The sequence below is a fragment of the Mycobacterium sp. OTB74 genome (genome assembly GCF_029892685.1).
GTDB lineage: Bacteria > Actinomycetota > Actinomycetes > Mycobacteriales > Mycobacteriaceae > Mycobacterium.
In genome coordinates, this window is the sequence record NZ_JARXVD010000017.1 from 1 (window position 1) to 115,343 (window position 115,343).

Sequence of the window (115,343 nt, forward strand, 5' to 3'; positions counted from 1 at the left end):
ATCCAAAACGTCCGCATCCGCGCACGCAAACCCGGTCGAGAACCCACAACACTCCTCAATCAGAAGGGGTGTTGCATCGATCCCTTGAACCCGCCCGGCCTTATCGGGCACGGAGCGGTTCTCGGTCCAGCCGGTGGCGATATCGGTGACCGTCAAGGTAAAGGCATGCGACCCAGCCGGGTTACCGCCGTCATGGCAGACCAGGTCGATTTCGACGAATCCGGGTCGAGCATCGTCCCAGTTGGCCCAGGTGCGCACCGGGATCTGGCGTTTGAGCAGCGATCCCGGCTTGGTGGTACAACGCCCTCTGAGCTGGCATTTAGCACGTTCGGGAGCCAGACGGCGGTCGATGGTGGCCGCCGACATCGACACCAATAACTCGGCAATGTCCTCAGTGATGTCCAGTTCCCCGAAGTGGCGCAACACCGCCACCAGTTCGCCGAGCATTGGCGCTAGCCGCTTGCCGGCGGGCATTCCCAGCACCATCCAGCACACCGTCAGTGCCGCGATGACATCCGGTCCGTACTTCACCGGCCGGGGCGGCCTGGGACGTGCGACCTTGGGCCGCAAAGCTGACTTCAGCGCCTTGCGGGCATGGCTGCGATGCCAACCGGTATTGGCACACAACTCATCGAGAATCCGGCTTTTGCCGCGCTTGCTCGCCAGGTCGTAACGAACGGCGGTCGTCTGTGCCACGGCTTTGCGCTCGGCCAACGTCAACCCCATTTCATGGGCGTACGCGCGCATTTGCACTGAGGCAACGACTCACCCGTTCGCGCGCATTTCTGACGAGTCAACGCGTGCCGATTCTTGTCGGTGACTCGAACTAGTGTTCGAGTATGACCATCGACCGGGCCGCGATCGAGGAGGCCTACGCCGAACTCGAAACCCTGCACGCCCGACTCGCCGCCTTCGACTACACCGGGCTCGCCGTGCCCGACCTGCTGGAATTGCAGTCCCGCCGCGAGAAAGTGTCCTGCGCCGGCGCGGTGGTCGACCACCAGATTCTGGCCGCGCTGCAGGCCCAGACCACTCCGACAGCGATCGGCGCCAAAAACTGGGCCGACGTCCTCACCATCCGGCTACGGATCAGCCGCGAGGAGGCCCGCCGCCGGGTCCGCGATGCGGAGAACCTGGGTCCACGATCCTCGCTCACCGGCGAACCCCTCGAACCACTGTGGCCCCAAACCGCCAAAGCCCAGGCCGACGGCGCCATCACCACCGACCACGTCAAAGCGATCGGTCACTTCCTCACCAACCTGCCCACCTGGGTCGACCCCACCACCGCCGTCCAATGTGAACAGACCCTGATCACCGCAGCGCGCCATCAAACCCCCGAAGAACTCCGCCAAGCCGCCAACCAACTGCGCTACCTGCTCGACCAGGACGGCCCCGAACCCGACGACCGTGAACGCGCCCGCCGCCGCGGCGTCACAATCGGGCGGCAAGGCACCGACGGCATGTCTGCGATCACCGGATGGCTGGACCCACAAGCCCGCGCCACGCTCGATGCCGTCCTGGCCAAATGGGCCGCCCCCGGCATGGCCAACCCCGACGACCCGGCTCCCTGCACCACCGGCACCCCGAGCCAAGCCCAGATCGACGGCGACACCCGAAGCGGGGCCCAACGCAACCACGACGCCCTCACACTGCTCGCCCGTCACGCCCTCGCCTCGGGACAGCTGGGGGAACACAACGGGCTGCCAGTCTCGGTGATCATCACCACCACCCTGCAAGAACTGCAGGCGGGCGCCGGGATCGCGGTCACCGCCACCGGCACCAAACTCCCTATCGGCGACTTGATCCGGATGGCCACCCACGCCCACCACTACCTCGCGATCTTCGACAAACACACTGCGGTGCCGCTGTATCTCGGACGGACCCGCCGCACCGCCTCACCGGGACAGCGGTTGATGCTGTTCGCCCGCGACCGTGGCTGCACCCGCCCCGGCTGCACCGAGCCGGCCGACCGTTGCCAAGCCCACCACGCCACCTGCGACTGGCAACACGGTGGCAGCACCGATATCACCGACCTCGCGCTTGCTTGCGGCCCCGACAACCGGCTCGCCGACGCCGGCGGCTGGCACACCACCATGAAAAACGGCCGCCCCCACTGGACCCCACCACCACTACTCGACGTCGGCCAACCCCGCACCAACCAATACCACCACCCGAGCCTGTACCCACCCGAGAACGAAGACAACGAAACAGACAGTCCAGCAAGCTGATACGACAAGCGCGATGGGTGCCGCGCTCGCACGCCAGCATGGCGAGCCGCGTGGCCGCACCGAGTCGCAATCGTTAGCCAACCGCGATGTATTCCGCGGCGTTGCCGCCATTAGCTTTGCTGCGCAACGTGTTTCACTTCAACCATGATTAGGAGTACTTGGCTCGGCAAAATGTTCCTGAGTGTGGTTGCCGCACTGATGTTGCCCGGTCTGATCGGTCTGGCCGGTGAGACGGCAAAGGCCGGCGCCTTCTCCCGTCCCGGACTTCCCGTTGAATACCTGCAGGTTCCGTCGGCGTCGATGGGACGCGACATCAAGATCCAGTTCCAAGGCGGTGGGCCGCACGCCGTCTACCTGATGGACGGCCTGCGCGCCCAGGATGACTTCAACGGCTGGGACATCGACACCCCGGCGTTCGAGTGGTTCTATCGGTCCGGGCTGTCGGTGGTCATGCCGGTCGGCGGCCAGTCCAGCTTTTACACCGACTGGTACCAGCCGTCCCAGGGCAATGGCCAGACCTACACCTATAAGTGGGAAACCTTCATGACCCGCGAGCTGCCGGCCTATCTGGCTGCCAACAAAGGGGTTTCGCAGACCGGCAACGCCGTCGTGGGCTTGTCCATGGCGGGCAGCGCGGCTCTGACATACGCGATCTACTACCCACAGCAGTACATCTACGCGGCATCGCTGTCGGGCTTCCTGAATCCGTCCGAGGGCTGGTGGCCGACGCTGATCGGGATGGCGATGAACGATGCGGGCGGATTCAACGCGCAGGACATGTGGGGCCCGTCAGGCGGCCCAGCCTGGAAGCGCAACGACCCGATGCTGAACATGAATCAGTTGGTGGCCAACAGGACGCGGTTGTGGATCTACTGCGGCACTGGCACCCCGAGCGACCTGGACTCCGGTAATTCCGGTGGCACGCTGATGGCCGCGCAGTTCCTCGAGGGCCTGACCCTGCGGACCAACGAGCAGTTCCGCGACAACTACCTGGCCGCCGGTGGCAACAACGCGGTATTCAGCTTCCCGGCGGACGGCACCCACTCGTGGCCGTACTGGGGTGCCCAGTTGCAGCAGATGAAGCCCGACCTGCAGCAGGTGCTGGGGGCTCAGAACGCCGCATAGGAGACCCGAGTCTCCACCAAGCCCAGGGAGCCTGCCGTTACCCCCGAGACGGCAGGTTCCCTGCCTGTTAGGACTACCGGGCCGCGCGCGAGCTTCAGGGCCGTAGCACCAGTTTCCCCCTGGTGTGGCGCTGTTCCAGCTGCCGGAACGCGTTCTGCACGTCGTCGAGGGCGTACACCCCGCCGATTGGAACCTCGAGCTCGCCGGCCGCGATCAGGTTCGCCAACTCCGCGAGGACTTCAGCGTCCGAGGCCTCCGCGCTGCCCTCGGCGCGGACACCGAATTGTTCAGCCGCGGCGAAATCGATGATGGTGTCCACCTTCTCCGCCGGGAGACCCAACTCATTAACTGCCAGCGCGACATAGCCGCCGCCGTAGAAGTCCAGCAACGCGTCGATCCGGCCAGAAGGCGACGCCGCACGCAACCGATCGGCCAACCCGTCGCCGTAGTTCACCGGTATCACCCCGTGCTCGGTCAGCCATGCGTCGTTGGACGGTCCGGCGACACCGAGGACCGTTGCGCCGGCCCGTTTGGCCAACTGAACGGCGATCGAGCCCACTCCACCGGCGGCGCCGGCCACCACGACCGTGTCGCCCGGTGACAACGCCACTGCGCGGACCGCCGCGTAGGCCGTCGACCCCGCCACTTGCAGCGACCCCGCTACTTCCCAGGGCACGGCCGGCGGCTTGGCGGTCAATTGGTCGACCGGGACCGTCACGTACTGCGCATGACTGGACCGCCGGTGAGAAAAACCCAGCACCTCGTCGCCCACGGCGAACTCGCTGACGCCAGGCCCCGCTTCTACCACCACGCCGGCTAGGTCGGTGCCCTGCCCCGACGGGAAAGTGGCCGGCCACACGTCGTCCAGAAAACCGTGACGGACCATGGCCTCGCCGGGATTGATGCCTGCGAATTTCACCGCGACCAACACCTCGCCGGTCTCCGGAACAGGTTTGGGCAGGTCACGTACCTCCAGTACGTCGATGCCGCCGTAACCGTCGAATTGCACTGCTCTGTTCATGCGCACTATGACCGCTGCCACAGTTCAGGTATTCCCCGCAGCATTCACCCGCAGCGCCTTTCGCTCTCAGCGATGCCCGGGAACAATCCGTCGCTCCCCAGGGTTGAGCGCATGAGATTCAACTTTCTGCAATTTTGCAACAGCGGGCACCGCCCGCGTGGAGGTAACGATGTCTGACGTCACCACAGCGCCCATCGCTGTTCCCGTCCTGTTCGTCACCGAACCGATCGTCCTGCCCGGCATGGTGGTGCCGATCGAACTCGATGACGCAGCCCGGGCCGCGGTCGACGCTGCCCAGGCCAGCGAGTCCGAGAAGCTGCTGATCGCACCCCGACTGGATGACCGCTACCCCACCCACGGCGTGCTCGCCTCGATCGTGCAGGTCGGGCGGATACCCGGCGGCGGTGCCGCCGCGGTGGTCCGTGGCGAGCGCCGCGCGCACATCGGCTCCGGCACCACCGGGCCGGGCGCGGCCCTGTGGGTCGAGGTTCAGGAGGTCGCCGACTCGGTCGTGACCGATGACACCCGCTCGCTGGCTGCCGAATACAAGCAGCTGCTGCTGGCTGTGCTGCAGCGCCGCGAAGCCTGGCAGATCATCGACGCGGTCAACAAGATCACCGACCCGTCCGCGCTGGCCGACACCGCCGGATATGCGTCATATCTGACCGATCAGCAGAAGCGTGAACTGCTGGAGACCGAGGACGTGTCCGCCCGGCTGCGCAGCCTGGTGGCATGGACCGGCGAGCACATGGCCGAGGTCGAGGTGAACGACAAGATCGCCGAGGACGTCCGGGTTGGAATGGACAAGCGGCAGAAGGAATTCCTGCTGCGCCAGCAATTGGACGCCATCCGCAAGGAACTGGGCGAGCTGGATCCGCAAGGTGCCGAAGGCTCCGGCAACCCGGATGACTATCGGGCCCGCGTCGAGGCCGCCAACCTACCGGAGAAGGTCTGCGAAGCCGCGCTGCGCGAGGTCGGCAAGCTCGAGCGGTCCAACGAGCAGAGCCCTGAGGGTGGCTGGATCCGCACCTGGCTGGACACCGTCCTGGACCTGCCGTGGAACGTCAAGACCGAGGATTCGTCGGATCTCAAGGGGGCACGCGGGATTCTGGACGCCGACCACCACGGGCTGGACGACGTCAAGGACCGCATCGTCGAATACCTGGCCGTACGGGCCCGTCGCGCCCAGCGCGGTATGGCCGTCATCGGCGGACGTGGTTCGGGTGCGGTGATGGTGCTGGCCGGACCGCCTGGGGTCGGTAAGACCTCGCTGGGTGAGTCCGTCGCCCGCGCGTTGGGCCGCAAGTTCGTGCGTGTCGCCCTCGGCGGTGTGCGTGACGAGGCCGAGATTCGGGGTCACCGGCGGACCTACGTCGGCGCCTTGCCTGGCCGCATTGTGCGCGCCATCAGCGAGGCCGGGACCATGAATCCCGTTGTGCTGCTTGATGAGATCGACAAGGTGGGCTCGGACTATCGGGGCGATCCCTCTGCCGCGCTGCTGGAGGTGCTGGATCCTGCGCAGAACCACACGTTCCGCGACCACTACCTGGAACTGGATCTGGACTTGTCGGATGTGGTGTTCCTGGCGACGGCCAACGTCATCGAGAACATCCCGTCGGCACTGCTGGACCGCATGGAACTAATCCAGATCGACGGCTACACCGAGGACGACAAGGTCGCCATCGCACGTGATTACCTGCTCCCCCGGCAGGCTGAGCGGGCGGCGCTGACCGACTCCGAGGTGACGGTGACCGACGCGGCGTTGCGCAAGATCGCCGCGGACTACACCCGCGAGCCGGGCGTGCGGCAGTTCGAGCGGCTGCTCGCCAAGGCGTTGCGCAAGGTCACGACCAAACTGGACTCGACCGAGGCTCCGATCGTGATCGACGAGCCGGATCTCGTTGAGTACCTGGGCCGTCCGCGGTTCACACCGGAATCCGCAGAGCGCACCGCGGTGCCGGGTGTGGCGACCGGTCTAGCCGTCACAGGTCTGGGCGGCGACGTCCTGTACATCGAGGCCAACGGCAACGATGGCGAACCGGGTCTGCAACTGACCGGGCAGCTGGGTGACGTGATGAAGGAGTCGGCGCAGATCGCGCTGTCCTACGTGCGGGCCCACGCCGAGCAGTTGGGCGTCGGCCCCAAGGCGCTCGACCGTCGCATCCACGTGCATGTGCCTGCGGGTGCGGTGCCCAAGGACGGTCCGTCAGCCGGCGTGACGATGGTGACCGCGCTGGTGTCGATGGCCACCGGACGTCAGGTCCGCGGCGATGTCGGCATGACCGGTGAGGTCACGCTGAACGGGCGAGTGCTGCCCATCGGCGGGGTCAAGCAGAAGCTATTGGCGGCCCAACGTGCGGGGCTGACAACGGTTTTCATCCCAGCGCGCAACGAACCCGACCTGGACGACGTCCCTGCCGAGGTGCTCGACGCACTGGATGTGCGGCCGATGACCGACGTGGCCGGCATCATCGCCCAGGCGCTGGAACCGGCCGCCGAGGTGACGACGGCAGCAGCCTGACCAACTGAACAACGCGACCAGACGCAAATGCTCCTGTTCACCTCCGGGTGGTGGGACATTTGCGTCTGCTCGCGTTAGATGGGGACATGCCCAACTTCAACGACGTCAAACGGCGGATCGTCCACACCGTCCAGCGCCACGTGGCCAATCCGGTGGGCCGGCAACTTCCGGTCACCATGCTGGAGACCATCGGCCGCAAGTCCGGTGAACCGCGCCATACCGCCATCGGCGGCCGCGTGATCGACGGCGCCTTCTGGCTGGTCTCCGAGCACGGCGACCACGCAGATTTCGTCCGCAACATCAAGGCGAATCCGGCAGTGCGAGTGCGGATCAACGGTGAGTGGCGCACCGGTACCGCCCACCCGATGCCCGACGACGATCCGGTCGCACGCCTCCGCAAACTGCCGCAGATGAACAGCGCGGTGGTGCGCATGATGGGCACCGACCTGCTTTCGGTTCGCGTCGACCTGGACTGATTCGAGCCAGGCACGGCTCCTCAGGCGATGTCCGCCGGAGTCTCCTCGTCGAAGTCGATCTCTCGATGCTCGATCAGTTCGTGAATGCGGTCAGAGCCGATGCGAGCCCGGAACTCGTTGACCGTATAGCCGACGACCGTCCCCTCCGTAAGGGCACGAACAGTCGCGGTGCGCGGCAATCCGAACAGCGGCCCGATCTCGCCGAAGTAGTCCCCGGGCCCAGCAGTGAACAGCAGCACCGTCTTGCCGTCGGGAAGCTCGCGGGTGATCTCGAACCGTCCCTCCTTTACCACGTAGATCAAGTCCCCGATGGTGGTCTGCTCGAACACCAATTGCCCTGCCGCCAACTCGAAGACCTCGGGTTCCCGGTCGGTGCGCCGAACAGGTTCATGGTCCGCGGAGTTCCGTTGTCCAGCGCCGTGGTACCCGCGTAGACCACCGCGGCGGCGGCCTGCACTCCCGGAAGTTGTTGTGCGCGCGTAACTTCGGTCTGCGCGAAAGGCGATTAGCCCAAAAACGGTCCGGCGGCACCGTTCTGGATCATGAAGTAGTCGATGCCGAGTGCGTTGACGGTGTCGCTGGCCTCCACCCGAAAACCGTTGGCCAACCCGGTGAGCACCAGGGTCATGGCAAACACGAACGCGGTGCCGACGACCGCGATGACAAATCGGCGGCGCCGCCATTGCAGGTCACGTAATGCCGCGATCAGCATCTGTGGAATCTAACGCGTTCGCCCGCCGTCCAGCGGCAAGATAACCAAAGCGGATATTGCCGGCCTTTGGTGCAACACTTTCTGCATGGCCTATGACGAAGACCTGGCCAACCGGATCCGTGAACTGCTCGGCCCGGTCGGCGGCATTCACGAGAAGCGGATGTTCGGCGGGCTCGCCTTCCTGCTGAACGGCAACATGTCGGTCGCGGCCAGTCGCGACGGTGGCTTGCTGGTCCGCGTTGCACCCGACGACACCGAAAAGCTTCTGGGGCGCCAGCACGTTGAGCTCATGACGATGGGCGGCCGCGAGATGCGCGGTTGGCTGCACGTGGCGCCGGACGGCCTGAAGACCAAGCGACAGTTGCAGAGCTGGGTCGACCGCAGTGTCGGCTATGCGGCAACCCTCCCCGCCAAGTAAGGCGCGTTTGCATTCACCGGCGACGGGTATGCGTTGGATATGACACAGCAGGATATGACACCGCCCCAGGCTTGATCCGACATCCACTGCCATCGAAGGGAAGACTGACATGGCCGCCTCACCCACTTTTGTCATCGTCGGCGGCGGTCTGGCCGGCGCGAAGGCTGCAGAATCCCTGCGCAACACCGGCTTCGCGGGGCGGGTGGTTATGTTCGCGGCCGAGGACCGGTTGCCCTACGAGCGTCCGCCACTGTCCAAAGAGTTCCTCGCCGGCAAGAAGACCGTGGAAGAGTTCACCGTCCAGCCGGCGAGTTGGTACCCCGACCATGACATCGATCTGCAGCTGGCCACCGCAGTAACCACACTCGATCGCTCCGCGCACATCGTGGCTTACGGCGCCGGTAACCACGAGCACTACGACAAGTTGTTGTTGGCCACTGGGTCCCGCTCCCGCCGACCACCGATTCCCGGCTCTGACGCCCACGGTGTGTACTTCCTGCGGACCGTCGACGATGCGACCGAATTGTTGGCCCAACTCTCCGATGGTCGCCGCCTGGCGATAGTCGGCGGCGGGTGGATCGGTCTGGAGGTCGCGGCCAGTGCGCGCGGCCTGGGCACCGAGGTCACCGTGGTGGAATCCGCCGCGCTGCCGCTACTGGCGGCCTTGGGCCGCGAGGCCGCGGAAGTCTTCGCAGATCTGCACCGTGCGCATGGCGTGGACCTCAGACTGGGCACCACGGTCGAGGAGGTCATCACCGCGGAGCACGCCGCGACCGGTCTACGCCTGGGCGACGGCTCCACGATCGCGGCTGATGCCGTGCTCATCGCGGTCGGCGCCATGCCCAACATCGAGTTGGCCGAGCGGTCCGGACTAGTGATCGCCGCCGGAGGCATCGCGGTCGACGAGTCACTCAAGAGCAGCGACGACGACATCTACGCCGTGGGCGACATTGCGTCCGCCGAACATCCGTTGTTCGGCACCCCGATCCGCACCGAGCACTGGGCCAACGCCCTCAAGCAGCCGGAGGTCGCCGCGGCCGGAATGCTCGGCACCCCAGGCAGTTACGACGAACTACCGTATTTCTTCACCGATCAGTACGACCTCGGGATGGAGTACGTCGGGCACGCCCCTCACTACCAGGCAGCGGTGTCCCGCGGCGATCTAGGCAAACGCGAGTTCACCATGTTCTGGCTGGACGGCGAGCACCGGGTGCTGGCCGGCATGAACGTCAACATCTGGGAAGGACTCGACGACATCAAAACGTTGGTACGGTCCCGCCGACCGGTCGATGCCTCAGCCCTTGCCGATCGGTCGATCGCGTTATCCACGCTGGCGCAATAGCGCCCTACTCCAATCCGGCGCTGCCGTCTGGCTTGACGGTGATCGTGGCGCCGGCGATGTCTTGGCGGGTGCTGGTCTCGGCCTGCGACGGATCGGTGATGACCGCCAGAGCGCGGCTGCCCGCGGGCGTACGTACCGCGACGAACACCTTCTCCGGTATCCCGTCGCGGTTGAACGGAGTCGTCCAGGTCTCCACGGTTCCGGTGCCGGACCAGTCGTCCTCGGCCACCACCGTCGGCTCGGCATCAACCTCCGATTGCACGTCCTGCCAACGGAATTCACGCGTCGGCGGCTCGGTGCTGTACACCCCGAAACTGTGCTTGCTCAGGTAGCCGCCGTTGGCGGTGATCAGCCCGACCTGACCGGGGTTTGCGGTAAGTCGCTCGGCCATGGTGGCAATCGAATGTGACACGTAGTTGTTCCACGGCCCACCCGCAAACGTCAAACCTCCCGTCACCGTCAACGGGCGGGCCGGGTCATCCAACGGCAACCCGAGTTCGTTGGCGGCCACCTGCACCGCCGACGGGAAGCATGAATACACATCGACGGCATCGATATCGTCGATGCCCAGGCCGGCCAGCTCGAGCACCCGGCGGCCGGCGATCCGGATCGCGGGTGACCCGGCGAAGCTGGCACGCTCACCGATCAGATAGGTGTCATGGGCATCAGTGCCGGCATACGGGAAAACCCAACGCTCCCTGGGGATCTGCAGTTCGGTCGCCTTACCCACCGAGGTCAGGATCAGCGAGGCCCCCTGGTCCACCATGTTGTTCGAGTTCATCAATTTGGTGTACGGCCAGCTGATCATCCGGTTGTCCGGACCCGCCTGCCAAATCTGCTCGGCCGGCACCACCTCCCGGCTCCAGGCATGCGGATTACCTTGTGCCACCTGGCTGAACCGCGACCACAACTCGGCGATCCGGCGGCGGTGGGCATCCGAGCTCTCCCCCGCTGCTATGCGCAACGCCTGCTCGAACATCGGATACACATGCGACGGGGCGACCAAACTGATCTTGAGTTCGGCCGGACCGGCCATCTCAAACTCCGGATCACTCGGAGCCAATGGCACCGAGGCATCCTGCACGGTCCCCGTGAGCCGCTCACCGCGCGCCTTCAACCGCGTTCGGGTGCGCCAGGTTTCACCACCGGCGATCAGCACCACCTCATCGCGACCGGCCTGAATGTCCAGACACGCCTGGTTCACCAGAGACTGCGGCACATTGCCGCCGACCGGCGTGTACCGAGTGGCAGCATCGGCGGCTCCGATGCGCTGGGCCAGCAGCAGACCCGGATCGCGGTAGCGCAACGACAACAGATTCACGATGCGCACCGCATCGACCGCCTCGAGCACCTTGGCCTCAGCGGCGGAGCGAGCCGCCGCCTCCATCAGATCGATCGGCTCGGACTGCGGGTTCTCCTCGTGCTGGTTGACCTGGCCGTAGCCGATCAGCACAGGCGTTCTGGGATCAAGTGCCACGCGCGGATTCCTATTCTGCTTCTGACGCCGGGCCGACCCGGTAAATGGACTTCAATTGCTGGTAGGCGGCCAAGCCCTCGGGGCCCAGTTCGCGGCCCAACCCGCTGGACTTGACGCCACCGAAAGGAGCCGCCATGTCCAGCTGATAGTCGTTGACCCCGACGGTGCCGCTGTGGATGGCGCGCGCCACATCAGTCGCACGCTCGGCATCAGCGGACCAAACCGTGCCGCCCAACCCGTACTCACTGGCGTTGGCCAGTTCGATGGCGTGCTGCTGCGTGTCATACGGGATCACCGCCAGCACGGGGCCGAAAATCTCTTCCTGCGCAATGCGGGTGGTGTTGTCGACATCGGCGAACACCGTCGGCGAGACAAACCAGCCATCGGGCTGACCGGCCGGAATGCCGCCGCCGGCAACAAGTCTGGCGCCATCGGCCTTACCCGACTCGATATAGCCCAGCACCCGCTCACGCTGTCGAGCGCTGACCAGCGGACCCACTTCGGTCGACTTCTCCAGCGGGTCACCGACGTTCAGCCCGTCAGCCAAGGCGGCTAGGGCGTCGACAACCTCGCCGTAGCGCGAGCGCGGCGCCAGAATCCGCGAACTCAGGTGACAGGTCTGTCCGTTGTTCACGAACGACGCGTTCTGCAGGCCCTTGATTGTGGCCGCCAGGTCGGCATCGTCCAGGATCACCGCCGCCGACTTGCCACCCAATTCCAGAGTCACCGGCCGCAACAACCGCCCGCACTCCTGCGCGATCAACCGTCCGACCGCTGTCGATCCGGTGAACGAGACCTTGTCCACGCCCGGATGCGAAACCAGATGAGCACCCGTGTCCGGGCCACCGGCGATCACGTTGAGTACGCCCGCAGGCAGCCCGGCAGCCACCGCAGCCTCGGCGAAAACCAAGGCATCCAAAGCCGTCTCGGGTGACGCCTTGAGCACCACAGTGCAGCCGGCCGCCAGCGCGGGCGCCACCTTGAAGGCAGCCAAAGCCTGCGGATAGTTCCACGGCACAATTGCTCCGACCACACCTACAGGTTCCCGACGAACGATGGTGTGCCCGATGGCCGCCGGCCGAATCTCCTCCACCGCGGTGGTGGCGATCATGTCGGCGTAGTACCGCAGCAGTGCCGCCGGAAAACGGCCATTGGCCCCGCGCGACAACCGGATCGGCATCCCGTTCTCCCGCGTGCACAACTCATTTGTCGACGACGCCCGGGCCTCGAGCTCCTCAGCCAGACGCACCAACAGCGCAGCCCGATCAGCCGCAGGCGTCGCGGCCCACCCGGGCAGCGCACTGCGGGCAGCGGCCACCGCGGCATCAACCTCGGCCCCGGTGGCCGCCGCACCGTCACCAAGCACCGCTCCGGTCGCGGCTTCCACCACCGGTGTCACGGCATCAGCAGCCCGAAACCGTCCATCGATGAAAACCCTTGCACCAGAATCGATCACACTCATACATGCGCTCCCTGTGAAGTGGACTCGAACAACACGCCGGCCTCGATCAGCTCGTCGACCTCAGGCGTAGTGAACCCGAGCAGGCGCGAACAGATGTCCCTGGTGTGCTCGCCGGGTTGTGGGGCTGCCCGCATCGGTGCCTGCGGAATGTTCCGGTAGCGGACCGGACCGGTTTCGGCGGGCATCGGCGTATCGAACAGTGGATGACTCAGGTCGGCATACAGACCCCGCGCCCGCACCTGCGGATCGTTCAGCACGTCGATGGCCCGGTACATCGGGCCGGCCGGGATGCCCGCCCGCTGGGCAGCCGCGACCACCTCGGCGGTGCTGCGTGCCACGGTCCACGCCGAGATGGTGTCGTCGAGTTCGCCAACGTCACTGGGTAATTCACTGATCTGCAGCAACTCAGCCAGGACAGCACGGTCAGCGGCATCACGTAGCGAGATGACACACCATTCGTCATCGCCGGCACACGGATATACCCCATGCACCGCCGGGTCACCCTCGACCGCCAACCCCGCACCGCGCGCGGCCTCGGTGACGTAACGGGTGGCCAACGCGCTCACCGCCACCTCCGCCTGCGAAATGTGCGCGTGCGCGCCGGTGCCGGTCCGCTCACGACCGATCAGCGCGGCCAGCGCCGCGATCGCAGCGATCCGGGCCACGACGTGGTCGGGGAACACCGTGGTGGCGTCGTAGAAAGCGTCGTCACCCGGGCGCCCCGAGGTCCACAGCCGACTGACGCCGGTGTTGGCGCGAACCAGCGGGCCGTAACCCATACGGCCGCTCCACGGCCCGGTGTCCCCGAACGCGCTGCTCTCGGCGAGCACCACCCGCGGGTTCAGCGACTTCAGCTCGTCGTACGAAAAGCCCAGAGCGGCAAGGGTTCCCGGCTTGAAGTTGGCGAACACCGCATCTGATCCGGCCACCAGTGCGGCGAACAACTCGCGACCGGCAGGTGCTTTCAGATCCAGCCCCAGGCTGCTCTCGTTGCGGTGAGTCAGCGCCCAGGACCGGCTCATCGGCTGGCCGGGTGGACGTTGCCGCAATCCGTCGGGATATGAGGCGCTCTCGATCTTGATGGTCTCGGCACCCAGGTCGGCGAACAACCGGCCCAGTTCGCCGCCGGCAACGATCACCCCGAGATCGATGATCCGCAGCCCCTCGAACGGACGCTCCGCACTCCCCTGATTCGACGCCAGAGCTGTTGTTTTCCACCATGGTTCGTCTGCACCGGGTGCTGGCGGCGCAGAACGGAAGCCCGCGCGCTGACCGTCGACAACGAACGGACCGGTCGGGACCGTGACGCTGACGCCAGGCGCGAATGGAACATGTCCCAAGGCGCCGACTGCCTGAAAATGGTCCGACTCCAGCGCCGCCGCCGGGGTCAGGACCGCAGCGATCGGGACACCACGGCGCTGCCCTTCGGCCACCAGATCCGCCATGGGCTGATCGGCGAACAGCGCACGGATGGCGCCGTTGAGCGCCTCTGAGGCGGCGTACCGAGCCGAGATGGTGTCGAACTCGGGGCCCGCGAACTCGGCCGGCTCACCCAGCCATCCCCACATGCCCCGCCACTGGCGCGCGGAAAGCAGGCAGATCCGGACAAAACCGTCCTGGCATTCGAACGTCGGGTAGATCTGCTGATCTCGCGGCCGGCCGCGCCACAACTCGGCGGCCTGTTTGATGCCCGAAGCCGCCTGCCCCTGCGAGCCGAACGGCGGGTCCAGGGCCAGCAGTACCCCGTCAAACCGGGAGAAGTCGAGGTAATCGCCCCGGCCAGTGCGCAACCGCTGGAAAGAGGCAACCAGCACCGCCCACGTTGCCTGCACCGCCGCGGTCGCCGACGCGATGCCGTCCGGTGGCAGCACCGGCTGCCCGAGAGTCGGTCCAGAGCGCGACAAGGCGGTCGACATGGCGTATAGCACCGCATCGGTGGCGCGCCAGTCCGCATAGGGCCCGTCGGTACCGAAGTCTGTGACCGACAGGGCCACCAGCGCATCGAACCGGTCGGCGAGATCAGCGCACGACGTGCCGAAAGCCGACAGATTGCCCGGGACACCGCTGTCGATCACGATGTCGGCTTCGGCCGCCAGGGCGATCAACCGGTCGCGGTCATCAGAGTGGGTGGCGTGCAGAACGGCACTGCGCTTGTTGGCATTGCCGAGTGTGAAAGCGATCGAAACATTGTTGATCCGGGGAGATGCCTGACGTTGTGGAGCCCCGCCTGCAGGCTCGATCTTGAGCACCTCGGCGCCCAGATCCGCGAGTATCCGGCCAACCAAATCGGATTCTGCACCGCCGACATCAAGCACACGCAACCCTGTGAGCAGCTCCACAACCAACAGGTTAGTTGGTCGGCCCTACCCGGAGTGGCCTGGCCCTTTGGCGCCGACCGGTACAGTTGTCAGCAAATGTCCACTTCATCGGCCATTGCCGTTACAGCTCGCCCGCTAGTCGGGGACTCGACCACCCGGCCGCACGTCCGGGTGTACTTCGACGTCATCGTCGTCGTGACGGTCCTGGTGGCGACCAACCTGCTGGCTCACTTCACCACACCGTGGGCCGCCGTGGTCGCGGTCCCGGTGGGAGCGCTCGCATTGGTGGCCCTGATGCGCCGACGTGGCTTGGGCTGGGCCGAACTCGGACTGGGTCGGCAGCACTGGCGCTCAGGCATCCGCTACGCATTCGCAGCAGTCGCAGTGGTCGGTGCCGTCGTCGCGCTCGGCGCCCTGCTGCCGTTGACCCGACCGATGTTCCTCAACAACCACTACGCCACTATTTCCGGGGCCTTGTTGGCGTCGATGATTGTCATCCCGCTGCAGACGGTCATCCCCGAGGAGTTGGCCTTCCGAGGCGTACTGCACGGTGCGTTGGACCGCGCCTGGGGGTTTCGAGGTGTCGCGGCTGGCGGCTCACTGCTGTTCGGGCTGTGGCACATCGCCAGTTCATTGGGATTGACCAGTGGCAACATCGGCTTCACGCGGGTGCTCGGCGGCGGTGTGGCGGGCATGCTTGCCGGCATCGCCATGGCCGTGATCGCCACCGCCGCAGCAGGATTCGTCTTCACCTGGCTACGCCGGCGCAGCGGCAGCCTGCTGGCGCCCATCGCGCTGCACTGGTCGCTGAACGGTATGGGTGCCTTGGCAGCGGCGTTGGTCTGGCACCTGAGCACCTGACCGCGATTCGCCCAAACGGTCCCAAATAACTTCTGACACAAAGGCGGCCGACGAGCCCGGTTCATCTCCGGGACGCCGACCGCCCTTGTTGAGTATTGGGTCCTACGAATGCGTCATCTTCCGCACCAGGCGGACAATCCACAGCAGGATTACCGCGCCGAGCAATGCGGTGAAGAAGGTGAACCACTTTCGGCCGTGCTCGACGTCAACCCCGAACAGGTTCAACAGGAATCCGCCGATCACACCACCGATGACACCGACAACGATGTCCATGATGATGCCTTGGCCTTCGCCCTTGACAATCTTGCCGGCCACCCAGCCAGCAATGCCGCCGATGATGATGTACGCCACCCAACCGACGGCTGTTGGTGTTGCCAGAGCCAGCAATTGGTGACTCAACGCCATGTCCATCACGAACTCCCGCCTATACCGGTGATCCCCAGCGGGATCACTGGGTTATATCTGGTATACGCGCGAAAGGTAACGGCTGTACACCTTTTCGGTGCACAATCTCGAAAAGCTGTGCGGTGCCTGGCCGCAAAGTCCGAAGGTATCGCATCGGCCTGATAGGCATGGTAGCCCGGATATAGCGTGAGGGCCGTACCCGTTGGGTACGGCCCTCACGCTATTACGACTGCCCCCATTAGGAGGGCGGCATCATCTCCGGCGGAGCATTGGTCACCGGGACTGGCACGCCGACTGCAGGATGATTCGGGTCAGCCAGCGGCGCCGGAGGCGGCGGCGCGTTCGGGTCCGGTGGCGGCGGCGCCGGCGGGGTCCACGGCCGGATCGATTGCGCCAGCGCCACAGCGGCGGCCTTATCGACGGGATGGCCCGCCGAGCCCAACCACACCACGAACCAGCGCTGTGGATTGCGCTGGCTGCGGATGCTGCCGTCAGGTGGCGGATTGCCGATCACACCGGCCCAGATCTGGCCGTTGGGCTTGCTGGCGTCGGTGAACTTGACCTCGTAGTACGACGCCGATCCGGTCATACCTGCCGCGGTGAGCGGGGTGGTCTCCTGGTTGATACGGGTGCCGGCAAACGGCATGAAGAACTCGCCCATGTCTGAGGCCAGCCGGTTGGCCGCCTTGCCGTTGTCAGCCTCGGCACCGGCAAACAACTTCAGATCCAGCCGACCCAGCAGCACGCTGGTGTCGTTCGGGGCCTGGTCAGTGCCGGGGGCCGGAACGCGGGTCAACAATGCCTGACCATACGACAGCTGGGTGGCGTCGGCGATCTTCCACCCTTGCGGCACAACGTAACTGAACCCGCCGGCGTCGTTGTTGACCCGGCCCGGCTCGGGCGGCGCCGGCGGTGCGCCCGGGGGCGCGGGAGCCACAGGCGGTGCATTGGGATCTGGCGGCGGGGCGTTTGGGTCCGGCGGCGGGACGGGAGCGCCGGCATTCGGGGCGCCTGGTGTGGGTGCCGAGGCAGGAGCGCCCGGTACAGGGGCCGGGGCCGGAGCACCGGGCGCAGGAGCGGCGGCCGGGGCACCCGGCGCGGGAGCGGGAGCCGGTGCGCCCGGCGCGGGTGCGGGAGCCGGTGCGGCCGGCGCAGCGGCAGGGGCGCCGGCATCGGCCGGCGCCGGCGCGGGGGCAGGAGCGGGCGCCGGCGGCACCGGATCGGCGTATGCGACCGAAGCCGGCAGCGCTATGGCTGCCGCTGCCGCGCCTGCGACAGCAATAGTCAGGGATTTGGGAATTCGCTTGCGGGCCGGTGTCCACGCGTCCGGTTGCTGCATGAGGATGAAACTACCGTGTTACCGCCGTGACGCAAGTGTGAGCTGCTGTGTATGCGCATGGCGCGACGTTAGCTCACGGACCCCATCCGCCGAGACCACAGCGGTCCAACTCTGTTGCTGCCCTGGGCAAGACGAGACCCCAGGTCCGCCTGGATTCGGGCGTGCCGTCACGCCGGCTGAATCGCCACATCCTGCTCAGCCACACAGAAGTAGACGGCTTCGCCCGGCACAATCCGCAACGCGGCCGCAGCCTGTGTGCTGATATCTGCGGCCAGACCCGGCGTGCCGTCCTCAAGGGGCTCGGTACGCACCCGGATGACTGGTCCACGGTGATCCAATTCGGCGACCGTGACAGCGATGACATTGGACCGATCTGGCGACCGATCCGCCGGTTCGTCGCGACTGACGGTGACCGCAGCTGGTGCGAACACCGCGATGGCCGGGCCGCCGGACACCTCGTTCGTCGGCCTGCCATGCCATGTCAGCTGCGCGGCGCTGACGGCGGTCCCGTCCGATCCCGCGATCCCGGCCATCAGGTTCATGCCGGCGAACCGTGCGCCGAAGGCGGTCCGTGGCACGGTCAAAATGTCTGTGACAGAACATGATTCGACGATTCGGCCGTGTTCGATGATGACCACGCGGTCGGCCAGGGTGACCACGTCGAGCAGGTCGTGGCTGATCAGCACCGCGCACCGCCCCCCGGTGGTGAGCGCGCCGCGCAGCAAAGTGCGCATCGCCGACGCGGCCGAGACATCCAGCCCGCTCAACGGCTCGTCGAGCAGCACCACCTCCGGTTCGGCCGCCAGCGCACGGGCCAGCGCGACCCGCTGCGCTTGGCCGCCGGACAATTCGTTGGGCATCCGGTCGCTGAGCTCGCTGGCGCCGACCTCGGTCAGCCAGCGGCGCGCGGCCTGCAGCGACCTGTGATGAGTGCTGCGCTGTCGGCTACGCGGGCCGAACCCCACGTTCGCCGCCACGTTGAGGTGCGGGAACAGTGCCGCGTCTTGCAGCAGCAACCCCACTCGCCGGTCATATACCGGAACATCGATACCCGCATCGACGTCGGTCAAGCGCCGCTGACCGACCGTGACAGTGCCCGAGTCCGGCTTCAACAGCCCCGCGATCACATGCAGAACGCTGGACTTACCAGCGCCGTTGGGACCGATCACCGCCACGACCTGCCCCGGTTCGACGGCGAATTCGAGGTCGATGCCGCGGTCGGCGACAGTCGCCCGCACCGTGAGCCCGGTACCCGTCATCACCGACCACCTGCATCAACGGCAGCGCCACGTAACCGTCCGGCGCCCATTCCGAGCACCACAGCAGCCGCAACCACCACCAGCACCAGTGACAGCGCCACTGCGGAGTCGGCGTCGGTCTCCCGCTGGAGGTATATCTCCAGAGGCAACGTCCTGGTGACGCCCTGCTGCGACCCTGCGAAGGTCAGCGTCGCCCCGAACTCGCCCAACGACCGGGCGAAGGCCAACACCGCACCCGACACCAGGCCGGGCATGAGCATCGGCAACGTCACGCGACGCCAGACGGTGGTCGGCCGCGCGCCCAGCGTCGCCGCAACTAGCTCGTACTGCGATCCGGCGGTGCGGGCAGCTCCCTCGAGTGCGATCACCAGAAACGGCAGCGAGACGAATGTCTGCGCCAGAACCACTGCAGCGGTGCTGAACGCGATGTGCACGCCTGCGGCATCGAGGTAACGGCCGACCAAGCCCAGCCGACCGAACGTGTAGAGCAGAGCTATACCACCGACCACGGGAGGCAGCACCAGCGGCAACAGGATCAACGGCCGGGCCAGTCGCACGACGCGGGACCGGCTGCGGGCCAGCACCAGAGCCATCGGCACGCCGAGCAGCACACACAGCGCGGTGCTGGCGGCAGCCGTCTTGAGGCTCAGGACCAGTGCGGTGACCGATGATTCGCTGGTGACCAGGGTCAAGAACCGGGACCAGTCCACGTTGATGGCGACCGCCAGCAATGGCAGCGCCACGAACAGCCCACCCACGATCGCCGGACCATAGATCCAACGCGGCAGTCCCGGATTCAAGGCTTCGCGAAACCCGCCTGCGCCAGAGCCTGTTGGCCGACCTGGCCAGTCACCAACGCTACGAAGCGGCCTGCCATGTCGGCGTTCGACGACGACTTCAACACCGCGATCGGATACACATTGACCGCCGAAGACGCTTGCGGGAACTCGACTTTGGCCACTTTGTCACCCGCCGAATTGGCATCGGTCCGATACACCACACCGGCGTCAGCCTGGCCGCTGGTGACTTTGCCCAACACATCGGTCACCGAGGTTTCCTCACTGACCGGTTTGAGTGGGGTGTTCACCAGCTTCTCCACCTTCTGGGTCGCCGACCCACACGGCACCTGACGGGCACACACCACAACGCTCAGGCCCGGGCGGGCCAGGTCGGCAAATGAGTTGATTCCCTTGGGATTTCCCGGCGCAGTGACGATGACCAACGTGTTCGACGCAAAGTTCACCGGGGCGCCCGCAACCACGCCCGCTTTGACCGCATTGTTCATGTTGTTGGTATCCGCCGAGGCGAAGACGTCGGCTTTGGCGCCTTGGGTCAACTGGGTCACCAGCGCCGATGAACCTGCGAAATTGAACTGCACCGACGTGCCAGGGTTGTCCTTGGAGAAGCGCTCACCGAGTGCGGTGAACGAGTCCTTCAACGAGGCTGCGGCATAGACGTTGATGACCGTCCCGGAATGCCCTGAACTGCACCCCGACAGGACTCCGCTCACCCCCAGCAGAACCGCGATGACAGTGACAACCAACGACCCCATCCGGGTTGCGCGCGACATGGGAAAACCATAGGCGAAGTGGGCTCTCACGGACTGCTCGTCGGCCAACCCGCGTGGCGAATTTCCCCAGCTAGCTACTGTCCAGTAACATCTCTGCAACTGCGTTCGGCGCTGAACACAAGGAGGTCGTGCTGATGGACGTTCTGGTCACCGGAGGCGATACCGAGCTCGGCCGTGTGATTGCGGAAGGATTCCGCGATGCGGGCCACGCCGTCACCATCGCCGGAGCCCGCCGCGACGACCTCGAAGTCGCCGCCAAGGAACTCGAGATCGAGCACATCGTCTTCGACAACACCGACGCCGCGGCGCTGGAGCAGCTTCGTTCGCAGCTGCCGCATCACCTCGACGCCGTCATCAACGTCCCGGCCCCGACCCGGGTCGCCGGCGATCCCCGGATGTTCACTCTGGCCGACCATGCCGGCGCCTGGCGCGATGCGCTGGACTCCACCCTGCTCTCGGCGGTGTTGACGGTCCAGATCCTCGGTGACCACCTGCGCTCGGGTGGCACCATCGTGAACGTTGTTCCGGAAAGCGCCAAGGAAGGCAGCGCCGAAGCCGCGATCAAGGCCGCGGTGTCCAACTGGACCGCCGGTCAGGCAACCCACTTCGGAATCCGCGGCATCACCGTAAACGCTATCGCGGCCGGCCGTGGTGCTGAGCCGGGCTACGACGGCGTCGCCACCACTCCGGCGCCCATCGCCGCGGAGATCACCCGCTTGGCGCTGTTTCTCACGACCCCGGCGGCCCGCCACATCACCGGCGAGACGCTGCATGTGAGCAACGGCTTGCTGGCCAACTTCGGCTGACCCCACGCCGTTTTATTCCCTCGCTGCCGGAAATTCGCGTGCGGCGAAACGCTCCTCGGGACGTGCCTGCACTGAATAAGGTCGAGTTGTGACGATTCGACTCGCTCTTCAAATCCCTAATTTCTCTTACGGAACCGGCGTCAACGAGCTGTTCCCGACCGTCATCGCTCAGGCCCAGGAAGCCGAAGCCGCCGGGTTCGACACGGTCTTTGTGATGGATCACTTCTATCAACTGCCCACGATCGGTGCACCCGAAGAGCCGATGCTCGAGGCCTACACCACGCTCGGCGCACTGGCGACAGCCACTCAGCGGGTCCAGCTAGGGACCATGGTCACCGGCAACACCTATCGCAACCCCACGCTGCTGGCCAAAACCGTCACCACCCTGGATGTGATCAGTCGGGGTCGCGCCCTGCTCGGCATCGGCACCGGCTGGTTCGAACTGGAACACGAACAATTGGGCTTCGAGTTCGGCACCTTCACCGACCGGTTCAACCGGCTGGACGAATCGCTGCAGATCGTTCTGCCGATGCTCGCCGGTGAACGTCCCACCTTCAGCGGCAAGTACTACCGCGCCGATCAGGCTCTGGCCAATCCCCGCTTCCGCGACCACATTCCGCTGCTGATCGGCGGCAGCGGCGAAAAGAAGACCATCCCGCTGGCGGCCCGGCACTTCGACCATTTCAACATGACCTCCGGGTTCGACGAGCTGCCGCACAAGCTCTCCGTCGTCAGGGAGAACTGCGAGAAGATCGGCCGCGATCCGGCCACCCTGGAAACCAGCATTCTGGCCACCGCCTTCGTCGACGACAACGCCACACCCGACCTGGTGCCCGCCGAGATGAGCCAGCACATGGTCGCCGGCAGCGCTGAGCACATCGCAGAACAGCTCAAAGCCAAGGTCTTCGACGTCGGCGCCAACGGGGTCATCCTCAACATTCCGACCCACGTCACCGGCTATGTACCGGGTGTTATCACCGCGCTCGGGACCGCGCTGAAATCCGTGGTCGACAGCTGAAGATGTGACGCACTATTTGGGATCTCGTCGCACTGCGCGTAACTGCGACAGATAACCTGTGAGTGACATATTCGGGTCGTCTGTCGAGGAGCTGCAATGAGCCACCCCGGAGCTACGGCAACGGATCGGCACAAGGTCGTCATCATCGGATCGGGTTTCGGCGGTCTGACCGCTGCCCAATCGCTCAAGAACGCCGATGTCGACATCAAGCTGATCGCACGCACCACTCACCACCTGTTCCAGCCTCTGCTGTATCAAGTGGCCACCGGAATCATCTCCGAAGGAGAGATCGCGCCGCCGACTCGAATCATCCTGCGCAAGCAGCAGAACACGCAGGTGCTGCTCGGCGATGTCACGCACATCGACCTGGCGAGCCAGACCGTCGACTCGACGCTGCTGGGACACACTTACAGCACGCCATACGACACCCTGATCGTCGCGGCCGGTGCCGGCCAATCCTATTTCGGCAACGACCATTTCGCCGAGTGGGCGCCCGGCATGAAGACCATCGATGACGCGCTCGAACTACGCGGTCGCATCCTCGGTGCCTTCGAGCAGGCTGAGCGGTCCAGTGATCCGGAGCGGCGCAAGAAGCTGTTGACCTTCGTCGTGGTCGGCGCCGGACCCACCGGCGTAGAGATGGCTGGCCAGATCCAAGAACTGGCCGACCAGACGCTCAAAGGCAGTTTCCGGCACATCGATCCGACGGAGGCCAAGGTCATCCTGATGGATGCCGCGCCCGCGGTTCTTCCCCCGATGGGCGAGAAACTCGGCCTCAAAGCCAAGGCCCGGCTGGAAAAGATGGGCGTCGACGTCCAGCTCAGCGCCATGGTCACCGATGTCGACCGAAACGGCTTGACGATCAAGGACGCCGACGGCTCAGTCCGACGGATCGAATCCGCGTGCAAGGTGTGGTCGGCCGGTGTGGCGGCCAGCCCATTGGGCCGCGATCTGGCCGCCCAGTCGGCGACGGAGATCGACCGCGCGGGTCGGGTCGTCGTGAACCCTGACCTGTCCATCCCCGGGCATCCGAACGTCTTCGTCATCGGCGACATGGCCTTCGTCGACGGCGTGCCGGGTATGGCCCAGGGCGCGATCCAGGGGGCTAAGTACGTCTCGGCGATCCTCAAGAACGAGGCCAAGGCGCGCGCTCACGGCACCACTCCCAAACCGCGCGAACCGTTCTCGTACTTCGACAAGGGTTCTATGGCAACCGTGTCGAAGTGGAATGCGGTGGCCAAGATCCGCAAGCTCGAGTTCGGCGGCTTCATCGCCTGGTTGGCCTGGCTCGGTCTGCACTTGATCTACCTGGTGGGCTTCAAGACCAAGATCGCCACGCTGCTGTCGTGGACGGTGACGTTCCTGAGCCGCCAGCGCGGGCAGCTGACCATGACTGAACAGCAGGCCTACGCGCGCACCAGAATCGGTGAACTCCAAGAGATTGCCGCGAAGTCCGCGCCAATGCCGGAGTCGGAGTCAGTAGCTTAGGGCGGCCGGCTCTGGTGCGGGCCTAACGGAGTTCTAGAGCCGCCCACCCTGCCAGGTCGCCAGGCAACCGCCGACGGCCAGCGACATCACCACATGATTTCGGCGCGATCGGTAACATTCATCGTTGCCGATCGCGCCGAAATCGCTATCGGGGTAACGAAATTCACTGACGCACGCCCGCGGTGCGGCCAGTTCGTCGTCGACAACGTCACCAAGCTCGACGCGATGACGCAGCAGCGGCACCGCATCACGATCAGCATGCATCACGCCGGACCAGAAGCCATGGCTCTCCCCGGTGCGGCCGATCTGTACCCGCTCCCGCAATCGGACTCGGGCCTGCTCCTCGATCCGCAGCCGGGTCACGGCCAGATGGCTACTGCCACCGGCGATCACGGTCGGCTCAGGATCCAGATCCTCTGGGACGGCGGCATTCAGGTGGTGGCACACCATCAGCATGTCGAGGTGTTCGTCAAGGGTATTGACAGTGTGCGGCCGGGTCGGGTTGGTGGAACTGGGCATGACGTTCGGATGGCTGGCGACGGTGATGATGTCCGGTGCATGCCCGCCGCCGGCCCCCTCTGTGTGGTACGCGTGGATCGCGCGGCCGGCGATAGCAGCCAGCGTGTCCTCGACGAAGCCCATCTCATTGAGGGTGTCCGAGTGCAATGCCACCTGCACATCGGCTTCCTCTGCCACCCGCAGGCACGCGTCGATGGTCGCCGGGGTGGTGCCCCAGTCCTCGTGCAACTTGAATCCCGCTGCGCCGCCACGCAATTGCTCCCACATGGAGTCGGGGTTGATGGTGTTTCCCTTGCCCAGCAAGAGGATGTTCATCGGCCAGCCATCTAGCGCCTGCAGCATGCGCCCCAAGTGCCAGGCCCCGGGTGTCACGGTGGTGGCCTTGCTACCCTCGGCCGGCCCGGTGCCACCACCGATCATGGTGGTGATGCCGCTGCCGATCGCCTCCTCGAGCAATTGCGGACAGATAAAGTGCACGTGGCAGTCGATGCCGCCTGCGGTCAGGATGCGGCCGTTGCCGGCGATGATCTCCGTGGACGGCCCGACCACCAGATCGGGGTGAACACCGGACATGATGTCGGGATTACCGGCCTTGCCGATCGCGGCGATACGCCCGTCCCGAATACCAACGTCGGCCTTGATGATTCCCCAGTAGTCGATGATGATCGCGCCGGTGATCACGGTGTCCGGTGCACCGTCGGCCCGCGTTGCGCGCGCCTGTCCCATCGATTCACGCAGCACCTTTCCACCGCCGAAAACCGCTTCGTCACCGGCCAATCCGGGGCCGCCACTGCGGTCCTCGGTGATCTCGATGATCAGATCGGTGTCCGCCAGGCGGATTCGATCCCCCGTCGTGGGGCCGAACAGTGCGGCGTAACGCGCCCGCGACAACGAACTCACTGGGCATCCAACTTTCCGGGCGCCTGCAACGACAGCCCGTACACCTCGCGGGTTCCGCCCAGCGGGACCAACGAAACCCGCTGGGCCACACCTGGTTCGAAACGAATAGCAGTGCCCGCCGGGACATCCAGCCGGTGACCGTGCGCGGCGACGCGGTCAAACTGCAGCGCCGAATTGGCCTGCGGCAGATGCACGTGACTGCCCACCTGCACCGGTCGGTCGCCGGTGTTGACGACGTCCAGGGTCAGCCGGGCTGCGCCGGCGTTGAGCTCGATATCGCCCTCGCCGTACAGGATTTCGCCCGGCACCAACGGTGCACCGTCAGTGGTCATCACCGGACCTCACGAAATCGGGTAATGGACGGTGACCAGTTTGGTGCCGTCCGGGAACGTGGCCTCGACCTGAACGTCTTCGATCATCTCGGGAACCCCGTCCATGACGTCGGTACGCGTCAGCACCTCGCGGCCACTGGCCATCAGCTCGACGACGGTGCGTCCGTCACGGGCGCCTTCCATCACAGGTGGTCGGTGATCACCGCGACCGCTTCGGGGTGGTTCAGCCGCAGGCCACGAGCCTGTCGTCGCCGGGCCAGTTCAGCGGCATACGAAATCATCAGGCGTTCTTGCTCATGCGGGGTCAGGCGCATAGGTGGCGATATTGCCAAGCGCACCTGCACGTGGCGATCTGGGCGCGTCTTGTATCGGTGACCGATACAAGACGCGCCGAAATCACCCCTCGATGTTCTGCAGGCGCACCTGCCCGCGCGCCACCACCCGGTCCTGCTCATCGGTGATGGTAACCAGCCACAACTGCTGACGCCGTCCACGGTGGATGGGCGTCGACACTGCGGTAACGGTGCCGGACTTGATGGCCCGCAGGAAGTCGGTGTTGTTGTTGACCCCGACCACGGTGCCGCCGCCATGCTCGCTGAGCCACATGTGCCCGGACACGCTCGCCAATCCCTCGACAATTGAGCAGTACACGCCGCCGTGCACGATGCCCCACGGCTGCAGGACCTTATCGGTGATGGTCAGTTCCGCTCGACCGCCGTCCGGACTGACCTCCAGGTACGTCAGTCCGATTTCGCTGTCGAAGCCCAGTCCCAGGCCCTCAGGTACCGATGTCGTCACATTGAGGTGTCTACACCAGAGGGGGCCCACGCCCCGACTCCCCCCAAAAAGTGAGCAGGCCCCGCACCACATGGATGCGGGGCCTGCCCTTCGAATGGACCGGGGGTCTCTGCAGCCCTCAGGACTCCGGCTCGGTCCGGTTGCTTTGGATGATTAAACAATAGGCAAGGCTTACCTTATTAGCAAGCCCTTGCCAGGAACTGCCTGCCCCGCACCGGTGCACCGAAGCCCATCAGGGCATCGAGCACCGCCTGCGCCCGACGCATGCCACCGGCCTCACCGACTCCTGCCAGCAGCGGCACCTGCGTCGCAGCCCCGACGGCCGCGCCTCCGACGATGTGCCACATCGAAGACACCGCGAGCGCACCGCCACTGACCTCGAACAATTTGCCGAACAACGGTTCGAGCGCACGGTGGCTGCGATGTGCGATCCAGGTCGCCAACGCCGCCTCTCCAGGAAATGCCACCACACCGTCGCCGTATCGACGGGTGGCGCGAACACCGCGCCCACCGAAGTGCGGATCGTCGGGCAACACCCGCAGCGTCGGGTCCACTACGCCGACCCAGTCGATGACGCCCTCGGAGTCGACGTGCACCCAAAGGTTCTCCAGTCCGGTATCCCAGGCACGCCCCTCCAAGGCCAGCAGCGGAACCACCCGCCCAACGACCACATGTGCCAGCGTCGCCGCCAACTGTTGCGCGGCAGCGGCCTTGCTACCCGAATCACCAACGGCCGCATCGAACATCGTGCGCAACCGGTCACCGGCCACCGCATCGGCCAGCGGCCACCACCGCCGACGAGAGATGTCACCCATCACCGCAACCCCATAGACCCGAGGGCTGTCCGGACACAGCGCGCGCAGCCGCGCGCTGGATTCATGCAGCGGCAGCATCCGCCGGATGTTCATCCCGGCGACCAGCGGGTCATCTAAAGCAAGGGCCACGAGCATCTCCCGTCAATTAGGTTAGCCTTACTATAGTAAGCAGGAAGCAGACGGAAACCCCGTGTGACCGGTCTCACAACCGTCAAAAAAACATGCCCTGACCGGGAACCGGCATCCCGGGGGCAGACGTTCACCCGGGTGGCGCGAATGGATACGACGCACGGTAGTAAATGCGTAGTACCCTGGACATATTGCCAGGAGAGTGAAACAGGACATGGCCAAATTGACGCGACTCGGCGAACTTGAACGCGAGGTGATGGATCACCTCTGGTCCTCGCATGAGCCCCAGACGGTTCGTCAGGTGCATGAGGCTCTTGCTGCACGTCGCGACCTTGCCTACACCACGATCATGACCGTGCTGCAACGTTTGGCGAAGAAGAATCTGGTGGTGCAGCACCGCGATGACCGCGCCCACCGCTACGCACCGACGCACGGCCGAGACGAGCTGGTCGCCGGCCTCATGGTCGACGCACTCGACCAGGCCGCCGACTCCGGCAGCCGCGTCGCAGCCCTCGTTCACTTCGTCGAACGGGTCGGCGTCGACGAGGCCGATGCGCTGCGGCGGGCGCTGGCCGAACTGGAAGCCAAGCACCGGATGCCACCGGCGACTGGCAATTCGGGCACTGCCTGAGAGACACTAAGCGCGTGTCCGCGCTGGCCTTCACCCTCGTTGCGCTAATGCTCGTCGGACCCGTACCTGCTCTGCTGGCGCGCTCATCGTGGCCGCAGCGCGCTCCCCGGGCCGCCGTCGTGCTTTGGCAATCGATCGCGCTGGCCGCCGTTCTGTCCGCATTCAGTGCCGGCATCGCCATCGCGAGCAGGCTTTTCGCACCCGGACCCGACGGGCGGCCCACCGCCACCGTCTCCGGTGAGATCGATGCACTCGGCTGGCCACTGTGGACCCTGCATGTGGTGGTTTTCGGCCTCACGCTGGTCATCGGCGCTCGCCTGGCCGTCGCCGTGGTGCAAGTCGCCATCGCTACCCGCCGCCGACGCGCCCACCACCGGATGCTCATCGACCTGCTCGACCGTTCCAGTCAGGCCGCTACCCCTGCGGTCACCAAAACCTGGCGACACCGCTACCCGACCAGCTACGGCCTGCGCATTCTGGATCTCGAACAGCCACTGGCCTACTGCCTGCCGGGTGTCCGCGGCCGAGTCGTGCTCAGCGAAGGCGCCCTGAAGACCCTGCGCGACAACGAGATCACCGCCATCCTCAGCCACGAGCACGCGCATCTGCGGGCCCGCCACGACCTGGTGCTCGAGATGTTCATCGCCGTCCACGCCGCATTCCCCCGCTTCGTCCGCAGCGCCAGCGCCCTCGGCGCCGTCCAGTTACTCATCGAACTGCTGGCCGACGACGCCGCGGTGCGCACCGCAGGTCCCACCCCACTGGCCCGCGCTCTGGTGGCCTGTGCGGCCGGGCGGGTTCCCAAGGGCGCACTGGCCGCCGGCGGCCCGACGACGGTGTTGCGGGTGCGGCGTCTGGCCGGCAAACCCAACAGCCCGCTGCTGGCGGCCGCTGCATACCTGGCCGCCGCCGCAGTCCTGGTTGTTCCGACTGTCGCGATGGCCGTGCCCTGGCTCACCGAATTGCACCGGTTGTTCTTCTCGTAGACTTTGCAGTCGGGCGCCGCCCCAACGGTGACGGTGCGACCGCAGCGACCTGCCGCTAGTCCGAAAGCCGTTGCGCCACAACCAAACAACGAAAGGGCATCCTGTGAGCTCGTCGGATACACCGGATAGTTCTGCAACCACCGCCACCGCCCAGATCGGGGTCACCGGCCTGGCCGTGATGGGCTCCAACATCGCCCGTAACTTCGCGCACCACGGCTACACCGTCGCGCTGCACAACCGCTCGGTGGCCAAGACCGACGCGCTGATCGCCGAACACGGCTCCGAAGGGTCCTTCGTCCGCACCCAGACCATGGCCGAGTTCGCGGCCGCCCTGGAGCGCCCCCGCCGCGCGTTGATCATGGTCAAAGCCGGCGATCCCACCGACGCCGTGATCGACGAACTCTGCGAGGTCTTCGAGCCGGGCGACATCATCATCGACGGCGGCAACGCGCTCTACACCGACACCATCCGCCGGGAGAAGGCCGTACGAGAGCGCGGCCTGCACTTCGTCGGCGCCGGCATCTCCGGCGGTGAGGAAGGCGCGCTCAACGGCCCGTCGATCATGCCGGGTGGCCCCGCCGAGTCCTACAAGTCGCTGGGCCCGCTGCTCGAAGAGATCTCCGCGCACGTCGACGGCGTGCCGTGCTGCACCCACATCGGCCCCGACGGCGCGGGCCACTTCGTCAAGATGGTGCACAACGGCATCGAGTACTCCGACATGCAGCTGATCGGCGAGGCCTACCAGCTGCTGCGCGACGGACTGGGCATGGGCGCCGCCGAGATCGCCGACGTGTTCGCCGAGTGGAACAAGGGCGACCTGGACAGCTACTTGATCGAGATCACCGCCGAGGTGCTCAAGCAGGTCGACGGCAAAACCGGCAAGCCGCTGGTCGATGTCATCGTCGACGAGGCCGAGCAGAAGGGCACCGGCCGGTGGACGGTGAAGTCCGCGCTTGATCTGGGCGTCCCGGTCACCGGCATCGCCGAAGCCGTGTTCGCCCGCGCGCTGTCCGGTTCGGTCCCGCAGCGTCGCGCCGCCGCCGGCCTGGCCTCCGGTGAGCTCGGCGCAAAGCCCAGTGACGCAAAGCAATTCATCGAGGACGTCCGGCAAGCGCTATACGCGTCGAAGATCATCGCCTACGCCCAGGGCTTCAACCAGATCCAGGCCGGCAGCGACGAATACGGCTGGGGCATCACCCCGGGTGACCTGGCCACCATCTGGCGTGGCGGCTGCATCATCCGGGCCAAGTTCCTCAACCGGATCAAGGAGGCCTTCGACGCTGAGCCCGGCCTCGCCTCGCTGATCGCCGCGCCGTACTTCCGCGACGCCGTCGAATCGGGCGTCGACGGCTGGCGCCGCGTCGTGGTCACCGCCACCCAGCTGGGTATCCCCGTCCCCGGCTTTTCGTCGTCGCTGTCCTACTACGACGGGCTGCGCATCGAGCGGCTGCCCGCGGCCCTGACGCAGGGGCTGCGCGACTTCTTCGGCGCCCACACCTACGGGCGCACCGACGCCGACCCCGCCGCCAGATTCCACACCCTCTGGAGTGGCGATCGCTCCGAGGTTCAGGCGTAGCAATCGCCCGCGAGCTGGGAGTACCTCCCGCTTGAAGGCAATCCCCGACCTGCCCCTTTCCTGAGGAAAGGGGCAGGTTTGCGACTGCTCGGCAGCACAGGCGAGCCACTAGGCTGATTGTGTGCAGTTTCTCACCGGGCACTGTCCCCCATACGATCTGACCTACAACGACGTCTTCGTCGTCCCGAACCGCTCGGATATCACCTCGCGGTTCGACGTTGACTTGTCGACCCGGGACGGCACTGGCACCACCATCCCGGTCGTGGTGGCCAACATGACCGCGGTCGCCGGCCGCCGGATGGCCGAGACCATTGCCCGCCGCGGCGGCATCGTGGTGCTACCGCAGGATCTGCCGATCGAGGTCGTCCACCAGACCGTCGACTTCGTCAAGAGCCGTGACCTGGTCGCCGACACCCCGGTGGTGCTGACGCCGGAGCACTCGGTATCCGACGCGCTGGCGCTGCTGCACAAGCGGGCGCATGGCGCGGCCGTGGTTCTGCAGGACAGTAAGCCTGTCGGGCTGGTCACCGAGGCCGGTTGCGCCGGTGTGGACCGCTTCGCCCGGGTACTCGACGTCGCCATCACCGATTTCGTCACCGTCGCGGCCGGCACCGACCCACGCGCGGTGTTCGACCTGCTCGAGCACTCCCCGATCGATGTCGCCGTGCTGACCAACGCCGACGGCACGCTGGCCGGCGTCCTGACCCGCACCGGCGCCATCCGAGCCGGCATCTACACCCCCGCCGTCGACGCCAAGGGCCGGTTGCGAATCGCCGCCGCGGTGGGGATCAACGGCGACGTCGGGAGCAAAGCCCGCGCTCTTGCCGAGGCCGGGGTGGACGTCCTGGTGGTCGACACCGCGCACGGCCACCAGGGCAAGATGTTCGACGCGCTCGGCGAGGTGGCTGCCTTGGACCTGGGCCTTCCGCTGGCTGCGGGCAACGTGGTTTCCGCCGAGGGCACGCGGGATCTGATCAATGCCGGCGCTTCGATCGTCAAGGTCGGCGTCGGCCCCGGCGCCATGTGCACCACCCGAATGATGACCGGGGTGGGTCGGCCGCAGTTCTCCGCGGTACTCGAATGCGCTTCGGCGGCAAGGGAACTCGGTGCTCATGTGTGGGCCGACGGCGGGGTCCGGCACCCGCGCGACGTGGCTCTTGCGCTGGCCGCCGGCGCTGCGAACGTGATGATCGGGTCGTGGTTCGCCGGCACCTACGAATCACCCGGCGACATGCTGGCTGACCGCGACGGCCTACCGTACAAGGAAAGCTTCGGCATGGCGTCCAAGCGCGCTGTCGCCGCCCGGACCACCGCAGACAGCGCCTTCGAACGCGCCCGCAAGGCGCTCTTCGAGGAAGGCATCTCGTCGTCGCGGATGGCGCTGGACCCCGTGCGCAGCGGCGTCGAGGACCTGCTGGACCACATCACCTCCGGCGTGCGCAGCACGTGTACGTACGTCGGGGCGGCGAACCTCGCCGAACTGCACGAGAAGGCGGTACTCGGCGTCCAGTCCGCCGCCGGGTTCGCTGAAGGACACCCGCTGCCGACTGGCTGGTGATCGACTCGGCGACGCCGCCAAATCCCGACCGGCACCTGCCGACCAGCTACTATTACGGGTGAATTGTCGATTCACCGAAAGGGACCACGTGCCGCAGGCACCCGTTGGGGCACCAGCAGCCCCGAGCCCGGCGGGGGCATGCCAGGACGAATGTACGGTTCCCGCCGACCCCGAGCCTCCCAGTAGCGGGCCGGGCAGAGCGCCCGGCGCCCCGATCGGCGGTACACCGTGACCAGCGCCGTGACAGTCCTCAGCCTGTTGGCCTTCGTGCTGCTCACCCTTGGCACCGCGATGTTCGTCGCGGCCGAATTCTCGCTGACCGCGCTGGAACGCAGCACAGTCGAAGCCAACGCGCGTGACGGCGGTCGACGCGACCGCATCGTGCGAGCGGCCCACCACAACCTGTCGTTCCAGCTGTCCGGTGCTCAACTGGGAATCTCGATCACCACCCTGGCCACCGGTTACCTCGCCGAGCCCGTCGTCGCACGGCTGCTGCATGGCCCACTGCTGGCCGCCGGCCTGCCGCAGCGGTTCACCGAACCGGTGGCACTGGGTCTGGCGCTGCTGATCGCCACCTCGGCATCGATGGTGTTCGGCGAGTTGGTGCCCAAGAACATCGCAGTGGCCCGCCCGGTGCCCACCGCGCGCGCGACCGCACCATGGCAGTGGTTCTTCTCCACGCTGCTGTCCCCCGCGATCAAGGTCACCAACGGCACGGCCAACTGGGTGTTGCGCCGACTCGGTGTCGAACCGGCCGAAGAACTGCGCTCAGCGCGCTCTCCCCAGGAGCTGGTGTCGCTGGTGCGCACCTCGGCCGAGAGCGGTTCATTGGACCAGCAGACGGCCGAATTGATCGACCGCTCACTGCAATTCGGGAGCCGCACGGCCGAGGAACTGATGACGCCACGATCCAAGATCGAGTCGTTGGAGGTAGGTGACACCGTCGCCGATCTGATCGAAACGGCCATCCGCACCGGCTTCTCGCGCTTCCCGATCGTCGCCGGCGACCTCGACGAAACCATCGGCATGGTGCACGTCAAACAGGTCTTCGAGGTGCCCGCCGAACGCCGCACCATCACCCGGCTGGCACAACTGGCCCGGCCTGTCCCGACGGTTCCCTCGACCCTCGACGGCGATGCGGTGATGACGCAGATCCGGGCCAACGGCGTCCAGATCGCGCTGGTGGTCGACGAGTACGGCGGCACTGCCGGAATCGTCACCGTCGAGGATCTGATCGAGGAGATCGTCGGTGACGTCCGCGACGAGCATGACGACGCCACCCCGGACGTGGTCGAGGTGCGAAACGGTTGGTTGGTCTCCGGTCTGCTGCGCATCGACGAGGTCGATACCGAGACGCCGTTCCGGGCGCCCGAGGGTGACTACGAGACCATCGGTGGCCTGGTGCTCAAAGAGCTCGGCCGTATCCCCGAGGCCGGTGACACCGTGGTGCTCACCGAGTTCGATCCGGACAATTCGCACGGCGAGCCGGTGCACTGGCAGGCCACGGTGATCAGGATGGACGGCCGGCGCATCGACCAGCTGGAGCTCACTGAACTCGGCACGGCGAAAGACGGCGCCGATGAGTGACTTCTACGGTGTGCTCCTTACCGTGCTGCTGCTGGGCGCCAACGCATTCTTCGTCTGCGCCGAGTTCGCCCTGATCTCGGCCCGCCGCGACCGCCTGCAGGCGCTCGCCGAGCAGGGCAAGCGCAGCGCGGTGACGGTGCTGCGGGCCGGTGAGCGACTGTCGCTGATGATGGCCGGAGCCCAACTGGGCATCACCATCTGCTCCATCCTGCTGGGCCGCGTCGGCGAACCTGCCGTGGCGCACCTGCTGTACGCGCCGTTCAACGCCATGGGGCTGCCCGATTCGGTGTTGCATACGGCGTCGTTCGTCATCGCGCTGTCGGTGGTCGTGACACTGCACGTGCTGCTCGGCGAGATGGTGCCCAAGAACATCGCCATCGCCGGTCCGGAGAAGGCGGCCATGCTGCTGATCCCGCCGTACCTGGTGTACATGAGCTTCGCCCGGCCGCTGGTCCACTTCTACAACTGGTGCGCCAACACCACCCTGCGGATGATCGGTGTGGAGCCCAAAGACGAACTGGACGTGACGGTTTCGACCGTCGAGCTGTCCGAGATGCTCACCGAGTCTCTGACCGAGGGGCTCTTGGACCCCGAAGAGCACGTCCGGCTGACCCGCGCCCTGCAGATTCGGACCCGGGCGGTCAGCGACGTCGCGATCCCACTGCAAGAAATCCGCGCGGTGCCCATCGCGGCCCCCGGTTCCGGGCCCACGGTTGCGGCGATCACCGCGGCGCTGCGCGAGACCGGCTACTCGCGCTTCCCGGTTACCGATGGCTCCAGCGCGTACCTGGGTTATCTGCACATCAAGGACGTGCTGACCCTGATCGACGACGACGATGCCGTGCTGGACCGCTCGATGGTGCGCCCGTTGCCGATGGTCGCGTCCACCCTGCCGGTGCCCGACGCGCTGTCCTGGTTGCGCCGCAACAACAGTCACCTGGCGCTGGTCACCACCGACGGATTCGTCACCGCGATGGTAGCGCTGGAGGACTTGGTGGAGGACCTGGTCGGCATCGTCCGTGATGGAACACACCGTGTCTGAGCACGTGACGGAACTCACCGTCCTGGATCAGGACGTCTGGCAAGCCCGTGAGCAGCGCTTTCAGGACCGCGTCGAAGGGTTCCTGGCACCACACGAAGACCGGATGCGAGCCGGCGTACCGCACCCGGTGTGGGACTTCCTGTTCACCTACTACAGCCTCAAACCCCGTCAATTGCGGCGCTGGCATCCGGGTTTCGGGGTGGCCTTGCGCGGGCCGTCGGCGCGGCGTTTTCTGGACCGCGCCGGCTACCGCAGCTGCGGCGATGTGCTGACAGTCGATGGCGAGTTCCTGGCGGCCCGCCGGGACACCGTGGCGTTTGTGGCCGAGTTGCTGGCAGCGACGGCAGCCAGGCCGGCCCGGCTCAGCTGCTTCGGTCTGCACGAGTGGGCCATGGTCTACCAGGCCCCGCAGGTACGGCACCAGCGCGTGCCGCTGCGGTTGGGCTCCTCCGGAACGGACGCCGTCGTCGAGTCGATGCCGTTGCGCTGCAGCCACTTTGACGCTTACCGGTTCTTCACCGAGTCGGCGGTGCCGCTCAACGCCGAATCGCTGAGCCGAAACACCCAGTCGGCCAGCGAACAGCCGGGCTGCGTGCACGCCAACATGGATCTATACAAGTGGAGCTATAAGCTGGGCCCGCTGATCGAGTCGAACCTGGTGATGGACTGCCTGGACCTTGCTGCGGACGCCAGGTTGCTGGACATGCGGGCCAGCCCCTATGACTTGAGTGGCTATGGCATCGAACCGATCACCATCGAGGCCGCCGCCGGGCGGTCCGAATACGTGCGCTGCCAGCAGGTCATCGCCGATCGCGCGGGCCCGCTTCGGGACGTGCTGGTCGAACGATGCCGGAGTCTGCTTGCACGGGACCGCGATTACCCACGGGTAAGCTTGATCGACGCTTCTTAGGAGGAAATACAAATGACTGATCGTGTGACGGTGGGAAATCTGCGGGTTGCCCGCGTACTGCACGACTTCATCACGAATGAGGCCCTGCCCGGTACCGGGGTGGACCCGGACACCTTCTGGGCAGGCGTGGACAAGGTCATCACGGACCTGGCGCCGCAGAATCAAGAGTTGCTGGCCCGCCGTGACGACCTGCAGGCGCAGATCGACAAGTGGCACCGTGCCCGGGTCATCGACCCGGTCGACACTGACGAGTTCAAGAACTCCTATCAGCAGTTCCTCACCGAGATCGGCTACCTGCAGCCCGAACCGGCGGACTTCACCATCACCACGTCCGGCGTCGACACCGAGATCACCAGCACCGCCGGTCCGCAGCTTGTGGTGCCGATCCTCAACGCGCGGTTCGCGCTCAACGCCGCCAACGCCCGCTGGGGTTCGCTGTACGACGCGCTCTACGGCACTGACGTCATCTCCAACGAGGGCGGCGCCGAAGCCGGCGGCGGCTACAACCGGGTGCGCGGCGACAAGGTGATCGCCTACGCCCGCAAATTCCTGGACGAGGCCGTCCCACTGGCGTCCGGCTCGTGGTCGGAGATCACCCGCCTGAAGATCGACGACGAACATCAGCTGGTCGCCGAACTCGGCGACGGCCTGTCGGTCGGATTGGCCACCCCCGAAGGGTTCGTCGGCTACACCGGCGAACTCAGCCACCCCCAGTGGTCGGTGCTGCTCGAGCACCACGGCCTGCACATCGAGATCCTCATCGACCCCGAGTCCCCGGTCGGCGCCACCGACAAGGCCGGCATCAAAGACGTGGTGCTGGAGTCCGCCATCACCACGATCATGGACTTCGAGGACTCGGTGGCCGCGGTCGACGCCGACGACAAGGTGCTGGGCTACCGCAACTGGCTCGGCCTGAACAAGGGTGACCTGGCCGAAGAGGTCAGCAAGGGCGGCAAGACCTTCACCCGCACTCTGAACGCGGACCGTACCTTCACCACCCCGAACGGCGAGGGCGAGCTGACGCTGCCCGGTCGCAGCCTGCTGTTCGTCCGCAACGTCGGTCACCTGATGACAAACGACGCCATCGTGGATGCCGACGGGAAGGAAATTCCCGAGGGCATTCAGGACGCGCTTTTCACCGGTCTGATCGCCATGCACGGCCTCAAGTCCTCCAAGGAGAACGGTGAGCTGACCAACAGCCGCACCGGCTCGGTGTACATCGTCAAGCCGAAGATGCACGGCCCCGACGAGGTCGGCTTCACCTGCGAGCTGTTCAGCCGCGTCGAAGACGTGCTGGGCCTGCCCGAGGCCACCCTCAAGGTCGGCATCATGGACGAAGAGCGGCGCACCACCATCAACCTCAAGGCGTGCATCAAGGCCGCCGCCGATCGCGTGGTGTTCATCAACACCGGCTTCCTGGACCGCACCGGCGACGAGATCCATACCTCGATGGAGGCCGGCCCCATGGTGCGCAAGGGCGCCATGAAGGCCCAGCCGTGGATCAAGGCCTACGAGGACGCCAACGTCGACACCGGCCTGGCCGCCGGCTTGGCCGGGCGGGCGCAAATCGGTAAGGGCATGTGGGCCATGACCGATCTGATGGCCGACATGGTGGAGCAGAAGATCGGCCAGCCGAAGGCCGGTGCGACGACTGCCTGGGTGCCGTCACCGACCGCAGCGACCTTGCACGCCATGCACTACCACCAGGTCGACGTGGCCGCGGTGGACAAGGAACTGGCCGGCAAGAAGCGCACCACGCTGACCGAACTGCTGACCATCCCGCTGGCCAAGGAGCTGGCCTGGGCGCCGGAGGAAATCCACGAGGAGGTCGACAACAACTGCCAGTCGATCCTGGGTTACGTGGTCCGCTGGATCGACCAGGGCGTCGGCTGCTCCAAGGTGCCCGACATCCACGACATCGCACTCATGGAAGACCGCGCCACCCTGCGTATCTCCAGCCAGCTGCTGGCCAACTGGCTGCGCCACGGTGTCATCACAGAGGACGACGTGAAGGCCAGCCTGCGCCGGATGGCCGCGGTGGTCGACGGACAGAATGCCGGCGACTCGTCCTACCTGCCGATGGCACCGGACCCCGAGGGAAGCATCGCCTTCCAGGCAGCCGAGGAACTGATTCTGCGAGGAGCAGCGCAGCCCAACGGTTACACCGAGCCGATCCTGCATCGCCGCCGACGCGAGTTCAAGGCCGCCCACGCAGACCGTTCGTGACCGGCTGAGCGCCATCATCGATGATTGACATTCGGCGGGTCCGTATCTTCGGACACGGGCCCGCCGAACGCACGCCGAAACCAGGAATGGACACCTATGGGTAGACACAGCGCTCCCGACGACGAACCGGACGAGCTGGACGACGAAGCACCGGGATCCGGTGCTGACCCCGGCCGAAATACCGGCGGCGCAACAGGTTTCCGTGGGTCCGATGACTGGGCTTCAGCTCCCCGCGGTGGCTACGGTCCGAGTGGTCCTCCGCGACCGACCGGTCCGGTTGGTCCTATGCGACCCACCGGTCCAACTGTTCCTGCGGGACCGACCGGCCCAACTCCTCCTAAAGCGCCCACTGGCGCAACAGGTCCCACCATGCCCACGGGCCCAACCGCTCCGCAAGGACCCGCTGGCCCGACTCCCCCTAACGGGCCCACCGGCCCGACGGCTCGCCCGGGCCCCACCCCGCCGCCCAGCGTGGCCGACGACTACACCTACGACACCGGTCACAGCTATGACGCCGGGCATGAGTATGACACCGGCCACGACTACGACGACTATGGCTACGACAGCGACGAGCATTACGACGCCGACCAGCACTATGACAATGGTCGCGGCGCCGATTACGGAGGTCGTTACGCCGGCAGCCAGCATCGCGATGCTGACCAGAACTACGAGACTGACCATCTTTTCGACGATGGTTACCAGCCCCACCCCGACGATCACGATGACATCGATGGTCCCAATTGGGATGCCGACGATGACCCGATGGACGGATCCGATACCGCGACACAGACTTTCGCGGCCGTACCGAGGCGAGCCGAGGGGCCTGCGCACGGCGGTGAGTGGGACGGCGGCGAGTGGACCGGCAGCCACCGGGCAGTCCAGTCAGGCCGGCGCGGCGTCAGCGTCGGTGTCATCGCCGCCCTGGTCACCGTCGTGGTCGTGGTGGCCGCCGTCATCCTGTGGCGCTTTTTCGGTGACGCGCTGTCCAACCGCAGCCGCGAGGCGTCGGCCCGGTGTGTGTCCGGCGCAGTCGACGTAGCCGTGCTGGCTGACCCGACCATCTCAGACCAGATCAGCTCGCTGGCCGGTAAATACAACGAGACCGCCGAGCCCATCGGCGACAAGTGCGTCAAGATCGCCGTCAAATCTGCTGACTCGGACGCCGTCATCAGCGGATTCGCCGGTAAATGGCCGGCCGAACTGGGGTCGCGTCCGGCGCTGTGGGTTCCGGCCAGTTCGATCTCGGCTGCCCGGCTGGTAGCGGGCGCCGGTGAGCAGGCGGTCAGCGGCGACAGCAAGTCGCTGGCCAGCTCCCCCGTGCTGCTGGCGGTTCGACCACAGCTCAAAGATGCTCTGTCGCAACAGAATTGGGGAACGCTGCCGACGCTGCAGACCACCCCGTCTGCGCTCGACGGGCTGAACCTGGCCGGCTGGGGGTCGCTGCGTCTGGCAATGCCCACCATCGGCAATGCCGATGCCAGCTACCTGGCGGGCGAGGCCATCGCGGCTGCAGCCGCAGCCGGCGCGCCACCCAACGCCGGTGCGGGCGCGGTGCACAAGGTGATGCACGCTCAACCCAAGCTCGCCGATTCGAAGTCCTCGACCGCCTTCGACGCGCTGGTCTCGGCCGACGACCCCGCGACCGCACCCGTGCATGCCGTGGTAACCACCGAGCAGCAGCTGTATCAGCGGTCGTTGCACACCGACAATGCCAAGGCCAAACTGGCCGCGTGGCTTCCGGGAGGTGCTCCCGCGGTCGCCGATTACCCCGCGGTCCTGCTCGGCGGCGACAAGCTGTCTCATGAGGAGAGCAGTGCGGCAAGCGAATTCGAACGGTTCCTGCTCAAGCCGGAACAACGTGCCGAGCTGGCCAAGGCCGGGTTCCGGACCGACGGCGGCGAGGCGCCGAAGAACGACGTGGTGAACCTGGGCTCCATTCCCGACGCGCTGTCGATCGGCGATGCCGCGACCCGCGCCACACTGGCCAACGCCGTGGGCGGCACCGGGCAGTCCTCAGCGGTGACCATCATGCTGGACCAGTCCATGCCGACCCAAGAAGGTGGCAAATCCCGGCTGGCCAACGTCACCGCCGCGATCACCGATCGCCTGAATGCCATGCCGCCCAACAGCTCGGTGGGGCTGTGGACGTTCGACGGCGTCGCCGGGCGTTCCGAGGTATCGGTGGCGCCGCTGACCGACGGCAACGGTGGGCAGTCGCATCTGAATCAGCTCAATTCCGACCTGCAGAGTCAGAGCGCCTCGGGCGGCGGTGCCGTCTCGTTCACCACGCTTCGCATGCTCTATACCGATGCTGTGTCGAATTACCGTGACGGCCTGACCAATTCGATTCTGGTGATCACCGCCGGTCCGCACACCGACCAGTCCCTGGACGGCCCCGGACTACAGCAGTACCTCAAGTCGGCCTTCGACCAGGCACATCCGGTGTCGATCAACGTGATTGACCTCGGCTCGGACCCGGACCGGTCAACCTGGGAGGCCGTGACGCAGATAACCGGCGGCACCTACTCGAAGGTGACCAGTTCGGCCAGCCCTGAACTGGCCGCGGCATTGGCCGGCGTCCTGACCTAACGAGCCCTGAAGGCTCACGACCGACGAACGCATACCCTCCCGGGCGGTCCCTCGAAAGTTCGAAGGACCGCCCGTCGGAAGGTCAGGCGAAGGCCTCGATCGGCGGGCACGAGCACACCAGATTGCGGTCACCGAACGCACCGTCGATCCGGCGAACCGGCGGCCACACCTTGGGCCGGAAACCCTTGCCCAGCGGGTAGGCGGCCTGCTCGCGGGTGTACGGATGCTTCCAGTCGTCGACCAGCAGGCACTCGGCAGTGTGCGGTGCGTTGTGCAGCGGGTTGTCGTCCGCCGGCCAATCTCCGGATCCGACCTGGTCGATCTCGCGCTTGATCGCGATCATGGCCGCGATGAATGCATCGACCTCGGCCAGGCTTTCGCTCTCGGTGGGCTCGACCATCAGCGTGCCGGCCACCGGGAAACTCATGGTCGGTGCGTGGAAACCGTAGTCCGCCAGGCGCTTTGCCACGTCGTCCACGGTCACACCGGTGTTTTTGGTGATGGCCCGCAGGTCAAGGATGCACTCGTGGGCCACCATGCCGTTCTCGCCGGTGTACAGCACTGGGTAGTGCTCATCGAGCCGCCGGGCCAGGTAATTGGCCGACGCGATCGCGGTCAGGGTGGCTGCGCGCAGGCCCGGGGCGCCCATCATCCGGATGTAGGCCCAGGTGATCGGCAGGATCGAGGCCGAACCGTACGGCGCCGCCGACACGGTGTGGTCGTCCGACAGTTCCGCGGCCAGCGGGTGACCGGGCAGGTACGGCGCCAGGTGCGAACGCACAGCTACCGGCCCCACACCCGGACCACCGCCACCGTGCGGGATGCAGAAAGTCTTGTGCAGATTCAGGTGGCTGACGTCGCCGCCGAACTTGCCCGGCCTGGCTAGGCCCACCAGTGCGTTTAGGTTGGCGCCGTCGACGTACACCTGGCCGCCGGCGTCGTGCACCGCGGCGCAGATGTCGGCGACGTCATGCTCGTAGACACCGTGGGTGGACGGGTAGGTGATCATCAGCGCAGCCAGGTCACTGGCGTGCTCAGATATCTTGGCCCGCAGGTCATCCAGGTCGACGTCGCCGTTCTCCCGGCAGGCGACCACAACCACCCGCATGCCGACCATCGCCGCCGACGCGGCGTTGGTGCCGTGCGCGCTGGACGGGATCAGGCAGATGTTGCGACCGGATTCACCACGGGCCTCGTGGTAGGCCCGAATGGCCAGCAGACCGGCGTACTCCCCCTGCGAACCGGCGTTGGGCTGCAAGGAAACCGAGTCGTATCCGGTGATGCTGGTCAACCAGGACTCGACCTGCTCGATCAGCGTGCGCAGCCCGGGGGTGTCCGAGGCCGGCGCGAACGGATGCTGGCGGGAGAACTCGGTCCAGGTGATCGGCTCCATCTCGGCTGCTGCATTCAGCTTCATGGTGCACGAACCCAACGGGATCATGCTGCGGTCCAGCGCGACGTCCTTGTCGGCGAGCGCGCGCAGGTAGCGCATCATCTCGGTCTCGGTGCGGTACCTGGAGAACGCCGGGTGGGTCAGGAAATCTGAAGTGCGGGTGTGGATTTCAGGTCCGGTCCAATGATGCCCGCCGCGAGTGGCGCCGAAAGCGGCCAGTAGCGCGTCGACGTGCTCGGCGGTGGTCGCCTCGTCGCACGACACCGAGACATGGTCGGCGTCGACCAGCCACACGTTGATGCCACGCTCCTTGGCCGCCGCCCGGACCTGTTCAGCAGCACCAGGCACGCGCGCCAGAACGGTGTCGAAGAATCCGTCATGCACCACCTCGATGCCGGCCGAGGCCAGCCCGGTGGCCACCGCCACCGCATGGCCGTGCACCCGGTTTGCGATCGCGGTTAGGCCGCGGGCACCGTGGTAGCTGGCGTACATCGCGGCAATCACCGCGAGCAGCACCTGGGCGGTACAGATGTTGCTGGTCGCCCGGTCCCGGCGGATGTGCTGTTCACGGGTCTGCAGCGACAGCCGGTACGCCGGCGATCCGTCCGCGTCGACCGAGACACCGACCAGTCGGCCCGGCAGCTGGCGCGCATGCTTGGTGTGCACGGCCAGGTAACCCGCGTGCGGGCCGCCGAATCCCATTGGCACACCGAATCGCTGGGTGGTGCCGAAGGCAACGTCGGCGCCGATCTCTCCCGGCGGGGTAACCAGCGTCATGGCCAGCAGGTCTGCACCCACGGCCACCAGAGCGCCGCGCTCGTGAGCCTGCGCCACCAGCGCCGACCACTCAGTGATCACACCGCTGGCGCCAGGCAGCTGCACGATGACGCCGAAGAAGTCACCATTTGGTAGACCGTTGCGCAGATCGGCTGTGACGATCTCGATGCCCAGCGGCTGAGCGCGGGTAGCCAGTATCGCAGCGGTCTGCGGATAGATGTCGGCGTCGACGGCAAGCCTGTGCCGATCCCCCTTCACCGACCGGTGCATCAGGGTCATGGCCTCGGCTGCCGCGGTGCCCTCGTCGAGCATCGAGGCGTTGGCGATCTCCAGGCCGGTCAGATCGGTGACCATGGTCTGGAAGTTCAGCAGCGCCTCGAGGCGGCCCTGGCTGATCTCCGGCTGGTACGGCGTGTAGGCGGTGTACCAGGCAGGGTTCTCAAGAATGTTGCGGCGCAATACCGGAGGGGTGAGCGTGTCGTAGTAACCCTGTCCGATCATCGAGACCGCGACGGTGTTGGAGTCGGCCAGTGCCCGCAGTTCGGCCAGTGCCTGCTCTTCACTGGCTGGGGCGGGCAATTCGTCGAGCCCGGGCGCCATACCAGCGGCTGACAGGACATCGAGAATGCCTGCCGGCAGCGCCTTGGCTGCGAGCTGCTCCAGTGAGTCGACGCCGATGACGTTGAGCATGGTTTCGATGGCGGCCGCATCAGGCCCGATGTGACGGTCAGCGAACCGCGGCTGATGGTGCTCGGCGGACGGACGGGATGGGATACCGGACACGACAAACCCCTTTGGGAGCACGGGGTTCCGAAGGGCATGCCACGGAACCGCCTGCGGTTCCTCCCCCTCTGTCGTCGGTGCCTGAGAGATTCGGCCGACGCGCCAGCCTTTCCCCATGGGCGGGCGAGCACGTGCTCACCACTTTCCAGAGGCATCGGGGCCCGGCGCGGTCCGGGGGCCTGAGAGGTTGACGGAGAGGTGTTGCTCCTTCGGCGCCCGTGGCTGGCTGCCACGGATCTCTCCCGCGCAAGGACGATGCGCGCGCCAGTCTACCGGCCCGCCGCAGTGCCCCGCGCACAGACGAAGAGGGTCAGCCGATCTTGCGGTCGCGCTGCTTGCGACGCGAAGCCAGCTCGTCCTCGGGTGCGGCAATGGACTCGCCGCCGTCGGCCCGCTCGCCGGGGAAGTCGGCGATGGCACCGGTCAGTTCACGCATGGCGCCGGAAACCGCAATGCCGAATACGCCCTGACCGCCCTGCAGCAGGTCGACGACCTCTTCGGCGGACGTGCACTCGTACACCGTGGTGCCATCGGAGAACAGGGTGATGTTGGCCAGGTCCTCGACACCGCGCTGGCGCAGGTGGTCCACGGCGACGCGGATGTTGTGCAGCGAGATGCCGGTGTCCAGCAATCGCTTGACGATCTTGAGGACCAGGATGTCCTTGAACGAGTACAACCGCTGGCTGCCCGAGCCGGCCGCACCGCGGATCGACGGCACCACCAGCGAAGTGCGGGCCCAGTAGTCCAACTGGCGGTAGGTGATACCGGCGATCTGGCAGGCACTCGGCCCGCGGTAACCGATCAGTTCGTCGGGTACCGAATTGTCGGGGAACAACCCCGGCTGCACCGGTTCTGGCACCACCACCGGGGTGGCCTGCTCAGGCGTGCCGCTGGTCGTCAGATCCGACTGCTCTTGACGTGGCGTGTCGCCCACTGCATGTCCTCTCGCCGATCGAACTTGCCCTGTGCCCGGCGGCGCTTGGTGCTGCCCGGCAGGTTTGCGGTGAGGCCCGAATAGGTTGAGCATACGCTTCCTGCCGGGTCCCCTCAGCCCGTAGTCACATGAGGAAAGTATGAGCCTGTGAAGGCCCGAAGCCCACGCGGCGCACCGTGTGTCGACACGCGCTGACCCAGTTGAGACGCATCCGTGACAATGTGCGGGACGCCACCGGAGCGACTGCGCGATCGTGCCTCAGGTGGCTTTGAAATCGTCGGGCGAGATGCTGTCGAGGAACTCCTTGAACTTCTCGACCTCGTCCTCGCGCACCGCGCCGGAAGCCTCTTCGTCCGACTCATCCGGGATCAGCAGACCGGCCTCGGCCAGCACCGCTTCCTCGACGTAGATAGGCACTCCCATACGCAGCGCGATGGCCACCGAGTCCGACGGCCGCGCCGATACGGTGATATCGCGATCGAACACCAAGTCCGCGTAGAAGGTGCCTTCCTGCAGATCAACGATACGAACCTCGCGCAACGAATGACCAAGGGCCGCAATGAGATCGCGGATCAGATCATGGGTCAGCGGGCGGGCCGGGGTCACGCCCTGCTGCTCCAGCGCGATGGCCTCGGCCTCGGACTTGCCTATCCAGATCGGCAGGTAGCGGTCGCCATTGGACTCACGCAACAGCAGCACAGGCTGGCTCTGCGGTTGCTCCACGCGAATGCCGACCACACGAACCTCACCCATCTGTGCCTGCCCTCCGCAACCATGTGCCCTAGACCAAAGCGAGTCTAGTCCTCAGCGGTCGAGAACGTCGCGCACCGCGGACTTGATCAACGAGGTGTGCAATGTGATCGCCAATGCCGCCACTTCGCGGGCCAGGTCATCGGCGCGGTCCTTGGCCCCGGTCTTGCCCACCTTGCCGATGGGTCCGGCGATCTGCGCGATCAGATCCGACTGACGGTCGGCCGCCGACCGGAAGGCCCGCAGATGCCGGGGCTCGACACCGAAATCGGCCAGTGCATGGGCACATTGGGCGATCACCACGGCATGTTCGTCGAAGAAGCCAGCCGGTCCAGGAGTGATCACCCCGTTCTTGACAAGGGCGGTCAGCAGCTCTGAGCCGACACCCGACCTCGACAGCAGATCTTCCCGGCTGAGCCGGACCTGTGCCGGCGCCACATCCGCCGACCTGCCAGGCTGCCCACTGCCGAGTTCGGGCACCAATTTCGGTACGCCATAAGCAGATCCGGCCGCCGGTAACTCGCCGTCGGGTTGTGCATCCAACTGCGCTTTGATGACCTTAAGCGGCAGGTATTGGTCGCGCTGAGCGGTCAGGATGAACCGCAGCCTGGCGCAGTTGTAGGCGGTAAACCGCCGGTAGCCCGACCCCGTGCGCTCGGGGGTGACCAGACCTTCGTCCTCCAGATACCGAATCTTGGAGATCGACAAATCCGGGAAGTCGGGTCGTAGCAGCTCCAGTACCGCTCCGATCGACATCCCGGCCGGTGCATGGCGGTCGGGCTGCGTCATGTCGGGCGGACGCTAGCTGGCGGCGCCGTCGTCGGTCTTGGGCCCGGTCAGGAAAACCAGCCGGAATTTGCCGATCTGGACCTCGTCGCCGTTGGCCAGCACGGCGGAGTCGACCGGTTCGCGGTTGACGTAGGTGCCGTTGAGGCTGCCCACGTCGACCACCTGAAAATCGCCGGATTCCAACCGGAACTCGGCGTGCCGTCGACTTACGGTGACGTCGTCGAGGAAGATGTCGCTGTCCGGATGGCGACCAGCGGAGGTGCTCGGCTGATCCAGCAGGAATCGCGAGCCCGCATTGGGACCGCGCTTGACCACCAGCAGGGCGGACCCGACGGGCAGCCCCTCAACCCCGGAGACAGCGCTGCCGCCGCCGGTCGTGGCCGGGGCATCGAGCTCGTTGAGGAAATCCGCGCGGAAGACCGAAGTCGTTTCCACCGTTACTTCCTCGGAGCCGTGGTCAATCCCCGAACCGCTGTCCTTCTCCGTCACGCGCTGCTCCTCACTGGCCGCTGTGGCGTCCTCTGGGCGACCGACCGGCGGTATTGCCAGCAGTCATTCAATTCCGCGTACGTCTCACCAATGACCGTACCGCGCAGTGTGGATAGTTGTATCCACCACCGCCGGATCTGCCGCGGCGACTTTAGTGCCGCTGCGGCCCATCCGGACCGCAGCACCTTAACAAAGTTCTTACTCGTCCAAGGTTGCCCGGTAGGCCTCGGCGTCCAGTAGTCCGTGCAGGGCGTCATCCAATTCAGCAGCGTCGGCCTGCAGCTCGATCAGCCAGCCTGCGCCGTACGGATCGGAGTTGACCAAATCCGGTGAAGCCTCCAAATCACCGTTGACCGCAACGACTTTCGCGGCGATCGGCGCGTAGAGCTCCGAGGTCGTCTTGGGTGACTCGACCTCGCCGAACGTGTCACCCGCCGCGAGCACGGTGCCGACCTCGGGCAGGTCGACGTACACGACGTCACCGAGCGCGCCCTGCGCGAAATCGGTGATGCCGACCCGAACGGTCTCGCCCCGACGGCTCACCCATTCGTGCTCAGCGGTGTAGTAGAGATCGGCTGGGGTTTCGCTCACGGTGCTCCTTGGTCCTTGCAAGATGGGTGATTGGACGACGGGTCAAAAAATAGCCCGACTGGCGGTTACTTGACTGGCTGAGCGTATTGGCGCGGTTTCGGTTGCCGCAAGGCACTGACGGTAATGGTGTCAGCCTGTTGCACGGTCATTTTGCCGCCCACGCGTTTGACGCTATCCATGGCGCCGCCGGGGATGTTCATGGCCGCCGCCAAAGTCGGCGGGTCGCCGATCGCCAGGATGGTGTAGGGCGGATTCATGGTCACGTTGTCGACCGACAAGGCGCCGGCAACCCCGGCTATCCACGTCGACACCCCCACCCGGACCGCGGTCTGCTGATCGCCCTGCCCGACCCGGATCTCGATGGCCTCGGCGCCGGCGGCTCGCAGTTCGTTGATGACGTCCAGCATGGTCTCCGGTGACACGCCGGGAGCGATGTCCTCGATGGTTATCGAGACGCCCGGGCCGGTTGCGGCGACGGTGCCTATCAAGATGGACAACGCGCTCAGCCGCGCCTGCGCATTCTGGATCGCAGCCTGATCATTGCTGCCCGAGGTCTGCAGAGCCGACAGCGTTTTCTGCAGATCGGCCACCTCGGTATTCAGCGCCGCCTCGCGCTGCTGCAGCGAATCCAGCAGCACCAACAGGTCGGCCGGGCGAGCCCTGTCGAGATTGTCGCCCGATTCGGTCTGGCGCACCTGTGTCACGATCGCCACACCGAGCAACGCGCACAACAGCACCCCGAGCGCGCCGAACATCCATTGTGACCGGGTGCGCCGCAGGCGGGTCGCGACGCCGGCCGGCATCTCATGCCGACCGTGAGCCTCCTCGCCGCCGTCCTTGTGCGCAGCAGGCTCGTGCTCGTCGTCAGCCATGTCGATGCACCGTCACGCCCCGAACAACCGACGCCGAAGTGCCGCCGCATTGCCGAAAATCCGGATACCCAGCACCACGATGATGGCGGTGGTCAGCTGCGTGCCCACCCCCAGTTGGTCACCGACATAGACGATCACCGCAGCCACCAGGACGTTGAACACGAACGAGATCACAAACACCTTGGCGTCGAAAATCCGCTCCAGATAAGCCCGCAACCCACCGAAGACGGCGTCCATGGCCGCCACCACCGCAATGGGGAGGTACGGCTGAACCACCTCGGGCACGCTGGGGTGAAATATCAGCCCCAGCACGATGCCGACCACCAGTGCCGCAATCCCGATCATGTTCCCGACCTCACTTTGCCCCTATCTGTCTGGCGAAGTTGACATCTCGAACCGAGGCGGCCGGTACCCGGAGGGCGTCGCCGACCTGGGTACTGACCCCTACCCCATATGCATCGGCCAGTAGCGTCAGCCGCTGCATGGCCGGGCTGCTCTCGAACACATCGTGCAAGGAATGCGGTGGCCCGATGGCCACAATCGCATACGGCCCGGAAATCGGCTGGTTGTCGACCAGGATTCCGCCGCCGGCCTGTCGGATCGTCACGTTGGGGCCGATCCGGACCCCGCCGACCGAGACCGCCTCGGCGCCGGCCACCCACAGTGAGTTGACCACCAGTTGCAGATCGCGGTCCAAGATGACCTGGCGGCTGCCGGCCACCCGCTGTTTGGACACGTCGCTCAGGTTTCGCGCCGGACCCGGCTCGGTGAGGGTGATGGTCAGCCCCGGACCCGATGCTGCTGTGGCCGACGCGGCGGACTCGGCGCGATCCAAGGCATCCAGCAGTTGGCGGCCCTGGGCGTCACCCGTCAACCGACTGCGCCGCTCTGCTTCCACCTGATCGGCCAACGTGTCGCGATGCGCGGTGCTGTCCCGGGTCCGGTCTTCGGCAGCGCGAGCGCTGGCCGACAACACGTGCTGGGTCCGAGTGGTCGCCGGGGCACCGGACTTCGCCTGGGCCGCGGCGATGCCGAACACCGCCGTCACGGCCGCAACTCCGAGCACCAGCCAGACGCGGTCGACGATCATGCGACGCGGGGCCCCGGCCTCCCGCCGCGCGGCGGCGGCCGCGTAACCGGGGTCAAGGTGGTCGGTCAGCAGCGAGCGCAGCAGCGACGGCACCGGGATCCGCTCCGGAGCATCAGCGACGTGGCTGTTGCTCCCTGCCTCCGGTCGGTAACCGCCGAGCGCGCGATCTCCCCGGCTCTGTTCAGCCACCGGCATGCACCCTGGGTAGTTTCCGCAGCACCAACCGGACCTGCAGTAGGTACAACACCCCTGTCCACAGGTACATGGCCATGCCCCACCACAGGAAGGCCCAGCCGCACGCCAGCACCACCCGACTCCACAGCTCAGGCCACTGCCCCAGTAGCACCAGCGGGAAACCGGACATCAGTGCGAAGGTCGCGGCCTTGCCCAGGTAGGTCACCGGCAGTGCGGTCAGACCCCGGCTACGCACCAGGGGCAGTGCCGCGGCCAGCGCCACATCCCGTCCGACGAGCAGCAGGACGAACCACCACGGCACGATGTGGGCGGCGGCCATCGCCACCGGCACCATGACCATGTAGATGCGGTCCACCAGCGGATCGAGCAATTCGCCCAGCCGCGACGACTGATTGGGCACCAACCGGGCGATCTTGCCGTCGGCCCAGTCGGAGAACCCGCTGAACATCAGCACCGCCACCGCCCAGCCCCACGAATGCGCCACCAGGAGCAGGTACAGGAAGACCGGAACCAGCAGCAGCCGCAGAGCACTCAGTGCGTTGGGTACCGTCAGCACCCGGTCGCGCGCATCGTCTCCCGGCTGCGGGCCCATGGATGTCAACCTAGCGGAATACCCCGGGCAAGCTCAGCGCTGCCATCGTGTCGTCGGCAAGTGGGTTGTCGTGGATCATGTAGGTCCACGTCGATGTCGGCCGGGCCAGCTTCGAAAGATCAAGTCCCGGTTCATCTTCGAGCACGTTGGCGGTCTCGAAGGTCTGCTGGGCAGCCTCGATGGCATCAGCGGCCAGCGAGCCGAACGCGTCCACGGCCATCCGATGGAACTCGTCGAGCGGGTTCTGACTGCCCAACGCACGCAGATGGATGCTCTCCCGGATGTCGGCCAGGTAGGCCAGGTGGTCGGCCCAGCCGCGGTCCAGGTGGTAGAGCATGATCAGCCGGCAGATCCGCTCCAACTCGTCCTCGTCCACCTCGGCGGCCAGTTCGTCGTAGCGCTCGGGCGAGCGTTCCTTGAGCTCATCGCGCGCAGTTGTGGTGCGCAGCAACGTCTCTCGGCGTTCGACGATGATTGCGCGCTGCTGCGCAGTCAGCTGGTTGTAGCGCCAGGTGTTGGCATGAACGTCCAGCAGCCGCCCCTCGGCGACGCGCTGCGCGTGCGCCAGTAGTTGGCCGGCCTTGGGGTTGGTGATCCGGCCGTTCTCGTCGGTCTGCATCGGCAGCTTCTGCGGCTCCAGATGAGCGACGACCACGTCGTCCTCCCAGCTGGAGAAGAACACTGACGAGCCTGGGTCACCCTGACGCCCGGAGCGACCACGCAGCTGGTTGTCCAGCCGTTCGGTGTGGTGCCGCCCGGTGCCGATGACGTGCAACCCGCCCAGCTCGGCGACCTGCGCCTTGTCCTCGGAATCGTCGCCGGCCTCCGAACCACCCAGCCGGATATCGGTGCCGCGGCCGGCCATCTGGGTGGACACCGTCACCACAGCGAGCTTGCCGGCCTCGGCGATGACCTCGGCCTCCTCGGCGTCGTTCTTGGCGTTGAGCACGACAGCCGGTATCCCTGCCTTGACCAGGCGTGCGTGCAGTTCCTCTGATTCGGCGACGTCACGCGTACCGACCAGCACCGGCTGCTCGGTGGCGTGAATCTCCTGGATGTGTTCGACGATCGCGTCGTTCTTGGCTGCGGCGGTGATGTAGACCCGGTCGGTCTCGTCTTCACGGACGTTGGGGGTGTTCGGCGGGATCGGCGACACACCCAACTGGTAGAACTGGCGCAGCTGCTCACCGGCGGCCAGCGCGGTGCCGGTCATGCCGCACACCGTGGGATACCGGCCGATGAGCGCTTGCACGGTGATGGTGTCCAGCACCTCACCGGTCTCGGTGGTCTCGATACCTTCCTTGGCCTCGACTGCGGCCTGCAGTCCGTCCGGCCAGCGCTGCAGCGAGGCGATCCGGCCGCGGGAGGCGTTGATCAGGTGAACGGCGTTGTCCCGCACGATGTAATGGACGTCGCGCTGCAAAAGCACATGGGCGTGCAGCGCAATGTTGATCTCGGTCAGCGTGGTGCCGACGTGGTCCTCGGAGTACAGGTCGATGCCGCCGAGTTCCTTCTCCAGACGCCGTGCACCCTGATCGGTGAGGTGCACGTTGCGGCGGTCGGCGTCGGTGTCGTAGTACTGCACGGAGTCGTCGAACCGGTTCTCCGAGGTAAGCTCGCCGACCAGTCGGATGATCTCCAGCCGGGGTGTCTCCCGGTGCGTGGTGCCGGCCAGCACCAGCGGCACCAGCGCCTCGTCGACCAGCACCGAGTCGGCCTCGTCGATCAGCGCCACGTCGGGTCGAGGCGACACCAGGTCGGCGACGTCGGTGACCAGCTGGTCACGCAGCACGTCGAAGCCGATCTCGTTGACCGACGCATAGGTGACGTCACATTCGTAGGCGGCCCGGCGCTCGGCGGCGGTGGAGTCTGCGGTGATCCAGCCGACGGTCAGACCCATTGCTTCGAGCAGTGGGCCCATCCACTCGGCGTCGCGGCGGGCCAGGTAGTCGTTGACCGAGATGACGTGCACATGGCGTCCAGCAAGGGCATAGCCCGCGGCTGCGATGGCGCCGGCCAGGGTCTTGCCTTCGCCGGTGGCCATCTCGACGACGTCGCCGGCCATCATGCGCAGCGCACCCAGGAGCTGGACGTCAAAGGGCCGCAGGGAAGTGGTGCGCTCGGCCGCTTCCCTGGCGATGGCCAGGAACTGGGGAATGTCGGACGACTCGGAGAGTTCGTCGAGGTCGAGCAGCTTGGCTGCCTTGGTCAGCTGCTCATCGCCCAGGTCGGCGGCTTTCTCATCGAACTCCGCCGAGGCTCGAACCTGATCCATCGAACGGTTCTGGTTCCTGTCGGTGGAGGCACCCAGAAGCTTCCAGAACCTACTGCTCAGCCGACCGGGTTTCGCGGTGCTCGTCTTCGCCACACGTCAACGGTACCGGCCGCGGACTACTGCCCTCCGACGTGGCCAGATGCGCTCTCCACCTGCTTCACTCAGCTGAGCGCGGTACGTTGCCCGGATGGACATGTTCACCCCGACACTTGACTGGGGCGGCGAGCTGGTGACCTCGCTGATATGGATCGCCAAGGCCTGGGCTATCGCCGCGGTCTGCACGTTGTTGGTTCTGGCGGCGCTCCGCCGGTTCACCGTGTGGGGCCAGCAGTTCTGGCGGATCACCGGTGCGTACTTCGTGGGATCCCAAAGTGTGAAGGTGTGGCTCTGGCTGTCCGCACTGCTGCTCTCGATCATGTTGAGCGTCCGACTCAACGTGCTGCTCAGTTATCAGAGCAGCGACTTGATGACCAGCTTCCAGGTGATCGCCACCGGCGTCGGCAGCCACAACCAGGCGATGAAAGAGTCCGGTCGGGACGGCTTCTGGTTGTCCATCACGGTGTTCTCCATCCTGGCCGCCATTTTCATCGCACGACTGATGCTCGACCTGTTCATGGCGCAGCGGTTCATGCTGGCCTGGCGCGTCTGGCTGACCGATCGACTGACCGGCGACTGGCTGGCCGGCAAGGCCTACTACCGGTCCCGCTTCATCGACGACACCATCGACAACCCGGATCAGCGCATCCAGAGCGACATCGACATCTTCACCGCCGGTAACGGCCCAACACCAAACACGCCCAGCATCACCAGCCAATCGGTTCTGTTGTTCGGCGCGATCCATGCCGTTGCCTCGATGGTGTCATTCGCCGCCATCCTGTGGAATCTGTCGGCAAGCTGGACCTTCGGTGGGTTCACCCTCCCGCGCGCCATCTTCTGGATCGGCATTGGTTATGTGCTCTTCGCCACGATCATCGCCTTCTGGATCGGCCGGCCGATTATCCGGTTGGCGTTCGACAATGAGAAGTTCAACGCCGCGTTCCGCTATGCGCTGGTGCGGATGCGCGACGCCGCCGAAGCCGTCGCCTTCTATCACGGTGAAACTGCGGAACGGACCGGGTTGCGACGGCTATTCGTGCCGGTCGTGACCAACTACAAGCGGTACGTGAACCGGTCGGTCAAATTCAACGGATGGAACTGGTCTATGAGCCAGATCATCGTGTTGTTGCCCTACATCCTGCAGTTCCCCCGCTTCTACGCGGGTGAGATCACCCTGGGCATGATGAACCAGACCGCCTCCTCGTTCGGGAACATCCAGGACGGGCTCTCGTTCTTCCGCAACGCCTACGACCAGTTCGCCGGTTACCGAGCCGCAATCATCCGTCTGTACGGGCTGGTGGTCGCCAACGAAGAAGCCCGCGAGCTCCCGACCATCGCCACCGAGGACTGCCCCGACCACACCGTCACCATGGACAAGATCTCGGTCAGCACCCCGGACGGCCGCGAACTCATTGAGCCGCTTGACTTCTCCCTGTACCCCGGCGAGGCGCTGGTGATCACCGGTCCGTCCGGCAGCGGTAAAACCACCCTGCTGCGCAGCCTGGCCAAGATGTGGCCGTACTGCACCGGCACCATGAAGTGCCCGCTCGAAGAGAACGAGACGCTGTTCCTTTCCCAGCTCCCCTACGTGCCGCTGGGTGATCTCCGGACGGTGGTGAGCTACCCGTGGACGGTGGGCACCCACACCGACGACGAACTGAAGCAGGCGCTGACCAAGGTCGCGCTCCCGAACCTGGGCGACCGGCTCGATGAACTGCAGGACTGGGCCAAGGTGCTCTCACCGGGCGAGCAGCAGCGCGTGGCCTTCGCCCGCGTCCTGCTGACCCGCCCGCGGGCGGTGTTCATGGATGAGTCCACCTCAGCGCTGGACGAAGGCCTGGAAATGATGCTGTACCAACTGGTTCGGACCGAGCTTCCCAACACCATCTTCGTCAGTGTCAGCCACCGCAGCACTGTCGAGCAGCATCACGAGCAGGAACTGCATCTGCTGGGCGATGGCCGGTGGGAGCTGACCCGGATCACCGACGACGACAACAAACCGGTGCCGGTGTAATCGACGCCCCGGTTTCGCCTGTGATCGGGGCCTACCCGGTCGGGTGACCGGCCGCCCTGACCGCGGATCAACCGCCGCGCGCTACCGGCTAGCGGCGTGTGTTCCGGCCCGGCGGCCGAAGAACGAACCCTCCCCCAGCTGGGTTCCGCTGGCGTATCCCTTGCCGTCCTGGGCGATGTTCGACGCACAGGCACCCGCGGCATACAGGCCCGGCACCACACTGCCGTCCTCGCGCAGTACCTCGCCGTCGAGTGACACGGACAACCCGCCCATGGTGAAACCGGAGTACATCGCCCGGCCCAACGAGAGGTCGAACGCGGCCCACGGCCCGTTGTCTTGTGCCGCAACGTAATCGGGCTGCTTGTGGAAGTCCGGGTCCTCACCGCGCGCCGCGGCGGCGTTGTAGCGGTCCAGCGTCGCAGCCAGCCTCCCGGCCGGAATGTCCAGTGCCGCTTCCATTTCCGCAATCGTTTCCCAGCCGTCGATGAACCGGATCAGAGGCATCGCGGGCATTTCGGTGTGGGCCTCGTCGACGATCAGGTAGGCGATCTGATCGGGCTGCTCGAGCACGAATGCCGAGGTGCGGGAGTGGTAGGAGTCCTCGTTGACGAAGCGCTCGCCGTTTTTGTTGACGATGACGCCGGTCAGCAGGATCTCGGGCGGGTAGGCCGCCGCGGTGATGAACAGCTGGTCCAGGTTCTTGGCCACACCGCCGGCCGACACACCCAACTTGATGCCCAGGCCGTCGTCGTTCGGGTTGCCCAGGATGTAGGGCTCCACCTCACCGTGGTGCTTGGTCTTGCGCTTCTGCCCCAGCGCCGGGGTGTGCTCGGCGACCATCTCCGGGTTCATCGCGAAGCCACCGGCGGCGATGATCACCGACTTCGCCTTGACCGCGCCGGTCTCGCCGAAGTTCTTCCAGCGCACGCCCACCACAGCACCGTCACTGTCGAGAACCAGGTTGGTGGCGCCGGTTTCGTATCGGATCTGCACGCCAAGTTGGGCAGCGCGCTTGAGCAGCAACTCGATCACCATGTTGGCACCGCCCAACTCGCCGGGCACCGGGACCGAGTGCCCGCGCGGTGACGGTGTGGCCTGCTCGCAGAAGGGCCATACCTTCTCATTACCGGTGTAGGACAGCCCTTCGGTGCCCGGAGGAACCACCACCTTTCCCGGGTAGAAGCTGCGCTCGAACTGAAACCCCAGGTCCTCCAACCAGTTGAAGTGCTCGACGCTGCCGTCGCAGTACGCGCGGATCTTGTCGTGCTCGGGATCGTGTGCGACCGCGACCAGGTACTTGTACATCTCATCGGCGCTGTCGTCATGTCCGGTGGCCTGCTGCACCGCGGTGCCACCACCGAGGTAGAAGTGCCCGCCGGCCATTGAGGTGGTGCCGCCGGCGCCGGCGGCCTTTTCCAGCACCAGGACTTTGGCTCCGGCGGCGGCCGCACTCACAGCCGCGCAGCCGCCGGCGATGCCGAAGCCGATCACCACCACGTCAGCTTGATCGGACCATTCGGCGACATCTGCGGCGTCGACGATCGAGGGCACTGCGTCCATCATTTCTCCTGGTGCTGCTGTTGCTTGATGTAGTCAAAGAACTTCTTGATTTCGGTTGGTATGCAGGCGATCTCGATGAACGGGACGCCGGCATCGGGGGCAGCCACGTAGGCGAACCGCATGCCGCCGGGCATGACGCCGTCCTGCACGACCGGGGCGCCGTCGCGATCGGCGTCGGCCAGCGCCTGCTCGAACGCCTGGTCGTCGGGCGCCTCGATGCACACATGGTGCAGCCCCGCCCCGACGGTATCGAGGAATTCGCTGTAGATGCTGGTACCGGACACCGGTGCAATCACCTCGAGTTGCATGTCCCCGGCGTAAGACAGCGAGATGTCGGCGAGGAAGTCCGCAGCTTCGCCACCGAAGGTGCAGGTTTTCGGAGCGAAGTGCACACCGGGCATCCGGGTCCACTTCCGGGCGCCGAGCAATGCGGTGAGCATGGCTTCGGTGGCAGCCACGTCACGCGTCACCCAGGCGATCTGGACAGGTGTCTGATTAAGCATCGGGTAGAGAATATCGCCGCCGTGCCACGATGGCTAGAACGTGTTCTAGTTTTCTTCTTCGCCCAGGTAGGCCGCTATGCAGCGGCGTGCCGCGGCTCGCGCCTCATCAGAGTCGGACTCCCGGGTGAACAGGTGCCGCCGGCGTTCCCGGCCAACCGATAGCTGCCGCCGACCCCGAGCTGACCGGTGACCGGCAGGAACCCGTGTGGATGCGGTCCCGGTTGGTACAGGCGTCCCACAAATCGGCGGCGTCGGTCGGAAACGACTGGCTGACCGTCACAACGCGGGCGTCAGCGGCTTTCCAGGCGCGGGTGCGGACGGTGCGGAAAACGGCATTGATCTGCGTGGTGACGTCGATCATCAGACTCCCCTGTCGCGTTTTGAGCATGCGGCTTTCGGCGGCCGCCACGTACCCGCCCCGGCCAGGCATCGGCAAATCCGTTGTCGTGCAGCACTTTCAGATGCCGCGATGGCGCCGACTGCGTCAGTTCCCGCCCGCGGTCTGTTGTACCACAGCGTCATTCACCTGCTGGTCGGCGGAATTCCATGACACTGCGGCCGGAAACTGTCCCCACGTGCTGTTGAACACGCCCACCATGACCGCGCGGTTGTCGGGCGTCACCGTATACACCGGCCCACCCGAATCGCCCTTCTGGCTGACGATGCCGTTGTCCATGGTGAACCAGCCGTTGTTGACAGCCTGGACGGTCCCGCACGTTTCACCGGTTACCACCCCGAAGTGGCAGACCGGCTCACCCGGCTGTGGGTTGACGCCCGGATCGGCAACCAGCATGCGCCCGTCCGGCAGGATGTTGTTGACCATGACATCGCCGACGAGCGTGATGGATTCCCAGTCCGAAATCTGGTGATCGGTGGCGACAGTGGCACCGTCCGGGGTGTTGTCGACGAACCGGATCATGTTGCCGATCATGTGACCATCCCGGTCGGTCACCGCGCCATCGCCGCGGCAATGCCCCGCGGTGTAGCCGGTGCGGGCTTGAATATCGACATACCCAAGGGTGCAACGGGTGCTGCCCTGATGAATCTCCATGCCCGGATACACCAAGACGCCTGGATCAGCCTCTGCACTCGGCGCCGAAACGGACATCGAGCCGCCGCAAATTGATGTCGCAACGGCAAGCACCGACAGCGTCAATGCTGGCAAACCCCCCACAGACATGGCCTTCTCCGTTCGGTGCAGCCTGCTGATGGCACTCAGCCTACCTGTCGGGTGTCTTCCAGGGCCGAAATCGCCGATCAGTGCCTGGGTAGCAATCGCAACCTCGGCCAACGGTATTCCCGAAAACCAAAGATGGCCCGGAACTTTCGGTCCGGGCCATCTTCGTTTGCTGCACTACGGAATGGTCAGCACCTGCCCAGGCTGGATCAGGTCAGGGTTGGCAACACCACTCGCGTTGGCAATCTCCTGGTACCGGTTCCCGTCGCCGTAGAACTGCTCGGCGATGGCCCACAACGTGTCGCCGGACTGCACCGTGTAGGTGCGCGGGGCTGGCGGCGGCGGGGGCGGGGGTGGCGGCGGCGGAGCCTGCTCCTCGACGGCGGCGGGCGCCACGTCGATCAGTTCCGGCTGGGCCTCCGGAGCGGGCGGCGGGGTCGGCGGAGCCTCATCCGTGTGAGTTCCCGACGACCACTTGGCGCCGTCAGTCGCGTAGAGCACCAGGTTCCGGTCGTCCTGCAACACCAGGCGAACGCCGTTGGCGCCCTTGGTGTCACTGGCCCACACCGCCTTGTCGCCGTCATACAGCACGAAGTTGCCGTCGTTCTGCACCTCGGCCCGCTGAACGGACTTACCGTTGGTGCCGGTGGACCACTCCGCCTTGTCACCTGCGTACAGCACCAGGTTGCCGTCATCTTGCAAAATAACCTTGTAGGCGCCGTTGCTTGACGTCAGCGACTGGCCGACCTCGAGCTTCTCGCCCGCATTAAGAGTGTCTCCCACGTGGATGTTGCTCCTTTCCGGTTAGAAGCACGACCCTACCCACGAGATTCAGTTTCAGGGGGCGTTTGGCTCGCGGCAATCAAAACAATTGGCAAATTGTGAGGACAGAAGCCATGAACGCCACCTTGGGCCAAAGCGGCCGGCACCCACGAAACATCAACCGGTAGGCCAGGTTTGGCCAGTGACCCGAAAGAATGGGGCCGCCGTCAGGCGACCCGGACAGCCTCGGGGTCGCAAGCATGCTGTGGCGCCCACCCCGGCGGGCCGAACACGTAACCGAGCCGGTCGCGCACCCCGCCGGACCGCCGCAAATCCCGCACGATGGCCGCGTACTCATGCGTCTGCAACTTCCAGATATGGTAGGTGCCAACAGGTTTGGTCAACCCATAGTGCGGCCTGACGGTCTCCTCGGTGAAGCTGCCGAACAATCGGTCCCAGATGATAAGGATGCCACCGTAGTTCTTGTCCAGATACTGTTCGTCCATACCGTGGTGCACCCGATGGTGCGACGGCGTGTTGAACACGAATTCAATTGGCCGCCACAATTTTCCGATTCGCTCGGTGTGAATCCAGTATTGGTACACCAGATTCACCGAGAAGCTGGCGAACACGATCCACGGCGGGACTCCGAGCGCCGGCAGCAGCGCCCGCATCGCCAGATCGCCACTGGGGTTCCACTTCTGCCGCAGCGCGGTGGACAAATTGAAGTATTCGCTGGAGTGATGCGCCTGGTGCGTGGCCCAGAAAATCCGCACTCGGTGCGCCATCCGGTGGTACGCGTAGTAGATCAGGTCTACTCCGAGGATCGCGACCACCCAGGTGTACCAGGCATTTCCGGGCAGGTGCCACGGTGCGACGTAGACGTACAGCGCCGCGTAGCCGACCAGTGCCAGGAAATTGAGGACACCGCTGGTGAACAGCGATGTGGCGCCCATTGAGATGCTCGCCCAGGCATCCGGCCGCAGATAGGAGCCGGCCGGCGGACGCTCCGCCTCGTCGTGGGCCAGTTTGCGCGCCGCACCCCATTCCAGCAGCAACGCCACTACGAAGAACGGAATGGCATACGAGACCGGATCGTGCAGCATCGTCGGCAGCACATCAGACAGCACATCTCGGTTCACAGCATTTACCTCCGTAAACAGCGTAACCGGGCATGTGCGGCCGGCGAAGACGGTCTAGGGGCATCGCGGCGTGCCACAGGCCGGGACCGCGCGCCGGGCGCATCGCCGCTCAGTCCCCGCAGCGGCCCGATTACCGGCAAGATTGCGCACATGACCGATCGCCCTCAGGCGCTGCTGGATCTGGCACACCACCTTGGGGTGGCCACCGAATACGTCGACTGGACCGGCACTCATCATCTGGTCGGTGCCGACACCCTGATCGCGGTGCTGGCCGCATTCGGTAAGCCTGCCGATACCGCGGAAGCCTGCGAAACGGCGCTGGCTGAGCACGAACGCGAGTACTGGCAACGCACCCTGACCCCGACCATCGTGACCCGATCCGGGCGGCGGTCGAGCTTTTGGGTCCACGTCGCCCACGGCGCTCCGGTCGGAGTGTGGATCCGGCTGGAGGACGGCACCGTCCGCGCCGGGCTGCATCAGCTGGAGAACAACCGACCACCGTTCGACGTGGACGGTTCACTGATCGGCGAAGCCACCTTCGAACTGCCCGCCGACCTCCCACTCGGCTACCACCGATTGCATGTGCAGGCGGGTACGTCCACGGATGCAGAGGCCACCCTGATCGTCACTCCCGACACGCTGCCGATGCCCAGTCGCCTCGGCACCGGCCGGACCTGGGGGCTGGCCACTCAGCTCTACAGCGTGCGGTCCGAAAACTCCTGGGGCACAGGCGATCTGACCGACCTGACAGATCTAGCCGTGTGGTCGTCCACCAAGCATCACGCGGGATTCATCCTGGTCAACCCATTGCATGCGGCTGCTCCGGTGGCACCGGTCGAGCCGTCCCCCTACCTACCGACGTCGCGGCGGTTCGGCAATCCGCAATACCTGAGGGTCCAAGCCATCGCCGAATACGCCGACGTCCGCTCCCCCGCAACCCTGCACAAGGCTCAGGCAAAGGCCCAGTCCCGGGCAGCACGTTCGGAATTCATCGACCGCGACGCGGCCTGGAAATCCAAGCGCGCAGCGCTCAAAGAGGTCTACGAGGTGAAACGGTCGGCAGGCCGGGAATTGGCGTATGAAGGCTTCCGGGCCCAGATGGGCCAGGCTCTGGACGAGTTCGCAACCTGGTGCGCGCTGGCCGAAAAACATGGAGCCGACTGGCGCGGCTGGCCAGAGGAATACCAGCGCCCCGACCACCCCGCGGTTCGTGCATTCGCCGAAAAACACAGCGGCCGTGTCGATTTCCACCGTTGGCTGCAGTGGCAACTGGACGACCAACTGACCGCCGCTCAGGCGACCGCAGTACAGCACGGCATGGCCCTTGGCATCATGCACGACCTTGCAGTGGGCGTACACCCGGGCGGAGCCGACACCTGGGCGCTGCAGGACGCGTTGGCTGCCGGGGTTACCGCCGGAGCACCGCCGGATGAGTTCAACCAGCTCGGGCAGGACTGGTCCCAACCGCCATGGCGGCCGGACCGATTGGTCGAGCGCGGCTACGAACCCTTCCGTGCAGTTGTCGACGCTGTGCTCCGCCGGGCCGGCGGAGTCCGCATCGACCACATCATCGGGCTGTTCCGGCTGTGGTGGGTGCCCGATGGCGCGCGGCCGACCGAGGGCACCTACGTCCGCTACGACCACGAGGCCATGGTCGGCATCGTGGCGTTGGAGGCGCACCGTGCGGGAGCCGTCGTCGTCGGCGAGGACCTTGGCACGGTCGAGCCGTGGGTGCGCGACTATCTGCACGAGCGCGGCCTGCTGGGCACATCGATCCTCTGGTTCGAGAGCGACCACGACGGGCAGCCGCTACCGGCCCAGTACTGGCGTGAGTACTGCCTGTCGTCGGTGACCACCCACGACCTGCCGCCGACCGCCGGTTATCTGGCCGGTGAGCACCTACGACTGCGCCGCGACCTCGGTTTGCTCACTCGCCCGTTCGACGAGGAAGCCGAACTGGATCGAATCGAGCAGAACAGGTGGCTGGAGCGACTGCAGGAGCTCGGACTGTTGCCGGCCGATGCCACGGCCGATGCCGACCAGATCGTCCGCGCGCTGTACGGCTACCTGGGCAGAACCCCGTCCCGGCTGCTCACGCTGGCGCTGCCCGATGCGGTCGGCGACATCCGCACCCAGAATCAGCCGGGCACCAGCGACGAGTACCCGAACTGGCGAGTGCCGCTGAGCGGCCCTGACGGCCATCAGATGCTGCTCGAAGCGGTATTCACCGACCCGCGCGCGAGCGTTTTGGCTCAAGTGCTGTCCAACGCCGTAACACCCGACCCAGGTCGATGAAGTTTATCGGCCCGCGCATCTGCGCTATGTTCGCAATGCCGGTAGGAGGTCAGGTGAACAAGCTGGTAACACTGGCGGCTGCGGTCGCTGCTTCGGGTGCCGTCGGGCTGGGTTCGGCCGCACTGTTCGGTTCGTCGGTCGCTTCGTCAGATCCGGGCGTGGGTGGCGGGGCCAATTCGATGAACGTGGTCGGCGAGTCCTACGCCAGGGCTGTGACGATCCTCAAGAGCCAGGGTGTGCGGGCGTCGTTCGGCGGCTCGGTCGGCAGCGACGTCCCCCAGGCGCAATGCATTGTCAATGAAGAGAAGGCGACCGGTCACGGCCGGATGATCCTGATGCTGGACTGCACCACCAAGGCGGTGGAGAACGCGCAGGCCGGTGCTCCCGCTGTCGGCGGTGCCCCGGCTGCAGGCGGAGCTCCTGCAGCCGGCGGTGCTCCAGGGCCCAACAAGCTTGGCGGCAACGTGGGCAGCAACGGCATCACCACAGTGCAGGCAACCCCCGTCGGTCCGCAGCCAGGCATGACCATCCCGGGTATGTGACCCCGGTCCGGAAATCCGGTCAACACAAAAACCCGGTACCGCCGTTCCCAGGTAACCATATAAGCTGATTACACCCAGCGACGGTGCTGGCATATCTGGAGGTGCGGTTCGGTGCTGCAACCACGTCGGTTCGACAATGAAATTGACCCAGGACCCGTCCAGATCCAGGCCCGCAACGTGCATTTCGCGACGGCCGACAAGCCGATGGCGTGGATTCCCGGGCACCCGGTCGCCTCGCATGTGGTGAACCTGCTGAACATCCTGCTTCCCGCGGGTGAGCGGTGGTTCATCGAGACCTTCAACGAGGCCCTGCCGCTGATCAAAGATCCAAAGTTGGCCGACGATGTGCGCGGTTTCATCGGCCAGGAGGCCATGCACGCCGAGGCCCACGACACGGTGATGCACGACTACCTCGTGGACAACGGAATGAATGTCACGCCGCTGCTGGACCAGGTCGAGTTCGTCTTCGAGGAAATCCTGGCACCGACGACCACCACCAACCCGCGCCGCAAGATGAACAATCTGATCGAGCGCCTGTGGTTCATCGCAGCGGTCGAGCACTACACCGCGGTGCTCGGCGACTTCGTGTTGAACTGCACCTGGGACGACTACCACGCCGACCCCGTCATGGTGGATCTGTTCCGGTGGCACGGCGCCGAAGAGGTCGAACACCGCTCGGTGGCCCATGACGCCGCGGTGTACTTCCGGGACAGCTACATCGACCGGATCCGCGCCATGAGCGTGGTGGCACCCCTAATGTACGTGTTCTTCCAGCGCGGGATGCGGTTCCTGGTCAAGTCCGATCCGCAGTTGAACCTCAGTTGGTGGCAGTCGCAGCGGCTACGGATGCGCGACTCCAGGCTGGGTCTGCTGCCGAAATACCGCAATCTGCTGCTCTTGCAGACCCTGGAGTACTTCAAGCCGAGCTACCGCCCAGAGACCATGGGCTCGACCGCGCAGGCAGTGGCGTATTTGGCCAATTCCCCCGCTGCCCGCGCCGCGCACCTGTGAGGACGCGCCGCTTCCGGCCCCGCCTGGCTCCGCCCAGTGTGCTGGGTCTGCTTCCGCACGACCTTCTGGTCACCGTCGCCGACGTGATGGTCAGCAGCAGCTTCTGGGTGTTCACCGCCGTCCGCAAACCCCCGGCACGCGCGACAGTCGAACGCACCATCCGGCTGCGGATCGTCGACCGGCAGGTGGTCGCCCACGACCAGGACGTGGTTGCCCTCACCTTCGTCGAAGCCGACGGGCGCGAACTGCCGCGCTGGCACCCGGGCTCACATCTGGACATCCATCTGCCCAGTGGCCTGGTCCGGCAGTATTCGCTGTGCGGCAATCCGGCGGTGCAGGACCGCTATCGAATTGCGGTGCGCCGCATACCTGATGGCGGCGGTGGTTCGATCGAGGCTCACAAGCTCACGGTCGGCGACGTGATCACCACCAATGGGCCGCGCAATGCCTTCCCGCTGTCCATTCCCGGTTACGGCTCGCCGACCGGCAGGCTGCGCTTCATCGCCGGCGGCATCGGCATCACCCCGATCCTGCCCATGCTGGCGAAAGCCGAACGACTGGGCGTCGACTGGTCCATGATCTACACCGGCCGCAGCCGCGAGAGCCTGCCTTTCCTGGACGAGTTGGCCCGCTTCGGCGATCGGGTGCAGCTCCGCACCGACGACGTCGACGGCCTGCCCACCGCCGACGACCTGCTCGGTGACTGCCCACCCGGAACCGCGGTGTACACCTGCGGCCCGGCACCGATGCTGACCGCGGTCCGCACCCGGTTGGTTGGCGAAGACGACATCGAATTGCATTTCGAGCGCTTCGCCGCGCCGCCCGTGCTCGACGGCCGAGAGTTCTCGGTGCAGGTGGCCTCGACCGGACAGGTCGTCGAGGTGGCCGCCGACCAGACCATGCTGAGTGCGTTGACCAAAGCCGGTGTGCACGCTCCGTATTCGTGCCAGCAGGGGTTCTGCGGCACCTGCCGGGTAAAGGTGCTGGGCGGTGCCGTCGAACACCGCGATGCGCTGCTGACCGAGACCGAGCATGAAGCCGGTCTGATGCTGACATGCGTGTCGCGCGCCCAGGGCAATGAGCAGTTGACGCTGGACCTATAAGCGGCCGCGAGCCGGCGGCTACGATGCCCAAATGTCACTGGCCGGGTCATCGCTGAAGTTCGCCGTCGTTGCACCGGTCGCAGCCGGTGTCACCGCCGACCCGGCGTGGATCACCGAATTCGCCAAGCACCTGGAGAGCTGCGGCTTCGAATCCATTGTGGCCGTGGAACATACGGTGATGATGACACGGTACTCCAGCGTCTATCCGTACGATTCCTCCGGCCGGGTCGAGATCGCTGCGGACTGCCCGGTGCCAGATCCGCTCGACCTGCTGGCCTTCCTGGCCGGCCAGACCAGCACGTTGGGGCTGGCGTCGGGGGTGTTGGTCCTGCCCAACCATCATCCCGTCGTGCTGGCCAAGCGGGTCGCTACCGTGAATGCGTTGTCCGATGGACGGATTCGACTCGCCGTAGGCATGGGGTGGTTGCGTGAGGAGATCGAAGCCTGCGGGGCTCCGTTCGACGCCCGCGGCCGGCGCGCCGATGAGCAGATCGATGTGCTGCGGCTGCTGTGGTCGGACCAGCCAGATGGCGCGAGCCATTCCGGCGAGTTCTTCGAATTCACCCATGCCGCTTGCTATCCCAAGCCGGTGTCGTCCATCCCGATTCACATCGGCGGGCACAGCCGCGCAGCTGCGCGTCGCGCCGGGCAGCGTGGCGACGGCCTGCAACCGCTCGGGGTAGCCGGCCCAGAATTGACCGAACTGGTGACGGTAATGCGGAATGCCGCCGAGCAGTTCGGACGGGACCCCGACGCCCTCGAACTGTCGCTGGGCCACCTGGTCACCAAGGTCGACGCCGACCGGGCCGGTCGGCTGGCCGACCTCGGTGCGCACCGCGTGGTGCTCGCCATGCCTCCGGTGACCGACATTGAGGAGGCCAAGGACATGCTGTCGGCGTGTGCCGAGCGATTGGGGCTGGTGCCGTGCCGTTAACCGTGTCCGACCGCCTGGACCTGGCCGACCTAGTGCACCGGTACGCGGCCGCGGTCGATGACCGACGGTTCGATGATGTCGTCGAACTGTTCACCGACACAGGCGAATTGGTGATGCCGCAGCCACCAGCCGATCTCGAACCGGTAGTGGTCAAGCGCGGGCATGCCGGGGTCCGCGAGGCGATGGGCGCGTTGACCGGGGTGAACCGGACCCAGCACGAGATCGTCGGTGAGGTGTATTCCGGCGGCCCGGCGGAAGCGCAGGGCCGGATCACCTGCGTCGCGCATCACTGGACGAAGACCGCAGACGGCGTCACCGACCTGGTCTGGCACCTGCGCTACGACGACGAGTACCAGCGTACCGAGATTGGCTGGCGCATCCAGCGTCGAGCGTTGACCCTCAATGCGATTGAAACCCGGTCTATTCGCAGGCTCCGGGACTAAACCGGTCGAGCGGTCATCAGCAGCGTGTCGCCGCCGATATGCACGCCGTCGTCGCCGATCAATTCGGCCAGCCTGGAACGTAATTCGCGAGCCTGGTCCGGCTCGAGCACAAGATGATTCGAGTAGGTGAAGGCCATGTCGAGCCATTGCTCGGCATCGAGATGCTCATCGCGCGGATACAGATGGATCTCGACGGCGAATCCGGCTTTTTCGAGATCGGCTGCCAGTGCGGCGCTGTCCATGCCCGACCCGGTACCCCCGGTCGGCCTACCTGTGACCAGTGGCGAAGCCGGATCGAGAAAGTCGCGGTACACGGCAGCGAAATCCAGCATCGAGGGCGTGATCGGAATCTGCCGGTTCCAGGCTAGTGCCATCCGACCACCGTCGGTAAGCAACCGGCGGACCTTCGGCAGCGCCACCGCAGGGTCGACCCAGTGGAACGACTGACCGAACAGGATCAGATCGAACCGGCGGCCGGTGTCGTCCCAATCCTCGAACGTCGCCAACTCGACCGTCACCCCTTTCTCTTTGGCGAGCTCGGCCATCCGCGAATCCGGTTCCACCGCAAGCACATCTACTCCACGCTCGGCCAGCGGCACCGCCGTGATCCCGGTGCCGGCACCCACGTCGAGCGCCCTCAGCACAACCAGTTCATCGAACATTGCCGCGGGATACCGCGGGCGATGCCGGTCGTAGGCCCGCGCGGCCCCACCGAACGAGTCCGCGCGATCACGTTGCCGGTGCAGTTCATCGGATTCGGCCACGGTCCCGACGGTACCGCGCGGGTGAAGGTCTCCGGATCCTCGCCCAGCGCAACGGCGAAGGCCCACAGCAGTTGGTGTCCAACCGCCAGCACACCGTTGTAGTAGTCGATCGCGGCGTCAGCGAACCCGGGCAGGTCCGGCCAGCTGTTGAGGCCCAGCATCGGGTTGCCCGCCAGATGGTCCGGGTCGTCCGCAGGCAGATCCAATGCACTGTCGAAGGCCTCTTTCAGATCCGGGTTTCCCTCGGCGACGCCCTCTTCACCGATCGACACATATCCGCGATGACAATCGGACAACCCGATGTATGACCGCATCTTCTGCTCCAGCGGCAGGGCGAAAAAGTCCCGGGTCGCGGTGAGCAGCCGATCGAACAAGGCATCCTCGACGCCCGTTCCGCTGAGACCCACCGTGACGAAATCCTCGACGCGGCAGGCGAACTGTTCACCACCACCGGTTACCGCGGGACCTCGACCAGCAGCATTGCTGCGGCGGTCGGCATCCGGCAGGCCTCGCTGTACCACCATTTCCGGACCAAGGACGACATCCTTTGCGCGTTGTTGAGCCAAACCGTCACCCCCACACTGGAGTTCATCCCGGTGCTGGCCGAGGAGCAGCCGAGCCTCAGCCCGGAGGCGGAGCTCCACGCGCTGGCGACATTTGGCGGCATGCAATTGCTGGGTGACCGATGGAACCTCGGCGTGCTGTATCTGCAGCCGCAATTACGCGGGACCGGACTCAAACCGCTCTGGTCTGCCCGCGAGCGGCTCCGGGAACACTATCTTGGTCTGGCCCGCACCATCGCCGCCGACACGGCCATCAGTGTTGCGGCGGTCGACCTGCCGTTCCGATTGACCGAATCGTTGGTGAACGTGTGGTCCGAACACCGCACGGACAATGCAATGGAGCTGGCGATGCACATCGCCGATGCGGGGCTGCGGGTACTCGGCGTGCCCGAGGACCATATTCGTAAGGTGAGGACCAGCACCCGGAAGCTCGTCGGTCGTCCGCCGCACCCGACGACAACCTGACTACCCCCGGCATGTCGGGTCCCTCCGCGCTGACGAAACGCTGATCTTTAACTACAGTCACAGTCGTGGCCAGCGGCTACTACCGATACGTCGCCCTCGGCGACAGCCAGACAGAAGGGCTCTGGGACGGCGATGACGACGCCGGTCTCCTTGGTTTCGCCGACCGACTCGCCCTGCGGCTCGATGAACTCCGACCCGGGGTTAGGTATGCGAATTTGGCGGTACGAGGCCGGCGCATCCGTGATGTCCTAGACCATCAGCTGCCGCGGGCGCGGGCCATGGACCCTGACCTGATCACGAGTTGCATCGGGATGAACGACGTGACGCGGCCCGGTCGCAGCTTCGACCGAGCGCTGCACGACCTACGCGTGCTGCATACCGAACTGGCCACCACCGGAGCCACGGTGGTCACTGCCACGTTTCCGGACATCGCCCGCATCCTGCCGGTCGGCCGGTTGCTCAGCGCCCGGGTGCAGCAGATCAACGCGGTGATCCGGTTTGACGCGGCACGCCATGGGTTCCGCCTGCTCGATCTGTATTCAGCCCCGTCGATGATCGATCCGGACATCTGGAGCATTGACCGGGTGCACGGCTCGCCACGCGGTCATCAGTTGTTCGCTGATGCCGCGGCCGCGGCCCTCGGCCTACCCGGCAGCGATCACACCTGGGCGACCGCGTCTGATGTCGTGACGCTCCCGCGGCTACGGTCGCGCATGTATTCGCAGGTCATGTGGGGCCAGAATATGTTGATGCCGTGGATTTGGCGGCACGTTCGGGGCCGTTCGGCAAGTAATGGGCTAGGGCCCAGGCGCCCTGTCATGACGCCTGTCTCCGACGCTCCGGTGCTATCCGAGGCCGAGTAGGCCCAGCGGCAACGGGGACTGGCCGTTACCGATCGCCGTGACGACGCCCGGGCAGAACGCGCTGATGGCAAAGCCGGTGAACATCGTGGCGGGGCCGAGAGACATCCCCGAGGCGTCGGCCACCTTGGCTGCGGCGTCGGCGACGGTCTGGCCGGGCTGGGCCAGCATCGGGCACACCGACTGCCCTAGTGCCACTGTGTCGGCGTTGTTGGCAACCGGCACGCCGGCGTTGCTGAGCGAATTGATGAAGCCAACTCCGGCGTCTGTCGGATCGGCGTGCGCCGGCCCCACTGCCACGAGGCCGCCTGCGAGAACAGCGCCTGTCAGCACGCCTGCCGCTGCGATGCGAGAACCGAATGTGCGCTTCATGATGAGCCGATGTTACCCGAAGTCAGTTCGCTGAAACCGACTCAGATGCCCTGCCACGCCGAGGCGATCTGCGTCCCGACGTCGATGACCTTCGCCTTCGTCGCCTCTGGGCTCTCGATCTCACCCGCGACGTGCTTGGCGACGAACCGCTTGATCTCCCCGTCGACGTTCCCGACGATCCGGACCAGCTCCGCACGGAGCGATGACGACGTCACGTGTATGGCGATATCTGAGGACCGCGGCGCCTTCACGTCCAGGATCAGCAGCAACGGTTCTGCGGCCACCGCGACAGCCTTCAGTTTGATCTCACCGAATACCATGAACCGCGGCCGATCGATCCGTAGGTCCAGCGTCATGTCGATTTCCAGCGGTATCCGAATCGCAAACGCGATCTGTTCGCCGAGTTCCCGCGCGACGATCGGGTGCTTGACCCGCACATGCGCAGTCACCTTGGCGATCCCGGCGGGCCCCTGCGAAATCGGGCCGATCTCGAACGCGTCGCCGGCGATCCCACCGATCGCGTCGGCGACGCGCTCCTCGCTGACCGCGACCTCGAAGAATCGTCGACCGAATTCCTCATAGGTCATGTACTCGTGTTCGGACTGCTCTGGCATGGTTTGACTACGTTCTCATGTTGGGAGTTCTCATGGTGAGAGCGGATGCCCTCGACAGGTGTCCTGGGCTCAGTCCGCGAACAGTCGCAGCCCACTTACCTGGGGCCGACCCGGGGCCAGGTCGGCGATGACGACGCGTCGGTCACCATCGCGATCGACCCCGGCGACGACGTGGCGACCGGAGACAATCGGCTTGTGCACTCGGATGTGGTCGAGTTCAGCCACCAAGTCCGACAGGCTCAGTCTGCTGCCGTCGCCGCGGGTCAACCGCGCCCCCTCGGCGAGCCGACGTTTGACGGCGAGCGTGTCGCCGTTGGCGGCTTCGGCCAGCAGTGCACCCACCAGTCGCTTGGCGCTTCGGCCGCCGGTGCGGACGCCGGCCATGAACCCTGCGGCACCCCTGGGTCCCTGGTTCCGCAACAGCGCACCGCTCAGCGCGAAGCTCGCGGGCAACGCACCGATACCGCTGCGCGCAAACTGCATCAGCATCGCGGGGAGCTCCCAAAAAGCTTGCAGCCGAGCAATTTTCAGATAGTCGCCGACCTCCTCCAGGTCATAACGCAGATACGCCGGGTTGTGCAGCCGCACCGATCCGCCCATCACCACCTCGAGCTCGAGGTCCCGGATCACCGTGTTGCCGACGACGATGTCGGTGTCCCGGTGGAACACGATGGTCCGTGGGCCGATGAAGGTGTCGTAGAACCGCTCGATTGCACGGCTACCGACATGAGCGCTGGAGCCCACCGGATCCTCGATCCGAGCGTCGGCGCTGAACAAGCTCACCCAGCCCGCCCGGTCATGGGCAGACGTGGCCGACGGTGAGCGCTCGACAGCGGCCAGCAGATCGTCGCGGGTCGGTGGTTGTGCTGCGGGCATTTCTCCATCGTCCTCCACCGCAGTTCGGCATCGACGTCGGTATGGCGGTCGGGCGATGGTCGTAGCGGACATCGCCGATCGCGCGCACACTGGTCAGCAGACGGCGCGTCGCGCCGGAATCTCGTCATGCGGCGGCGCCGGCGGCGCGACCACGCGTTACACCAGGAGGGCCTTATGAGCCAGAACGGACCGTTCGGCATCGACCCCGAAGAGTTCGACCGGATTTTCCGGGAAGCGGGCGGGAGCATCCGCGACGCAATGGACCGCCTCGGTCGGCAAGGCGGCGGCTGGATGTCACTGATCGACGAGTTCACCCGGTCGGCGAGGCCGGCGACCCGACCCGAGACCACCGGCGACACCGGCGATGGAGTGTGGGCGGTGTACACCGTGGCGTCCGACGGTGGGGCACATATAGAGGAGGTGTACCCCACCGAACTCGAGGCGCTGCGGGCCAACAAAAACAACACCGACCCGGCCCGCAAGGTCCGATTCCTGCCATACGGCATCGGCGTCAGCGTCCTCGACGCGCCGGAGTAGCCTGCCAAACGCCGCAAGTAGTGGACCGCTGGCGGCTAGGCTTTGCCACATTATGGGGCGGGTCGCCGTTCGAGGGGAGATGAGCAGGATGTTTCGTGCACTGACGGTGGCTGCCATGATCGCCGGTACCGGGCTCGGGCTGTCCGCGATCGCCGGCGCCGAACCGGCCCCGCCCTACAACGACGATCCCGGCCGCTACGCCACCGATGTCCCCGGCATGAACTATGAGGCCGTCAGCGGCGCCCCGTGCACCAACACCGATGTGTTCGTCTTCGGTCGCGGCCCCGGTGGCCAGTCCATGGCCTGCCGCTGGATTCCGAACCAGTGGCCGCCGGTCGACACCGGGTTCTGGACTTACTCGTACCCGATCCAGGGTGTTCAGCAGATCGGATCGCCGTGTCCGGGTCCGCAGACCGCAGCACAGTCCCCAGATGGCCGACCGATGTTGTGCCTCGGCGCCCAGGGCTGGCAGCCCGGCGTCCGTACCGGCAATGGGTTCTTCCCGGGCTGACACAGCCTGACACGACGGTACGAGTCAGGCCGTCGCGCCCTCGAAGTGTGAGCGGATGCCGGCCAGCATCTCGGTGTGGGCCTGCACTGCCTGGGTCACCGTGAATCCCGCCAACGGCCGCGGCGCGGCGATCGTAATGTGCTCGGTGACTCTGGTCCCGCCCTCAATGGGGTCGAAGGTCACCGTGGCGGAAAGTCTGACCTGCGGCTGCTGACGTGCTTCGGTATACACCCGACCGTCGGGCGCCTCCAGAACCGAGGCCCGGTAGCTGATCGACATCGTCAGCGGGCCCAGTGGGATGCGATCGCGGACCCGATAGTCGCGGTAGTCGCCGCGAGAGTCCTGCCGACCGTCGACACAGTCCACCGATACCACCAGCGGATGCACCCGCATCAGCTGATTCAGGTCGGTATAGAAGGCCCTGACGTCGGATGGCGCCGCCGGCACGTCGCTGCTGACTTCACGCTCGGTTCGGACGATCCACACGGGCTCACCGTACGTTCTGCGATGCGGTCGGCCGGCTCGAATCCGGACTTTTCGCCTTCCTTATATACCGGGGTATACACGGGATACACCGGGGTGATACACGGGCGGTTCCCGTGCTCCGACGGGGTCGCTCAAGTGCCTACTTGACCGTTTCAGACACCCCGATTTCACTACTCATACGCGTCCCACTGGCCCCAGCCTGGGTGAAAATTCGACGTCAGCACGGCCGACGCACAGATCCGAAGTTAGCTGATCACCGACCCACAACAGTGGTCGCGACCTTGCATTTGCGCAAAAGCTATGCATGGGGGTATGTTTTGCGCATTCACCTGCGAATTCATGAAACTGGTTCCGCCCCAACAACGCCGGTTCCAACGGTGACGTAACGCAGACCACAAAAGTCGTGAAACGTGACGGCTGACACAGTATTTTGACGCTCGCGAATTTTCCTTGCTAGCGTTCCGCCGCATGTTTGCTATTGCGACCGCGTCACTGATCGCTCTGGTCAATCAGGTCTCGGGCACCCCGTACATCACTGGCGGTGACACTGCCCACGGCACCGATTGCTCCGGACTGGCCTCCTGGGTTGCCAACGCCGCCACTGGCCTGCCCGTCTACGGCAACCGGTTCAACACCGGCAACGAAGAGGCCGCACTGCGTGCCCGTGGCTTTGTCTACGGCACCCAACCCGGCGCGCTGAACATCGGCTGGAACGGCGGCCACACCGCGGTGACCCTGCCCGACGGCACCCCGGTGTCCAGCGGCGAAGGCGGCCGGGGCGTCGCCGTCGGTGGCGGCGGCGCATACCAGCGCCAGTTCACCCACCACATGTACCTGCCCGTCGCAGTCGACGAGGCCGCTGGCCCGGCCGACCTGCCGGCACCCGACATCGCCCCGCCGGGCCCGATGATCGTGGAGGCCGCCAATATCCAGCCCGCGCCCGAGGCTCCGGTCCTCCCCGAACCCGAGGCCCCGGCTCTGCCTGCACCCGAGGCCCCGGCTCTGCCCGAGCCTGAGGCTCCGGCTCCGGACGCCCCGGCCCCCGACGCCCCCGGCCAGCCTGTCTGACCTACGGCGGCGGACTTGTCCGACATTTAACGCACGATTTTGCCTTCAGGGCTGTGACCGACCCCGGTCACAGCCCTGATTGTGTCTTCCGGCGGCGTCAGGTGGCCGTCCGCCGCACCGGAAGCTGATCCCCACCTCATACCCAGCTGATACTTACATTGGGTAACGAAAATCTTTATCACGCCATTCAACCGGGTTTCACTCCGCTATAACGGGCGTCGTCTGCCTGGTCCAGTGGTTGTCGGATCACGACGGGCGACCGGACGTCCGTTCCACATCGAACGGAGTTGATCACGATGAAACCCGCAAGGGTGATGGCTGGCTTCGCGATAGCCGGTGGTCTCTGCGCCGGCACACTGGGCGTTGGCGCCGGAGCCGCCAGCGCCTCACCCAGCTCCACGACCGGGCCGATCCCGGCCGACTGGGGCTGGGGCGGCGGTCATGGCGGCGGTGGACACGGAGGCGGCTGGGGTGGCGATTGGGGCCACAGGGGCGGTTGGGACCATGGCGGCGGTTGGGACCACGATCGCGGTTGGGACCGCGGTGGTTGGGGTGGACCTCCCCCGCCGCCGATCTGGGCACCCTGGATCCCACCGCCTTGGTAGGTCAGCTGCCGACATAGTCGGCCAGGTACTCGCCGGTAAGAGTCGCACGACCGGCAACCAGGTCCGACGGCGTGCCTTCGAACACCACTTGGCCGCCGTCGTGGCCCGCCCCTGGGCCAAGGTCGATGATCCAGTCCGCATGTGCCATCACAGCCTGGTGGTGCTCGATGACGATGACCGACTTTCCACCGTCCACAATCCGGTCCAACAGGGCCAGTAGCTGCTGCACGTCGGCAAGGTGAAGGCCGGTGGTCGGTTCGTCGAGCACGTAGATATCGCCCTTCTCCCCCATCTGGGCGGCCAGCTTGAGCCGTTGTCGCTCGCCACCGGACAGGGTGGTCAGCGGCTGCCCTAGGGCCAGGTACCCGAGTCCGACATCCGCCATCTGCGCCGCAATCTTCTGTGCGGCAGGTATTTTCGCTTCACCGTCGGCAAAGAACGGCTCCGCTTCGGTCACCGGCATGGCCAGCACATCGGCGATGTTCGCCCCACCGAGCGTGTATTCGAGCACCGAGGCGCCGAATCGGCGGCCCTCGCACTCGGTACAACGTGATTCCACCGTGGCCAGCATGCCCAGGTCCGTGTAGGTGACTCCGGCACCGTTGCACGCCGGGCAGGCGCCTTCAGAATTCGAGCTGAACAGTGCGGGTTTGACATTGTTCGCCTTCGCGAAGGCCTTTCGGATGTGGTCCAGCAGTCCGGTGTAGGTTGCCGGATTGCTGCGCCGGGAACCCCGGATCGGCGCTTGATCAATGGTGACGACGCCGTCGAGCCCGGCGACCGACCCTGAGATCAGCGAACTCTTGCCAGAGCCGGCCACACCCGTGATGACCGCCAGCACGCCCAGCGGGATGTCTACGTCGACGGTCTGTAGATTGTTGGTATCGGCACCCCGAATATCCAAGGTGCCCTTGGCATTTCGCACTGAATCCTTCAGGGCAGCGCGGTCGTCCAGATGGTTGCCGGTGACGGTACCGCTGCCGCGCAATTTGTCGACGCTGCCTTCGAACACCACCTGACCGCCTGCCGCCCCGGCAGCCGGACCCAGGTCGACGACATGGTCGGCAATCGTGATCACCTCGGGCTTGTGCTCGACCACCAGCACCGTGTTGCCCTTGTCCCGCAACTGAATCAGCAGGTCGTTCATCCGGGCGATATCGTGCGGGTGCAGCCCGATGGTCGGCTCGTCGAAGACGTACGTAACGTCGGTGAGAGCCGATCCCAGATGGCGAATCATCTTGACCCGCTGGGCTTCTCCTCCGGACAGCGTCCCGGCGGGCCGGGTCAGCGAAAGGTAGCCCAGGCCGATCCGGACGAACGAATCCAGGGTGTGCCGCAGCGCCCGCAGCAGCGGTGCGGTTCCGTGGTCTTCGATTCCGGACACCCATTCGGCCAGGTCGGTGATCTGCATGGCGCAGACTTCGGCAATGTTGAGGCCCTTGATCTTTGACGAGAGAGCCAGCTCGGACAGCCGCGTTCCGCCGCACTCCGGGCAGGTGGTGAACGTCACCGCTCGCTCCACGAACGCGCGGATATGCGGCTGCATCGCCTCGACGTCCTTGCTCAGGAACGACTTCTTGATCTGCGGGATCAACCCCAAGAAGGTGAGGTTGACCCCGTCGACCTTGATCTTGGTGGCTTCTTTGTAGAGCAGCGCGTCGAGTTCCCTCTTGGTGAACCGGTGGATCGGCTTGTCCGGGTCAAAGAAGCCGCAGCCGTTGAAGATTCGGCCGTACCAGCCATCCATGCTGAAGCCAGGAATGGTCAGCGCGCCCTCGTTGATCGACTTGCTGTCGTCGTACAGGGCCGTCAGGTCGATGTCGTTGACCGCACCACGGCCCTCGCAGCGCAAGCACATGCCGCCGACGACGTTGAATTCGCGGCGCTCCTTGACGGTCCGCCCGGCACGTTCCATGGTGACCGCTCCGGCCCCGCTGATGGATGCGACGTTGAATGAGAATGCCTGCGCCGAGCCGATATTGGGCTCACCCAGCTGGCTGAACAGGATTCGCAGCATGGCGCCGGCGTCGGTGGCGGTACCAACGGTGGAGCGTGGGTCTGCGCCCATTCGCTCCTGGTCGACGATGATCGCGGTCGTCAGCCCTTCCAGCACGTCCACGTCAGGCCGAGCCTGCGACGGCATGAAGCCCTGGACGAACGCGCTGTAGGTCTCGTTGATCAGCCGCTGCGATTCGGCCGCGATGGTGTCGAACACCAACGAGCTCTTGCCCGACCCGGATACCCCGGTGAACACCGTGAGGCGTCGTTTCGGGATGTCGACGCTGACGTCCTTGAGGTTGTTCTCTCGCGCGCCGTGCACGCGGATCAGGTCGTGACTGTCAGCGGGGTGCTGCCTGTTCGCCATAGTGGTGAGCTCCGTCCGATCGGGCTGGGGTTCACCTCACACGCTAGTCACGCAGTGACGCGCCGTGCTTCTCGATTCCTGATCGAACTGCGCTCAGCCCCCCTTGCCGAGCTGTATCGCCTTAACTACCAGCAGAATCGCACCAATCACCAGGTAAGAGCGCAACCCGATCATGCCCAGGCGGGTCGTCGGATTCCAGGTGACCGGCTCCAGCAGTGCCAGCGGCGGCATCCGCCAGGTGCTGCGATCCAGGTCGTCGATGTTCTTCAGCACGGGCGCCGGTTGGCCTTTGGTCATGACGCGCAGCGCTGCGAACGCGAGAACCCCTGCTACGGCGATACCGATGGCGAGGTACTCCGTCACCTTCACCACGTCGATGTCCGGGAACAGCGTGGTGGCCATCAAAATGCCAGACAGCATCAGCAGCACCGCCACGATGAACCCTGCAACCCAGTTCAGCCAGGGGCGATTCACCCACGGCCCCAACACTTCCCGGTCGTTGCACAGCAGTAACAGAAAGACGCTGGCGCTGGGCAGCAGCAGGCCGGCCAAGGCCTGCACCGCGGTGGTGATCAGGCCCAGCGGCGCGCCCGGGATCAGCACGATGGCCGCGGCCAGCACGATCATGGAGCAGTACGACACGTAGAACTGCTTGGCGTCCTTGAACCCGCGGTGCAGCGAGTGCTTCATGCCGAACACGTCACCAAAGGCGTAACTGGTGGCCAGCGTGACGGCCGCGGCGCCGACGATCGCGGCGTCCAGCAACACGATCGCGAAGATGTTGCCCAGCGCGCGACTGTTCTGCCCCAGCAAGTCCGCAACGGTCCCAGCGTCTTTGAAAGCGCCGACGGTCCCGGTCGAGGTGGCGGCCCAGTCGCCGACCATCACCAGCGCCGCGGCGCCGATGACCACGACGAAGGCCCCGAGGACGGTATCGACGCGCTCGTAGCCGATGAACCGCGGCGTGATGCGCTTGTCGACGATGTTGGACTGCTGGAAGAACAGCTGCCAGGGCGCCACTGTGGTACCCACGATCGCGATGATCAGCAGCACTGCGTCCGAACTGATGCCACCGGAAATACTCGGTACCACAAACGATTTCGCCGCCTCACCCCAGCGCGGGTGGGACATGAACAACATCGGGATCTGCAGCAGGGTGATCGCGATGAACACGAACATCGCCCGCTCCCAACGCTGGAAGCTGCCGGTGGCCATGATCGCCACCAGCGCCACCGCCGCGGTGGGCACCACGATGTACCGGGAGATCCCGAAATGGTCTGCGGCCAAGGCTATTCCGATGAACTCGGTGACGATGGTCAAGAAGTTCAGCAGGAACAGGTCACCGACCGAGAACCAGCCCCAACCGCGACCGAACCGCTCGTTGATCAGCCGGGCGTGCCCGACGCCGGTGACCGCGCCCAGCCGAACGACCATCTCCTGGTTGACGATCAGCACTGGGATCAGCAGTAGCAAGGTCCACAGCAGGCTGTAGCCGTAGTTCTGTCCGGCCTGCACATAGGTGGCCACGCCGCCGGCGTCGTTGTCGCCGACCATGACGATGATGCCGGGGCCGAGGATTGCGGCCAGGGTCAGCAGCCGGGTCTTCAGCGTCGAGCCGGTGTCCGGATCGCTGACACTGATCTTGCCGAAGGCACCCTCGATGTCGCCGAGGTGCGCCGAATCGAGCACTGCGCTCTCCCGCTTGCGCGGCGGCGACGGCTCCGAAGCCGTTGGCTGAGAAGGTGATTCGGGTGCAGTCACGGCCGAGTACCACTCGAGTGAGCCGCGTCGGTGGCGCCGATGTCACGGATGGGCCGCGGTGCGGGCTCGCGGCGCCGCCAGTCCTCGGGGATGAGCGCCTCAAGGATGTCGTCATAGGTCACCACGCCCAGCAGCCGGTCCTCGTCGTCGACGACGGGCACGGTAGCCAGGTTGAAATCGGACATCAGCAGTGCGACGTCGGTCAGGTCCGCTTCCGGGGCGACCCGCACCGGATCGGTATCCATGAGATCGGTGATCACCGTCGATACCGGCTCGGCCTGCAGTAGGCGGATCACCGAAACGACGCCCAGCAGTTGATTGTCAGAGTTGACCACTTGCATCTTCAGCAGCACCTCAGGCTGCAGTGTGCGCGCCCCGGCGACCACCCCGAGCGCGTCACTCGCGGTGGCATCAGGCCCACACGTGGCCACGTCGATGTTCATCAAGCCACCGGCCGAATCCCGGTTGAAACCCATCAGGGTGATCACCTTGGTGCGCTGACCGGCCGGCAGCAGGTCGAGCACCTTGCGGCGGCGCGCCTGACGGAGGTCGAACACCGCGTCGGCAGCGTCGTCCGCGCGCATCCGGCCCAGCACGGCGGCGACATCGCCGTCCTCCATGTCATCGAACAGTTGGCTTGCCTTCTCCGGATCCAGCTCCTCGAAAACGTCGGCCTCCAACTCGGGATTCTCCCGGACGCGCTCGAGAATCTCGTCTTCCTCGGCCTCGTTGGCATCTTCCAACAGGTCGGCGATCTGGGCCGGCTTCAAGGTGTGCACCCGGCCAGACACCCGCCGTACCAGCATGGATTTGTCATGGCCGATCAGCGGCTCGAATGCCCGCCAGTCGCGGCTGGCGTGGCCGCCCGCCGACTTGATCAAGCCGAACAAGCGCGACGGCTTGCGCGTGTCCAGGCTGGCCAGAATCCAGCCGTCGGCGGTGGCCTCCAGTTCCAGATCGTAAGCATGCACCAGTTCGGCATTCGGCACGTCGATGAACCGGTGATCGAGTATGTCCGCCTTGAGCAGGTACTCGCCGTCGCGACGGCCGAATGCCCGCAGATCGACTTTGTTCTTGGTCAATTCGACCCGCTCGGTGCCCAATTTCCGGACGTTCTCCGCGGGCACGAACACCTGGCGCCCGCCGACCCCCACGACCAGTCCGGTCACCAGCGGGTAGCTGTCGGAGCCACGCAACCGGACGATGACGTCGTCGACCTTGCCCACGGCTTCGCCCGAACGCGAGACCACCGGGGCCTTCAGCAACTCCGAGAAATGCAGCCGCGGGCCGCTCGTCCCGGCATCATCGTCGGGCCTATTCGTGTCAGGCATCGCGACTCCTTCGGATCGTTTGTTTGCGCCGTGCGGCGCAGCCGGGACTGACCGGGGACAGAACTACGGGCCAAACGTGAACATGGAGTAAAGAACTAGGGGCTTAATGGATTTCGGGAACCGTGTAGTTACCTGTGAGAACGTGTTGGTCTCAGGTACTGCCCCGGGATTCCGGTGCGGATCGATCATCGGTACGACCCCCGAATCAACATGAAACGCGGCGAGCGCACCGCGCTGCCGCCGGCATCAGTACACCCGAAATCGGCAAAACAATCAAACGTTTGCACACGTATCAGAGCTTGATGCCCGTCGCGCCCAACCGACAACGACAAAGGCCGCAGCACCGACCCACCACGGTCGGCCCTACGGCCCCTGCCCGAAACCGAATTACCGGCCGAAACCGGCGTCCCGGAGCGCTTGTGCCATCGACCCGGACGGCGCAGACGACTCCCGCCGCCCGCTGTTGCCACCCCGCTGCTGCTGACCACCGTCGCGTCCACGACCCTGATTCCCGTCGCGGCGCCCCTGATTGCCCGTGTCGCTACGGGCACCGCCGTCGCCGCGTCCGCCCGCCGAACGGTCCGGGCGCGCACCCCGCTCGCGCTGCGGGTCGTCGGTGAGGCGCAGGCTCAGGCCGATGCGCTGACGTTCGACGTCAACCTCGAGCACCTTGACCCGGACCACCTGCCCGGACTTGACCACCTCGTGCGGGTCGGAGACGAACCGGTCGGCCATGGCCGAGACGTGCACCAGCCCGTCCTGATGCACGCCGACGTCGACGAACGCACCGAACGCAGCCACGTTGGTCACCACGCCTTCCAGCACCATGCCGACCTTGAGGTCGGATACCTTCTCGACGCCCGCGGCGAAGGTCGCGGTGGAAAACGCCGGGCGCGGATCGCGGCCGGGCTTCTCCAGCTCGCCCAGGATGTCGGTGACGGTCGGGATGCCGAAGCGATCGTCGGCGAAATCGGCCGGTTTCAGCGAGCGGAGCTTGCGCTCGTCGCCGATCAACTCGGCCAGGGTGACGCTCGAGCGGTCCAGGATTCGGCGCACTACCGGGTAAGCCTCCGGGTGCACGCCCGAGGCATCCAGCGGGTCCTCCCCATCGCGGATTCGCAGGAACCCGGCGCACTGTTCAAAAGCCTTGGGGCCCAAGCGTGGAACATCCAGGAGGCCGGTGCGGCTGCGGAACGGACCGGTCTTGTCGCGGTAGGAGACGATCGATTCGGCCAGCGACTCGGTCACCCCGGACACCTTGGCAAGCAACGGCACCGATGCCGTATTCAGGTCCACCCCAACAGCATTCACCGCATCTTCGACCACCGCGTCGAGGCTGCGGGCCAGGGTGCCGGGTGTGATGTCGTGCTGATACTGCCCCACCCCGATGGACTTCGGCTCGATCTTGACCAGCTCAGCCAGCGGGTCCTGCAACCGGCGGGCGATCGAGACCGCGCCGCGCAGAGTGACGTCGAGTTCGGGTAGTTCGTGCGCGGCATAGGCCGACGCCGAGTACACCGACGCCCCGGCCTCACTGACCATCGCCTTGGTCGGCACTTTGGCGCCGGCGCCCCGCATGTCCGCGATCAATTCGGTCGCCAGCGCATCGGTTTCGCGCGACGCGGTGCCGTTACCGATGGCGACCAGCTCGACGTTGTGGCGCGCGATGAGCGCCGCCAGCGTCGCCTTGGCGTCATTCCACTTGTTCTGCGGCTGATGCGGGTAGATGGCGCAGGTGTCCACCACCTTGCCGGTGCCGTCGACCACCGCGACCTTGACGCCGGTGCGAAAACCGGGATCCAGGCCCAGGGTGGCCCGCGTGCCGGCCGGCGCCGCGAGCAACAAGTCCTTGAGGTTCTTTGCGAACACCGCGACGGCGTCCTCTTCAGCACGCTGGCGCAGCCGCATTCGGGCATCGACGGACGCCGAGAACATCAGCTTCGTACGCCAGGCCCAGGCGACGGTGGCGGCCAGCCACGGGGTCGCCGCGCCACCGGCGGCCAGGTTGATGCCGAGGGAGCGGGCGATCATGGCCTGGTACATCTCCTCCTCGCCGCCGTCGAAATTCAGCGAGAGCGCTTCCTCCTTCTCGCCGCGCAGCACGGCCAGCACCCGGTGCGAAGGCATGTCCTCAAGCGGCTCGGAGTATTCGAAATAGTCGCGGAACTTCTGCGCCGCGGGGCTTTTGGCTGCGTCCTCGGACCACGGCTTGGTTTGTAACGAACCGTCATTCCAGAACTTCTCGCGCACCGCACCAACCAGTTCGGCGTCTTCGGAGGCCCGCTCGACCACGATGTGCCGCGCCCCCTCCAACGCCGCGGCGGCATCGGCGACTGCTTCACCGAGGAACTCTGCCGCCACCTCTTCGGGGTTCAGCGACGGGTCCGCGAGCAGCCGGTCGGCCAGCGGCTCCAATCCGGCCTCGCGGGCGATCTGCGCCTTGGTACGACGCTTGGGCTTGTAGGGCAGATAGATGTCTTCGACCCGGGCCTTGGTATCCGCGGCCAGCAGTGCGGATTTCAGATCCTCGGTCAGCTTGCCCTGTTCCTCGATCGAGGCGAGCACCGCGTCGCGCCGCTGGTCCAGCTCGCGCAGATACCGCAACCGCTCTTCGAGAGTACGCAGTTGACCGTCATCGAGGCTGCCGGTGACCTCCTTGCGGTACCTCGCGATGAACGGCACCGTGGCGCCCTCGTCCAGCAGCCGTACGGCGGCGTCGATCTGCCCCTCCGCGACGGCAAGTTCTGCTGCCAGGCGGGCATTCACGGATTTGATGACAGACGTGGCGCTCGAATTCACGGGCTGGACCCTACCCAATCCTGCCGACAGGCCTTGTTCAACACTCGGGTGCAATAACACCGCATTGCCCGTACCTGCGACACAATCGAGGTCGGCGAGTAGGTTTGCGTCATGCTCGGTCACCACATGCCTCCGCGACGGCCACGACGCGTCGCCTAACCACATCATGATCCCTGACGTCGTCACCCTGTGGATGGTCATCTCGCTGACCCATCTGTTGTTCGGGATGCTGCATCTCCTTGTCTCGGTGGGCAAGCGCCGCAATTCTGCGGTGCTCCTGTGGAGTGCCGGAAACATCAGCGGCTTCGTCGGCGCCGGGTTGATCAGCGCGCGCGGCTTTTTGCCGGACACCATGTCGATCACGGTGGCCAGCGGCATGGTGGCAGCGGCATGGGGATTGATGTGGTCCGGGCAGCGCGCGTTCGACCGGCTACCCATCCATTGGCCGGCCCTGGTCGCGGGCCCAACCTTCCTGTGGGCGGTGTTCGCCCTTCCCCTGCCGTTTTCGCCGGCGAATCCGGCAACCCGGGTCTCCCTGGTCGGACTGGTGCTCGCCGGGTACTTCATTTTGAGTGTGATCGACGCCATCAAAGCCGGGCGCACGGAACGACTGGTCTCGCGGCGACTTCTGATGGGCGTCTACATCATCGCGACGTCGGCGACCATCACCCACATCATCGGTGTGCATCTACATGGCGTTGCAGGACAGGATGTCGAGTCGATGCCGTTCGCCGCGATTTCGGTTCTGATCTTCACCTTCTCGGTCATCGCGATCAACCTCTGCCTGTCGCTGATGGGCTGGGAACGGCTGGAGGACCAACTCGCCGACGCCGCCATGCTCGATTCGCTCACCGGAACGCTCAATCGCGTCGGCTTCATGATTCAGGCTCAGCGACTGGCTGAAGATTGCGTTGCGCGCCAGCTCCGATGTTCGATCATCGTGATGGACCTCGACGAGTTCAAAGCCACCAATGATCTGTTCGGTCACGATGCCGGCGATCGGCTGCTGGCTGAATTCGCCTTGGTTGCACGGTCGAATCTGCGCGGCGGCGATCTGCTGGCCAGAGTCGGCGGTGAGGAGTTCTGCGCCGCGCTGCCCGGCGCAGACGAGTTACAGGCCGCGGTGATCGCCGACCGGTTGCGGGTCGCGTACTCCACCTCGAAATTCACCCATCACGATGCCGTACTCACCGGCACCGTGAGCATCGGTGTCGCTCAGATCGGGCACAAGGCCGGGCTGCGCTCGGCCATCCACCGGGCGGACGTAGCTATGTACGAAGCCAAAAGTCGCGGCCGGGACCGAGTCATCCGGGCGTCGGTCGCCGGTGGATTACCGCTGCCCGACGAATCACTAATCGAGTCACCGGCCGAGAAGGAACCGCCCGCCGAGTCACCGGGCGATGAGGACTCACCCATCGAGTCGCCTATCGATGAGGACTCACCCATCGAGTCGCCCATCGCCGGCGAAACATCCTGAGCAGCACCCCGGTTCTTGTTGCAGCATCACCGCACTGACCGAGATCGCTTGCTGCTGAGCCACATCCACAATTGCGCGGCCGAATGGAACCCGCCGCCCACCGAGTAGTACGTCTGCTCACACAGCACGGTGCCGTCGGCTGCAGTTGCGGTCAACATCATGGCGTTGAGGTGCTGTTCCAGAACCTGCTGCGGATGAAGCACCATGTCACCTTCGGTCAGGACCACAGTAACGTTGCCGCACAACCGGATTCGCCCGTTAGCCCAAATCTGGTCCAGCCGGCTTCCATCTCGGCGGTCTCGATGGTCTCGGGCGCGCAGCCCTCGAGTCCGAGCAGCATCGCCGACATGGTGCCATGCCCGGCCCCGGTGACGGCCAGCGACCCGTACAGGTCCACCTGGACGTCGACGACCTGGTCAGCGCCGCCGGTCGCCAACTCCGTGCTGAACCGGTGCGCAGCCCGCATCGGGCCGACGGTGTGCGAGCTGGACGGCCCGATACCGGCGGAGAACAGATCGAAGACGCTTATCGCCACGACATCTCCGGGTAGAGCGGATGATTGTCTGCCATGCTAAGCCTCCCGAAAGCGCCGCCGGGATGGCTGAATCGCGGCGGCGTGCGCCGCTAAGCGTCCAGTGCCTGCACCGTGCCGGGTCCGATCAGAACTGGCCGCAGTTCGGTGTCGTGGGTTCGCCGTTGAACCGGGCGGCAATCCACTGCATCGCCGGTTCACCGTCGACCAGCATCGGCAACGCGTGGTTGATCACCAACTTGTTCAAGAACGGCGGCTCTTCGTTGGTGCGGAATTCCACGTCGGCGCCCTTGTCGCACCAGTCCCGGCCGAGCTGGTTGGCCGCAGTCCACGGCACCAGCGGGTCGTAGCGGTTGCTGTTGATCAGCACCGGCCCATTGGGCTTGTACTTCCCCAGCTTCTGCATCTCGAACAGCGTTTTGAACGGTTCTTCGTTGACCAGTTGGCCGATGTCCTCGGTGAAATACGGCTGCAAATGACGGAACATGAAGTCGACGATGGTCTGTCCGACGCATTGGCGCGACACACTTTCCAACATGTCCTTGCCCCGCTGGGTGAGCTTGGAACGGATCAAATCGGCGAATTCCGGATAGGCGTAAATCTCGCCGTTGAGCGCGTACCCCACCACGCCGACCAGGGCACTGCCATCGGTGTACGGGAACAGCTCTTTCAGGTCGGCCACCGGAGCGCCGGCGTAGGTGCCGACGACGTGTAGGTCGGGTGCGTAGGACTGCGCCAACTCAGCCGCCGACGCGGCCGCGCCGCCGCCCTGGGAGTAGCCCCAAAAGGCAACCGGCCCATTGGGATCCAAGGACGTGCCGGGAAGCTTCTTGGCCGCGCGGGCGGCATCGAGCACTGCGGCGGCCTCGGCGACCCGGTTGACGTACGTGTGCATACCGGGGGTACCCAGCCCCTCGTAGTCGGTCATCACCACTGCGAAGCCGCGGGCCACCATGGTGGCAATGAAGGCCTCTTCGTAATTCACCATGATGTCCCAGCCACCCGAATAGTGGATGCCCTGGTTGAACTGGCGCGAGGGCGCGCACTGGTTGCCTTGGCCTTGAGTACCGACGGCGTAACTGATCAGCGGTCGCGGGCCCTTGCCCGGCCAGTCGTTATATGGCTCGAAGTAGGTTCCAGTGACTGCAACCGTATTTCCGCGAGCATCGGTGCTGCGGTACATGATTCGCGTCCCGGTGGCCATGATCGCCCCGAGTTGACCGGACGGCTCGAGCACCAACCGGGTCGGTTCGGTCCGGATCAGATCGCCGGGCTTGCCCGGAGGCAGCGGATCGGGTGGCAAATAGAAAGCGGCGTACTGCGCTTCATCGCCGTCGGCGCTCGCCGTGCCCACCCCGGAAAACAACGCGCCGACCAGCAACAAGACGGCCATAACACCCCCATAACAATCCACGAACCGGACAGTAACAAGCTGATTCTCATTTATGAAATTTGGATACTTGGTGTTGAGAGCCATGTTCTCGTCGTTGACCCGGGTGATTTCGCTGTCTCGACGCTCTGAATTTGCCGGGCTGCCACGCACGTCTTTGTGGCCACACTGTCAACACGCAGAAGGTGACAGACTGGCCGCATGCCGCAGGGCTCACCGAATCCGCGTGCTGTGGTGATCGTCGTGTTCGACGGGGTCAAGCTGCTCGATGTCGCGGGTCCGGCCGAAGTTTTCGCCGAAGCCAACCGTTTCGGCGCCAACTACGAACTGCACTTCGCCTCGATCAACGGCCGTGCGGTCAGCACGTCGATCGGCACCGGTTTCGACGCCACGCAGCGCATCGACGCCATCGATGCGGCGGACACTGTCGTGGTGGCCGGCGGGGACTGTTTGGTGGGTCAACCGATCGACCCTGAACTGGTGGCCGCGCTGACGGCTATCCCCGGCCGCACCCGGCGTCTGGCGTCGGTCTGCACCGGCGCATTCGTTCTGGCCCAGGCCGGTCTGTTGAACGGCCGTCGGGCCACCACGCATTGGCGACACGCCCGCCTGCTGGGCCGAGCGTTTCCGCAGATCACGGTCGAGCCCGATGCGATCTTCGTCCGGGACGCAGACGTACTGACCTCGGCCGGGGTGACCGCCGGGATCGATCTGGCGCTGTCTCTGGTCGAGGAGGATTACGGCGCGGAACTGGTCCGCAACGTGGCGCGCTCGCTGGTGGTGTACCTCAAGCGGGCCGGTGGCCAGTCGCAGTTCTCCACCTCGGTGGAGGCGGGTCTGCCGCCCCAGTCGGCGCTACGGGCCGTGACCGATGCCATCTCGGCCGACCCCGCGGCCAGCCACAGTGTGAAAGAGCTTGCTGCACAAGCAGCTTTGAGTACCCGCCAATTGACGCGGTTGTTCCAGTCCGAGCTCGGCACCACGCCGGCCCGTTACGTCGAGATGGTCCGGATCGATACGGCCCGAGCCGAATTGGATGCCGGGCGCTCGGTATCCGCGAGCGCACGTCTGGCCGGTTTCGGCAGCACCGAAACCCTGCGGCGGGCGTTTGTCGCGAACCTCGGGGTGTCGCCCAGCGCATATCGGGACAGATTCCGCACGACATCACACACCCCTGTTGACGATTAGCGGCGAATTTTGCGCTGTCGCACTGATTTACTGGCAAACGTTCCTTTTGACCAGGAGATGAGTAGAGATGGACGACGAGACGCTGCCAACCAGTGGCGAGACGCAGCAGCCCGACGAGACCGCGGATAGTGCGCCACTTATCGTCGCTCGCGGGCTGAGCGTCGCCGGCGAACACGGACCACTCTTCTCTGACGTCGACCTAGACATCACGCCGGGTTTTCACGCCATCCAGATGCCCGGCGGTCCGGCTCAACATACGTTTCTGCTGACCCTGGCCGGTCGACTCAAGCCCACCAGTGGCACCGTCACCGTCAACGGCGACTCCGGCCCACGTGCAATCCGGCGGCACTGCGCCATCGCTGCCTTTTCCGAAATCGACGATCTGGAGGAGATGGTCACGGTGCGGACCGTGCTCTCCGAACAGCGGCGTTGGCTGGCACCGTGGTTCTCTCTGGTACCCGAGGAGGCCGGCACCACCGAAATGGAGGCGGTGTTCGGCGACGACCCCGCACCATCGCCCGGGACCTTCATCATCGAGTTGTCCGATTTGGAGCTGTTCCTGCTGCGGATCACCCTGGCGCTCATGTCCGACCGGCCGATCCTGGTGGTCGGCGATCTGGAGCAGGTACGTGACAACGAGCGACGCGCGGCCGCTGTCCAGCGCCTGGGCGCGCTGGCCGAACAGCGGACCATCGTTGTCGGGGTGACCAATCCGCTCGGAGATGACGCACCCCACCACATACTCCATGACCGCCGCGTCCTGACCGGAAAGGACTGACGATGCTCGCTGGACTCGCATTCGGTTCAGAGATCAAACGCTTCGGCCGCAGCCGGATGACCCGCGCGGCGATCGTGGTGCTGATGCTGCTGCCGCTGGTCTACGGCGCCCTGTACCTGTGGGCGTTCTGGGACCCGTTCGGCCAAGTCAACAAAATGCCGGTGGCACTGGTGAATTCGGACCGCGGTGCGATGGTGTCGGGCCAGCACGTGAATGCCGGAGATGAGATCGCCAAGAGCCTGACCGCCGACCACAGCCTGGACTGGCATGTGGTCAGCGATAGTGAAGCCCGCGAAGGCGTCAAGCATGGGAAGTACTACTTCATGCTGGAACTGCCACCGGATTTCAGCGAGGCCATCGCATCGCCGATCAGCGGGACGCCCAAGAAAGCCCAGCTGATCGCGCTGTACAACGATGCGAACAACTACATCTCGTCCACCATCGGCCGCACCGCCACCAGCCAGGTGCTCAATGCGGTGTCCAGTCGAATCTCCGGCCAGGCGGTCAATCAGATTCTGTCCGTGGTGGTTTCGTCCGGTGCCGGAATCAAGCAGGCCGCCGACGGAGCGCACCAGCTGGCCGATGGCGCCACCCAGCTCAACACCGGCCTGATCCAGGCCGACAACGGGGCGGGCCGTCTGGCGTCCGGGCTGAGCGATGCGCGTTCAGGTTCGGCCAAGCTGTCCACCGGTGCCCGACAGCTTTCCAACGGCATCAACCAGGCCACCGACCCGCTGCTGAAACTGACCAAGGCGCTGTCCCAGGTCGGCGGTAACACCGATCAATTGCAGCAGGGCGCAACCGCTTTGGAGCAGGCCGCCGACCAGGTCGGGGCCATCGGCACTGCCCAGGACGCCGCCGCAGCTGCAATCGGTTCGGTGATCCAACAACTTTCGGTGAATCAGGACCCTGTGTCGGTCGGTGCGGTCAATGCTCTGCACGGTGTGCAGGACCAATTGGCCGGTCATCAGTTCACCCCGCAAATCCGTCAGCAACTGACCGACGCACACAACGCCGCGATCTCTTTGACCGAAACGTTGCGCAACCCTGGCAGCCCACTTCAGTCGGCCCTGGATCAGGTGGGCAGCACCGGCCAGCAGCTGACCGACAAGCTGAACCAGCTGCGCAACGGCGCTGAGCAACTGGCCAACGGTAACGCCCAGTTGGCAAGTGGCCTAGTGCAACTCGACGACGGGGCACGCCAGCTCAAGTCCGGCACCGCCCAGCTCGTTGATGGCTCGACCCGGCTCAAGGACGGCGCCAACGAGTTGGCCACCAAGCTCGGTGACGGCGCCAAGCAGGTGCCGGAATGGACCACCCAGCAGAAGGCCGCGATCGCCGACACCATCGGCGGGCCGGTGCAGCTGGACTCGTCGCACGAGAACAGTGCGCCGAACTTCGCCACCGGTATGGCGCCGTTCTTCCTGACCCTTGCCCTGTTCTTCGGTGCTCTGGTGTTGTGGATGGTGTTGCGGCCCTTGCAGAATCGTCCGATCGCGGCAGAGGTGCTGGCAATCCGGGTGGTGCTGGCCAGTTACCTGCCTGCCGCGGCCATCGCGCTGTTCCAGGCGGTCATTCTGTATTGCGTGGTGCGTTTCGCTCTCGGCATGCAGGTCGCTCATCCGGTAGGGATGTTGGCCTTCATGATCCTGGTGTCGTTCGCGTTCGTCGCCGCGACTCAAGCGATCAATGCTCTGGTCGGCCCGGCAGTGGGCCGGGTACTCATCATGGCGCTGCTGATGTTGCAGATGGTCAGCGCCGGCGGCATGTATCCGGTCGAGACCACCACCAAGCCGTTCCAGACACTGCACCGATTCGATCCGATGACGTTCGGCGTCGACGGACTTCGTCAGTTGGTGCTGGGCGGGATCGATGAACGCCTATGGCGCGCGATCATCGTGCTGGTTTGTATTTGGCTTGGTGCGCTGGGAATTTCGAGCCTGTGCGCGAGGCGGAACCGAACCTGGAACCTGATCCGGTTGCTGCCGGCGATCAAGATGTAGGTCGGGTCTGCGCCTCGTTCAGCTCGACAGCAGTAGTACCCCGGCTGCGGTCAATGCAATGACTTTGACGAGCTCCAACCCCACATAGGCGTAATGGGCGTTGGAGCGGGGTCCTTCCCTACCTGCCAGCACCTCATCCGAGCGGCGATTCAACCCGGGTCGCACCGCGATCAGTTGCAGCGCCAGTGCTGCAACCGCAACGGCGAACGCGACCATGACCGAGGTATTTGGACGGCTGACCGAGACCGCCGCGACGATGCCCGCCGCGAATACCAACTCGACGGTGTTGAGGGCGCGGAACACCATGCGCCCGATGCCGAGCCCGATCTGCAATGTCACGTTGGGAGCGCGGAACTTCAGTGGCGCCTCCAGGAACGAGATGGCGAGCACCATGCCCAGCCAGACAAAGGTGATAGCAATCTGAATCGCCGCTGCGGCAGTCATTCGATATGTCCTTCCAGGTCGGTATGCACGACGGCCACCGTGCCTACTGCGTGCTCGTCCAACAGCTAGTAGAGCATCCCAAGTACCGGAGCAATCCCGATGTCCACCAAATTCAACTCAACCGAGGTTTGACCGCACTCAAACATGGCTATTCCCAAGACATGATCAGAATCAAGTTCACACAGATAGCCGCCGCTGGAACACTTGCCGCTGCGCTTGCTACTGGGTCGTTCGTGGCAGTCGACATGGCGCCGAACGCATTTGGACGGGATGTGGTCCTGACTAATTACCAGATGGGACCCACAGACCACTTCAAAGACGACCCGGGCGGTGGCGGCTGTATCAACGGCCAGTGTGGCTCCGGTGGGACCAACAGTGGTCCAGGCGGAGGTCAGGGCGGCTCCGGATGTATTCCGACGGCCAACGGAATGGCCTGCGGCTCCGGCGGAGTCAACGCTGGACCCGGTGGTGTTCCCGGCGGCAGCGGTTGTCTTCCCGGGGTCGGCTGCGGCGGCGGCCACGGGTAGTACGGCTTATCGCTAAATGTCCGTCAGTCCTCGACCGTCTGCTGGTCACCGACCAGCAGACGGTCGATGGCGCTGGTACTTTCCGGTGAAAGCCCTTGGCGCATCAGTGCATCGAGAAACTGGGCGGCTACGGTCTTCAGTTTTACCTGAGTCGTCTGCGAGCGCCATTTGAGGATGTCGAATGCCCGGTCGGCGTCGACGCTGTACGCCACCATCAGCACGCCTTTGGCCTGCTCGATCAGGGCGCGGGACTCCACGACGCCGGACATCGCCCTGGTGACGTCGGATTGCAGACTGTCGGTGACGTCGACGTAGAAACCTTCGGTGCCGATCACGTCGCCCGATTCATCGGTCATCCGGTCGCCGACCGCGACCAACCACCGGGTGCTGCCCGAGGCATCGACGATGCGGTGCCGACTGCTGAACTGCCCGCCGGTTTTGACTCGGTCCAGAATCTCGGCCACCTTGGCGCGATCGTCGGGATGTTGGTGGTTCAACAACAGCTCGGTCGTGGGTTGCACCGCACCCGGTTCGTATCCATGCATCCGGGCAACCTGGTCCGACCACACCCAACGCTGGTCTGCCACAAAATACTGAAACTTGCCGACGCGCTGGGTTTCGCCTCCGCTGAATACCGCGGCGACCTCCCACGACTCCTGGCTGTCGACAGACTCCTGACCGTCAACGGGCGTATCGGTCATCTCGGGCACTCGACAATCGGACCTCGACAATCGGACATGGGGGCTCCGGCCCGGTCGACCCGAGCCCCCAATATCCTAACCCGCTGCGGCCTTACACAACCTGCTCACGGATATCGCGAAGTGTCCGATCCAGAATTCGTGAAACATGCATCTGCGAAACACCGATCGTGTCGGCGATCTGCCTCTGCGTCTTCGAAGCGAAGAACCGAAGATACAGAATCCGCTGTTCCCGCGCCGGCAGCGCTTCCAAGGCCGGCTTGACCGATTCGCGATCGGTTATCCGTTCGTAGCCGTCGTCCAACTCACCGATCAGGTCGGCGAGGGGCTGCTGTTCCTTCTCCTCGCCGTCAACGACCGGTGTGTCCAGCGATTGCGGCTGGTACGCATTGGCCGCGATCAGCCCTTCGGCGATCTGTTCGGGTTCGACGCTGAGTGCTTCGGCGAGTTCCCCGGTGTTCGGGGACCGCCCCAACCGCTGCGTCAATTCGATTGTGGCGCCTTTGATTTGCTGTCGAATATCGCGGATGCTCCGCGGTACATGAACCTTCCAGCCATAGTCCCGAAAGTGGCGGCGCAGTTCTCCGGTAATGGTTGGGATGGCGAAGGCCAAAAAGCCGGACCCCATCTCGGGATCGAATCGGTTGACGGCCTGGATCAGACCCACTCTGGCGACTTGCACCAGGTCTTCCAGGCTCTCTCCCCTGCCGTCGAACCGACGGGCCAGACGATCCGCCAACGGGCAACACCGCAGCACGATGCGTTCATGCTGGCGGGCAAATTCCGCTGATTCGGCGGGAATGGCGCGCAGCCGCGCCACCATGTCAGGTACATCTGCGTATTCATCGGCATCGCGTAAACGTTTATCCAGCAACAAGGTTGACATGAACTAGCCTCCAGAGGCCAACAACACGCACCGACACAGTCGGTTGGCGCGAACACCAAGCTCAGCGCCATATCGTGCGTGTTGTACTCCACCCCTCGGGTGGACCGGCGATCTGCCGTCGCTGCGTCGCAACCTGCGGTGTTTCACCCAGCCAGGCCCTGATCTGGACCGCAACCGTACACCGGACAAGCAACTCACAGCTGCCGTCGCTTCGGTCTAAGCAACTGCGCCGCATCGGCGCTGTTATCGACCATACCGCCGATCGAGCGGGCACACCACCGTTAGCGAGACGAGTCGTCGCCGGCCGCGGTTATGACCTGCGAGAAATGCCACGTGCGGGAACATGTTTGGTCGAGGTCGGCACGGGTATGCAGCAATATCCGAGGAAAACGGAACAGGAAGCGGTTTTGCCCATGGCGGTATGCGTGACCTGCGGGACCGACTCCGATCAGTCGTTCACAGTCAACTGGAACGGACGCAGCGCCACATTCGACTGCATCGAATGCATGGCGACCATGGTCTCGCCGATGTGCCGACACTGCGGGTGCCGAATCCTGGGCCATCCGGTACGAATCGATGGCTACCCATACTGTTGCCCTCATTGTGCGCAGGCCGGCAAGGGTCCGGTGAAAGCCGAGCGCTGGCAATTCGGGCTAGGGTCGGCCGCCGGCGACTGACCAGGTTTCAGTCCCTGATCCTCGATGTTTGAGTGCTCAATGTTGCGGGTATCCGACCGTTCAGTCGAGAGCGCAATGGAGCGAACCGAACGACAAATCGAGGATCGGCGGTTTGGGATGAAGGTCGTCAGAGGTTCAATCACCGCTGTACTGCCCTTGATATCGACGCTGGCTGGTTTCCCTTTTGTGACCGCACCTGCGGCAGCGGAACCGGCTTCTGCCGACCGATGTCCGAACGTTCAGGTGGTGTTTGCGCGCGGAACCATGGAGCCTCCCGGCGTAGGCAAGGCCGGGCAGGCCTTCGTCGATTCCCTGGCCGCGCGAACCGGAACCAGAACTGTTGACGTATACGCGGTCGACTACCCGGCCTCACTTGACTTCGCCACAGCCGCCGATGGTGTTGTGGACGCTGCGAATAAGGTCCAGCGCACCGTCGCCACCTGCCCCGACACGAAGATTGTGCTCGGTGGATATTCGCAAGGCGCTGCGGTGGCGGCTTACATCACCGAGGACACCGTTCCATCAGGTGTGACGATGCCGGTCGGCTTCTCCGGGCCCATGCCCGCTTCAGTCGCCAATCACGTTGCCGCAGTGGTCCTGTTCGGTAAGCCATCGAGTGGCTTCCTGCAGATGGTCTACACGGGCGCCCCGCCGATCAACGTGGGTCCGCGGTACACGTCCAAGACGCTGGACCTGTGCATTTCGCAGGATCCGGTGTGCGCCCCCGCCGGCACCGACAACGGCGCCCACGAGGAGTACTCCGACGCCCGAATATCCGATCGGGCAGCAGAATTCGTCGTCGGAAAGCTAGGCTCGCCAGCGCCGGGCACAGTGACGCCGTCAGGACCTGGCTCAACAACACCACGCGCACCAGGGCAGTTCGTCGAACAGGCTGCCGCGAGGTGACCGTCGTTGCTGCAACCGCACGGTGGCTGCCCGCCCTCCTCGAATTCGTCTGATATCAACGGAAACTCTTCGATCTCGACGCGCTGGGTATGGTCCTGCATTGCCTGCTGAAGGTCGACGAGCGCCGCTTCGAACTCGGCGGACGCCGGGTCAAGGCATGTCATGTATTTCAGTTGCTCATTGGTGTCATCCACCTCGGCACGTAGCGACTCGACAACCTGCCCGGTGCGGGCGACCGCGCCTCGAACCCGCGGGTGGACCAGCAGTTCTTCCGATACTTCATGGGCCGTCAGCGCTGCACGAAGCTGAGTGAAATGTTGCCGCCGTTCGGTGATGTCTCCTGCGTCGAGGGTCTTGGAGAACAGCACCCTGATTGTCGTGTGCTGGGTTTTGAGGTAATTGATGACACCGTCGGCATCGCTCGTCGGCATGTCGGTCATGTGGTCTCCCTTTCTCTGCCCCGTCCCCTGGCCTCAAGGTGTATCCACTACTGCTACCCGAGAGCCGGATCGCTAAACACCGACGACCGCAACGATTGATGACCTGCTGCGTGCGCCGCCCGCAGCAGGGTTCGCTGAGTCAAGAAGGTTCGGTGACGCCCTCCGAGGGCGGCCAGTGCTGACCACTGGATACCGCACCGGGATCGTGAAAGTCACCGCGGGACAAGGGAACCCACTGTTCGCTGGCGGCTGGCTGCTCGGAAGGAAAGTCTTCGAGGTCGCCGGATGGCTGCGCGTCCCAGCTCTCGAATGTGAGCGGGGTCTGCAGCCAGCTGCACAACAACAGAAACGTCGCTTCCAGGGAGTCCAGGTGCGTCCGCTCCCAGCCGTGGCTGCCGTCGAGCCCGAAACCCACCAATGCTGCTCGGGTTCCGGCCCCGGCTTCGATCGCGGCCGCGGCGTCGGACCGGTAGTAGCGGAAAATGTCGCGTACGTACGGAATGCCCTTTTCCTGGGCCAGACGGCACAGCTTGCGCGTCAGGTGATAGTCGAACGGCCCGTGCAGGTCGGCCATCGGAATGGTGACCCCATTCTCGATGGATTGCTGACCGGGTGCACACACCGCGTTGTCCACCGACACCAGTTCTGCAACGTCCGGCGGCAGCCCGTGGCTGGCACCGTGGCCGACTTCTTCGGTGATGGTCACCATCAGCGTTGTGCGATGCGGCAAAACGATCTTGCGTTCGGCCACCACCTTGGCCAAGGCCAGCATGACGGCCACTCCGGCCTTGCCGTCCAGGTGACGCGAGACGACATAACCGTCCTCAGTCAGCTCGGGGCTGGCAACCAGCGCCACGAAGTCGCCGACATGCAGTCCGAGTTCCTCCAGATCGGCCTTCGACGAGACCTGCCGGTCCACTCGAACCTCGACGTCGTCCCAGGTGGTGGGCTGGGTATCGATTTCGTCGCCGAAGGCATGGCCGCTTGCCTTCAGCGGCATCACTGTTCCCGTGAAGAACCGGTCGGTGTCATCGGGCAGAATCCGCACCCGCGCACCCGTGGCGAACCGGGCCGAGAACGTTCCCACGGGCACGAGTGCGAGCCGCCCATTGTCTTTGAGCTCGCGCACCATGCAGCCGATGGTGTCGGCGTGCACGACGATCGCGCGGTCGGTGGTCGCCGATTTGCCTGGCAGGTCAGCGATCAGGGCACCGCGGCGGGTCAGGGTGAACGGGACGTCGAGGTCGGTGAAAATGTGACCGATCAAGTGCATCACCGCATCGGTGCGCCCAGCCGGGCTGGGGGTCTGCAACAACGCCAGCAATGTGTCGACCAGCCAGCTTCGGTCATCAGCCGGCATCCGCTCGACCACGGTGTCAATCATCTGGATGTCTCCTGTAGGAACTGATGGCGTCAGTCCTGCTCGACCGGATCCGGCTGCCATGCCCACGGCGTGCCGGCTGTCCGCGGGAACAGCAGATCGATGAAAGCCTGTGCGGTGGGACGCGGCTCGTGATTGGCCAACCCCGGACGCTCGTTGGCCTCGATGAAGACGTACTCCTCCCCCTGGACCGATGGCACGATCAGATCGATTCCGGTCACCGGAATGCAGATCGAATCCGCGACTTCTACAGCCACCCTCGCCAGCGCGGGATTGAGTTCGTCGGTCACGTCATGGATGGTTCCACCGGTGTGCAGGTTTGCGGTGCGACGCACGATCAGATGTTCGTTGGCGGGGAGCACATCATCCAAGGCCCAACCTTCGTCGTTCACCGCGCTGTTGGTGACGGCGTCCAGCGGAATCACCGATTCGCCGTGCGTGGCCGCCGACCGACGACGACTCTGCGCCTCGATCAGTTGGCTGATGGTGTGTGCTCCGGTTCCGATGACCTCAGGGGGCCGGCGGACGGCCGCCGCGATCACCTTGCCGTTGATGACCACGACACGCAGGTCTTCGCCCATGCAGCGCTCTTCGAGCAGCACGTCCGGGCAATGTTGTCTGGCCAGCCCGATGGCGCGGTCCAATTCCTCGGCACGGGTCACGCCGACCGTGATGCCTGCGCCCTGTTCGCCGCGGGCCGGCTTGACCACCGCCGAGCCCACCTTCTCCAGGAACCGATAATCGGTGTCAGTGAAACTCGCCGTGCAACCTTCGGGTATCCGGATTCCGGCTTCGGCCACCACAGCTCGGGCCACGCGTTTGTCGTCACACCGACTCATGGCAACGGCATTGGTCAACTCGGACAACGATTCTCGCGTCACCACGCTGGTGCCACCGTGCGTGAGCCGCATGTAGCCGCCCTTGGCGTCCAGCACCTCGACCGCGATGCCGCGCAGAATGGCCTCGTCGGCAATTATCCGGGCGTACGGATTTAATTGTGCCAGTTCATCTTCGGGCTTGACCGGTGCGAAAAGCTGTTCGTTGATGGCGTTCTTGCGTTTGATTCCGAGGACCGCCGGAACCCGCTGGAACCCGATGCGCTCGTACAGCGCGATGGCGCCCTCATTGTCGTGCAACACCGACAGGTCCATCTGCGACCGTCCGCGCCTGCTGAACTCCTCGATCAGCGAACGCACCAGGAGGCCGCCGGTGCCCGGACGCGCCACCGTGGGCTCGACCGCCAGACACCACAAACTCGATCCGTTCTCCACATCACCAAACAGTTGGGCATGATCGATCCCGGTAACGGTGCCCACAATATGACCGGTCTCGTCGTCAACGGCCACCAGGTACACCACGTGCGGCGCAGACTGGCTGTTGCTCCACATCAGGTCGCCATCGGCCGGAACCATATGACAGCGCACGTAAATCTGATTGATTGCGGCGCAATCCTCGACCCAGGTCACCGGGCGTACCGACAGCCCGCAGACATCCGGTGGCCGGTACTGCGGGGATTCGGTCAAGTCGACGCGGTAGGTGAAACTGGGGTCGATGAAGAACTCCTGCGGATGCAGGGCGACGAAGACGTGTGGCGCGTCAAGATACATCCCGATATCCCGCCGTCCGGTGGCTTCTTCGCGAAGCGCGGTGCCGAATTCGTCGGGGTCCTTGAATGTCTGGCCGAAAACCAGCCGCCCCCAGCCGAGATCCTGAACGACGCCTTCTGCTGCTGATCCGTCGTCGCGCGGTCCGGTTGTCATGGCAAGGTCGCTCCGTCCACATGTTGTGCGAGCCACAGTTCCAATAGCCCGATCTGCCACAACGGGTTTCCGCGTAGCGGCGTGAGGTTGCCGTTCGGGTCGTTGAGCATCGTGGTGACCTCACCGGGGGTGAACAATCCGCGATCCAGCGCGGCACGGCTGTTCAGCGCGTCGCGGACCAGGTCGAGGTACGGCCCGCCCAGGTGCTTGAGTGCGGGCACCGGAAAGTAACCTTTGGGCCGATCGATGACCTCGTGCGGGATAACCTTGCGTGCAGCATCTTTCAGCACGCCCTTACCGTCCTGCGCGGTTTTCAGCTCGGGCGGGCAGGTCGCCGCAAGTTCCACCAGTTCATGGTCGAGGAACGGAACCCGGCCTTCAAGACCCCAGGCCATGGTCATGTTGTCCACCCGTTTCACCGGGTCGTCGATGAGCATCACCGTGGTGTCCAGCCGCAGCGCCCGGTCGGTTGCGGTCGCTGCCCCGGGCAACGAAAACTCTTGCAGCACAAAATCACCCGAGACGTCGGCATCAATCCGCCAGCGCGCCTGCAACATCCGGTTGATGGCCGCATGGTCGCGGTCGAAAAATGCTGTCCGGTATCGGCCTAACGCATCGACGGGATCGCCGTCAGCAGCGTGCGCCATCGGCGGGTACCAGTGGTAGCCGGCGAAGATCTCATCAGCGCCCTGCCCGGACTGCACCACCTTGACGTGCTTGCTGACCTCCTCGGACAGCAGGTAGAACGCCACGCAGTCATGGCTCATCATCGGCTCACTCATGGCGCCGATGGCTCCCGACAATGCAGGCAGCATGCGTGCGGTGTCGATCCGAATCTGGTGGTGGTCGGTGCCGAAATGACGAGCGATGACATCGGAATACTTGAACTCGTCGCCTTCTTCGCCGCCGGCCGCCTCGAAACCGATGGAGAAGGTGGCCAATCCGTGTTGGCCGGCCTCAGCCAACAACCCGACGATCAGGCTGGAATCCAGCCCGCCCGAAAGCAGGCAACCCACCGGCACGTCTGCGACGAGGCGGCGCTCGACCGCGGTGCGCAGCGATTCCAGGACAGCATCCTGCCAATCCCGTTGCGTCCAGCCGGAACGTTCCGGTGATCGTTCGAAAACTGGTTCCCAGTAGGTGGTTTCGGTGTGCGCACCGTCAGGCTCGATGAACATGAAGGTGCCCGGCGCCAACTTACGAACACCGCGCAACACGGTGCGAGGTGCCGGCACAACCGAATGGAAACTCAGATAGTGTTGTAGCGCAACAGGATCGAGCTCGGTGTCGACGCCGCCCGCAGCCACCAGCGCCGGTAACGAGGATGCGAACCGCAACGCCCCGCCTTGGGCATCGCACCAATACAATGGCTTGATTCCGAGGCGGTCACGGGCCAGCAGCACCCGACCGGAGTCGGTCTCGGCGATGGCGAACGCGAACATCCCATACAGATGATCGACAACCCCGGCGCCCCACGCGTGGTAGCCCTTGAGGACCACCTCGGTGTCGCTGTGTGAGAAGAACCGATATCCCTTGGCCGAAAGCTCTTGGCGCAGTTGGGGATAATTATAGATACAACCGTTGAACGCGACGGTGAGGCCGAGTTCCGGGTCATGCATGGGTTGATGCCCATGACTGGACAGGTCAATGATTGCCAGACGCCGGTGCCCGAATGCCACGTTATCGCGCGACCACGAGCCACTGCTGTCCGGCCCACGCGGCGCCAGGCGATCTGTCATAGCGGACACCGCCGCCAGATCAGCCGGACGCCCCCAGGCGATTTCGCCTGCGATGCCGCACATGGTGGAAGTCAACTCCCTTGATGGACGTGCAACCCACCTTACATAGATTTGCGGCAGGTGTCAGCGCCCGTGGCCGTATTAACCGGAGCAACACCCCCGGTGACCTCCGGTTATTCAATATTCTCAAGCACTTTGACGGATGGAGGGTTACTGCTGCCGTCCACCGCAAGCCGCGGTGGACGACAGCAGTACGAAATCCTTTGCCCTATAACACTGTTAGTGGGGAGAGCCGCTCGAAGATCCGCCCGAGCCCGAGGAGTAGCCACCCGAACCAGGCGCCATACCTGGGACGGTGGTCGCTGGTGACTGCGGGGCCTGCGCGGCCGGTGCCTGCGCCGCGGATGTGCTCGTCGACGGCGCGACGGGCGCCGGGGTCGTCGGGTCAGCGACGTTGCCGGTATTCCCGCCCTGGGCGCCGACAGCAACTCCGACAACTCCCAGAGCCAGCGCACCTGCCGCACCAGCAACTGCAGCCAACCGGGTGGTTCGTTTCGCGTGCGTTGTGTCCTTCAAGGACTTCTCCCCTCGATATCGATATGACGAAGACACAGGGGTGTGCCGTCGTCTACCGGTTATCCCGCCAGGAGGGTTCTAAACATCGCAGATTACGGCCGCTCCCCCGGCTCGTTGAGGAACTTGCTGATCGCGGGCGCCAGCGAGGCGGCGTTGGTGATCAGGTCGACGTGCCCGCCGTCGTGCAGATACGTTCGCGAGTGTGGCAGCAGGAAGTTCATGACGCGCGCGTTGATCACCGGAATGATCGGATCGTCGGTACCGGCCACGATCAGCGTGTCCTGGCGGATCGCCGGCAGTGCGTGCAGGCTGGTCCACACCGCGCCTGCCAGCAACTGGTGCAGGTAGCCGACCTTGGAACCGGCGTGCAATTGTGCGAGGAACAGCTTGGCGACGTCCTCGCCGTGCTGTCGCACCGAACCGCCATACAACTCACCGGCAATCGACGCGGCATACTCGGTATCTGAAAAGCGTTTGGGTGTAAGCATTTTCATCAGAACCCGGGGACGCCCGGGCACCATCACCGCACCGGTACCTGTGGCCACCAGCACCAAGCGGCGGCAGCGGCGAGGGTTCTGGAAGGCGAATTGCTGTGCAAGCGCGCCGCCCCAAGACAATCCGAGGACGTCGACTACGCTGAACCCGAGCTTATTGAGCATTCGTCCGAGAACCCAGGCCAGATACGGAAAACCATAGGGCGCGAACGATACTGGTGAACCACCCGTGCCCGGCACATCGAATCTGATCACCGTGGTCTGCGGCAGCAGTTGCTCGACGAACGGGTCGAACACCTCGAGGCTGGCGCCGATGCCGTTGCACAGCACCAGCGGCACGGTCGTACTGTCGGTGCCCTGGTCGACCCTGACCCGCAGCCGCTGACCACCGACAGATACGTAACGCTCTTGTGTCACTGTGTTATTCGTCATTTCGAGTTGTTCGCTCACTTCTGCAGCACGTAGGTTCCGGGAGCCGGTCCCGTTGCAGCGAAGCCCTCGGCGCCCAGCGTAATCGGGGCGTCGATCTCATCGCCGCTGCGCTCGGACAACCACTGCACGTAGTCCGGCCACCACGAATCGCTGGACTTCTCGGCGGCCGCCAGCCAGTCTTCGGCGGTCTCCGCCTCGACCTGCCCGGTCCGGTACGAAGCCTTCGGGTTGCCTGGGGGGTTGACCAGCGCAGCGATGTGACCACTGCTGGACAACACGTACCTGTTGTCCTTGCTACCGAGCAGCTTGGCACTGCGATAGGTGGCCTGCCATGGCGAGATGTGGTCGGCGATGCCCCCGATGACGTAGGCATCGCAGGTAATCTTGGACAGGTCGACCGGGGTGCCGAGCATGCTCGCCTCGCCGGGAACCACCAGCGAGTTGTGCAGGCCCATCAGCACCATGTCGCGGTGTAGCGCAGCGGTCATCCGGGTGGTGTCGGCATTCCAGAACAGCACGTCGAATGGCGCCGGTGACCGGCCCTGCACGTAGTTGTTCACCCAGTACCGCCATACCAGGTCGGTGGGCCGGAGCCAGGCGAACATCTCAGCCATTGCACGACCGTCGAGGTAACCCTTGCGCGCAGAGGTGGCAATCGCGGCCTGGGCGGCACGGTCGCTCATCGCGGCCGACGCGAACCCGGCCCGATCCTGGTCCAGCACCGTCACCGCCAGCGTGAGCCCGGCGATCTTGTCACCCTGACCGATCTCGGACAGGTGTGCGACCGTCATCGCGGTGAGAATGCCCCCGGAGCAGCTGGCCATCAGGTGAGTGCTGTCCGAACCGGTGATTGCGCGCACCGCGTCGATCGCCTCGACCACCGCCTCGCCGTAGGCGTCCAGACCCCAATCCTTGTGCCGTGCTTGCGGATTGCGCCACGAGATGGTGAATACCTGCTGGCCCTGCTGGACGAAGTACTCGATCATGCTGCGGCCGGGAGCGATATCCATGACGTAGTACTTGTTGATCACCGGCGGCACCATCAGCAGTGGCACCGCGCGCACCTTCGGGGTCTGCGGTGCGTATTGGATGAGTTCGAACATCCGGGTCTGCAGCACCACTGCGCCCTTTGTGACGGCGAGGGTCTCGCCGACCTCGTACGCGTCGGGCTCGACCATGGCGGGCACCCGCGGCTGCGACGTCATGTCCCGGGCGAAGGCCCGTAAGCCGCGCACCGCGCTCAGGCCGCCGGTGTCGATCAGGGCCTTCCAGCCCAACGGGCTGATCAGCAGGTTGTTGGTCGGAGCCAGGCCCTCCACGACATTGTCCAGGACAAACCGCATCCGAGCCTCATCGCGCCAGTCCAGGCCGGCATCGGCGAACAGCTTCTCGGCGGTGTCCGAAGCGGCCAGGTAGGCCTGCATGATCCGGTGCAGCGCGGGGTTATGTTGCCAAGCCGGATCGCTGAAGCGCTTGTCGCCGCGCTGGGGCGCCAGATCGCAGTCGCCAACGGCGATCTCGCCCAGTTCGCGAGCCAATTCGGTACCACGTTCGAGCACAGTGCCAGGCTGCTTGGCCAAGCTGGCCCCCATCCGCAGCCAGCTGCGGTTCGGTGTCATCCGGCGGATGAACGGCTTGGTGGAGCTGGTCAACAGGAGGTCGAGCGGGGCGGCAAATTCGTCAGGGGTGGTGCGTGTGGACATTTCAGTCGGCACTTTCGCTTGGTGGAGGTGTGATGTATCGAGCGTGCTCCGGAACCAGCGAAGAAGCGATGGTGGCCGGAACAACACCGGTCCTTTTCAGATGTGATCGGCCACAATCGGGCCCCACGCTCCCCTATCGTTGGGAAATGAGCACGGCGCGCCTACCTGCAGGTGACCAGAACATCGTGGTTGACCAGAACATCGTCGAGCTCAGCCAGATCATGCTGAAGCGCGTTCCCGACCTCTGCGCGACGCTGGCGGACCAGATTTGCGCACAGATCGACGGATACCGGTCGGCGCCGGCGGCAGTACAGAGCAACGTGCGCGAAAGTTGCATAGCCAACATGACTTTCGTCTACCGATCGTTGTCCGGAGACAGCGACGCCGATCTGTCACCAGCGTTCGAAACCGGCCGGGCCCGCGCCATCGAGGGCGTTCCATTGGCAGCGGTGATGACCGCCTACCGAATCGGATTCCGGTTCATGTGGGAGCAGACCGCCGCAACGGCCCGCGAGCATGGAATCCCGACTGATTCCATGCTGGCCGCCAGCGCACAGATCTACCTGAGCCAGGACGAATTCACCCACGCGATGACCACCGCCTACCGCGAGCAGGTCACCAGCCAGCTGGTCGACCGGGAAGAGGAACGCTCGGCACTGGTGGAGGCTGTCCTGTTCGGCAGGATCAGCGACCATCAAAGCCTCTGGGAGGCGGCTGATCTGCTCGGCCTGCCAACCGGCGGGCCCTATGTTATTGCGGCAGCAGAGATTCCGTCGATCGGCAAGCTGGGGCTGCCGGAGATCGCGAACAAACTTGCGGCGCGTGGTGTCCGGTCCGCGTGGCGCCTGCTACCGGATCTGCAGGTTGGCGTCGTCCATCTGCGTCAGGGCAAGACCACCTACGACGCTTTGGTCGAAGTACTGGGCAAGGCCGCCACGGCGCGCGTCGGGCTCAGTCCCACGTTCGCCAGCTTGGCCGAGACCCGTGACGGGCTGCGGTTGGCGCGGCTCGCGGTAGCCGGCAGGACCAGCGGCAAAGGGCTGGTGTCTGCCTTCGACGATGCGCCGCTGGCCTTCGCCGCAGTCAGCGCACCGAACGTGATGAGCCAGATTGAGATGTCGGTGCTGGGCGGCCTACACGGTCTGCCTCCCGAGGAGAAGTCCGTGCTGGTCGACACCTTCACCGCCTGGCTGGATGCCGGTGGCTCGGCCAACGATGCGGCGGCCACCCTGTTCTGTCACCCCAATACCGTCCGACACCGGCTACACCGCATCGAGGAACGCACCGGACGGCTCCTGTCCCGACCCCGGGACGTGGCTGAATTGTGCTTGGCCTTCGAGATCAGCCAGCGGTTACCGCAAGACCGGTGAATTACGGCGTACACCACGCGCCGGCAGCTACAACCAATCCGAGGGTGCCCGGCAAGCATCCGCCGCGTAACGCTGCGCGGTCATTCGGGCCAGGCATTGTTCTGGATGAGGTCAACGAAATTCGCCCGTTTGAACGACGGATCGAAGTGCGCCAGCACGTCGGCGTTCATAGTCCCGAACGTCGTCTCCGGCCGATCTGCCATGCCGTCGTAGAACGCCTGCAAGATGCGCTTCTTGAAGTCCGGCCGCGGATGTGCCGCCACGACCTCCGCACGCTGCTGCTCGGTGATCTCGGCCAGATCGAAACCCAGGACGTCGGATTCGACTCCCAGGCTCACCACCGCGACCTCCGGCGCAAGATGGTGCGGGACCTCTGGCGTGGTGTGCAGCGCGATCGACAGCCAGACGTTGGTGGCCTCCTGTTCCGAACGACCATAGTCCAACAACAGGTTTCGTGCCGCATCGGCACCATCGATTTCGAATCGCTGGCCGGTGGTGCGGTACACCGAGGTCAGACCGAGATCGTGGAACATCCCGCCGACATAGGCCAATTCCGGGTCCACGTCGAGCCCGCGCGCGGCGGCCTTCAACGAACCCCACAGATAGACTCGGCGGGAATGGTTGTAGATCGTGTCGTCGGCGGCCTTACGGACGATCGCAGTCGCTTCTCGAACCAGTTCGGTATCCGGAATTGTCACTCCGGCAATAACTTCAGCCATCGGGGTGCCTCCTGTGTAGGGCTTAAGTGGACAAGTTCCACTCTGGCCGCCAAGGCCCACAAGCAGGCAGTGGAGAAAGCGACAATCAGTCCATAAATCCAGACATGATCGGTAATGCGGCGCTTCGGGGCAGGTAGCGCCGCGCTTGGCGCGGCTAGAGGTTGTTCCGGGCCATGAACTGTTTGGCGTCGCCGTCGTCAGGGTTGACGAACACGATGTCGTCGGGACGTCGGCGCGGAACGTCGACCGACAGCACCACGAACGGATGTGTGGTGATCTGTGGAAATCCGTGAACCTGCCGGCGGGCGAACCACAGAAACGTTCCCGGCCGTGCGGTGGATTCGTCACCGCTGAGGTGGAATATGCCTTCGCCGCTGATGACATACAGAAACTCATCGCAGTCGTTGTGGTAGTGCAACGGTAATGTCCGGTAGATACGGAAGATCCGACTGCTGGCCTCAGGGAAGTCGCTGAAGTAGACATCGGTCAGCATGGATTCGGAGGTTTCGGGGAGCTCGCGCATCTCCTCGAATACGTCGAATATCTGTCGCCGATTGTCGCTCTGCGGCGCATAGTCGATGGCCATGCAACCAGGCTATGACGATGTCGTCAGACGTAGTTCTTGTGCACGTAGCACCAGCGCCACGATTCACCCCGTTCGTAGGACTGCACGATGGGATGTTTGCACGACTTGGCATGGGCACTGGCGTGTTTCATCGGTGATGAGTCGCAGCAGCCGACGTGTCCGCAAGTCAGACACAGCCGCAGGTGCAGCCAGACGGTGCCGAGTTCGATGCACTCCTGGCAGCCGAGTTTGGACTGCGGTGTGACCGGACGGATGTCCGCCAGATGCGGGTCTGGAGCATCAGGTTTCGCCACGGCGACCTCCTACGACTGGGTAAGCCGATGTTGACACGGCCATGGCATCCCGCGCCACCATCGACGCTGTGGCGCCGCGCTTGAGCGGGTAGTTAAGTTGCTCCGCCGGCATACGGAAAGTAGTCGACCGGCGGTGGCGCGTCGTTGATTTGGGCGTTGCCGGGACTCTCGCACTGGCTCTGGCCGGCTCCCATGGTCACGCAGGACTGCTGATCCTGCGATTGGCCGCTCGCCGCGGCGGCAGTGGCAGCCATTGGCGCGGCGATAGTCGACATGGTCGCCAGCAACATTGCGACGCATTTGGTCTTGGCTCGCATGGTGAGGTTTCCCTTCACGTCGTATGTGGCTGTGCCAATTCAACAATCGGTCACCCACACACAAGTGTCTGCACCGCAGGCACCCCTGCGGGACCCCTGCTACCGGGAAGATACACCTGCCGGGCAGCAGGGAAGACATACGGGTGTCAACGGTGTCGACAGCAGCGAAGGACGCACAGCACCCTGGAAAGTACCTGCCCAACACCACCCGAGGAGCACCGCGATGTGGAGCAAATCCATATATGCCACAACACTTTTAGGCGTTGGAGCGGCCGCTTTCATGGTTGCGACAGCACCGATTTCGGCGGCCTCGACGAATTCGTGTGCCGCCAGCGGCACGGGCACGGTGTGCCAGTCCCCCGGCAATGTCCAGATCAATGACTCCCCGCCCGCGGTTCAGTTCTACCCCTATGGCGGCGCGGCGTTTCTGACCGGCGGTGGCGGCACGGTCAGCGCTGCCGGAGGTGGCGTTGGTTCCGTTGACGGCTTGGGCGCCTCCGGAGGCGCCCACGGCGGTCACCGCTGACGGCCCCTTTGATCGGCGCTTGCTCGGCATGTGCATTGCCGAAGGCTCCGAATTGATAGCAGAATTGCAGTTCGCAGCACCGTAGGAGCGAGGTCAGCACAAAATGACGCCGGATAACGAGTTAACTGAACCGACCGACGAGTCCCCACATCCACGATTGGGACGGTGGCTTGCACGTCCCAGCCCGCCGGTCTGGCTGGGTGTCACGGTGGCTGCGATCATCATCGCCCTCGAAGCGGTAGTCGTGACACTGCTCGAAGGTGTCTCGCACGACATGGTTTTTGGCGCCGTGTTCCTGCTCGGCGTGCTGATCATCTCAGCAGGTTGGAGGTCGGGGCTGGCGGTGGCGACCACGCTGGCCAGCACGGCGGTCTACCTGTACATGCACGTAACTTCTGACCGCACAGGCATGCCGCTGGCGCCACACGACGCCATTGCCTTGGCTGTCTTCTTGCCGATCGCACTGCTGGCGACCGTGCTCGCCGGCCAAGCCAGGGAACGCGCCGCCGAGGCACGCCGCGCCGCGGTAAGGATCAGTGAGTTGGCCGATCGACAGGCCGCGCTGCGCAGGGTCGCCACGCTGGTGGCCCGCGGTGTCTCGCCGTCAGAGGTGCTCACCGCTGTCGTCGATGAAGTGGCCAACACCCTCGGCACCGGCAACGCCGCTCTGTTCCGGTATCTCGATAACAATTCAGCGGAACTCGTTGCCGCCCACAGTGATCCGGGCATCAGTAAGATGCCAGTCGGCGCCCGGTTGTCACTGGAAGGTGACAACGTCGCGGCCATGGTGCTACGAACGGGCGGTACGGCGCGGATGGACAGCCATGAGCACGCCGCTGGTTCGGCCGCGTCATTGATCCACGACCTCGGACTGCACTGCGGGGTCGGCGCTCCGATTGTCGTCGACGGCCGGCTGTGGGGTGCCGTAATTGTCGGGTCGACGCTGTCCGCGCCCCTACCGTCCAATACCGAGGGCCGCCTCGCTGACTTCGCCGAGTTGGTCGGGATGGCGATCGCCAATGCCGAAGCCCGCCGCGAGCTGATGGCCTCCCGCGCCCGAATCGTAGAGGCAGGCGACGAGGCCCGGCGCCGCATCGAACGCGACCTACACGACGGTGCCCAGCAGCGACTGGTCGCGCTGGGCCTGCAGCTCCGTACGTTGCAGGCCACGCTGCTGCCCACCGACGCCGTGACCCTTCAAATCTCCAAGATCGGCGACGGTCTGACCGCAGCCAGTGAAGAACTGCGCCAGATTTCACATGGCATCCACCCGTCGGTGTTGTCCTCGGGTGGGCTGCGGCCCGCATTGCGGGCGCTCGGCCGCCGCGCGGCCATGCCGGTCGGCTTGACCATCAACGTCCAGCGGCGACTGCCAGAGTCGGTTGAGGTGGCCGCCTACTACGTCGTGGCCGAAGCACTGACGAACGCCGCCAAACATGCCAATGCGTCCCTGGTGACGGTCAGCGCTGATGCCGACGATTCGGCGGTACGGCTGTCGGTATCCGACGACGGCATCGGCGGCGCCAACCTCAACGGCGGGTCCGGATTGGTGGGCTTGAAGGACCGGGTCGAGGCGCTGGGCGGACATCTGCGCGTCAGCAGCGCGGCGAAACTGGGCACCACCCTCAGCGCGGAGATTCCTTTTCCAGTGGCCAGCTGAACCCGTTGTTTCCGAGTCGGTGTCTGTCGACCGCACCACTGCAACGGCAGTCCAAACATCTTGGTAACCGCAGGAACTAACTGCTATATCCAGCTGCCCACACGCTCTTATTCCTGCTAGCAGGTAGAGCAGAACGGGGGCCTGCCATAGCGACAAAGCTCCTGGTCAAAGCCGACGATGGAATCACCCAGCAACTGGACCACCAAGCCAACAAGGAGAACCGATCGTGAAGCACCCCATGAAGTACGCCGCCCCATTGATGGCCGCCGCCGCGATCGGCGGAGCCGTCCTACTGGCCCCGATCGCCAGCGCCGACACCGACCCAACAGTGTCATTCGGAACTAATCCCTACAGCCAGTACGAAACCGGCTACCACATCGACAACTCGCCTGCCGGCCAGATCGACGAGGCGTTCTGATCCTGAGCCACGGGCCACCGGGTGGCGGGGCCACGAATCGCTGGTGTGGCGGTGAGGTTGACGACAACCTCACCGCCACAATCTATTTGGGATGCACCAGGTCAGCAGGCGGGAATTCTGCCGCCTGCGCAAAAGAGGCGATCCCGCAACGGGCGACAACGCCGCGACACACCCGTAGCCCCAGCTAATGCCCGTTTTGGCGGTAAGGTGAACCCGGTGAGATTAGGCTCACAGCACATGGCTGCCTCAGTGGGCTACGGGACGAAGCACGGATGGTTCTGAACACGGGAGACGCGGCGACCGGTCATGGGGTTGTACGCGTCGTGATGGCCGAAGACGACGTACTACTACGCAGCGGTCTGGTCAGTCTGCTGGAACAATCCGGTTTCGATGTGGTCGGCCAAGCTGCCGACGCAGCTGAGCTTCTCAAGCTGGTCCGGGACAAGACACCGGAACTGGTTCTGACCGATATCCGCATGCCACCCACTCACACCAACGAAGGGTTAGACGCGGCGCGGACCATTCGTGATGAACTGCCGGACACCGCAATAATGCTGCTGTCGGCGGAGATCGACGTGGATGCTGCCATGGAACTGCTCGCCAGTGGTGAGCGAACCGGATTTCTGCTCAAAAGCCGAATCACCGATGTCGCCGACTTCATCGACACTCTCCGACGCGTCGCGGGCGGTGCCTCTGTGGTCGATCCGGCGTTGGTTCAAGAGCTGGTAGCGGCGCGACGACGCAACGATCCCCTGGCCACACTGACAGCGCGCGAGCACGATGTCCTGGCTTTGATGGCGCAAGGCCTGTCGAATCTTGGCATCGCCCACAAGATCTGGGTGACCGAGGGAACCGTCGAAAAGCACGTGCGCAGCATCCTGTCCAAACTTGACCTGCCCGAGACCAATGACGCGCACCGACGCGTGCTGGCGGTCATCAGGTTCCTGGACGCCACCACCAACTGATCAGGCATCCGCGCCGCGGGCTCAGCATGACGATCGGCCCAACCTCTCGCCCGCTGCTCGCCACGCCCGGCTTCTCAGATGGAAACCGTTGGTAGGAAGCAACACTGACGAGCCGTAGGCCTGGCCGATCGTGGACGGGGACTCAGAAGGGCGTGTCGAAACCGCCGGCCGTCTGGTTAAGTTCATCTTGGTTGGACACGAAGTACCCGAGCACGTAAGGCACATGCGGATTGGTGCCGTTGGGTACCAGTGGGCTCGTGTCGGCGCTGGCGATCGGGGCCAGTAGGACGGCTCCGCCGATCGCGGCGGCGGCCATCAATGGGGCGGCGTACTTCATGGGGTGCTTCACGATCGGTTCTCCTTGTTGGCTTGGTGGTCCAGTTGCTGGGTGATTCCATCGTCGGCTTTGACCAGGAGCTTTGTCGCTATGGCAGGCCCCCGTTCTGCCCTACCGGCTAGCAGGGGGGTAGGTCCGGACCTTCCAGTTAGCCGGAAGCGCCATGTGGTGGGCAACCATGACGACAGCATCTCTGGCCTGGGCGATCCTGGAGGTAGCCGAAAACCGGCATCAGAACCTTCGTCAGAGCACCGAAAGTTGAGGCAGTGCAATGCATACCACCCCACGTCGGATCGTCCCGTTAATCGCCGCGGCAGCCGCTTTGGCAGCCTTCGTGGCCGCGCCGGTGGCCGGCGCGGCGACATTCGCCACCGATTCACAGGTCACACAGACCACCGACAACGCACAGATCGTGGCGACCCCTGGTGCTGCCGCTCGGGAGGCAGCACAGATGCAGGAGCCGTTCGGCGGGAATGCCGGCGCTCTGATATTTCAACACTGATTTCGAACCTGCAGGCCGATCAACCCCGTTGGCGAGCATCACCTTTCACGATCTCGCGGACCAACGCGCTATCGGTGCATCTAGTTGGTGCGACAGAGCCCCACCGATTCGACGGAACATCTGGCGCCAATCACAGACGGCCAGACGTGCATTCATCTCGAGCGATCCAGCGTTCAACGTAAGTGACTGTCCTATTTGATAATTCGATCACATAGCCATTGGAAATCTGAGACTGGTCACGCTACCGCTGACAGCCGTTTGTTGTTACTGCTAGCTGGAAAATCGGGCTTTTGCCCATGCACTCGGCAGATCCACGGTCATATCGTGATCGCATGATTATCAACCGACGAACGATGCTCAGCGGAGCAGGGGTGGCGGGAGTGGCGGCCATCGCCGGTACCGGCGCCGACCGCGCATTCTCATCCCCCCCACCTCGCGACGACATCCAGGAAAAGAACATGACCGAAGACGCAGCCCGGTTCGGCAATCCCCGCATCCCCGCCGAACTCAATACCGCACAGCCGCACATGTTCCACTTGGGTGCGCTGGCACCCACCGAGTTCCAGGGCGGCTCACTTCGCCAAGCGTACGAAGGCAATTGGCCGATTCTGATGGGCCAGGAGGCCAGCGTCGTGATGGTGACGCTGCAACCCGGCGGCATCCGCGAACCACACTGGCACCCCAGTGCCTGGGAGATCAACGTCATCACCGCCGGCGTGGCAACGTGGACCCTACTCGACCCGCTCGGGCACTCGGAACACTTCGAGGCCCACGTCGGAGACGTCGTCTTCGCCCCTCAGGGCTCGCTGCACTACTTCGAGAACAAGGGCAACACCGACCTCAACCTGTTGATCGTGTTCAACGCCAGCACCGAGGAAGGCAAAGACGACATCGGCATCGGCGCATCCATCACCAAGCTGCCGGCCGATGTGCTCGGTGTCGTATTCGGTGTTCCCCCAGACACTTTCACCAAGTTCAAAAAAGCTGATCAGTCGTTGACGATCATCAAGCGACCGACCAGCTGACCCGAAACCTGCTACGCGAAGCGGAGATTCATGGTGCCCATTCCGAAAATCTTCTTGCCTGCGGATTTCGCGGTAACGATGACCGTTCCCTCGCGGGTCTCGGCATCAAGCGACTTGATGCGCCCGCCGAACTCGATATCGGCACGCTCGGTGGCCGGCACGATCGCCGGCGCAGAAAAACGCACCGTGTACTTCGAGACCGCCCCGGGGTCGCCCGACCACGAAGAGACGAACCCGGCGCCCAGACCCAGCACGAGCATGCCATGGGCAATCACATCGGGCAGGCCCGCGAGCTTGGCGATGGTTTCGTCCCAGTGAATCGGGTTTGCGTCGCCGGCGACGCCCGCGTAGTTGACGAGGTCACCGCGAGCGACCAATATGTCGCGCTCCGGCAGCTTAGCGCCGATCGACAGGCTGTCGAAGTTCATCGAGCCCGGGATACGGGTCCGGCCGCCGTCAGCGATCCGTCGTCGGCCTTCGGGGCGAACCGTCTTGACGTAATCGCTCGCGGCTGCTTCGACCGAGAGGACGTCCACGTCGTGCACCACAACTTTCCGCACGGCGTCGGCGATGGCAGGATCGACCTCGTCCGCAGTGATACCGACAACGGTGGTGTGCATGGTGTGCACGGTCTCGCCCGCGGCATCTGTGAGTGTGTTGGTGATCGTGATCATGTCCCGGCCGGCGACCCGCCGAACCGCTGACAACTCGACGTCGGTCACAAGCTCGTCGCCGACCACGATCGGCCGGTGCTGCTCAAAGACCTCCTCGGTCTGCACAAAGGTCTCGTATCCGACCACTACCTCTTGCAGCAGCTTCTGATTGGCTGCCATGGCCATTGTGGCGGTGAACGTCAACGGAGCAATGAGACCCGAGTAGCCCAACGCGGCCGCGGCATCTTCGTCCCAGTGTGCAGGGTGGTAGTCCTGCACCGCCCGGGCGTACTCGCGAACCTTCTCGCGGCCGACCCGGTAGACGCGGTCCGCCTTGTAGTAATGGCCAACCCGCTCTTGGAGCGCGGGGGCATCCGTTTCCGTTGTCATAAACTCTCTCACCTCAGTAATGAGGTGATCGTAGTCTGGTCAGGATGCGCTGACATGCATGGTCTGACGGAACCGCCAGCAGTCAGCCCACCGTCGCAGCCCACTCCAGGTGCCCCTGAAAGCCGAGAGCTTTCGCTTTGTTGCGGTACGAATCCCATAACTGCGCAAAATTTGCGGTGTCTCCGTGAGCCTGTGCCAGCAGCGCACGCAACCGCAACAGCCAGATTTCTCGTAGCACCAGCTCCTCGTCGACTGGGACGTTCGCCAACCGGTCGATCGCGGCCTCGGCTTCAGCCAAGTCGCCGTCGTCCCCGCGATCGAGGAGTGCCTCCACGAACACCCCTGTCGCAGGAACACCCCATCCCAGCAGCTGGCCTTGGTGTGCCAGTTGGTCGACGGCCGTCCGCATCAACGCGACGGCGTCGTCGCGGTCCGTAAACCGAGCTCTCTCGCGTCCCAAATACACGTTGACCATCGGCAAGTCGCCCAGAAGGTAAGCCTGGCGTTGGAGCATCTCGCTGATCTCGGCGAGGATTTGGTGTCCACGCTCGTGCTCGGCATCCGTTGGGCGGTGCACCAGTGCAAGAGCCACCGTCATCCGAGCGAGGGCCAATGCGAGGTCGTCACCGGATCGTTCAGAGATCTTCAGGGCATCTTCGATCTCACGCATGGCGTGATCGTCGGGCACCAGTACCCCATGCGGTATCCCCGTGATGTAGGCGTAGGTCACGACGGTGGCGTAGGACGTGGGGTCAGCGCTGCGGGCTATGGCCAGCCCGGACCGCAGGTCGTCTGACCATCCGGGTCGACCGAGCCAGTAACGGGCAAGACCTTGCTGGGCAAAACTGAGCGCCAATGGTGACCCGAATATCAGGTTGCCCATGGACGGATCGCCATCAGCCAGTTCGATAGCTTTTTGCGACCACTTCAGGACGTCAGGCCACCCTCCGCTCTCGGTCTTGGCGTGGGCGGCCGCAAAGGACAGCGCCACCGTCAAGGTCGGCTCGCCCACCGACTCGATGATGTCCATGGCTTCAGACGCCAGCTGCGACGCCTCGCGGACATGAGCCTGGAAGGTCAGGTCCATCACCAGCCCGACCATGCCGATCGCGAGCGCTGTGTTGTCCCCGGCCGCGGTACAGAGCTCGCGCAGTTCATCAAAACGGGTGCCGGCCACGCTTTCGTGTGTGCGCCAAGCGATACCGCACAACATGGTTCGTGGCGCAATACGCATGGCTGCCCGCTGTTGATCGTCAGCGGGCAACGCGTCGGCGATCCTTCGGACACGCTCCCAGCTCACTCGCGCCGCATTGATGTCCCGGTTGGTCGCCCAGACTCCGGCTCGCACATGCCACTCGTATGCGGCATGCACATCACCGGCGGCCTCCAGGTGCTCGGCGATCAGTGCAGCATTCTCCTCACTAGAGGCCGCGCGGGCCTCGATGAGCGCGGCCAGTCGCCGGTGCAGCTCGGCGCGATCGGATTTCAGCTGCGTGTCGTAAGCGACCGTGCGAATCAGCGGATGGTGAAACACATATCGCTGTCCGGTCGGCACGCTGACCTCATCAACAAGCTCGGCCGCCACAAGATCGGTGATCCGGGGCTCAATGCCCAGGTCCTGAAGCAGGCTCGCGTCGAGCCGTGAACCGATGACCGCGGCGGCATTCAAGGTCTGTTTGGCCTCCACGTTGAGCCGATCGATGCGCGCCGCGATAGTCGCCTGCACGGTGGCCGGGACGCTGACCTCGGCAGCCTCGACGGCCGAGGTGTAGGCGCCCCGGCTGCCCCGCAGCACACCGCGCTCGGCGAGTTCTTGCACCATCTCTTCAGCGAAGAACGGGTTACCGGCAGCCCGGTCGGCGATCCTGGTGGCCAACCCTGTGACCGAGGAGTCGTGCCCCAACAGGTCATTAACTAGTGCTTCTGTCTCGGGGTCACTCAGTGGCGCCAGCGCGATGGTGTGCGCTCCGGGCACCCGGCTCAACACGCCCTGATATTCGGGACGGTAGCTGATCAGCAACAACGAGGGCGTCTGGTTAATCACTGCCACGAAGTCGGCGATCATGGATTCGCTGACCTCGTCGATCCAGTGCACGTCCTCGACGACGTAAACCGCCGGGAATTCGCGGGCCAGCGACACCGCATTGACCAGAGCCGTCAACCGGCGTCGGCGCGCGTCCGGATCGATCTTGGGCAGCACCGCCTCGGGATCGGCAATGCCCAGCAGATCGTTGAAAAGCAGCACGTCCTCTGGTTCAGCGTCGGGCACCCGGGTCAGCACCAGCTCGCGGGCGGCCGCAGCGTCCATATCCGTCACCCCGAACGCGGCCCGCAGCAACCGCGCCACCACGCGGAAGGCGATGTCGCTGGCGTGCGACGAGCAGAACACGGTGAACACCTGCACGCCCCGGTCCGTTGCCTTTGTAGCGACCTCACGCACCAGACGGCTCTTGCCGATGCCTGGTGATCCGACAATTCCGACCATCGCGCCGTCGCCGTCGATGGCCCGCTCCAACAGACCTTCAACGGCCGACATCTCCCAGCGGCGGCCGACCAGATTCGACTCGGCACGCCCGGCACCGCGACGCCCATCGGTCATGCCGAACAGCCGATGGCCCGTCACGGTCTCATCTAGGCCCTTGATTCGAACCTCTTCTGACGATCCGAGATTCGCGGCGCCCTCAACCAGCCGTGCGGTTGACTCACTGAGCATCACTCCGCCCGGCTCGGCGACCGACTCCATCCGTTGCGCCATCCCGACTTGCTCACCAACTGCGGTATAGCCCAGTGCACCCGAACCGATTTCGCCGACGATCACCTGCCCGGAGTTGAGTCCCACCCGCAGCCGGAGGTCCACACCATCGCGCTCTTGGACCTGGACGGCAAGTCGCTTCGCTTCCGTCTGGACGTCCAGGGCCGCCAGACACGCCCGAATGGCGTGATCCTCCAACGCGGCGGGCGCGCCGAACACCGCCATGATCCCGTCACCGGTGAACTTGTCGACCGTGCCGCCGTACCGGCGTACCACTGCCGCGCAACGTCCTGCGAGATCGGTCATGATCTCTCGGAGGCGCTCCGCCCCGACCGCAGCGGCAATGTCCATCGAATGCACCACATCGGCGAAGAACACCGTTACCTGCTTGTACTCCGCACGAGCATCGCGCGCCACGACCGGCGTGCCGCAGCCGTCGCAGAACTTCGCACCCTCGCGCGGCGAGGTGCCACACGTGCGACACGCGGTCGCTGCGGTCATCCGACCCTCCGCGCTTTCGGCCCCCAGAGTTGCTAGGGCTACAGAATAGGACTCGAGACCTCTCCGTGGCGCCTCATTAACGCCAACATCCACAGCAAACGTTCAGAATGTCTCCAGTAACTTCAGCGCGTCGCTGCGCCGGAGTTTGCCCGACGCAGTTTTGGGCAACGCACCGGGCGGAAGTAACCGCACGTGGCATGGAGGGTGACCGACTCGGCTGTTGACTCGGGCCACGATCTCGCGAGTGATCGCCGGTTGCCGGTGTGCGTCCGGTGAGCGCACTTCAGCCAGAACGGCGAAACCTTCTCTTTCTGCACCGGCGTCCATTCGCACTGCGGCGACGCACCCTCGACGCACGCCGTCGACGTCGGCGGCAGCCCGTTCAATGTCGGTGGGGTATATGTTTCGTCCGGCAACAATGATGACGTCTTTGGTCCGGCCGCAGACATAGAGCAGGCCGGATTCGTCGAGGTAACCGATATCGCCGGTATCGAACCATCCGTCGGGGCCGGCCATCGGCGACGGCCCGGACTGGGTCAGATAGCGCCCGGCCACCTGCGGGCCCCGAATGTGGATGGCCCCGCCGACCCCGATTCTCAGTTGCAGACCCGTTGCGGGCAGCCCTAGGCACACCGCACCAGCGGCGTCTGCCACCGCCGCTTGGTCCCATGCGCTGGTTGACGCCATCAGCGTTGCCTCGGCCAAGCCGTAGGCCGGGGTAGGTGCGGTCGGCCGCAAGCCGAATGGCGCTCCTGCAGAAACGAA

106 protein-coding genes, 4 pseudogenes and 1 riboswitch (1 of these 111 running past the window's edge) are annotated in these 115,343 nt (G+C 65.1%); of the genes and pseudogenes, 46 read left to right on the top strand and 64 right to left on the bottom strand.

Going from position 1 to position 115,343, the window contains the following annotated elements; translation table 11 throughout:
• A pseudogene (locus tag M2432_RS20575) lies at nt 1-726 on the bottom strand (hypothetical protein); the annotation flags it as partial.
• Nucleotides 727-839: 113 nt separating this feature from the next.
• On the opposite strand from M2432_RS20575, the gene M2432_RS20580 reads away from it, so the two are divergent.
• Entirely contained in the window at nt 840-2,228 is a 1,389-nt protein-coding gene (locus M2432_RS20580; protein ID WP_280828693.1) for an HNH endonuclease signature motif containing protein, read from the top strand.
• A gap of 144 nt (nt 2,229-2,372) precedes the next feature.
• A complete protein-coding gene (locus M2432_RS20585) occupies nt 2,373-3,353 on the top strand; it encodes an alpha/beta hydrolase family protein (RefSeq protein ID WP_280828694.1) in 981 nt (326 codons plus the stop codon).
• 94 nt (nt 3,354-3,447) lie between these two features.
• Here the strand turns inward: M2432_RS20585 and M2432_RS20590 are convergent, their stop codons facing one another.
• On the bottom strand, nt 3,448-4,374 hold the full coding sequence (locus tag M2432_RS20590; RefSeq protein ID WP_280828695.1) for an NADP-dependent oxidoreductase: 927 nt from the start codon (nt 4,372-4,374) through the stop codon (nt 3,448-3,450).
• A gap of 169 nt (nt 4,375-4,543) precedes the next feature.
• Here M2432_RS20590 and lon point away from each other — a divergent pair, with 169 nt between their 5' ends.
• Both lon and M2432_RS20600 read left to right on the top strand, forming a co-directional pair.
• Entirely contained in the window at nt 4,544-6,895 is a 2,352-nt protein-coding gene (lon, locus tag M2432_RS20595) for an endopeptidase La (protein WP_280828696.1), read from the top strand.
• A gap of 86 nt (nt 6,896-6,981) precedes the next feature.
• Complete coding sequence (locus tag M2432_RS20600; RefSeq protein ID WP_280828697.1) at nt 6,982-7,371, top strand: nitroreductase/quinone reductase family protein; 390 nt, start codon at nt 6,982-6,984, stop codon at nt 7,369-7,371.
• A 20-nt stretch (nt 7,372-7,391) separates the two neighbouring features.
• Here the strand turns inward: M2432_RS20600 and M2432_RS20605 are convergent, their stop codons facing one another.
• Entirely contained in the window at nt 7,392-7,718 is a 327-nt protein-coding gene (locus M2432_RS20605; RefSeq protein ID WP_280828698.1) for a cyclic nucleotide-binding domain-containing protein, read from the bottom strand.
• Nucleotides 7,719-7,807: 89 nt separating this feature from the next.
• Nucleotides 7,808-8,083 (bottom strand): annotated as a pseudogene (locus M2432_RS20610) (glutamine ABC transporter permease); the annotation flags it as partial.
• An 85-nt stretch (nt 8,084-8,168) separates the two neighbouring features.
• Here M2432_RS20610 and M2432_RS20615 point away from each other — a divergent pair.
• Together M2432_RS20615 and M2432_RS20620 are read left to right on the top strand one after the other, a co-directional pair.
• Complete coding sequence (locus tag M2432_RS20615) at nt 8,169-8,501, top strand: TfoX/Sxy family protein (protein ID WP_280828699.1); 333 nt, start codon at nt 8,169-8,171, stop codon at nt 8,499-8,501.
• Between the two features lie 109 nt (nt 8,502-8,610).
• The gene (locus tag M2432_RS20620) at nt 8,611-9,843 is read left to right on the top strand and encodes an FAD-dependent oxidoreductase (RefSeq protein ID WP_280828700.1); all 1,233 of its coding nucleotides are present in this window, start codon (nt 8,611-8,613) and stop codon (nt 9,841-9,843) included.
• Nucleotides 9,844-9,847: 4 nt separating this feature from the next.
• On the opposite strand, the gene M2432_RS20625 is transcribed toward M2432_RS20620, so the two are convergent.
• Genes M2432_RS20625 through M2432_RS20635 form a run of 3 tightly spaced genes read right to left on the bottom strand, consistent with a single transcriptional unit; the run spans nt 9,848 to nt 15,127 of the window.
• Nucleotides 9,848-11,320, bottom strand: a complete 1,473-nt coding sequence (locus M2432_RS20625) for an acetyl-CoA acetyltransferase (RefSeq protein ID WP_280828701.1) — start codon at nt 11,318-11,320, stop codon at nt 9,848-9,850.
• A gap of 10 nt (nt 11,321-11,330) precedes the next feature.
• Complete coding sequence (locus M2432_RS20630; protein WP_280828702.1) at nt 11,331-12,782, bottom strand: aldehyde dehydrogenase; 1,452 nt, start codon at nt 12,780-12,782, stop codon at nt 11,331-11,333.
• On the bottom strand, nt 12,779-15,127 hold the full coding sequence (locus tag M2432_RS20635) for a CoA transferase (protein ID WP_280828703.1): 2,349 nt from the start codon (nt 15,125-15,127) through the stop codon (nt 12,779-12,781). The genes M2432_RS20630 and M2432_RS20635 overlap by 4 nt, the downstream gene beginning before the upstream one ends.
• Nucleotides 15,128-15,196: 69 nt before the next feature.
• Between M2432_RS20635 and M2432_RS20640 the strand changes: the two genes are divergently transcribed.
• Nucleotides 15,197-15,961, top strand: a complete 765-nt coding sequence (locus M2432_RS20640) for a CPBP family intramembrane metalloprotease (protein ID WP_280828704.1) — start codon at nt 15,197-15,199, stop codon at nt 15,959-15,961.
• A 102-nt stretch (nt 15,962-16,063) separates the two neighbouring features.
• Here M2432_RS20640 and M2432_RS20645 read toward each other — a convergent pair whose 3' ends face one another.
• From M2432_RS20645 to modA, 5 genes are all read right to left on the bottom strand, one after another.
• Nucleotides 16,064-16,372: a GlsB/YeaQ/YmgE family stress response membrane protein gene (locus M2432_RS20645; protein ID WP_280828705.1), complete on the bottom strand. Its 309-nt coding sequence runs from the start codon at nt 16,370-16,372 to the stop codon at nt 16,064-16,066.
• A 232-nt stretch (nt 16,373-16,604) separates the two neighbouring features.
• Complete coding sequence (locus M2432_RS20650) at nt 16,605-17,705, bottom strand: APA family fibronectin-binding glycoprotein (protein ID WP_280828706.1); 1,101 nt, start codon at nt 17,703-17,705, stop codon at nt 16,605-16,607.
• 167 nt (nt 17,706-17,872) lie between these two features.
• Nucleotides 17,873-18,964: an ATP-binding cassette domain-containing protein gene (locus tag M2432_RS27975; RefSeq protein WP_348536324.1), complete on the bottom strand. Its 1,092-nt coding sequence runs from the start codon at nt 18,962-18,964 to the stop codon at nt 17,873-17,875.
• Entirely contained in the window at nt 18,964-19,764 is an 801-nt protein-coding gene (locus M2432_RS20665) for an ABC transporter permease (protein ID WP_280828707.1), read from the bottom strand. Before M2432_RS20665 ends, M2432_RS27975 begins: the two co-directional genes overlap by 1 nt.
• The gene (gene modA / locus M2432_RS20670) at nt 19,761-20,534 is read right to left on the bottom strand and encodes a molybdate ABC transporter substrate-binding protein (RefSeq protein ID WP_280828708.1); all 774 of its coding nucleotides are present in this window, start codon (nt 20,532-20,534) and stop codon (nt 19,761-19,763) included. Before modA ends, M2432_RS20665 begins: the two co-directional genes overlap by 4 nt.
• A gap of 134 nt (nt 20,535-20,668) precedes the next feature.
• On the opposite strand from modA, the gene M2432_RS20675 reads away from it, so the two are divergent.
• The 3 genes from M2432_RS20675 (at nt 20,669) to M2432_RS20685 (ending at nt 23,846) form a co-directional block, all read left to right on the top strand.
• Nucleotides 20,669-21,340, top strand: a complete 672-nt coding sequence (locus tag M2432_RS20675; RefSeq protein ID WP_280828709.1) for an SDR family oxidoreductase — start codon at nt 20,669-20,671, stop codon at nt 21,338-21,340.
• An 88-nt stretch (nt 21,341-21,428) separates the two neighbouring features.
• Nucleotides 21,429-22,358 (top strand): LLM class F420-dependent oxidoreductase, encoded by a 930-nt coding sequence (locus M2432_RS20680; RefSeq protein WP_280828710.1) that lies wholly within the window; start codon nt 21,429-21,431, stop codon nt 22,356-22,358.
• A 96-nt stretch (nt 22,359-22,454) separates the two neighbouring features.
• Entirely contained in the window at nt 22,455-23,846 is a 1,392-nt protein-coding gene (locus M2432_RS20685) for an NAD(P)/FAD-dependent oxidoreductase (RefSeq protein WP_280828711.1), read from the top strand.
• Nucleotides 23,847-24,155: 309 nt separating this feature from the next.
• Here M2432_RS20685 and M2432_RS20690 read toward each other — a convergent pair.
• The 5 genes and pseudogenes from M2432_RS20690 to M2432_RS20710 all read right to left on the bottom strand — a co-directional run.
• Nucleotides 24,156-25,265: pseudogene (locus M2432_RS20690) on the bottom strand (urease subunit alpha); the annotation flags it as partial.
• Nucleotides 25,262-25,576 carry an urease subunit beta gene (locus M2432_RS20695; protein WP_280828809.1) on the bottom strand — a complete coding sequence of 105 codons (315 nt, stop codon included), beginning with the start codon at nt 25,574-25,576 and terminating at the stop codon, nt 25,262-25,264. The gene M2432_RS20695 and the pseudogene M2432_RS20690, both read right to left, overlap by 4 nt.
• A 30-nt stretch (nt 25,577-25,606) precedes the next feature.
• Nucleotides 25,607-25,911: pseudogene (locus M2432_RS20700) on the bottom strand (urease subunit gamma).
• Between the two features lie 82 nt (nt 25,912-25,993).
• Nucleotides 25,994-26,395, bottom strand: coding sequence for a PaaI family thioesterase (locus tag M2432_RS20705; RefSeq protein WP_280828712.1), 402 nt, complete (start codon nt 26,393-26,395; stop codon nt 25,994-25,996).
• Between the two features lie 179 nt (nt 26,396-26,574).
• Nucleotides 26,575-27,339: an iron reductase gene (locus tag M2432_RS20710; RefSeq protein WP_280828713.1), complete on the bottom strand. Its 765-nt coding sequence runs from the start codon at nt 27,337-27,339 to the stop codon at nt 26,575-26,577.
• Nucleotides 27,340-27,553: 214 nt separating this feature from the next.
• Between M2432_RS20710 and M2432_RS20715 the strand changes: the two genes are divergently transcribed.
• The 9 genes from M2432_RS20715 (at nt 27,554) to M2432_RS20755 (ending at nt 40,444) form a co-directional block, all read left to right on the top strand.
• On the top strand, nt 27,554-27,970 hold the full coding sequence (locus M2432_RS20715; protein ID WP_280828714.1) for a BlaI/MecI/CopY family transcriptional regulator: 417 nt from the start codon (nt 27,554-27,556) through the stop codon (nt 27,968-27,970).
• A gap of 14 nt (nt 27,971-27,984) precedes the next feature.
• The gene (locus M2432_RS20720; RefSeq protein WP_280828715.1) at nt 27,985-28,956 is read left to right on the top strand and encodes a M56 family metallopeptidase; all 972 of its coding nucleotides are present in this window, start codon (nt 27,985-27,987) and stop codon (nt 28,954-28,956) included.
• Nucleotides 28,957-29,059: 103 nt separating this feature from the next.
• On the top strand, nt 29,060-30,532 hold the full coding sequence (gene gndA / locus M2432_RS20725) for an NADP-dependent phosphogluconate dehydrogenase (protein ID WP_280828716.1): 1,473 nt from the start codon (nt 29,060-29,062) through the stop codon (nt 30,530-30,532).
• A gap of 121 nt (nt 30,533-30,653) precedes the next feature.
• Complete coding sequence (locus tag M2432_RS20730; RefSeq protein ID WP_280828717.1) at nt 30,654-32,090, top strand: GuaB1 family IMP dehydrogenase-related protein; 1,437 nt, start codon at nt 30,654-30,656, stop codon at nt 32,088-32,090.
• 228 nt (nt 32,091-32,318) lie between these two features.
• Entirely contained in the window at nt 32,319-33,677 is a 1,359-nt protein-coding gene (locus tag M2432_RS20735) for a hemolysin family protein (RefSeq protein WP_280828718.1), read from the top strand.
• Nucleotides 33,670-34,719 carry a hemolysin family protein gene (locus tag M2432_RS20740; RefSeq protein ID WP_280828719.1) on the top strand — a complete coding sequence of 350 codons (1,050 nt, stop codon included), beginning with the start codon at nt 33,670-33,672 and terminating at the stop codon, nt 34,717-34,719. The genes M2432_RS20735 and M2432_RS20740 overlap by 8 nt, the downstream gene beginning before the upstream one ends.
• Nucleotides 34,700-35,629, top strand: a complete 930-nt coding sequence (locus tag M2432_RS20745) for a 3-methyladenine DNA glycosylase (protein ID WP_280828810.1) — start codon at nt 34,700-34,702, stop codon at nt 35,627-35,629. Before M2432_RS20740 ends, M2432_RS20745 begins: the two co-directional genes overlap by 20 nt.
• 12 nt (nt 35,630-35,641) lie before the next feature.
• Entirely contained in the window at nt 35,642-37,855 is a 2,214-nt protein-coding gene (locus M2432_RS20750; protein ID WP_280828720.1) for a malate synthase G, read from the top strand.
• Nucleotides 37,856-38,224: 369 nt separating this feature from the next.
• Nucleotides 38,225-40,444, top strand: coding sequence for a substrate-binding domain-containing protein (locus tag M2432_RS20755; RefSeq protein ID WP_280828721.1), 2,220 nt, complete (start codon nt 38,225-38,227; stop codon nt 40,442-40,444).
• Between the two features lie 82 nt (nt 40,445-40,526).
• On the opposite strand, the gene gcvP is transcribed toward M2432_RS20755, so the two are convergent.
• The 11 genes from gcvP to secA2 all read right to left on the bottom strand — a co-directional run bounded on the left by gcvP (nt 40,527) and on the right by secA2 (nt 52,067).
• Entirely contained in the window at nt 40,527-43,388 is a 2,862-nt protein-coding gene (gene gcvP / locus M2432_RS20760) for an aminomethyl-transferring glycine dehydrogenase (protein ID WP_280828811.1), read from the bottom strand.
• Between the two features lie 166 nt (nt 43,389-43,554).
• Nucleotides 43,555-43,652: riboswitch (glycine riboswitch) on the bottom strand.
• Nucleotides 43,653-43,707: 55 nt separating this feature from the next.
• Nucleotides 43,708-44,331, bottom strand: coding sequence for a MerR family transcriptional regulator (locus M2432_RS20765; RefSeq protein ID WP_280828722.1), 624 nt, complete (start codon nt 44,329-44,331; stop codon nt 43,708-43,710).
• A gap of 258 nt (nt 44,332-44,589) precedes the next feature.
• On the bottom strand, nt 44,590-45,084 hold the full coding sequence (locus tag M2432_RS20770; RefSeq protein ID WP_280828723.1) for a bifunctional nuclease family protein: 495 nt from the start codon (nt 45,082-45,084) through the stop codon (nt 44,590-44,592).
• A 51-nt stretch (nt 45,085-45,135) separates the two neighbouring features.
• Complete coding sequence (locus M2432_RS20775) at nt 45,136-45,870, bottom strand: MerR family transcriptional regulator (RefSeq protein WP_280828724.1); 735 nt, start codon at nt 45,868-45,870, stop codon at nt 45,136-45,138.
• A 12-nt stretch (nt 45,871-45,882) separates the two neighbouring features.
• Nucleotides 45,883-46,359, bottom strand: coding sequence for a glycogen accumulation regulator GarA (gene garA, locus M2432_RS20780; protein ID WP_280828725.1), 477 nt, complete (start codon nt 46,357-46,359; stop codon nt 45,883-45,885).
• 198 nt (nt 46,360-46,557) lie between these two features.
• A complete protein-coding gene (gene gcvH / locus M2432_RS20785; RefSeq protein ID WP_280828726.1) occupies nt 46,558-46,950 on the bottom strand; it encodes a glycine cleavage system protein GcvH in 393 nt (130 codons plus the stop codon).
• Nucleotides 46,951-47,015: 65 nt separating this feature from the next.
• A complete protein-coding gene (locus M2432_RS20790; RefSeq protein ID WP_280828812.1) occupies nt 47,016-47,753 on the bottom strand; it encodes a DUF881 domain-containing protein in 738 nt (245 codons plus the stop codon).
• Nucleotides 47,754-47,834: 81 nt separating this feature from the next.
• A complete protein-coding gene (locus M2432_RS20795) occupies nt 47,835-48,167 on the bottom strand; it encodes a DUF1290 domain-containing protein (RefSeq protein WP_280828727.1) in 333 nt (110 codons plus the stop codon).
• A 10-nt stretch (nt 48,168-48,177) separates the two neighbouring features.
• Nucleotides 48,178-49,101, bottom strand: a complete 924-nt coding sequence (locus tag M2432_RS20800) for a DUF881 domain-containing protein (RefSeq protein WP_280828728.1) — start codon at nt 49,099-49,101, stop codon at nt 48,178-48,180.
• Entirely contained in the window at nt 49,094-49,699 is a 606-nt protein-coding gene (locus tag M2432_RS20805) for a CDP-alcohol phosphatidyltransferase family protein (RefSeq protein ID WP_280828729.1), read from the bottom strand. Before M2432_RS20805 ends, M2432_RS20800 begins: the two co-directional genes overlap by 8 nt.
• A gap of 10 nt (nt 49,700-49,709) precedes the next feature.
• Nucleotides 49,710-52,067 (bottom strand): accessory Sec system translocase SecA2, encoded by a 2,358-nt coding sequence (gene secA2, locus M2432_RS20810; RefSeq protein WP_280828730.1) that lies wholly within the window; start codon nt 52,065-52,067, stop codon nt 49,710-49,712.
• A 94-nt stretch (nt 52,068-52,161) separates the two neighbouring features.
• Here secA2 and M2432_RS20815 point away from each other — a divergent pair, with 94 nt between their 5' ends.
• Nucleotides 52,162-54,084: an ABC transporter ATP-binding protein/permease gene (locus M2432_RS20815; RefSeq protein WP_280828731.1), complete on the top strand. Its 1,923-nt coding sequence runs from the start codon at nt 52,162-52,164 to the stop codon at nt 54,082-54,084.
• An 81-nt stretch (nt 54,085-54,165) separates the two neighbouring features.
• On the opposite strand, the gene M2432_RS20820 is transcribed toward M2432_RS20815, so the two are convergent.
• The 6 genes from M2432_RS20820 to M2432_RS20845 form a co-directional block, all read right to left on the bottom strand.
• A complete protein-coding gene (locus M2432_RS20820) occupies nt 54,166-55,647 on the bottom strand; it encodes an FAD-binding protein (protein WP_280828732.1) in 1,482 nt (493 codons plus the stop codon).
• Nucleotides 55,644-56,147 (bottom strand): VOC family protein, encoded by a 504-nt coding sequence (locus M2432_RS20825; RefSeq protein WP_280828733.1) that lies wholly within the window; start codon nt 56,145-56,147, stop codon nt 55,644-55,646. The genes M2432_RS20820 and M2432_RS20825 overlap by 4 nt, the downstream gene beginning before the upstream one ends.
• A gap of 106 nt (nt 56,148-56,253) precedes the next feature.
• Nucleotides 56,254-56,577, bottom strand: a complete 324-nt coding sequence (locus M2432_RS20830) for a hypothetical protein (protein ID WP_348536325.1) — start codon at nt 56,575-56,577, stop codon at nt 56,254-56,256.
• Nucleotides 56,578-56,631: 54 nt separating this feature from the next.
• A complete protein-coding gene (locus M2432_RS20835; RefSeq protein WP_280828813.1) occupies nt 56,632-57,255 on the bottom strand; it encodes a hypothetical protein in 624 nt (207 codons plus the stop codon).
• 246 nt (nt 57,256-57,501) lie between these two features.
• Nucleotides 57,502-58,107: a LysM peptidoglycan-binding domain-containing protein gene (locus M2432_RS20840; RefSeq protein WP_280828734.1), complete on the bottom strand. Its 606-nt coding sequence runs from the start codon at nt 58,105-58,107 to the stop codon at nt 57,502-57,504.
• Between the two features lie 206 nt (nt 58,108-58,313).
• On the bottom strand, nt 58,314-59,192 hold the full coding sequence (locus M2432_RS20845) for a sterol desaturase family protein (protein ID WP_280828814.1): 879 nt from the start codon (nt 59,190-59,192) through the stop codon (nt 58,314-58,316).
• Nucleotides 59,193-59,378: 186 nt separating this feature from the next.
• Between M2432_RS20845 and malQ the strand changes: the two genes are divergently transcribed.
• The 6 genes from malQ (at nt 59,379) to M2432_RS20875 (ending at nt 65,556) form a co-directional block, all read left to right on the top strand.
• Nucleotides 59,379-61,523, top strand: a complete 2,145-nt coding sequence (malQ, locus tag M2432_RS20850) for a 4-alpha-glucanotransferase (RefSeq protein WP_280828735.1) — start codon at nt 59,379-59,381, stop codon at nt 61,521-61,523.
• Nucleotides 61,524-61,576: 53 nt separating this feature from the next.
• On the top strand, nt 61,577-62,065 hold the full coding sequence (locus tag M2432_RS20855; protein ID WP_280828736.1) for a hypothetical protein: 489 nt from the start codon (nt 61,577-61,579) through the stop codon (nt 62,063-62,065).
• Between the two features lie 111 nt (nt 62,066-62,176).
• Nucleotides 62,177-63,076 carry a metal-dependent hydrolase gene (locus tag M2432_RS20860; RefSeq protein WP_280828737.1) on the top strand — a complete coding sequence of 300 codons (900 nt, stop codon included), beginning with the start codon at nt 62,177-62,179 and terminating at the stop codon, nt 63,074-63,076.
• A gap of 86 nt (nt 63,077-63,162) precedes the next feature.
• Complete coding sequence (locus M2432_RS20865; protein ID WP_280828815.1) at nt 63,163-64,179, top strand: PDR/VanB family oxidoreductase; 1,017 nt, start codon at nt 63,163-63,165, stop codon at nt 64,177-64,179.
• A 52-nt stretch (nt 64,180-64,231) separates the two neighbouring features.
• Complete coding sequence (locus M2432_RS20870) at nt 64,232-65,113, top strand: LLM class F420-dependent oxidoreductase (RefSeq protein ID WP_280828816.1); 882 nt, start codon at nt 64,232-64,234, stop codon at nt 65,111-65,113.
• Nucleotides 65,104-65,556 carry a nuclear transport factor 2 family protein gene (locus M2432_RS20875; protein WP_280828738.1) on the top strand — a complete coding sequence of 151 codons (453 nt, stop codon included), beginning with the start codon at nt 65,104-65,106 and terminating at the stop codon, nt 65,554-65,556. Before M2432_RS20870 ends, M2432_RS20875 begins: the two co-directional genes overlap by 10 nt.
• Here the strand turns inward: M2432_RS20875 and M2432_RS20880 are convergent.
• Nucleotides 65,553-66,302, bottom strand: coding sequence for a class I SAM-dependent methyltransferase (locus M2432_RS20880; protein ID WP_348536330.1), 750 nt, complete (start codon nt 66,300-66,302; stop codon nt 65,553-65,555). The genes M2432_RS20875 and M2432_RS20880 overlap by 4 nt on opposite strands.
• Nucleotides 66,194-66,844, bottom strand: a complete 651-nt coding sequence (locus M2432_RS20885; protein WP_280828817.1) for a 2-oxoglutarate and iron-dependent oxygenase domain-containing protein — start codon at nt 66,842-66,844, stop codon at nt 66,194-66,196. The genes M2432_RS20880 and M2432_RS20885 overlap by 109 nt, the downstream gene beginning before the upstream one ends.
• Here M2432_RS20885 and M2432_RS20890 point away from each other — a divergent pair.
• Both M2432_RS20890 and M2432_RS20895 read left to right on the top strand, forming a co-directional pair.
• Complete coding sequence (locus M2432_RS20890; RefSeq protein ID WP_280828818.1) at nt 66,758-67,348, top strand: TetR/AcrR family transcriptional regulator; 591 nt, start codon at nt 66,758-66,760, stop codon at nt 67,346-67,348. The two genes, M2432_RS20885 and M2432_RS20890, sit on opposite strands and share 87 nt — an antisense overlap.
• A 65-nt stretch (nt 67,349-67,413) precedes the next feature.
• On the top strand, nt 67,414-68,211 hold the full coding sequence (locus M2432_RS20895) for an SGNH/GDSL hydrolase family protein (RefSeq protein ID WP_280828740.1): 798 nt from the start codon (nt 67,414-67,416) through the stop codon (nt 68,209-68,211).
• Here M2432_RS20895 and M2432_RS20900 read toward each other — a convergent pair.
• The 3 genes from M2432_RS20900 to M2432_RS20910 all read right to left on the bottom strand — a co-directional run bounded on the left by M2432_RS20900 (nt 68,194) and on the right by M2432_RS20910 (nt 70,070).
• The gene (locus tag M2432_RS20900; RefSeq protein ID WP_280828741.1) at nt 68,194-68,580 is read right to left on the bottom strand and encodes a DUF732 domain-containing protein; all 387 of its coding nucleotides are present in this window, start codon (nt 68,578-68,580) and stop codon (nt 68,194-68,196) included. The genes M2432_RS20895 and M2432_RS20900 overlap by 18 nt on opposite strands.
• Nucleotides 68,581-68,621: 41 nt before the next feature.
• The gene (locus M2432_RS20905) at nt 68,622-69,194 is read right to left on the bottom strand and encodes a hypothetical protein (protein WP_280828742.1); all 573 of its coding nucleotides are present in this window, start codon (nt 69,192-69,194) and stop codon (nt 68,622-68,624) included.
• Nucleotides 69,195-69,263: 69 nt separating this feature from the next.
• A complete protein-coding gene (locus tag M2432_RS20910) occupies nt 69,264-70,070 on the bottom strand; it encodes a ketosteroid isomerase family protein (protein WP_280828743.1) in 807 nt (268 codons plus the stop codon).
• A gap of 174 nt (nt 70,071-70,244) precedes the next feature.
• Here M2432_RS20910 and M2432_RS20915 point away from each other — a divergent pair, with 174 nt between their 5' ends.
• A complete protein-coding gene (locus tag M2432_RS20915; protein ID WP_280828744.1) occupies nt 70,245-70,607 on the top strand; it encodes a hypothetical protein in 363 nt (120 codons plus the stop codon).
• Between the two features lie 88 nt (nt 70,608-70,695).
• Nucleotides 70,696-71,118 (top strand): hypothetical protein, encoded by a 423-nt coding sequence (locus M2432_RS20920; RefSeq protein ID WP_280828819.1) that lies wholly within the window; start codon nt 70,696-70,698, stop codon nt 71,116-71,118.
• A 24-nt stretch (nt 71,119-71,142) separates the two neighbouring features.
• Here the strand turns inward: M2432_RS20920 and M2432_RS20925 are convergent, their stop codons facing one another.
• Nucleotides 71,143-71,604 carry an SRPBCC family protein gene (locus tag M2432_RS20925; RefSeq protein WP_280828745.1) on the bottom strand — a complete coding sequence of 154 codons (462 nt, stop codon included), beginning with the start codon at nt 71,602-71,604 and terminating at the stop codon, nt 71,143-71,145.
• Between the two features lie 468 nt (nt 71,605-72,072).
• Between M2432_RS20925 and M2432_RS20930 the strand changes: the two genes are divergently transcribed.
• Both M2432_RS20930 and M2432_RS20935 read left to right on the top strand, forming a co-directional pair.
• Nucleotides 72,073-72,672, top strand: a complete 600-nt coding sequence (locus M2432_RS20930) for a peptidoglycan endopeptidase (protein ID WP_280828746.1) — start codon at nt 72,073-72,075, stop codon at nt 72,670-72,672.
• Nucleotides 72,673-72,968: 296 nt separating this feature from the next.
• Nucleotides 72,969-73,277, top strand: coding sequence for a hypothetical protein (locus M2432_RS20935; RefSeq protein WP_280828747.1), 309 nt, complete (start codon nt 72,969-72,971; stop codon nt 73,275-73,277).
• A 1-nt stretch (nt 73,278) separates the two neighbouring features.
• On the opposite strand, the gene M2432_RS20940 is transcribed toward M2432_RS20935, so the two are convergent.
• The 4 genes from M2432_RS20940 to M2432_RS20955 form a co-directional block, all read right to left on the bottom strand.
• Nucleotides 73,279-75,642: an excinuclease ABC subunit UvrA gene (locus M2432_RS20940; protein WP_280828748.1), complete on the bottom strand. Its 2,364-nt coding sequence runs from the start codon at nt 75,640-75,642 to the stop codon at nt 73,279-73,281.
• 93 nt (nt 75,643-75,735) lie between these two features.
• Complete coding sequence (locus tag M2432_RS20945) at nt 75,736-77,331, bottom strand: Nramp family divalent metal transporter (RefSeq protein WP_280828820.1); 1,596 nt, start codon at nt 77,329-77,331, stop codon at nt 75,736-75,738.
• Nucleotides 77,332-77,399: 68 nt separating this feature from the next.
• Nucleotides 77,400-78,734, bottom strand: a complete 1,335-nt coding sequence (locus tag M2432_RS20950) for a CBS domain-containing protein (protein WP_280828749.1) — start codon at nt 78,732-78,734, stop codon at nt 77,400-77,402.
• A 387-nt stretch (nt 78,735-79,121) separates the two neighbouring features.
• Nucleotides 79,122-81,509: a Tex family protein gene (locus M2432_RS20955; protein WP_280828821.1), complete on the bottom strand. Its 2,388-nt coding sequence runs from the start codon at nt 81,507-81,509 to the stop codon at nt 79,122-79,124.
• Between the two features lie 190 nt (nt 81,510-81,699).
• On the opposite strand from M2432_RS20955, the gene M2432_RS20960 reads away from it, so the two are divergent.
• Nucleotides 81,700-83,010 carry a GGDEF domain-containing protein gene (locus tag M2432_RS20960; RefSeq protein WP_280828750.1) on the top strand — a complete coding sequence of 437 codons (1,311 nt, stop codon included), beginning with the start codon at nt 81,700-81,702 and terminating at the stop codon, nt 83,008-83,010.
• A gap of 26 nt (nt 83,011-83,036) precedes the next feature.
• On the opposite strand, the gene M2432_RS27980 is transcribed toward M2432_RS20960, so the two are convergent.
• The 3 genes from M2432_RS27980 to M2432_RS20970 all read right to left on the bottom strand — a co-directional run bounded on the left by M2432_RS27980 (nt 83,037) and on the right by M2432_RS20970 (nt 84,935).
• On the bottom strand, nt 83,037-83,255 hold the full coding sequence (locus M2432_RS27980) for a serine dehydratase beta chain (protein WP_348536326.1): 219 nt from the start codon (nt 83,253-83,255) through the stop codon (nt 83,037-83,039).
• Entirely contained in the window at nt 83,228-83,545 is a 318-nt protein-coding gene (locus tag M2432_RS20965; protein ID WP_348536327.1) for a serine dehydratase beta chain, read from the bottom strand. The genes M2432_RS27980 and M2432_RS20965 overlap by 28 nt, the downstream gene beginning before the upstream one ends.
• Before the next feature lie 124 nt (nt 83,546-83,669).
• On the bottom strand, nt 83,670-84,935 hold the full coding sequence (locus M2432_RS20970; RefSeq protein ID WP_280828751.1) for a lipase family protein: 1,266 nt from the start codon (nt 84,933-84,935) through the stop codon (nt 83,670-83,672).
• 198 nt (nt 84,936-85,133) lie between these two features.
• Here M2432_RS20970 and M2432_RS20975 point away from each other — a divergent pair, with 198 nt between their 5' ends.
• The 3 genes from M2432_RS20975 to M2432_RS20985 all read left to right on the top strand — a co-directional run bounded on the left by M2432_RS20975 (nt 85,134) and on the right by M2432_RS20985 (nt 88,901).
• Nucleotides 85,134-86,120 carry a DJ-1/PfpI family protein gene (locus tag M2432_RS20975; protein ID WP_280828752.1) on the top strand — a complete coding sequence of 329 codons (987 nt, stop codon included), beginning with the start codon at nt 85,134-85,136 and terminating at the stop codon, nt 86,118-86,120.
• Between the two features lie 67 nt (nt 86,121-86,187).
• Nucleotides 86,188-86,898 (top strand): hypothetical protein, encoded by a 711-nt coding sequence (locus M2432_RS20980; RefSeq protein WP_280828753.1) that lies wholly within the window; start codon nt 86,188-86,190, stop codon nt 86,896-86,898.
• Between the two features lie 2 nt (nt 86,899-86,900).
• Nucleotides 86,901-88,901, top strand: a complete 2,001-nt coding sequence (locus tag M2432_RS20985; RefSeq protein ID WP_280828754.1) for a YhgE/Pip domain-containing protein — start codon at nt 86,901-86,903, stop codon at nt 88,899-88,901.
• Nucleotides 88,902-88,919: 18 nt separating this feature from the next.
• Here M2432_RS20985 and M2432_RS20990 read toward each other — a convergent pair whose 3' ends face one another.
• Nucleotides 88,920-89,345: a hypothetical protein gene (locus M2432_RS20990; protein WP_280828755.1), complete on the bottom strand. Its 426-nt coding sequence runs from the start codon at nt 89,343-89,345 to the stop codon at nt 88,920-88,922.
• Nucleotides 89,346-89,506: 161 nt separating this feature from the next.
• On the opposite strand from M2432_RS20990, the gene M2432_RS20995 reads away from it, so the two are divergent.
• Complete coding sequence (locus M2432_RS20995; protein WP_280828756.1) at nt 89,507-89,872, top strand: PE-PGRS family protein; 366 nt, start codon at nt 89,507-89,509, stop codon at nt 89,870-89,872.
• Nucleotides 89,873-89,895: 23 nt separating this feature from the next.
• On the opposite strand, the gene M2432_RS21000 is transcribed toward M2432_RS20995, so the two are convergent.
• The gene (locus M2432_RS21000; RefSeq protein WP_280828757.1) at nt 89,896-90,573 is read right to left on the bottom strand and encodes a PAS and ANTAR domain-containing protein; all 678 of its coding nucleotides are present in this window, start codon (nt 90,571-90,573) and stop codon (nt 89,896-89,898) included.
• Between the two features lie 91 nt (nt 90,574-90,664).
• Nucleotides 90,665-91,456, bottom strand: coding sequence for a SigB/SigF/SigG family RNA polymerase sigma factor (locus tag M2432_RS21005; RefSeq protein WP_280828758.1), 792 nt, complete (start codon nt 91,454-91,456; stop codon nt 90,665-90,667).
• A gap of 413 nt (nt 91,457-91,869) precedes the next feature.
• Here M2432_RS21005 and M2432_RS21010 point away from each other — a divergent pair, with 413 nt between their 5' ends.
• Nucleotides 91,870-92,133: a hypothetical protein gene (locus tag M2432_RS21010; RefSeq protein ID WP_280828759.1), complete on the top strand. Its 264-nt coding sequence runs from the start codon at nt 91,870-91,872 to the stop codon at nt 92,131-92,133.
• A 117-nt stretch (nt 92,134-92,250) separates the two neighbouring features.
• The gene (locus M2432_RS21015) at nt 92,251-93,039 is read left to right on the top strand and encodes a cutinase family protein (RefSeq protein WP_280828760.1); all 789 of its coding nucleotides are present in this window, start codon (nt 92,251-92,253) and stop codon (nt 93,037-93,039) included.
• A gap of 579 nt (nt 93,040-93,618) precedes the next feature.
• On the opposite strand, the gene M2432_RS21020 is transcribed toward M2432_RS21015, so the two are convergent.
• The 6 genes from M2432_RS21020 to M2432_RS21045 form a co-directional block, all read right to left on the bottom strand.
• Nucleotides 93,619-94,863 carry an osmoprotectant NAGGN system M42 family peptidase gene (locus M2432_RS21020; protein WP_280828761.1) on the bottom strand — a complete coding sequence of 415 codons (1,245 nt, stop codon included), beginning with the start codon at nt 94,861-94,863 and terminating at the stop codon, nt 93,619-93,621.
• A 29-nt stretch (nt 94,864-94,892) separates the two neighbouring features.
• Nucleotides 94,893-96,620 carry an N-acetylglutaminylglutamine synthetase gene (gene ngg / locus M2432_RS21025; RefSeq protein WP_280828762.1) on the bottom strand — a complete coding sequence of 576 codons (1,728 nt, stop codon included), beginning with the start codon at nt 96,618-96,620 and terminating at the stop codon, nt 94,893-94,895.
• Nucleotides 96,617-98,422 (bottom strand): N-acetylglutaminylglutamine amidotransferase, encoded by a 1,806-nt coding sequence (locus M2432_RS21030; protein WP_280828763.1) that lies wholly within the window; start codon nt 98,420-98,422, stop codon nt 96,617-96,619. The genes ngg and M2432_RS21030 overlap by 4 nt, the downstream gene beginning before the upstream one ends.
• 216 nt (nt 98,423-98,638) lie before the next feature.
• On the bottom strand, nt 98,639-98,935 hold the full coding sequence (locus M2432_RS21035; RefSeq protein WP_280828764.1) for a hypothetical protein: 297 nt from the start codon (nt 98,933-98,935) through the stop codon (nt 98,639-98,641).
• 92 nt (nt 98,936-99,027) lie between these two features.
• The gene (gene phaZ / locus M2432_RS21040; protein ID WP_280828765.1) at nt 99,028-99,861 is read right to left on the bottom strand and encodes a poly(3-hydroxyalkanoate) depolymerase; all 834 of its coding nucleotides are present in this window, start codon (nt 99,859-99,861) and stop codon (nt 99,028-99,030) included.
• Nucleotides 99,862-99,875: 14 nt separating this feature from the next.
• Nucleotides 99,876-101,564, bottom strand: a complete 1,689-nt coding sequence (locus M2432_RS21045; RefSeq protein ID WP_280828766.1) for an alpha/beta fold hydrolase — start codon at nt 101,562-101,564, stop codon at nt 99,876-99,878.
• Between the two features lie 146 nt (nt 101,565-101,710).
• Between M2432_RS21045 and M2432_RS21050 the strand changes: the two genes are divergently transcribed.
• Nucleotides 101,711-102,934 (top strand): helix-turn-helix domain-containing protein, encoded by a 1,224-nt coding sequence (locus M2432_RS21050; protein WP_280828767.1) that lies wholly within the window; start codon nt 101,711-101,713, stop codon nt 102,932-102,934.
• Nucleotides 102,935-103,014: 80 nt separating this feature from the next.
• Here M2432_RS21050 and M2432_RS21055 read toward each other — a convergent pair whose 3' ends face one another.
• The 4 genes from M2432_RS21055 to M2432_RS21070 form a co-directional block, all read right to left on the bottom strand.
• Nucleotides 103,015-103,653, bottom strand: a complete 639-nt coding sequence (locus M2432_RS21055; protein ID WP_280828768.1) for an HD domain-containing protein — start codon at nt 103,651-103,653, stop codon at nt 103,015-103,017.
• 154 nt (nt 103,654-103,807) lie between these two features.
• A complete protein-coding gene (locus tag M2432_RS21060; protein WP_280828769.1) occupies nt 103,808-104,239 on the bottom strand; it encodes a cupin domain-containing protein in 432 nt (143 codons plus the stop codon).
• 23 nt (nt 104,240-104,262) lie between these two features.
• Entirely contained in the window at nt 104,263-104,532 is a 270-nt protein-coding gene (locus tag M2432_RS21065; protein WP_280828770.1) for a UBP-type zinc finger domain-containing protein, read from the bottom strand.
• Between the two features lie 92 nt (nt 104,533-104,624).
• The gene (locus M2432_RS21070; protein ID WP_280828771.1) at nt 104,625-104,849 is read right to left on the bottom strand and encodes a hypothetical protein; all 225 of its coding nucleotides are present in this window, start codon (nt 104,847-104,849) and stop codon (nt 104,625-104,627) included.
• A 280-nt stretch (nt 104,850-105,129) separates the two neighbouring features.
• Here M2432_RS21070 and M2432_RS21075 point away from each other — a divergent pair, with 280 nt between their 5' ends.
• The 4 genes from M2432_RS21075 (at nt 105,130) to M2432_RS21090 (ending at nt 108,418) form a co-directional block, all read left to right on the top strand.
• Nucleotides 105,130-105,375, top strand: a complete 246-nt coding sequence (locus tag M2432_RS21075; protein ID WP_280828772.1) for a hypothetical protein — start codon at nt 105,130-105,132, stop codon at nt 105,373-105,375.
• Between the two features lie 208 nt (nt 105,376-105,583).
• Complete coding sequence (locus M2432_RS21080) at nt 105,584-107,035, top strand: GAF domain-containing sensor histidine kinase (RefSeq protein ID WP_348536328.1); 1,452 nt, start codon at nt 105,584-105,586, stop codon at nt 107,033-107,035.
• Between the two features lie 226 nt (nt 107,036-107,261).
• On the top strand, nt 107,262-107,453 hold the full coding sequence (locus M2432_RS21085; RefSeq protein ID WP_280828774.1) for a hypothetical protein: 192 nt from the start codon (nt 107,262-107,264) through the stop codon (nt 107,451-107,453).
• Between the two features lie 272 nt (nt 107,454-107,725).
• Nucleotides 107,726-108,418: a response regulator transcription factor gene (locus M2432_RS21090; protein ID WP_280828775.1), complete on the top strand. Its 693-nt coding sequence runs from the start codon at nt 107,726-107,728 to the stop codon at nt 108,416-108,418.
• Between the two features lie 142 nt (nt 108,419-108,560).
• On the opposite strand, the gene M2432_RS21095 is transcribed toward M2432_RS21090, so the two are convergent.
• The gene (locus M2432_RS21095; protein ID WP_280828776.1) at nt 108,561-108,767 is read right to left on the bottom strand and encodes a hypothetical protein; all 207 of its coding nucleotides are present in this window, start codon (nt 108,765-108,767) and stop codon (nt 108,561-108,563) included.
• Between the two features lie 259 nt (nt 108,768-109,026).
• Here M2432_RS21095 and M2432_RS21100 point away from each other — a divergent pair, with 259 nt between their 5' ends.
• Together M2432_RS21100 and M2432_RS21105 are read left to right on the top strand one after the other, a co-directional pair.
• A complete protein-coding gene (locus M2432_RS21100; RefSeq protein WP_280828777.1) occupies nt 109,027-109,257 on the top strand; it encodes a hypothetical protein in 231 nt (76 codons plus the stop codon).
• Between the two features lie 332 nt (nt 109,258-109,589).
• Entirely contained in the window at nt 109,590-110,282 is a 693-nt protein-coding gene (locus tag M2432_RS21105; protein WP_280828778.1) for a cupin domain-containing protein, read from the top strand.
• 11 nt (nt 110,283-110,293) lie between these two features.
• Here the strand turns inward: M2432_RS21105 and M2432_RS21110 are convergent, their stop codons facing one another.
• The 3 genes from M2432_RS21110 to M2432_RS21120 all read right to left on the bottom strand — a co-directional run.
• Nucleotides 110,294-111,325 carry a fused (3R)-hydroxyacyl-ACP dehydratase subunits HadA/HadB gene (locus tag M2432_RS21110; protein WP_280828779.1) on the bottom strand — a complete coding sequence of 344 codons (1,032 nt, stop codon included), beginning with the start codon at nt 111,323-111,325 and terminating at the stop codon, nt 110,294-110,296.
• Nucleotides 111,326-111,407: 82 nt separating this feature from the next.
• Entirely contained in the window at nt 111,408-114,578 is a 3,171-nt protein-coding gene (locus tag M2432_RS21115) for an adenylate/guanylate cyclase domain-containing protein (protein ID WP_280828780.1), read from the bottom strand.
• Between the two features lie 102 nt (nt 114,579-114,680).
• On the bottom strand, nt 114,681-115,343 hold the 3' portion of the coding sequence (locus M2432_RS21120) for an AMP-binding protein (RefSeq protein ID WP_280828781.1). 882 nt of this gene lie beyond the right edge of the window; 663 of the gene's 1,545 nt are visible here — the last part of the coding sequence; its start codon lies off the right edge, out of view — the gene reads right to left on this strand; it ends in the stop codon at nt 114,681-114,683.

Bases quoted from the DNA above. Each gene is read 5' to 3' on its own strand.
- M2432_RS20580 (WP_280828693.1), top strand. From the start codon at position 840: ATGACCATCGACCGGGCCGCGATCGAGGAGGCCTACGCCGAACTCGAA.
- M2432_RS20585 (WP_280828694.1), top strand. From the start codon at position 2,373: ATGATTAGGAGTACTTGGCTCGGCAAAATGTTCCTGAGTGTGGTTGCC.
- M2432_RS20590 (WP_280828695.1), bottom strand. From the start codon at position 4,374: ATGAACAGAGCAGTGCAATTCGACGGTTACGGCGGCATCGACGTACTG.
- lon (WP_280828696.1), top strand. From the start codon at position 4,544: ATGTCTGACGTCACCACAGCGCCCATCGCTGTTCCCGTCCTGTTCGTC.
- M2432_RS20600 (WP_280828697.1), top strand. From the start codon at position 6,982: ATGCCCAACTTCAACGACGTCAAACGGCGGATCGTCCACACCGTCCAG.
- M2432_RS20615 (WP_280828699.1), top strand. From the start codon at position 8,169: ATGGCCTATGACGAAGACCTGGCCAACCGGATCCGTGAACTGCTCGGC.
- M2432_RS20620 (WP_280828700.1), top strand. From the start codon at position 8,611: ATGGCCGCCTCACCCACTTTTGTCATCGTCGGCGGCGGTCTGGCCGGC.
- M2432_RS20630 (WP_280828702.1), bottom strand. From the start codon at position 12,782: ATGAGTGTGATCGATTCTGGTGCAAGGGTTTTCATCGATGGACGGTTT.
- M2432_RS20640 (WP_280828704.1), top strand. From the start codon at position 15,197: ATGTCCACTTCATCGGCCATTGCCGTTACAGCTCGCCCGCTAGTCGGG.
- M2432_RS20645 (WP_280828705.1), bottom strand. From the start codon at position 16,372: ATGGACATGGCGTTGAGTCACCAATTGCTGGCTCTGGCAACACCAACA.
- M2432_RS20650 (WP_280828706.1), bottom strand. From the start codon at position 17,705: ATGCAGCAACCGGACGCGTGGACACCGGCCCGCAAGCGAATTCCCAAA.
- M2432_RS27975 (WP_348536324.1), bottom strand. From the start codon at position 18,964: ATGACGGGTACCGGGCTCACGGTGCGGGCGACTGTCGCCGACCGCGGC.
- modA (WP_280828708.1), bottom strand. From the start codon at position 20,534: ATGTCGCGCGCAACCCGGATGGGGTCGTTGGTTGTCACTGTCATCGCG.
- M2432_RS20675 (WP_280828709.1), top strand. From the start codon at position 20,669: ATGGACGTTCTGGTCACCGGAGGCGATACCGAGCTCGGCCGTGTGATT.
- M2432_RS20685 (WP_280828711.1), top strand. From the start codon at position 22,455: ATGAGCCACCCCGGAGCTACGGCAACGGATCGGCACAAGGTCGTCATC.
- M2432_RS20715 (WP_280828714.1), top strand. From the start codon at position 27,554: ATGGCCAAATTGACGCGACTCGGCGAACTTGAACGCGAGGTGATGGAT.
- M2432_RS20740 (WP_280828719.1), top strand. From the start codon at position 33,670: ATGAGTGACTTCTACGGTGTGCTCCTTACCGTGCTGCTGCTGGGCGCC.
- M2432_RS20745 (WP_280828810.1), top strand. From the start codon at position 34,700: ATGGAACACACCGTGTCTGAGCACGTGACGGAACTCACCGTCCTGGAT.
- M2432_RS20750 (WP_280828720.1), top strand. From the start codon at position 35,642: ATGACTGATCGTGTGACGGTGGGAAATCTGCGGGTTGCCCGCGTACTG.
- M2432_RS20755 (WP_280828721.1), top strand. From the start codon at position 38,225: ATGCCCACGGGCCCAACCGCTCCGCAAGGACCCGCTGGCCCGACTCCC.
- M2432_RS20770 (WP_280828723.1), bottom strand. From the start codon at position 45,084: ATGGGTGAGGTTCGTGTGGTCGGCATTCGCGTGGAGCAACCGCAGAGC.
- M2432_RS20775 (WP_280828724.1), bottom strand. From the start codon at position 45,870: ATGACGCAGCCCGACCGCCATGCACCGGCCGGGATGTCGATCGGAGCG.
- M2432_RS20790 (WP_280828812.1), bottom strand. From the start codon at position 47,753: ATGCCGGCCGGCGTCGCGACCCGCCTGCGGCGCACCCGGTCACAATGG.
- M2432_RS20795 (WP_280828727.1), bottom strand. From the start codon at position 48,167: ATGATCGGGATTGCGGCACTGGTGGTCGGCATCGTGCTGGGGCTGATA.
- M2432_RS20805 (WP_280828729.1), bottom strand. From the start codon at position 49,699: ATGGGCCCGCAGCCGGGAGACGATGCGCGCGACCGGGTGCTGACGGTA.
- M2432_RS20815 (WP_280828731.1), top strand. From the start codon at position 52,162: ATGGACATGTTCACCCCGACACTTGACTGGGGCGGCGAGCTGGTGACC.
- M2432_RS20820 (WP_280828732.1), bottom strand. From the start codon at position 55,647: ATGATGGACGCAGTGCCCTCGATCGTCGACGCCGCAGATGTCGCCGAA.
- M2432_RS20825 (WP_280828733.1), bottom strand. From the start codon at position 56,147: ATGCTTAATCAGACACCTGTCCAGATCGCCTGGGTGACGCGTGACGTG.
- M2432_RS20830 (WP_348536325.1), bottom strand. From the start codon at position 56,577: ATGCCTGGCCGGGGCGGGTACGTGGCGGCCGCCGAAAGCCGCATGCTC.
- M2432_RS20835 (WP_280828813.1), bottom strand. From the start codon at position 57,255: ATGTCCGTTTCGGCGCCGAGTGCAGAGGCTGATCCAGGCGTCTTGGTG.
- M2432_RS20845 (WP_280828814.1), bottom strand. From the start codon at position 59,192: ATGCTGCACGATCCGGTCTCGTATGCCATTCCGTTCTTCGTAGTGGCG.
- malQ (WP_280828735.1), top strand. From the start codon at position 59,379: ATGACCGATCGCCCTCAGGCGCTGCTGGATCTGGCACACCACCTTGGG.
- M2432_RS20865 (WP_280828815.1), top strand. From the start codon at position 63,163: ATGGTCAGCAGCAGCTTCTGGGTGTTCACCGCCGTCCGCAAACCCCCG.
- M2432_RS20885 (WP_280828817.1), bottom strand. From the start codon at position 66,844: ATGGTGGTACAGCGAGGCCTGCCGGATGCCGACCGCCGCAGCAATGCT.
- M2432_RS20900 (WP_280828741.1), bottom strand. From the start codon at position 68,580: ATGAAGCGCACATTCGGTTCTCGCATCGCAGCGGCAGGCGTGCTGACA.
- M2432_RS20905 (WP_280828742.1), bottom strand. From the start codon at position 69,194: ATGCCAGAGCAGTCCGAACACGAGTACATGACCTATGAGGAATTCGGT.
- M2432_RS20910 (WP_280828743.1), bottom strand. From the start codon at position 70,070: ATGCCCGCAGCACAACCACCGACCCGCGACGATCTGCTGGCCGCTGTC.
- M2432_RS20915 (WP_280828744.1), top strand. From the start codon at position 70,245: ATGAGCCAGAACGGACCGTTCGGCATCGACCCCGAAGAGTTCGACCGG.
- M2432_RS20920 (WP_280828819.1), top strand. From the start codon at position 70,696: ATGTTTCGTGCACTGACGGTGGCTGCCATGATCGCCGGTACCGGGCTC.
- M2432_RS20930 (WP_280828746.1), top strand. From the start codon at position 72,073: ATGTTTGCTATTGCGACCGCGTCACTGATCGCTCTGGTCAATCAGGTC.
- M2432_RS20935 (WP_280828747.1), top strand. From the start codon at position 72,969: ATGAAACCCGCAAGGGTGATGGCTGGCTTCGCGATAGCCGGTGGTCTC.
- M2432_RS20940 (WP_280828748.1), bottom strand. From the start codon at position 75,642: ATGGCGAACAGGCAGCACCCCGCTGACAGTCACGACCTGATCCGCGTG.
- M2432_RS20950 (WP_280828749.1), bottom strand. From the start codon at position 78,734: ATGCCTGACACGAATAGGCCCGACGATGATGCCGGGACGAGCGGCCCG.
- M2432_RS20960 (WP_280828750.1), top strand. From the start codon at position 81,700: ATGATCCCTGACGTCGTCACCCTGTGGATGGTCATCTCGCTGACCCAT.
- M2432_RS20970 (WP_280828751.1), bottom strand. From the start codon at position 84,935: ATGGCCGTCTTGTTGCTGGTCGGCGCGTTGTTTTCCGGGGTGGGCACG.
- M2432_RS20975 (WP_280828752.1), top strand. From the start codon at position 85,134: ATGCCGCAGGGCTCACCGAATCCGCGTGCTGTGGTGATCGTCGTGTTC.
- M2432_RS20980 (WP_280828753.1), top strand. From the start codon at position 86,188: ATGGACGACGAGACGCTGCCAACCAGTGGCGAGACGCAGCAGCCCGAC.
- M2432_RS20985 (WP_280828754.1), top strand. From the start codon at position 86,901: ATGCTCGCTGGACTCGCATTCGGTTCAGAGATCAAACGCTTCGGCCGC.
- M2432_RS20990 (WP_280828755.1), bottom strand. From the start codon at position 89,345: ATGACTGCCGCAGCGGCGATTCAGATTGCTATCACCTTTGTCTGGCTG.
- M2432_RS20995 (WP_280828756.1), top strand. From the start codon at position 89,507: ATGATCAGAATCAAGTTCACACAGATAGCCGCCGCTGGAACACTTGCC.
- M2432_RS21000 (WP_280828757.1), bottom strand. From the start codon at position 90,573: ATGACCGATACGCCCGTTGACGGTCAGGAGTCTGTCGACAGCCAGGAG.
- M2432_RS21005 (WP_280828758.1), bottom strand. From the start codon at position 91,456: ATGTCAACCTTGTTGCTGGATAAACGTTTACGCGATGCCGATGAATAC.
- M2432_RS21010 (WP_280828759.1), top strand. From the start codon at position 91,870: ATGGCGGTATGCGTGACCTGCGGGACCGACTCCGATCAGTCGTTCACA.
- M2432_RS21015 (WP_280828760.1), top strand. From the start codon at position 92,251: ATGAAGGTCGTCAGAGGTTCAATCACCGCTGTACTGCCCTTGATATCG.
- M2432_RS21020 (WP_280828761.1), bottom strand. From the start codon at position 94,863: ATGATTGACACCGTGGTCGAGCGGATGCCGGCTGATGACCGAAGCTGG.
- ngg (WP_280828762.1), bottom strand. From the start codon at position 96,620: ATGACAACCGGACCGCGCGACGACGGATCAGCAGCAGAAGGCGTCGTT.
- M2432_RS21030 (WP_280828763.1), bottom strand. From the start codon at position 98,422: ATGTGCGGCATCGCAGGCGAAATCGCCTGGGGGCGTCCGGCTGATCTG.
- phaZ (WP_280828765.1), bottom strand. From the start codon at position 99,861: ATGACGAATAACACAGTGACACAAGAGCGTTACGTATCTGTCGGTGGT.
- M2432_RS21045 (WP_280828766.1), bottom strand. From the start codon at position 101,564: ATGTCCACACGCACCACCCCTGACGAATTTGCCGCCCCGCTCGACCTC.
- M2432_RS21050 (WP_280828767.1), top strand. From the start codon at position 101,711: ATGAGCACGGCGCGCCTACCTGCAGGTGACCAGAACATCGTGGTTGAC.
- M2432_RS21055 (WP_280828768.1), bottom strand. From the start codon at position 103,653: ATGGCTGAAGTTATTGCCGGAGTGACAATTCCGGATACCGAACTGGTT.
- M2432_RS21060 (WP_280828769.1), bottom strand. From the start codon at position 104,239: ATGGCCATCGACTATGCGCCGCAGAGCGACAATCGGCGACAGATATTC.
- M2432_RS21070 (WP_280828771.1), bottom strand. From the start codon at position 104,849: ATGCGAGCCAAGACCAAATGCGTCGCAATGTTGCTGGCGACCATGTCG.
- M2432_RS21075 (WP_280828772.1), top strand. From the start codon at position 105,130: ATGGTTGCGACAGCACCGATTTCGGCGGCCTCGACGAATTCGTGTGCC.
- M2432_RS21090 (WP_280828775.1), top strand. From the start codon at position 107,726: ATGGTTCTGAACACGGGAGACGCGGCGACCGGTCATGGGGTTGTACGC.
- M2432_RS21100 (WP_280828777.1), top strand. From the start codon at position 109,027: ATGCATACCACCCCACGTCGGATCGTCCCGTTAATCGCCGCGGCAGCC.
- M2432_RS21105 (WP_280828778.1), top strand. From the start codon at position 109,590: ATGATTATCAACCGACGAACGATGCTCAGCGGAGCAGGGGTGGCGGGA.
- M2432_RS21110 (WP_280828779.1), bottom strand. From the start codon at position 111,325: ATGACAACGGAAACGGATGCCCCCGCGCTCCAAGAGCGGGTTGGCCAT.
- M2432_RS21115 (WP_280828780.1), bottom strand. From the start codon at position 114,578: ATGACCGCAGCGACCGCGTGTCGCACGTGTGGCACCTCGCCGCGCGAG.